At 54.5% G+C, this 115,343-nt stretch carries 103 protein-coding genes, 7 tRNA genes, 3 rRNA genes, 1 pseudogene and 1 other annotated feature (2 of these 115 only partly in view); of the genes and pseudogenes, 44 read left to right on the forward strand and 70 right to left on the reverse strand.

Annotated features, from left to right (window positions below; translation table 11 throughout):
- Positions 1-586 carry the 3' portion of an ABC transporter ATP-binding protein gene (locus C1N64_RS18515; protein WP_394515089.1) on the forward strand. It extends 98 nt beyond the left edge of the window, so 586 of the gene's 684 nt are visible here — the last part of the coding sequence; its start codon lies off the left edge, out of view; it ends in the stop codon at positions 584-586.
- Between the two features lie 14 nt (positions 587-600).
- Positions 601-1,146: a spermidine N1-acetyltransferase gene (speG, locus tag C1N64_RS18520; protein WP_006120674.1), complete on the forward strand. Its 546-nt coding sequence runs from the start codon at positions 601-603 to the stop codon at positions 1,144-1,146.
- Here speG and C1N64_RS18525 read toward each other — a convergent pair whose 3' ends face one another.
- The 4 genes from C1N64_RS18525 to C1N64_RS18540 all read right to left on the reverse strand — a co-directional run bounded on the left by C1N64_RS18525 (position 1,147) and on the right by C1N64_RS18540 (position 4,467).
- A complete protein-coding gene (locus C1N64_RS18525; RefSeq protein WP_006120675.1) occupies positions 1,147-1,566 on the reverse strand; it encodes a hypothetical protein in 420 nt (139 codons plus the stop codon).
- Positions 1,567-1,662: 96 nt separating this feature from the next.
- Positions 1,663-2,598 (reverse strand): homocysteine S-methyltransferase, encoded by a 936-nt coding sequence (gene mmuM, locus C1N64_RS18530; protein WP_162286424.1) that lies wholly within the window; start codon positions 2,596-2,598, stop codon positions 1,663-1,665.
- Positions 2,588-3,994 carry an S-methylmethionine permease gene (gene mmuP, locus C1N64_RS18535; protein WP_006120677.1) on the reverse strand — a complete coding sequence of 469 codons (1,407 nt, stop codon included), beginning with the start codon at positions 3,992-3,994 and terminating at the stop codon, positions 2,588-2,590. Before mmuP ends, mmuM begins: the two co-directional genes overlap by 11 nt.
- Before the next feature lie 137 nt (positions 3,995-4,131).
- The gene (locus C1N64_RS18540) at positions 4,132-4,467 is read right to left on the reverse strand and encodes a DUF2002 family protein (protein ID WP_006120678.1); all 336 of its coding nucleotides are present in this window, start codon (positions 4,465-4,467) and stop codon (positions 4,132-4,134) included.
- 151 nt (positions 4,468-4,618) lie between these two features.
- Here C1N64_RS18540 and C1N64_RS18545 point away from each other — a divergent pair, with 151 nt between their 5' ends.
- From C1N64_RS18545 to emrB, 9 genes are all read left to right on the forward strand, one after another.
- A complete protein-coding gene (locus C1N64_RS18545) occupies positions 4,619-4,936 on the forward strand; it encodes a DUF883 family protein (RefSeq protein WP_033739441.1) in 318 nt (105 codons plus the stop codon).
- Positions 4,937-5,228: 292 nt separating this feature from the next.
- Positions 5,229-5,471: a redoxin NrdH gene (locus tag C1N64_RS18550; RefSeq protein ID WP_006120680.1), complete on the forward strand. Its 243-nt coding sequence runs from the start codon at positions 5,229-5,231 to the stop codon at positions 5,469-5,471.
- Between the two features lie 4 nt (positions 5,472-5,475).
- Positions 5,476-5,880: a class Ib ribonucleoside-diphosphate reductase assembly flavoprotein NrdI gene (gene nrdI, locus C1N64_RS18555; protein ID WP_006120681.1), complete on the forward strand. Its 405-nt coding sequence runs from the start codon at positions 5,476-5,478 to the stop codon at positions 5,878-5,880.
- Positions 5,859-7,997, forward strand: a complete 2,139-nt coding sequence (nrdE, locus tag C1N64_RS18560) for a class 1b ribonucleoside-diphosphate reductase subunit alpha (protein WP_394515090.1) — start codon at positions 5,859-5,861, stop codon at positions 7,995-7,997. Before nrdI ends, nrdE begins: the two co-directional genes overlap by 22 nt.
- Before the next feature lie 10 nt (positions 7,998-8,007).
- On the forward strand, positions 8,008-8,967 hold the full coding sequence (gene nrdF, locus C1N64_RS18565) for a class 1b ribonucleoside-diphosphate reductase subunit beta (protein WP_394515091.1): 960 nt from the start codon (positions 8,008-8,010) through the stop codon (positions 8,965-8,967).
- A 456-nt stretch (positions 8,968-9,423) separates the two neighbouring features.
- Positions 9,424-10,623 (forward strand): MFS transporter, encoded by a 1,200-nt coding sequence (locus tag C1N64_RS18570; RefSeq protein WP_162286425.1) that lies wholly within the window; start codon positions 9,424-9,426, stop codon positions 10,621-10,623.
- Positions 10,624-10,894: 271 nt separating this feature from the next.
- Entirely contained in the window at positions 10,895-11,425 is a 531-nt protein-coding gene (mprA, locus tag C1N64_RS18575) for a transcriptional repressor MprA (RefSeq protein ID WP_033739447.1), read from the forward strand.
- 148 nt (positions 11,426-11,573) lie between these two features.
- Positions 11,574-12,746 carry a multidrug efflux MFS transporter periplasmic adaptor subunit EmrA gene (emrA, locus tag C1N64_RS18580; RefSeq protein WP_033739448.1) on the forward strand — a complete coding sequence of 391 codons (1,173 nt, stop codon included), beginning with the start codon at positions 11,574-11,576 and terminating at the stop codon, positions 12,744-12,746.
- 16 nt (positions 12,747-12,762) lie between these two features.
- Positions 12,763-14,298 (forward strand): multidrug efflux MFS transporter permease subunit EmrB, encoded by a 1,536-nt coding sequence (emrB, locus tag C1N64_RS18585; protein WP_039340119.1) that lies wholly within the window; start codon positions 12,763-12,765, stop codon positions 14,296-14,298.
- A gap of 58 nt (positions 14,299-14,356) precedes the next feature.
- On the opposite strand, the gene C1N64_RS18590 is transcribed toward emrB, so the two are convergent.
- A complete protein-coding gene (locus tag C1N64_RS18590; RefSeq protein ID WP_033739450.1) occupies positions 14,357-15,406 on the reverse strand; it encodes an NAD(P)-dependent alcohol dehydrogenase in 1,050 nt (349 codons plus the stop codon).
- 111 nt (positions 15,407-15,517) lie between these two features.
- Between C1N64_RS18590 and C1N64_RS18595 the strand changes: the two genes are divergently transcribed.
- A complete protein-coding gene (locus C1N64_RS18595) occupies positions 15,518-15,910 on the forward strand; it encodes a winged helix-turn-helix transcriptional regulator (protein WP_394515092.1) in 393 nt (130 codons plus the stop codon).
- Between the two features lie 66 nt (positions 15,911-15,976).
- Here C1N64_RS18595 and C1N64_RS18600 read toward each other — a convergent pair whose 3' ends face one another.
- Positions 15,977-17,092 (reverse strand): tRNA/rRNA methyltransferase, encoded by a 1,116-nt coding sequence (locus C1N64_RS18600; protein WP_367143727.1) that lies wholly within the window; start codon positions 17,090-17,092, stop codon positions 15,977-15,979.
- A gap of 160 nt (positions 17,093-17,252) precedes the next feature.
- Between C1N64_RS18600 and trxC the strand changes: the two genes are divergently transcribed.
- The 4 genes from trxC to pssA all read left to right on the forward strand — a co-directional run bounded on the left by trxC (position 17,253) and on the right by pssA (position 22,706).
- The gene (trxC, locus tag C1N64_RS18605) at positions 17,253-17,672 is read left to right on the forward strand and encodes a thioredoxin TrxC (RefSeq protein ID WP_039340125.1); all 420 of its coding nucleotides are present in this window, start codon (positions 17,253-17,255) and stop codon (positions 17,670-17,672) included.
- A gap of 82 nt (positions 17,673-17,754) precedes the next feature.
- Positions 17,755-18,435, forward strand: coding sequence for a tRNA-uridine aminocarboxypropyltransferase (locus C1N64_RS18610; RefSeq protein ID WP_033739452.1), 681 nt, complete (start codon positions 17,755-17,757; stop codon positions 18,433-18,435).
- 140 nt (positions 18,436-18,575) lie between these two features.
- Positions 18,576-21,251: a bifunctional acetate--CoA ligase family protein/GNAT family N-acetyltransferase gene (locus tag C1N64_RS18615; protein ID WP_033739454.1), complete on the forward strand. Its 2,676-nt coding sequence runs from the start codon at positions 18,576-18,578 to the stop codon at positions 21,249-21,251.
- Between the two features lie 99 nt (positions 21,252-21,350).
- On the forward strand, positions 21,351-22,706 hold the full coding sequence (gene pssA / locus C1N64_RS18620) for a CDP-diacylglycerol--serine O-phosphatidyltransferase (RefSeq protein WP_039340129.1): 1,356 nt from the start codon (positions 21,351-21,353) through the stop codon (positions 22,704-22,706).
- A 41-nt stretch (positions 22,707-22,747) separates the two neighbouring features.
- On the opposite strand, the gene C1N64_RS18625 is transcribed toward pssA, so the two are convergent.
- Complete coding sequence (locus C1N64_RS18625) at positions 22,748-24,043, reverse strand: MFS family transporter (RefSeq protein ID WP_133745465.1); 1,296 nt, start codon at positions 24,041-24,043, stop codon at positions 22,748-22,750.
- A 222-nt stretch (positions 24,044-24,265) separates the two neighbouring features.
- Positions 24,266-25,306 carry a zinc-dependent alcohol dehydrogenase family protein gene (locus C1N64_RS18630; RefSeq protein ID WP_033739456.1) on the reverse strand — a complete coding sequence of 347 codons (1,041 nt, stop codon included), beginning with the start codon at positions 25,304-25,306 and terminating at the stop codon, positions 24,266-24,268.
- 132 nt (positions 25,307-25,438) lie between these two features.
- On the opposite strand from C1N64_RS18630, the gene C1N64_RS18635 reads away from it, so the two are divergent.
- Positions 25,439-25,900 carry an Lrp/AsnC family transcriptional regulator gene (locus C1N64_RS18635; protein WP_233255815.1) on the forward strand — a complete coding sequence of 154 codons (462 nt, stop codon included), beginning with the start codon at positions 25,439-25,441 and terminating at the stop codon, positions 25,898-25,900.
- 237 nt (positions 25,901-26,137) lie between these two features.
- Here the strand turns inward: C1N64_RS18635 and rrf are convergent.
- From rrf to rluD, 8 genes are all read right to left on the reverse strand, one after another.
- Positions 26,138-26,253: ribosomal RNA gene (rrf, locus tag C1N64_RS18640) — 5S ribosomal RNA — on the reverse strand.
- 104 nt (positions 26,254-26,357) lie between these two features.
- Positions 26,358-29,263 (reverse strand): 23S ribosomal RNA (locus C1N64_RS18645).
- Positions 29,264-29,466: 203 nt separating this feature from the next.
- Positions 29,467-29,542, reverse strand: a tRNA-Ala gene (locus tag C1N64_RS18650).
- A 142-nt stretch (positions 29,543-29,684) separates the two neighbouring features.
- Positions 29,685-29,761, reverse strand: a tRNA-Ile gene (locus tag C1N64_RS18655).
- 73 nt (positions 29,762-29,834) lie between these two features.
- Positions 29,835-31,376 (reverse strand): 16S ribosomal RNA (locus C1N64_RS18660).
- Together the 16S, 23S and 5S rRNA genes with 2 tRNA genes alongside form the textbook arrangement of a ribosomal RNA operon.
- A gap of 477 nt (positions 31,377-31,853) precedes the next feature.
- The gene (gene clpB, locus C1N64_RS18665) at positions 31,854-34,427 is read right to left on the reverse strand and encodes an ATP-dependent chaperone ClpB (protein WP_375124169.1); all 2,574 of its coding nucleotides are present in this window, start codon (positions 34,425-34,427) and stop codon (positions 31,854-31,856) included.
- A 125-nt stretch (positions 34,428-34,552) separates the two neighbouring features.
- Positions 34,553-35,284 carry a purine nucleoside phosphorylase YfiH gene (gene yfiH / locus C1N64_RS18670; RefSeq protein ID WP_375124170.1) on the reverse strand — a complete coding sequence of 244 codons (732 nt, stop codon included), beginning with the start codon at positions 35,282-35,284 and terminating at the stop codon, positions 34,553-34,555.
- Positions 35,281-36,261 carry a 23S rRNA pseudouridine(1911/1915/1917) synthase RluD gene (gene rluD, locus C1N64_RS18675; protein ID WP_006120699.1) on the reverse strand — a complete coding sequence of 327 codons (981 nt, stop codon included), beginning with the start codon at positions 36,259-36,261 and terminating at the stop codon, positions 35,281-35,283. Before rluD ends, yfiH begins: the two co-directional genes overlap by 4 nt.
- A 129-nt stretch (positions 36,262-36,390) precedes the next feature.
- On the opposite strand from rluD, the gene bamD reads away from it, so the two are divergent.
- The 4 genes from bamD to pheA all read left to right on the forward strand — a co-directional run bounded on the left by bamD (position 36,391) and on the right by pheA (position 39,140).
- Positions 36,391-37,122: an outer membrane protein assembly factor BamD gene (gene bamD, locus C1N64_RS18680; protein ID WP_006120700.1), complete on the forward strand. Its 732-nt coding sequence runs from the start codon at positions 36,391-36,393 to the stop codon at positions 37,120-37,122.
- A 276-nt stretch (positions 37,123-37,398) separates the two neighbouring features.
- Positions 37,399-37,731, forward strand: coding sequence for a ribosome-associated translation inhibitor RaiA (gene raiA / locus C1N64_RS18685; RefSeq protein ID WP_006120701.1), 333 nt, complete (start codon positions 37,399-37,401; stop codon positions 37,729-37,731).
- Positions 37,732-37,830: 99 nt separating this feature from the next.
- Positions 37,831-37,954: a sequence feature (Phe leader region), on the forward strand.
- Entirely contained in the window at positions 37,832-37,879 is a 48-nt protein-coding gene (locus tag C1N64_RS18690; protein WP_193750318.1) for a hypothetical protein, read from the forward strand. Its footprint overlaps the feature before it by 48 nt.
- Positions 37,955-37,976: 22 nt before the next feature.
- A complete protein-coding gene (pheA, locus tag C1N64_RS18695) occupies positions 37,977-39,140 on the forward strand; it encodes a bifunctional chorismate mutase/prephenate dehydratase (RefSeq protein WP_033739505.1) in 1,164 nt (387 codons plus the stop codon).
- Positions 39,141-39,176: 36 nt separating this feature from the next.
- On the opposite strand, the gene tyrA is transcribed toward pheA, so the two are convergent.
- Both tyrA and C1N64_RS18705 read right to left on the reverse strand, forming a co-directional pair.
- Positions 39,177-40,298: a bifunctional chorismate mutase/prephenate dehydrogenase gene (gene tyrA, locus C1N64_RS18700; protein ID WP_006120703.1), complete on the reverse strand. Its 1,122-nt coding sequence runs from the start codon at positions 40,296-40,298 to the stop codon at positions 39,177-39,179.
- A 6-nt stretch (positions 40,299-40,304) separates the two neighbouring features.
- On the reverse strand, positions 40,305-41,384 hold the full coding sequence (locus C1N64_RS18705) for a 3-deoxy-7-phosphoheptulonate synthase (protein ID WP_033739508.1): 1,080 nt from the start codon (positions 41,382-41,384) through the stop codon (positions 40,305-40,307).
- 284 nt (positions 41,385-41,668) lie between these two features.
- Between C1N64_RS18705 and C1N64_RS18710 the strand changes: the two genes are divergently transcribed.
- Entirely contained in the window at positions 41,669-42,196 is a 528-nt protein-coding gene (locus C1N64_RS18710; protein WP_375124171.1) for a GNAT family N-acetyltransferase, read from the forward strand.
- A gap of 21 nt (positions 42,197-42,217) precedes the next feature.
- On the opposite strand, the gene C1N64_RS18715 is transcribed toward C1N64_RS18710, so the two are convergent.
- The 6 genes from C1N64_RS18715 to ffh all read right to left on the reverse strand — a co-directional run bounded on the left by C1N64_RS18715 (position 42,218) and on the right by ffh (position 46,678).
- Positions 42,218-42,772 (reverse strand): hypothetical protein, encoded by a 555-nt coding sequence (locus C1N64_RS18715; RefSeq protein WP_033739511.1) that lies wholly within the window; start codon positions 42,770-42,772, stop codon positions 42,218-42,220.
- A gap of 399 nt (positions 42,773-43,171) precedes the next feature.
- Positions 43,172-43,519, reverse strand: coding sequence for a 50S ribosomal protein L19 (gene rplS / locus C1N64_RS18720; RefSeq protein ID WP_006120707.1), 348 nt, complete (start codon positions 43,517-43,519; stop codon positions 43,172-43,174).
- 42 nt (positions 43,520-43,561) lie between these two features.
- Positions 43,562-44,323, reverse strand: coding sequence for a tRNA (guanosine(37)-N1)-methyltransferase TrmD (gene trmD, locus C1N64_RS18725; protein WP_050504850.1), 762 nt, complete (start codon positions 44,321-44,323; stop codon positions 43,562-43,564).
- Positions 44,324-44,358: 35 nt separating this feature from the next.
- Positions 44,359-44,907, reverse strand: coding sequence for a ribosome maturation factor RimM (gene rimM / locus C1N64_RS18730; protein ID WP_006120709.1), 549 nt, complete (start codon positions 44,905-44,907; stop codon positions 44,359-44,361).
- Between the two features lie 18 nt (positions 44,908-44,925).
- Complete coding sequence (gene rpsP / locus C1N64_RS18735; protein ID WP_033739514.1) at positions 44,926-45,174, reverse strand: 30S ribosomal protein S16; 249 nt, start codon at positions 45,172-45,174, stop codon at positions 44,926-44,928.
- A gap of 142 nt (positions 45,175-45,316) precedes the next feature.
- Positions 45,317-46,678, reverse strand: coding sequence for a signal recognition particle protein (gene ffh / locus C1N64_RS18740; protein WP_006120711.1), 1,362 nt, complete (start codon positions 46,676-46,678; stop codon positions 45,317-45,319).
- A 167-nt stretch (positions 46,679-46,845) separates the two neighbouring features.
- On the opposite strand from ffh, the gene C1N64_RS18745 reads away from it, so the two are divergent.
- Positions 46,846-47,643, forward strand: a complete 798-nt coding sequence (locus C1N64_RS18745; protein ID WP_006120712.1) for a cytochrome C assembly family protein — start codon at positions 46,846-46,848, stop codon at positions 47,641-47,643.
- 18 nt (positions 47,644-47,661) lie between these two features.
- Entirely contained in the window at positions 47,662-48,948 is a 1,287-nt protein-coding gene (locus tag C1N64_RS18750; RefSeq protein ID WP_033739517.1) for an HlyC/CorC family transporter, read from the forward strand.
- A 126-nt stretch (positions 48,949-49,074) separates the two neighbouring features.
- Here C1N64_RS18750 and luxS read toward each other — a convergent pair whose 3' ends face one another.
- The 15 genes from luxS to tam all read right to left on the reverse strand — a co-directional run bounded on the left by luxS (position 49,075) and on the right by tam (position 60,540).
- Positions 49,075-49,590 carry an S-ribosylhomocysteine lyase gene (gene luxS / locus C1N64_RS18755; protein WP_006120714.1) on the reverse strand — a complete coding sequence of 172 codons (516 nt, stop codon included), beginning with the start codon at positions 49,588-49,590 and terminating at the stop codon, positions 49,075-49,077.
- A 151-nt stretch (positions 49,591-49,741) separates the two neighbouring features.
- Positions 49,742-51,346: a glutamate--cysteine ligase gene (gshA, locus tag C1N64_RS18760; protein WP_367143724.1), complete on the reverse strand. Its 1,605-nt coding sequence runs from the start codon at positions 51,344-51,346 to the stop codon at positions 49,742-49,744.
- A 31-nt stretch (positions 51,347-51,377) separates the two neighbouring features.
- On the reverse strand, positions 51,378-51,806 hold the full coding sequence (locus tag C1N64_RS18765) for a YqaA family protein (protein WP_110268336.1): 429 nt from the start codon (positions 51,804-51,806) through the stop codon (positions 51,378-51,380).
- Positions 51,803-52,369, reverse strand: a complete 567-nt coding sequence (gene yqaB / locus C1N64_RS18770) for a fructose-1-phosphate/6-phosphogluconate phosphatase (protein WP_044242548.1) — start codon at positions 52,367-52,369, stop codon at positions 51,803-51,805. The genes C1N64_RS18765 and yqaB overlap by 4 nt, the downstream gene beginning before the upstream one ends.
- A gap of 613 nt (positions 52,370-52,982) precedes the next feature.
- Positions 52,983-53,059 (reverse strand) — tRNA-Arg (locus C1N64_RS18775).
- Between the two features lie 178 nt (positions 53,060-53,237).
- A tRNA-Arg gene (locus C1N64_RS18780) sits at positions 53,238-53,314 on the reverse strand.
- Positions 53,315-53,502: 188 nt separating this feature from the next.
- Positions 53,503-53,579: transfer RNA gene (locus tag C1N64_RS18785), tRNA-Arg, on the reverse strand.
- 135 nt (positions 53,580-53,714) lie between these two features.
- Positions 53,715-53,791: transfer RNA gene (locus tag C1N64_RS18790), tRNA-Arg, on the reverse strand.
- A gap of 8 nt (positions 53,792-53,799) precedes the next feature.
- A tRNA-Ser gene (locus tag C1N64_RS18795) sits at positions 53,800-53,892 on the reverse strand.
- 284 nt (positions 53,893-54,176) lie between these two features.
- A complete protein-coding gene (csrA, locus tag C1N64_RS18800) occupies positions 54,177-54,362 on the reverse strand; it encodes a carbon storage regulator CsrA (RefSeq protein WP_006120718.1) in 186 nt (61 codons plus the stop codon).
- A 249-nt stretch (positions 54,363-54,611) separates the two neighbouring features.
- Positions 54,612-57,239, reverse strand: a complete 2,628-nt coding sequence (alaS, locus tag C1N64_RS18805; RefSeq protein WP_058708936.1) for an alanine--tRNA ligase — start codon at positions 57,237-57,239, stop codon at positions 54,612-54,614.
- 131 nt (positions 57,240-57,370) lie between these two features.
- The gene (locus C1N64_RS18810) at positions 57,371-57,883 is read right to left on the reverse strand and encodes a regulatory protein RecX (protein ID WP_394515093.1); all 513 of its coding nucleotides are present in this window, start codon (positions 57,881-57,883) and stop codon (positions 57,371-57,373) included.
- Positions 57,884-57,997: 114 nt separating this feature from the next.
- The gene (gene recA, locus C1N64_RS18815; RefSeq protein WP_006120721.1) at positions 57,998-59,068 is read right to left on the reverse strand and encodes a recombinase RecA; all 1,071 of its coding nucleotides are present in this window, start codon (positions 59,066-59,068) and stop codon (positions 57,998-58,000) included.
- A gap of 95 nt (positions 59,069-59,163) precedes the next feature.
- Complete coding sequence (gene pncC / locus C1N64_RS18820) at positions 59,164-59,658, reverse strand: nicotinamide-nucleotide amidase (RefSeq protein ID WP_006120722.1); 495 nt, start codon at positions 59,656-59,658, stop codon at positions 59,164-59,166.
- A 105-nt stretch (positions 59,659-59,763) separates the two neighbouring features.
- Entirely contained in the window at positions 59,764-60,540 is a 777-nt protein-coding gene (gene tam / locus C1N64_RS18825) for a trans-aconitate 2-methyltransferase (RefSeq protein WP_033739528.1), read from the reverse strand.
- A 172-nt stretch (positions 60,541-60,712) separates the two neighbouring features.
- On the opposite strand from tam, the gene C1N64_RS18830 reads away from it, so the two are divergent.
- From C1N64_RS18830 to C1N64_RS18850, 5 genes and pseudogenes are all read left to right on the forward strand, one after another.
- On the forward strand, positions 60,713-61,210 hold the full coding sequence (locus C1N64_RS18830) for a PAAR domain-containing protein (protein WP_394515094.1): 498 nt from the start codon (positions 60,713-60,715) through the stop codon (positions 61,208-61,210).
- A complete protein-coding gene (locus C1N64_RS18835; protein ID WP_394515095.1) occupies positions 61,200-63,065 on the forward strand; it encodes a phospholipase effector Tle1 domain-containing protein in 1,866 nt (621 codons plus the stop codon). Before C1N64_RS18830 ends, C1N64_RS18835 begins: the two co-directional genes overlap by 11 nt.
- A 35-nt stretch (positions 63,066-63,100) precedes the next feature.
- A pseudogene (locus C1N64_RS18840) lies at positions 63,101-63,736 on the forward strand (DUF2931 family protein).
- A 77-nt stretch (positions 63,737-63,813) separates the two neighbouring features.
- Positions 63,814-64,863 carry a tyrosine-type recombinase/integrase gene (locus tag C1N64_RS18845; protein WP_263757587.1) on the forward strand — a complete coding sequence of 350 codons (1,050 nt, stop codon included), beginning with the start codon at positions 63,814-63,816 and terminating at the stop codon, positions 64,861-64,863.
- Between the two features lie 137 nt (positions 64,864-65,000).
- Positions 65,001-65,450 carry a hypothetical protein gene (locus C1N64_RS18850; protein WP_394515096.1) on the forward strand — a complete coding sequence of 150 codons (450 nt, stop codon included), beginning with the start codon at positions 65,001-65,003 and terminating at the stop codon, positions 65,448-65,450.
- Positions 65,451-65,736: 286 nt separating this feature from the next.
- Here the strand turns inward: C1N64_RS18850 and C1N64_RS18855 are convergent, their stop codons facing one another.
- Both C1N64_RS18855 and mltB read right to left on the reverse strand, forming a co-directional pair.
- Entirely contained in the window at positions 65,737-66,072 is a 336-nt protein-coding gene (locus C1N64_RS18855) for a zinc ribbon domain-containing protein YjdM (protein WP_006120723.1), read from the reverse strand.
- 75 nt (positions 66,073-66,147) lie between these two features.
- On the reverse strand, positions 66,148-67,236 hold the full coding sequence (gene mltB / locus C1N64_RS18860) for a lytic murein transglycosylase B (RefSeq protein ID WP_039338335.1): 1,089 nt from the start codon (positions 67,234-67,236) through the stop codon (positions 66,148-66,150).
- Between the two features lie 335 nt (positions 67,237-67,571).
- Here mltB and mutS point away from each other — a divergent pair, with 335 nt between their 5' ends.
- The 3 genes from mutS to C1N64_RS18875 all read left to right on the forward strand — a co-directional run bounded on the left by mutS (position 67,572) and on the right by C1N64_RS18875 (position 71,614).
- Positions 67,572-70,133, forward strand: a complete 2,562-nt coding sequence (gene mutS / locus C1N64_RS18865) for a DNA mismatch repair protein MutS (RefSeq protein WP_172913447.1) — start codon at positions 67,572-67,574, stop codon at positions 70,131-70,133.
- Positions 70,134-70,360: 227 nt separating this feature from the next.
- Positions 70,361-70,834, forward strand: a complete 474-nt coding sequence (locus tag C1N64_RS18870) for a helix-turn-helix domain-containing protein (protein WP_033739674.1) — start codon at positions 70,361-70,363, stop codon at positions 70,832-70,834.
- 48 nt (positions 70,835-70,882) lie between these two features.
- Positions 70,883-71,614, forward strand: coding sequence for a 2-phosphosulfolactate phosphatase (locus tag C1N64_RS18875; protein ID WP_205950702.1), 732 nt, complete (start codon positions 70,883-70,885; stop codon positions 71,612-71,614).
- Positions 71,615-71,682: 68 nt separating this feature from the next.
- Here the strand turns inward: C1N64_RS18875 and rpoS are convergent, their stop codons facing one another.
- The 13 genes from rpoS to cysG form a co-directional block, all read right to left on the reverse strand.
- On the reverse strand, positions 71,683-72,675 hold the full coding sequence (rpoS, locus tag C1N64_RS18880; protein ID WP_006120728.1) for an RNA polymerase sigma factor RpoS: 993 nt from the start codon (positions 72,673-72,675) through the stop codon (positions 71,683-71,685).
- Between the two features lie 51 nt (positions 72,676-72,726).
- A complete protein-coding gene (gene nlpD / locus C1N64_RS18885) occupies positions 72,727-73,851 on the reverse strand; it encodes a murein hydrolase activator NlpD (RefSeq protein WP_033739535.1) in 1,125 nt (374 codons plus the stop codon).
- Between the two features lie 164 nt (positions 73,852-74,015).
- Complete coding sequence (locus C1N64_RS18890; RefSeq protein WP_006120730.1) at positions 74,016-74,642, reverse strand: protein-L-isoaspartate(D-aspartate) O-methyltransferase; 627 nt, start codon at positions 74,640-74,642, stop codon at positions 74,016-74,018.
- The gene (surE, locus tag C1N64_RS18895) at positions 74,636-75,397 is read right to left on the reverse strand and encodes a 5'/3'-nucleotidase SurE (protein WP_006120731.1); all 762 of its coding nucleotides are present in this window, start codon (positions 75,395-75,397) and stop codon (positions 74,636-74,638) included. The genes C1N64_RS18890 and surE overlap by 7 nt, the downstream gene beginning before the upstream one ends.
- 267 nt (positions 75,398-75,664) lie before the next feature.
- Positions 75,665-76,705 carry a tRNA pseudouridine(13) synthase TruD gene (truD, locus tag C1N64_RS18900; RefSeq protein ID WP_394515097.1) on the reverse strand — a complete coding sequence of 347 codons (1,041 nt, stop codon included), beginning with the start codon at positions 76,703-76,705 and terminating at the stop codon, positions 75,665-75,667.
- On the reverse strand, positions 76,702-77,184 hold the full coding sequence (ispF, locus tag C1N64_RS18905; protein ID WP_006120733.1) for a 2-C-methyl-D-erythritol 2,4-cyclodiphosphate synthase: 483 nt from the start codon (positions 77,182-77,184) through the stop codon (positions 76,702-76,704). Before ispF ends, truD begins: the two co-directional genes overlap by 4 nt.
- Positions 77,184-77,900, reverse strand: a complete 717-nt coding sequence (gene ispD / locus C1N64_RS18910) for a 2-C-methyl-D-erythritol 4-phosphate cytidylyltransferase (RefSeq protein WP_006120734.1) — start codon at positions 77,898-77,900, stop codon at positions 77,184-77,186. Before ispD ends, ispF begins: the two co-directional genes overlap by 1 nt.
- A gap of 3 nt (positions 77,901-77,903) precedes the next feature.
- Complete coding sequence (ftsB, locus tag C1N64_RS18915) at positions 77,904-78,221, reverse strand: cell division protein FtsB (protein ID WP_006120735.1); 318 nt, start codon at positions 78,219-78,221, stop codon at positions 77,904-77,906.
- A 169-nt stretch (positions 78,222-78,390) separates the two neighbouring features.
- A complete protein-coding gene (locus C1N64_RS18920; protein WP_006120736.1) occupies positions 78,391-78,711 on the reverse strand; it encodes a DUF3561 family protein in 321 nt (106 codons plus the stop codon).
- Between the two features lie 55 nt (positions 78,712-78,766).
- Entirely contained in the window at positions 78,767-79,372 is a 606-nt protein-coding gene (gene cysC / locus C1N64_RS18925; RefSeq protein ID WP_033739539.1) for an adenylyl-sulfate kinase, read from the reverse strand.
- Entirely contained in the window at positions 79,372-80,799 is a 1,428-nt protein-coding gene (gene cysN, locus C1N64_RS18930; RefSeq protein ID WP_033739540.1) for a sulfate adenylyltransferase subunit CysN, read from the reverse strand. Before cysN ends, cysC begins: the two co-directional genes overlap by 1 nt.
- A gap of 11 nt (positions 80,800-80,810) precedes the next feature.
- Positions 80,811-81,719, reverse strand: a complete 909-nt coding sequence (gene cysD, locus C1N64_RS18935) for a sulfate adenylyltransferase subunit CysD (RefSeq protein ID WP_006120739.1) — start codon at positions 81,717-81,719, stop codon at positions 80,811-80,813.
- Positions 81,720-81,730: 11 nt separating this feature from the next.
- Positions 81,731-83,146 (reverse strand): siroheme synthase CysG, encoded by a 1,416-nt coding sequence (gene cysG, locus C1N64_RS18940; protein ID WP_033739542.1) that lies wholly within the window; start codon positions 83,144-83,146, stop codon positions 81,731-81,733.
- 251 nt (positions 83,147-83,397) lie between these two features.
- Between cysG and C1N64_RS18945 the strand changes: the two genes are divergently transcribed.
- Entirely contained in the window at positions 83,398-84,408 is a 1,011-nt protein-coding gene (locus tag C1N64_RS18945; protein WP_006120741.1) for an aminopeptidase, read from the forward strand.
- A 9-nt stretch (positions 84,409-84,417) separates the two neighbouring features.
- Positions 84,418-84,702 (forward strand): YciI family protein, encoded by a 285-nt coding sequence (locus C1N64_RS18950; protein ID WP_033739545.1) that lies wholly within the window; start codon positions 84,418-84,420, stop codon positions 84,700-84,702.
- 43 nt (positions 84,703-84,745) lie between these two features.
- Here C1N64_RS18950 and C1N64_RS18955 read toward each other — a convergent pair whose 3' ends face one another.
- On the reverse strand, positions 84,746-85,498 hold the full coding sequence (locus tag C1N64_RS18955) for an IclR family transcriptional regulator (protein ID WP_033739547.1): 753 nt from the start codon (positions 85,496-85,498) through the stop codon (positions 84,746-84,748).
- A 362-nt stretch (positions 85,499-85,860) separates the two neighbouring features.
- Between C1N64_RS18955 and C1N64_RS18960 the strand changes: the two genes are divergently transcribed.
- From C1N64_RS18960 to C1N64_RS18985, 6 genes are all read left to right on the forward strand, one after another.
- Entirely contained in the window at positions 85,861-86,253 is a 393-nt protein-coding gene (locus tag C1N64_RS18960) for a RidA family protein (RefSeq protein ID WP_033739549.1), read from the forward strand.
- A gap of 122 nt (positions 86,254-86,375) precedes the next feature.
- Positions 86,376-87,218: an ABC transporter substrate-binding protein gene (locus C1N64_RS18965; RefSeq protein ID WP_394515098.1), complete on the forward strand. Its 843-nt coding sequence runs from the start codon at positions 86,376-86,378 to the stop codon at positions 87,216-87,218.
- A gap of 48 nt (positions 87,219-87,266) precedes the next feature.
- Complete coding sequence (locus C1N64_RS18970; RefSeq protein WP_054633235.1) at positions 87,267-88,004, forward strand: amino acid ABC transporter permease; 738 nt, start codon at positions 87,267-87,269, stop codon at positions 88,002-88,004.
- Complete coding sequence (locus C1N64_RS18975) at positions 88,001-88,642, forward strand: amino acid ABC transporter permease (protein WP_006120747.1); 642 nt, start codon at positions 88,001-88,003, stop codon at positions 88,640-88,642. Before C1N64_RS18970 ends, C1N64_RS18975 begins: the two co-directional genes overlap by 4 nt.
- Entirely contained in the window at positions 88,642-89,379 is a 738-nt protein-coding gene (locus C1N64_RS18980) for an amino acid ABC transporter ATP-binding protein (protein ID WP_033739676.1), read from the forward strand. Before C1N64_RS18975 ends, C1N64_RS18980 begins: the two co-directional genes overlap by 1 nt.
- A gap of 9 nt (positions 89,380-89,388) precedes the next feature.
- Positions 89,389-90,660, forward strand: a complete 1,272-nt coding sequence (locus tag C1N64_RS18985) for an alanine racemase (RefSeq protein ID WP_058702181.1) — start codon at positions 89,389-89,391, stop codon at positions 90,658-90,660.
- Positions 90,661-90,751: 91 nt separating this feature from the next.
- Here C1N64_RS18985 and C1N64_RS18990 read toward each other — a convergent pair whose 3' ends face one another.
- Genes C1N64_RS18990 through cysJ form a run of 3 tightly spaced genes read right to left on the reverse strand, consistent with a single transcriptional unit; the run spans position 90,752 to position 95,003 of the window.
- Positions 90,752-91,483, reverse strand: coding sequence for a phosphoadenylyl-sulfate reductase (locus C1N64_RS18990; RefSeq protein WP_006120753.1), 732 nt, complete (start codon positions 91,481-91,483; stop codon positions 90,752-90,754).
- The gene (gene cysI, locus C1N64_RS18995) at positions 91,480-93,201 is read right to left on the reverse strand and encodes an assimilatory sulfite reductase (NADPH) hemoprotein subunit (protein WP_394515099.1); all 1,722 of its coding nucleotides are present in this window, start codon (positions 93,199-93,201) and stop codon (positions 91,480-91,482) included. Before cysI ends, C1N64_RS18990 begins: the two co-directional genes overlap by 4 nt.
- Positions 93,201-95,003, reverse strand: coding sequence for an NADPH-dependent assimilatory sulfite reductase flavoprotein subunit (cysJ, locus tag C1N64_RS19000; RefSeq protein WP_058702183.1), 1,803 nt, complete (start codon positions 95,001-95,003; stop codon positions 93,201-93,203). The genes cysI and cysJ overlap by 1 nt, the downstream gene beginning before the upstream one ends.
- Positions 95,004-95,281: 278 nt before the next feature.
- On the opposite strand from cysJ, the gene C1N64_RS19005 reads away from it, so the two are divergent.
- The 3 genes from C1N64_RS19005 to C1N64_RS19015 all read left to right on the forward strand — a co-directional run bounded on the left by C1N64_RS19005 (position 95,282) and on the right by C1N64_RS19015 (position 97,361).
- Complete coding sequence (locus C1N64_RS19005; RefSeq protein WP_058702184.1) at positions 95,282-96,109, forward strand: arylamine N-acetyltransferase family protein; 828 nt, start codon at positions 95,282-95,284, stop codon at positions 96,107-96,109.
- Positions 96,110-96,242: 133 nt separating this feature from the next.
- Positions 96,243-96,602, forward strand: coding sequence for a 6-carboxytetrahydropterin synthase QueD (gene queD, locus C1N64_RS19010; RefSeq protein WP_394515100.1), 360 nt, complete (start codon positions 96,243-96,245; stop codon positions 96,600-96,602).
- A 159-nt stretch (positions 96,603-96,761) separates the two neighbouring features.
- Complete coding sequence (locus C1N64_RS19015; protein WP_394515101.1) at positions 96,762-97,361, forward strand: inorganic diphosphatase; 600 nt, start codon at positions 96,762-96,764, stop codon at positions 97,359-97,361.
- Positions 97,362-97,394: 33 nt separating this feature from the next.
- Here C1N64_RS19015 and queE read toward each other — a convergent pair whose 3' ends face one another.
- The 7 genes from queE to rlmD form a co-directional block, all read right to left on the reverse strand.
- Positions 97,395-98,066 carry a 7-carboxy-7-deazaguanine synthase QueE gene (queE, locus tag C1N64_RS19020; RefSeq protein WP_394515102.1) on the reverse strand — a complete coding sequence of 224 codons (672 nt, stop codon included), beginning with the start codon at positions 98,064-98,066 and terminating at the stop codon, positions 97,395-97,397.
- A 125-nt stretch (positions 98,067-98,191) separates the two neighbouring features.
- A complete protein-coding gene (locus tag C1N64_RS19025; RefSeq protein ID WP_263757578.1) occupies positions 98,192-99,307 on the reverse strand; it encodes an endonuclease/exonuclease/phosphatase family protein in 1,116 nt (371 codons plus the stop codon).
- A gap of 233 nt (positions 99,308-99,540) precedes the next feature.
- Entirely contained in the window at positions 99,541-100,836 is a 1,296-nt protein-coding gene (gene eno / locus C1N64_RS19030; protein WP_006120761.1) for a phosphopyruvate hydratase, read from the reverse strand.
- 76 nt (positions 100,837-100,912) lie between these two features.
- Positions 100,913-102,550: a glutamine hydrolyzing CTP synthase gene (gene pyrG / locus C1N64_RS19035; protein WP_006120762.1), complete on the reverse strand. Its 1,638-nt coding sequence runs from the start codon at positions 102,548-102,550 to the stop codon at positions 100,913-100,915.
- A 229-nt stretch (positions 102,551-102,779) separates the two neighbouring features.
- Complete coding sequence (gene mazG / locus C1N64_RS19040; RefSeq protein WP_394515103.1) at positions 102,780-103,568, reverse strand: nucleoside triphosphate pyrophosphohydrolase; 789 nt, start codon at positions 103,566-103,568, stop codon at positions 102,780-102,782.
- An 89-nt stretch (positions 103,569-103,657) separates the two neighbouring features.
- Positions 103,658-105,889, reverse strand: a complete 2,232-nt coding sequence (relA, locus tag C1N64_RS19045) for a GTP diphosphokinase (RefSeq protein ID WP_394515104.1) — start codon at positions 105,887-105,889, stop codon at positions 103,658-103,660.
- Positions 105,890-105,921: 32 nt separating this feature from the next.
- The gene (rlmD, locus tag C1N64_RS19050; protein ID WP_033739562.1) at positions 105,922-107,241 is read right to left on the reverse strand and encodes a 23S rRNA (uracil(1939)-C(5))-methyltransferase RlmD; all 1,320 of its coding nucleotides are present in this window, start codon (positions 107,239-107,241) and stop codon (positions 105,922-105,924) included.
- A gap of 87 nt (positions 107,242-107,328) precedes the next feature.
- Here rlmD and barA point away from each other — a divergent pair, with 87 nt between their 5' ends.
- The gene (gene barA / locus C1N64_RS19055; RefSeq protein ID WP_033739564.1) at positions 107,329-110,058 is read left to right on the forward strand and encodes a two-component sensor histidine kinase BarA; all 2,730 of its coding nucleotides are present in this window, start codon (positions 107,329-107,331) and stop codon (positions 110,056-110,058) included.
- 52 nt (positions 110,059-110,110) lie between these two features.
- Here barA and C1N64_RS19060 read toward each other — a convergent pair whose 3' ends face one another.
- From C1N64_RS19060 to C1N64_RS19080, 5 genes are all read right to left on the reverse strand, one after another.
- Positions 110,111-111,247 (reverse strand): glycerate kinase, encoded by a 1,137-nt coding sequence (locus tag C1N64_RS19060; RefSeq protein WP_006120767.1) that lies wholly within the window; start codon positions 111,245-111,247, stop codon positions 110,111-110,113.
- 73 nt (positions 111,248-111,320) lie between these two features.
- A complete protein-coding gene (gene garR / locus C1N64_RS19065) occupies positions 111,321-112,205 on the reverse strand; it encodes a 2-hydroxy-3-oxopropionate reductase (protein ID WP_039338380.1) in 885 nt (294 codons plus the stop codon).
- Positions 112,206-112,223: 18 nt separating this feature from the next.
- Positions 112,224-112,994 carry a 2-dehydro-3-deoxyglucarate aldolase gene (garL, locus tag C1N64_RS19070; protein ID WP_033739566.1) on the reverse strand — a complete coding sequence of 257 codons (771 nt, stop codon included), beginning with the start codon at positions 112,992-112,994 and terminating at the stop codon, positions 112,224-112,226.
- Between the two features lie 46 nt (positions 112,995-113,040).
- Positions 113,041-114,372: a glucarate dehydratase gene (gene gudD / locus C1N64_RS19075; protein ID WP_033739568.1), complete on the reverse strand. Its 1,332-nt coding sequence runs from the start codon at positions 114,370-114,372 to the stop codon at positions 113,041-113,043.
- A 10-nt stretch (positions 114,373-114,382) separates the two neighbouring features.
- A protein-coding gene (locus C1N64_RS19080) for an enolase C-terminal domain-like protein (protein ID WP_394515105.1) crosses the window boundary here: on the reverse strand, positions 114,383-115,343 show its 3' portion. 386 nt of this gene lie beyond the right edge of the window; 961 of the gene's 1,347 nt are visible here — the last part of the coding sequence; its start codon lies off the right edge, out of view; its stop codon occupies positions 114,383-114,385.

A 115,343-nucleotide genomic window follows, 5' to 3' on the forward strand; every position in this document is an offset into this window, starting at 1 on the left:
TTTTGGTCTGGTCGGCCCGTCTGGCTGCGGCAAGTCATCGCTGCTGTGGGTGATGGCCGGACTGAACCCGCACTGGCAGGGGAATATGGAACTGGCAGTGCACAAAGTCCTGCCGGGCAAAAGCTTTACCGGCGCGCTGCGTCAGGAGGTGCAGATGGTGTTTCAGGATCCCTATGCCTCCCTGCATCCCCGCCATCGCCTGCGCCGTACGCTGTCCGAGCCGCTCAAACTGCTGAAACGGGACAACATCGACGATCGTATTCATGAGGGATTTCGCCATGTGGGGCTGGAGCCGTCGCTGGCCGATCGCTATCCTCATCAGTTGTCCGGCGGTCAGCGCCAGCGTGTAGCTATCGTGCGCGCCCTGTTGCTGCAGCCCAAAATACTGCTGCTGGATGAGCCAACATCGGCACTGGATATGTCAATCCAGGCTGAGATTCTCAATCTGCTTAACGATCTTAAGCGTCAGGATGGTCTGACGATGGTGCTGGTCAGCCACGATCCCGATGTGATTGATCACATGTGTGACCGTGCCGTCCGGATGGCGCAGGGACGGATCGTTGAGCAGATTGCCGACTCAGCCTGATGCAAGGAAAAACCATGAGCATCCGACTTCGCCCACTGGAACGAGAAGATCTTCACTTTGTGCATCAGCTGGATAACAACGCCAGCGTCATGCGCTACTGGTTCGAAGAGCCGTATGAAGCCTTCGTGGAATTGTCCGATCTGTACGATAAGCACATTCACGATCAGACCGAACGGCGCTTCGTGGTTGAGCATGAGGGGCAAAAAGCGGGGCTGGTGGAGTTAGTGGAGATTAACCATGTTCACCGCCGCGCTGAATTTCAGATCATCATTGATCCGGCGCATCAGGGCAAAGGTCTGGCCACCCAGGCGGCGAAGCTGGCGATGGATTACGGTTTTTCCGTGCTGAATCTGTATAAGCTCTACCTGATCGTCGATCAGGAAAATGAGAAAGCCATCCACATCTACAGCAAACTGGGCTTTGAGATTGAAGGCGTGCTTAAACACGAATTCTTTATCAATGGCGAATACCGCAACACCATTCGTATGTGCATTTTCCAGCATCAGTATCTGGAACGCCATAAAGCACCGGGCGGTATGGTAAAACCTACCGCCCAGTAATCAGCCGCGTGCGCCGACCGGGTTCATGTAAGGCTTTGGATGCTCGGGCTCCAGGTTATACATGCCCCCGTAGAACGGATCGACCAGCAGCCAGCCGGGGAAGCCCAGCAGTGGAATATTCCCCAGCAGGTACCACAGGTTGGCACGGGCTTCGATCGGCACCGTGACGGGCACATAGCCCGGACTTTCCAGCATCAGCAAATAGTGCTTTTTACCAAAATAGCGATGGGTGGATTTTTCCAGGATGACGGTTTTTGGCGTATAGCCTTCCGCAACCGGACGACCAGTTTCATCCTGTACGGTAAAACGCGCGCCGGGCGGCTGCGAATCGATCAGAACCGATTGGGTTTCGTTGCCAACAATGGTGGCGCAACCGCTCAGTAGCATCGCGGCAGCGAGAGCCAGAATGTGCTGTTTCATGGCAGGATCCGATAAAAGTCAGGAAGCACAGTGTAAACCGCCCTTCCCACCTTTTCATCCTTCTCAATCGGGCTATCATCGCCCGATTCTGCTGCTTTATTGCGGTTGACAATGGCGGGCAATCGCCGCGATGTCACGGGGTGAGGTGCGGCAGCAGCCGCCAATCAGTCGGGCGCCGGCCTGCTGCCATTCGGCAAATTTGTCATGCAGCGTGCAACCTGAGGGCGCGGAGTGCCAGCTTTTGCTGTTGGCATCGTACTGCTCACCCGAATTGGGATACACCACCAGGGGCTTCTCTGTCAGGCGCTGAAGCTGCTGCAGAGCGGGTGTGACACTGTCCAGCGCGATGCAGTTGATCCCCACGGCAATAACCTGCGACTGCGCATTCAGGTAGGCCGCAACGTCACGCAGCGGCGTACCATCGCTGAGGTGTTCCGCATCACGCAGCGTAAAGGAGAACCAGGCACAGCTGTCAGGGAATTCGCGCAGCAGGTTGACCAGCGTCTGCGCTTCGGCAAACGAAGGCAGGGTTTCACAGGCCAGCACATCCACGCCCGCTGCCAGCAAGGCAGCTATCCGGGGGCGATGAAACGCCATCATCTCGGCTTCGGGCAACGTATAGTCGCCGCGATATTCCGACCCGTCCGCCAGAAACGCGCCATAAGGGCCCACCGAGCCTGCTACCAGCAATATCCTGTCGTCTGTCTGCGTCGCCAGGTAATCTGCGCGGGCACGTTGAGCCAGTTCGACGCTTTGTGCGATCAGCGCCAGCGACTGCTGTTCGTTCAAACCTCGTGCCGCAAAGCCTTGTGGCGTCGCCTGATAGCTGGCAGTAATCGCGCAGCGCGCGCCAGCAGCAAAATAGTCATAGTGCACCTGGTAAATCAGCTCAGGATTTTCCATCAGCACTTTCGCGGACCACAACGCATCCGTCAGATCGCAGCCCCGGGCTTCCAGCTCAGTCGCCAGCGCCCCATCCAGAATCAACGGAGCAGTCTGCTGCAGTGCGTGTGATACAGGATTACGCGACATCTCTGGCCTCCTTAGCCTGTGATTTTTTGTGGGTCACATGGTAAGCGCCATAGCAAAACAGCACAAACGGAATTCCGCACCACAGGGCAATGCGCTGTGAGGGATCAAACGCCAGCCCGGCACAGGCCAGCAGGCAGAGTAAAAAGCCCAGAATCGGCGTAAACGGATAGAGCGGCGCGCGGTAAATCAGGTCCGCTGGCGCTTTGCCCTGCTGCACATGGCGGCGACGGAAAACATAGTGCGATGCACAGATGCTGAGCCACACCGCCACGACGGCAAAGCCAGAGATAGCAGACAGCGCCACAAATACGGTGTCCGGCGCGACCACACTGGAAAACAGCGCCAGCAGCCCGCCAATCATGCTGACGGTGATAGCCAGCAGCGGTACGCCACGTTTATTTACCCGGGCGAAGGCGCGCGGCAAGGTGTTTTCATTGGCCAGCGACCACAGCATCCGGCCCGAGGCATACAGGCCCGAGTTCGCCGCTGACAGGATGGCCGTGAGAATAACAAAGTTGATGATATCCGCTGCCCATGGAATACCGATTTTCTCAAACACCAGCACAAACGGGCTTTTGACGATACCGGCCTGATCCATCGGGATCAGCGCCGCCAGCACGAAGACGGTGCCGACAAAGAACAGGATGAGACGAGCAACGGTGGTACGAATAGCCAGCGGCACGACTTTTTGCGGGTTTTCGGTTTCACCGGCGGCAATACCGATTAACTCAGTGCCGGAAAAGGCAAAGTTCACCGCCACCATGGTCATGATGATCGGCAACACACCGTTGGGCAACCAGCCGTGAGCGGTAAGATTGCTCAGTCCGGGTGCTGGCGTACCGTCCTTCATGGGAATAAACCCGAACATGGCTGCACCGCCCAGGACGATAAAGGCGACAATGGTGATGACTTTGATGATGGAAAACCAGAATTCCCCTTCCGCAAAGAAGCGGGTAGAAATCACGTTCAGCAGATAGATGGCAATACAGAAGACCAGGCACCAGATCCAGACCGGCACATGCGGAAACCAGTACTGCATACAGAACCCTGCCGCCGTCAGGCTGGACCCCAGCGCGACGGTCCAGGTCAGCCAGTAGAGCCAGGCCACGGTATAGCCGGTTGCCGGACTCAGATAGCGGGCCGCATAGACGTGGAATGCGCCGGTTTCGGGCATCGCCACGGACAACTCGCCCAGGCAGGCCATGACCAGCCAGACCACCAGCGCGCCAATCAGATAAGCCAGCAGCGTACCGGCGGCCCCTGTCGTGGAAATGATGTAGCCGGTGTTAAAAAACAGGCCCGTACCGATCACGCCGCCCAGCGATAACATCACCAGGTGGCGTACTTTCATGGTTCGCTTGAACTGACCCTGCGAAGACGTATTCTGCTCGCTCATAAACCTCATCCGTATGGACGTCTAAACATCTATATGCAGCAGATTTATACGCGTCGTCGCGCCGAAATGCAACGGGCGAAGCGGTAAGGTGCCAGAAAGGCCGGGATCGGCGCCCCGTGATAACGGGGCGGAATGCGTTAGCCAAACACGCTTTGCAGGTAGCGTTCCAGCGCCATTCGCGAACTGAAACCGTGCGGAATACCGTAGTGTTCCTGCGTATCACCGGCCAGGTAGAGAGGGAACTGTGTGTAGTGATCACAGGTTTTCATTTCTGAGGCCGGTTCGGCGAAGGGCTGACTTTTTTCTTTTAACGTCGGGTGGATGACCAGCGCCGTGCGCCCCATGCGCGCTTCGCGATTGACGTAAACATAGTTGTCGCCACGACGATAGCCGTACGCACGGGGGGTAATTTCATCGACTTCAAAGCCCACTTTTTCCAGGACGCGCGCTACCTCATCTGGTCGTAAATACATGCTTGATCCTCTCCTCTTCAAAAGCCACGCAACCTTACATCAGCGTGGCTGTACGGGCATTCGGAATTTTCCCTAAAGGGTCGTCCCGCGCCTCGTTAAGCAAAACGTGGTCTACACTGAGTATTACGTGTTAATGACAAGGGAGCCAAAAATGTTTAATCGAACGCAAAAAAACGATGACATTGATATCAATCAGGATGTTAATGAGTTGGCAGATTCACTTGAAGCCCTGCTGAAGTCTTACGGCAGCGAGGCCAAAGACGAAGTCAATTCTGCGCGCAGTCAGGCTGAAGCCCTGCTTAAGCAAACCCGGGCAAAACTGAACGGCGGCGGTAACCGTGTCACGCAGGTGGCCCGCGATGCCGGCTATCAGGTTGACGCGTATGTCCATGACAAACCCTGGTACGGTGTCGGTATCGGCGCGGCCGTCGGCATTGTATTAGGCGCACTACTGGTTTCACGCCGCTAACGCTGTTCCACACCGTTATCATCCGCCTCGCTCACTGAGCGGGGCTTTTTTATGCCTGTTTTTTAATCAATCAGCTTTACAAATTTATTTTTCGGGTGGCAGAGCGCGCCAGGCCTGACTTGCCGCGATAATCGCGATTAACCCTACATATGGTGCTATTGACCGCCATAAATACTACATCTAGTATTCATTTCATTGTCAGCCCACAAGATGTTTGCACGAACGAAGCCTGATTCAGGGATATACACGTCGTTATTCGCAGCAGGACCGCAATGAAAGAGGAATACGAATCATGCGCATTATTATTTACACTAAAAACCACTGTGTCCAGTGTAATGCCACGAAGAATGCACTGGATCGCCACGGCATCGATTACCAACTGATCAATCTGGATACCCAGCCGGACGCAATCGACAGCCTGAAAGCGCTGGGCTATCGCCAGGTGCCCGTGGTGATGACCCATGACGATCACTGGAGTGGCTTTCGTCCTGACAAGATAGCCCGTTTAACCCAAACCACGACCATCGGCGGGTAGTCACATGTTCCCACTGGTCTATTTTTCCAGCCAGTCGGAAAACACCCATCGGTTTATTACCCGTCTGGGCCTGCCCGCGCACCGCATACCGATTGAGAGTAAGCAACCGCTGCATATTCACCAGCCTTATATTCTGGTGGTGCCGAGCTATGGCGGTGGCAGTCATCGCGGCGCCGTGCCCAGACAGGTGATTCAGTTTCTTAATGATGAAGCCAATCGTCGCGGTCTGCGCGGCGTGATCGCGGCCGGTAACCGTAACTTCGGTGAAGGCTACTGCCTGGCGGGCGACATCATTGCTAAGAAATGCCAGGTTCCCTACCTGTATCGGTTTGAACTGATGGGAACGCCGGACGATATCGCCAATGTAAAAGCGGGAGTAACCCAATTTTGGCAACAACAGACACTCTGAACAACGTTGCGCTGGACTACCATGCGCTGAACGCCATGCTGAATCTTTACGACGCCGATGGCCGTATTCAGTTTGAAAAGGATCAGCAGGCGGCGCGACAGTTCCTTATTCAGCACGTGCAACCCAATACGCTGCACTTTGCCAGCGTAGCCGAGCGCCTGCGCTATCTGGTTGCAGAAGGCTACTATGAAGCGGACGTGCTGAATCAGTACGATTTTGACTTCCTGTGTGCCCTGCACGATGAAGCCGACGCATGGGGTTTTGAGTTCAAAACCTTTTTAGGCGCGTGGAAGTACTACACCAGCTACACGCTGAAGACATTTGACGGCAAGCGTTATCTGGAAACCTTTGCGCAGCGTGCCTGCATGGTGGCACTGACGCTGGCACGGGGCGACGAAAGCCTGGCACGCGCAGTACTGGCGGAAATCCTCAGTGGCCGTTTTCAGCCTGCCACGCCGACGTTCCTTAACTGCGGCAAGCAACAGCGCGGCGAGCTGGTTTCCTGCTTCCTGTTGCGTATTGAAGACAATATGGAATCGATTGGCCGGGCGGTGAATTCCGCCCTGCAGCTGTCCAAACGCGGCGGCGGCGTGGCGTTCCTGTTGTCGAACCTGCGGGAGGCCGGTGCGCCGATTAAGCGCATTGAAAACCAGTCTTCCGGCGTCATTCCGGTCATGAAAATGCTGGAAGATGCGTTCTCCTATGCTAACCAGTTGGGCGCACGTCAGGGAGCGGGCGCAGTCTGGCTCAGTGCTCACCATCCTGACATTTTACGTTTTCTGGATACCAAGCGCGAAAACGCCGACGAGAAAATCCGCATTAAAACCCTGTCGCTGGGCGTGGTGATCCCGGACATCACCTTCCAGCTTGCCAAAGAGAATCAGCCGATGGCGCTGTTCTCGCCCTACGATGTGGAGCGGATCTACGGTCAGGCGTTTGGTGATATCAGCGTCAGTGAGAAATATCACGAGATGCTGGCGGATGACCGCATTCGTAAAACCTATATTCAGCCGCGCGATTTCTTCCAGACGCTGGCGGAAATTCAGTTTGAATCGGGTTATCCCTACATCATGTATGAGGACAGCGTCAACCGCGATAACCCTGTTGCCGGTCGCATTAATATGAGCAACCTCTGTTCAGAGATTTTGCAGGTGAACAGCGCCAGCGAGTTTAATGAAGACCTGAGCTACCGCCGCGTGGGAAAAGACATTTCCTGTAATCTGGGTTCCCTGAATATCGCGCATGCGATGGACTCGGGCAATCTCGCACAGACGGTGGATACGGCAATCCGCGCCCTGACGGCGGTATCAGAGATGAGTGATATTGCGTCCGTGCCTTCCGTTGCAGAAGGTAACCGGCGTTCCCATGCGATCGGCCTGGGCCAGATGAACCTGCATGGTTATCTGGCGCGGGAAGGCATCTTCTATGGTTCCCCGGAAGCACTGGATTTCACTAATCTCTATTTTTACTGTGTGACCTATTATGCGCTGCGCGCCTCGAATCAGCTGGCAAAAGCACGCCAGCAAACCTTCGAGGGTTTTGAGTCCTCGACCTATGCCACCGGCGCTTACTTTGACAAGTATCTGAACGCTGACTGGCAGCCGCGCACCGCCCGCATTGCCGCCCTGTTTGCCAAAGCGGGCATTACGCTGCCCGGACGTGAAGACTGGCTGGCGCTGCGTGAAGCGGTGATGACCTCGGGTTTATACAATCAGAATCTGCAGGCTATCCCGCCCACGGGGTCGATCTCCTACATCAATCACGCCACCTCCAGTATTCATCCGATTGTGTCGCGTATTGAGATCCGCAAAGAGGGTAAAACCGGTCGCGTATACTATCCCGCCCCCTTCATGACCAATGACAATCTGGCGTTCTATGAAGATGCCTACCAGATTGGGCCGGAGGCCATTATTGATACCTACGCTGAGGCAACCCGACATGTGGATCAGGGCCTGTCACTGACCCTGTTCTTCCGGGACGACGTGACCACGCGCGACATCAATAAAGCGCAGATATACGCCTGGAAGAAAGGTATCAAAACGCTCTATTACATTCGACTGCGCCAGATGGCCCTGCAAGGCACCGAAGTGCAGGGCTGCGTCTCCTGTGCACTGTGAGAAACCTGTTATGCAACTTCGACATATTCACGCGATTAACTGGAACCGGATTCAGGATGAGAAAGATCTTGAGGTCTGGAACCGTCTGACAAGCAACTTCTGGTTGCCGGAAAAAATCCCGCTGTCCAATGATTTGCCGGCCTGGCAGACGCTGGACAAGTCACAACAGCAGCTCACCATTCGCGTCTTTACCGGCCTGACGCTGCTGGACACCATTCAGAATGTGCTGGGCGCACCGGGGTTAATGCCTGACGCGCTGACGCCGCATGAGGAGGCGGTGCTGTCGAATATCAGCTTTATGGAGGCGGTGCATGCCCGCTCCTACAGCTCGATTTTTTCGACCTTATGTAATACCAGCGATGTGGATGCGGCGTACCAGTGGAGCGAAGAGAACCAGGCCCTGCAAAATAAAGCCGGGATTATCCTGACCCATTACCGCGCTGACGATCCGTTAAAGAAAAAAATCGCCAGCGTCTTTCTGGAGTCGTTTCTGTTTTATTCGGGCTTCTGGCTGCCGATGTACTGGTCCAGCCGCGGCAAGCTGACCAATACGGCGGATCTGATTCGTTTAATCATCCGCGATGAGGCGGTACACGGCTACTATATCGGCTATAAATACCAGAAAGCGCTTGAGCAGGTCGATGAGGTCCGCCGCGAAGCCTTACAGCAGTTCGCCATCGATCTGCTGCTGGCGCTGTATGAAAATGAAGTGGCCTATACAGAAGCGCTGTACGGCGAAACAGGCTGGGCAGACGAGGTGAAGACCTTCCTGCATTACAACGCCAATAAAGCGTTGATGAATCTGGGCTACGAGGCTCTGTTCCCGGCGGAGCTCACGCAGGTCAATCCGGCCATTCTGGCGGCACTGTCACCCAATGCGGATGAGAACCATGATTTCTTCTCGGGCTCAGGATCGTCTTACGTGATGGGGAAAGCGGTCGAAACCGAAGACGAAGACTGGAATTTTTAAGACGTTGTGTGCCGTGCTGTCAACGGCACGTTTCCCCTTAGCGAAGGGACAGGCGCGCGGCATTTTCACAGCGCGCTGAACCTTCCCTCTCCGTCCGCGGAACGGGTGCCGATCGCGCCACAATAAATGACGGTAACGATTTGGCCGCCGTTGCCAGGGTTAACCAGACCGATATCACTGCTCACGCACTGACCGCTCTCAGCATCGCGCTGCCTTTGGCATGGCGTTGAGAAACCCGTTTATTCCGACGCCAAAACGGGGCGCCGTACCCGGATCCAATCTGACAGAGGGATAAGTCTGTGCCTGCCACAACCCGAGAAATCGCGACCAACAAACCCGACGTAAACGGCTGTCGATCTTTACTGTTACCCGACCATCACATAAACATAGCTATCAAATTATTTTTTAGGTTATTATTAACGCCACATTATTATTCATCTTTGCTACTGACGACCTATGACAACGTCTCACCCTGGTTTATCTTCCGCGCTGGTGGGACTGATGTCCGTTGCCACGGGACTGTGCGTCGCCAGTAATTATTATATTCAGCCTCTGCTGCATACTATCGCCCTTCACTTTCACTTATCCGTCGCATTCGCCGGGTTTATCGTGACCAGCGCGCAACTCGGCTATGCCTGCGGTCTGCTGTTGCTGGTTCCACTTGGCGATATGCTGGAACGGCGTGGACTGATTGTTGCCATGATGGTGCTGGCGGCGCTTGGTATGGTGATCATTGCCCTTTCCTCCTCCTTTCCTGTGTTGTTACTGGGAACGGTACTTACCGGGCTCTTTTCTGTCGCGGCGCAAATTCTGGTACCGCTGGCAGCCACCCTGGCCCGCCCGGAAACACGGGGCAAAGTGACCGGCACCGTCATGAGTGGCTTGCTGTTGGGTATTCTGCTGGCGCGCACCGTAGCGGGCGGCCTGGCTCAGTTGGGCGGCTGGCAAACCGTCTACTGGGTCGCCAGCGTCTTAATGCTGTTGATGGCACTGGCGCTATGGCGCGCGCTGCCGCGTATTACCCCCTCGGTCTCGTTAAATTATCCGCAGTTGCTGGTTTCCATTTTCAGGCTGTATGCGGCCGACGCTGTTCTGCGCACCCGGGCCTTTACCGGTTGCCTGACGTTTGCCAATTTCAGCATCCTGTGGACCTCAATGGCCTTTCTGCTCTCTTCCGCGCCCTACGGTTATTCGGAAGGGGAGATCGGCTTACTGGGGCTGGTGGGTGCCGCTGGCGCACTGGCGGCCAGAAAAGCCGGGGTGCTGGCGGACAAAGGTAAAGCGAAACTGACCACCAGCATGGGCTTGCTGATTATGCTGCTGTCATGGAGCGTGACCGCCTGGGGCACGCAGCATCTTGCAGCTCTGATTATCGGCATTTTGCTGCTGGATCTGGCGGTACAGGGCGTGCATATCACCAATCAGAGCGTGATTTACGCGCGTCAGCCTGATGCCCGTAACCGCCTGAATGCCGGCTATATGACCAGCTACTTTATCGGCGGTGCGTTGGGTTCGCTGCTGTCTGCCAATGCCTATCATCTGGGCGGCTGGCATGGGGTTTGCGCAGCCGGTGCAACACTGACGTTACTGAATTTACTTGTCTGGTGGAGGAATCACCGCTTAGAGCAACCGAATAGCCAGAATAGTGTGATTTAGCCTGTTCAGCCGAGTGTGAGTTTGCTATGGTTGGCCCCAAAGTTATTCACGTCGGTTATTTTTTCTTTCGAAATCATTTGATGCCGTACCGTTTCGCTCTACGACCAACGCCTGTGATATCGATGCGCACCACCTTCACCCTGGGGTCAAGGACAGATCTTGAATCACCACAGTGGAACAGCCCGAGAACACCGCTTCTGTGTCCGGTGACTCAACAGTCATGCTGTCGCCGTGGTTACTATAAAAGTTGAAATTAGTGAGGTTTTTTCTAATGGAAAGTTCGTTTACTCCCATTGAGCAAATGTTAAACATCCGCGCCAATCGTCATGCGGATTTCCCCTTCCAGGAGATTCTTCTGACGCGACTCTGCATGCATATGCAAGGTAAGCTGCTGGATAATCGTAATAAAATGCTGAAAGAACAGGGCATCAATGAAACCCTGTTTATGGCATTGCTGACCCTGGATGCGCAGGAAGATCAGAGCATTCAGCCTTCTGAACTGAGCACCGCGCTGGGTTCATCACGTACCAACGCCACGCGCATCGCTGATGAGCTGGAAAAACGCGGCTGGATTGAGCGCCGTGAAAGTGCGCAGGATCGCCGCTGTCTGCATCTGCATCTGACCGACAAAGGTAATGCCTTCCTGCAGCAGGTTCTGCCGCCACAGCATCAGAGCCTGCAATATCTGTGGTCCGCTCTGACCGCTGACGAAAAGTCGCAGCTCGAAAGCATCACCCGTAAGTTGCTTACCCGACTGGATAAAATGGAAGAAGACAAACTGTCTGCCTCGTTATCACGGTAATAGCAAGATCTGCGACACAATCACCTGACGAAATCGTTATTTTAACCCTCTTTCATCCGGCCAGCGCTTAGTCGCTGGCTTTTTTGGCTCGGGCGAAGGCGAAAACGGACTTGACCTCGCCGACATAGTGGAAAACGTGGAGAAATACATGAGTGCATCAGAGGCGCAAAGCCCGCATCAGCCTGTGAACAACAAAAAGAAAAAGCGCAAAGGCGCACTGATTTTACTGGCGCTGGTGGTCGTACTGCTCGGCATTGCGTGGGGCGTATACTGGTTTTTAGTGTTGCGTCATTTTCAGGAAACGGATGATGCCTATGTTGCGGGTAATCAGGTGCAGATCATGGCCCAGGTATCTGGCAGCGTGAACAAAGTCTGGTTTGACGATACGGACTATGTCAAAAAAGGGGATGTGCTGGTGTCGCTGGATAAAACTGACGCACAGCAGGCCTTTGAAAAAGCGCAGACGGAGCTGGCTACCAGCGTTCGTCAGGTGCACCAACAGATGATTAATGCGAAACAGTATCAGGCCACCATTGCACTCCGTCAGACGGCGTTGGATCAGGCGCAGGCCGATCTGAAACGCCGCGAACCGTTGGGTGCGTCCAACCTGATTGGCCGTGAAGAACTGCAACATGCGCGCGATGCCGTGGCCTCCGCGAAAGCAGAGCTGGATGTGGCAATTCAGCAATACAACGCCAACCAGGCGATGATCCTGAACACCTCACTGGAAAACCAGCCGGCCGTAAAACAGAGCGCCGCGCAACTGCGTGACGCCTGGCTGGCACTGCAACGTACCGATATTCGCAGCCCGATGGACGGTTATGTCTCGCGTCGTAGCGTCCAGGTCGGATCGCAAATCAGCACCAGTACCCCGCTGATGGCTGTCGTCCCGGCGACGGATTTGTGGGTGGATGCAAACTTCAAAGAAACCCAACTGGCAGGCGTGCGTATTGGTCAACCGGCCACCGTTGTGGCAGATATCTACGGCGACGATGTGGTCTATCACGGCAAAGTGGTGGGGCTGGATATGGGCACAGGCAGCGCGTTTTCCCTGTTACCTGCACAGAACGCCACGGGCAACTGGATTAAAGTCGTTCAGCGCCTGCCAGTGCGCATTGAGCTGAACCAGGACGAAGTCGCGAAGCATCCACTGCGTATTGGCCTGTCAACGTTGGTCAAAATTGATACCGACAATAAAGACGGTAGCGTACTGGCAACCAGCGTACGTCAGCAGGCAGCTTACAGCACTAACGCGCTGGCCATTGACCTGGCACCGGTTAATACGCTGATCACCGATATCGTCCACGCGAACGCCGGATGATGAGCCGGAGGCTGTAATGGCACAAACACCGCTTAAAGGGATGCCGCTGGTCTTAATGACCATTGCGTTATCGCTGGCGACGTTCATGCAGGTTCTGGACTCTACCATTGCGAACGTTGCGATTCCGACGATTGCCGGTAACCTGGGAGCGTCCAACTCCCAGGGAACCTGGGTCATCACCTCATTCGGGGTGGCCAATGCTATCTCGATTCCGATTACCGGCTGGCTCGCCAGGCGCATCGGTGAAGTCAAACTCTTTACCTGGTCCACTATCCTGTTTGCGCTGGCCTCCTGGGCCTGCGGTATGTCAGAAAGCCTGGAGATGCTGATTTTCTTCCGCGTCATTCAGGGGATCGTGGCCGGTCCGTTGATTCCGCTGTCGCAAAGCCTGTTGCTGAACAACTATCCTCCGGCCAAGCGCAGTATCGCCCTGTCGCTCTGGGCGATGACGGTGATCGTGGCCCCGATATGTGGACCGATCCTCGGCGGCTGGATCAGCGATAACTACCACTGGGGCTGGATCTTCTTTATCAACGTTCCTATCGGGGTTGTCGTCATTATGCTGACGCTGCAAACCCTGCGTGGTCGTGAAACCCAGACACAGATTCGACCGATCGATACCGTCGGGCTGGTCCTGCTGATTGTCGGAGTCGGTTCGCTGCAGGTCATGCTGGATCGGGGTAAAGAGCTGGACTGGTTTAGTTCGACGGAAATCATCGTTCTGACCATTGTCGCCGTGGTGGCGCTCGTGATGTTGCTGATATGGGAGTTGACGGATGAGCATCCGATAGTCGATCTGTCGCTGTTCAAATCGCGTAATTTCACCATAGGCTGTTTGTCGATTAGCCTGGCCTACATGCTCTATTTTGGCTCGATTGTCCTGTTGCCGCAGTTGTTGCAGGAGGTCTACGGCTATACCGCAACCTGGGCCGGGCTGGCGTCGGCACCGGTGGGGATTATCCCGGTTATCCTGTCGCCGATTATTGGGCGTTTCTCGCATAAGATAGACATGCGGCAACTGGTAACGTTTAGCTTCATTATGTATGCCATTTGTTTTTACTGGCGAGCTTACACCTTTGAGCCCGAGATGGACTTTGCGGCCTCCGCCTGGCCTCAGTTTATTCAGGGCTTCGCGGTGGCCTGCTTCTTTATGCCATTGACGACAATCACGCTTTCCGGTCTGCCACCAGAGCGCATGGCCGCGGCATCCAGCCTGTCTAACTTTGTGCGTACGCTGGCGGGCTCGATTGGCACTTCCATTACCACGACAATGTGGACGGATCGTGAGGCAATGCACCACAGCAACCTCACCGAATCGGTGACGCCGTACAACATCAATGCGCAGCAGATGTACAGCCAGCTTGAAGGGATGGGCATGTCGCATCAGCAGGCATCGGCCTACATCGCCCAGCAGATCACCAATCAGGGGCTGATTATCTCTGCCAATGAGATTTTCTGGGCCTCGGCGGGCGTGTTCCTCGTCTTGCTGGTCCTGATCTGGTTTGCCCGTCCACCGTTCGGCGCAGGCGGCGGAGGCGGCGGCGCGCACTAGCGGCTGCCGCACTGTCTTCGCCGGTTCTGGCGTACCTGCCCGGTACGCCAGAACGTCCTTACCAACGCGTCGCTTTTATATCAATCACGAACCGGTATTTCACCTCCCCTTTCAGCATCCGCGCAAATGCCTCTTCTGTCTGCTCTCCGCGAATCAATTCAATGTCAGCCGTAATATTGTTCTCACCGCAGAAGTCCAGCATGTCCTGCGTTTCTTTGATGCTGCCAATAGAAGAGCCGCTGATGCTTAAACGGCGGAATACCATAGGCGTGATATCCGGTGAGGCGTGCGGGCTGTCGGGAATGCCCACCAGCACCAGACGGCCATTGGTTTTAAGCGTGGCCAGATAGGGATCCAGATCGTGAGGCGCGGCAACGCAGTCCACGATCAGATCCAGCGACTGCTGACAGGCCTGCATCTCTGCTGCATGGCGTGATACCACGACATGACGGGCACCAAGTCGGCGCGCATCTTCCGCTTTGTCGGGAGAGGTGGTGAACAGCGTGACGTCCGCACCCAGTGCGCTCGCCAGTTTTACCGCCATGTGCCCCAGCCCACCCAGGCCAATGACGCCAACCTTGTCGCCCGCTTTGACATCAAAGTGACGGAGCGGTGACCACACAGTGACGCCCGCACACAATAGCGGGGCCACGCCTGCCAGCGGCAAGTGCGAAGGAACAGATACGACAAAATCCTGATCGACGACAACGTGTTCCGCATAACCGCCCCGGGTGCGCTCCCCGGTATATTTATCTGTGCCGTTATAGGTCGCGGTGAAGCCAGCTTCGCAATACTGCTCTTCCTGCTGCTGACAAAAACGACAGGTGCGGCAGGCATCCACCATCACGCCCACACCGACAAGATCGCCGGGGGCAAAACGGCTGGCCTTTCCGCCGGTTTCAATAACCCGGCCCACAATTTCATGACCGGGTACTAATGGATAGTGGCTCACCGCCCACTCATTGCGGGCCATGTGCAAATCGGAGTGGCAAACGCCACAGTAAAGAATTTCGATTCTGACATCACTGGGCTGAAGCGGACGCAGCGCTATCTGGCCGGGCGTCAGGGGTTGTGTCGCATCGTGGGCGATCAGTGCATTGATTTTCATTGTGCCTCTCATCGTATCTGGCGTTATTTAACGGAAGGCGGCAAACTCTACTCAAATGGGTTCATTATTGATAGTAGTCACCCTTTGGTGACCATAGAAAGGAAGGACACTATGCCAGCCTGGGTTGACGGAAAACTGGTTTTTTATGTGGATTCGCCACCGCGCCGCCTGATGGATCTGTTTTCGGTGAAGTGGAGCACAATGGTGCTGCACGCGCTGTTTCACTGGCCAGGTGGCCGCGCACGCACGGGGGAACTGCAGCGAAGCCTGCAGGGAATATCGAAAAAGATGTTGTTTCAGACGCTAAAACAGCTGGAGCAACGCGGACTAATTTCCCGCCATGTTTATGACGTGGTGCCGCCTAAAGTGGAATATCAGTTAACGGCGCTGGGCAGAACCTTTGCGGAACCGGTGGAACAGCTTTATCAATGGGGACTGGAGAATCAACAGGTACTTGATGAGATGGATGCGCATTATCAGCGATCAAAGCCTGAGGGAGAGTAAAGCGCGGTAACGAACGGCATAGAGCATGATGGCGCATTGGCCGCGCCATCGTTTTGCTCGCACAGATTATGCGTTCTGACGCCACCATTCGGCTAACAGCACACCGGTCGCGACCGACACATTCAGACTTTCCACATTACCGGTGCCGCCAATTGACAGGCTCATATCGCCCTGCTGGAACGTGCTGTCGGACAAGCCTTCACGTTCCTGCCCTAACACCAGGACCATTTTGGCAGGCAGCTCGGCTTCAGACAGCGGCGTACCCTGATGGCTGGATGTGGTTACGATGGTGTAACCCGCTTTACGGAACGCGTCGAGGCCTTGCGTAAAGGTTGTGCCGCTGATGGCCTGAACGTGTTCCGCCCCGCCTTCCGCGGTACGAACTGCCGCGCCGGATTCCAGCAACGAGGCATCATTCACCAGCAGCCCTTTCACACCGAAATGTGCACAGCTACGCATGATAGCGCCAAGGTTATGTGGGTTACTGACATCTTCAAGGGCCAGCACGCAGTCTTTGCTTTCGGCCTTCTCCAGCCACGCGGCCACATCCATGCCCATGCGCTTTTTAATCAGGAAGCACACACCGCCATGGTGTTCGGTGCCGGAGGCTTTGGTGATCTCAGCGTCATCTACCACGTGGTAGGCTTTACGGTTCGCTGCCAGCCAGCGCAGCGCGTCGCGAAAACGCGGCGTAACGCTCTGCACAAACCAGGCACGCACGATGCTTTCGGGACGGCTCTGGAACAGCGCCTGACAGGCGTTTTCGCCATAAACCCGGGTTTCTTCCAGGCGCTGGCGGCGGATCTGCTCTACGTCCACGACACCTTTACCGCTGATGCCCGGGTTATCCGATTTGGGCTCATCGACCGGTGCACGGGAAACGGTGCGCCAGGGCGAATCACTGCTGCCGTAAGCGTCGCGGTTATCGCTGCTGCGATCGTTGCGGCGAGGTGCACTGTCATTGCGGCGTGGCGCGCTGTCGCTGCGACGACCTGTACTGCGTCCGCCGTCTTCACTGCGCTCAGTGCGTGGGCCGGATGAACGACGAGTGTCTTCACGGCGAGCAGCAGGACGGCCACCTTTGCCTGTACGAGGATTGGGCGCACGCGCGCTTTGCTCATCTTCGCCACGCACATACATGACTTTGACCTTACCACTTTTGCCTTTAAATTCGTCGTTCATTTCTTCCTCCTGCATTGAGAGCGCGAAGATTACCTGATGTGACTGCGCTTAGCTATCAACTATTGAACCTATAGAGCAATCCACATTGAGCGGATCTTATCACCCTTTCATAATGGACAATATTGAGCAAAGCGCTCTACATCATTATCAGAGGTTTTTTATGAATACGGTATGCACGTCTTGTCAGGCAACCAATCGCGTTCCCGAAGAACGGCTTGCCGATGGTGCCAAATGTGGTCGTTGTGGCGAAAGCCTGTTTTCGGGTGACGTGATCAACGCCACTGCCGCCACGCTGGACAGCTATCTGCAGGATGACCTGCCTGTCGTCGTGGATTTTTGGGCACCCTGGTGCGGCCCTTGTGTCAACTTTGCACCCGTTTATAAAGACGTCGCGCAGGAGCGTAGCGGTAAGGTTCGCTTTCTGAAGGTGAATACCGAAGCCGAGCCAGCCCTGAGCAGCCGTTTCCGCATTCGCAGTATCCCGACCATCATGGTGTTTAAAAAAGGCGAGATGGTGGATGTGCTGAACGGCGCGATGCCGAAAGCCCCCTTTAATGAGTGGCTCGACGAATCCCTGTAAGTCCCTGAGGCCAGCATCTGCTGGCCTTTTCCTTTTGTCCGACGCTTCGATTACACTACGCTTTTTCCTGTCCTGAAGAATCATGTCTGATAACGCCGTTTTACGTTTACGCAGCCAACGTCTGGCGCGTGCTACGCGTCCTTTTTTAGCCCGCGGAAATCGTGTGCTTCGCTGTCAGGGCTGTCTGTTGCCGGAAAAACAGTGCCTGTGCGACAGCATCGTTACACAGTCCGCCCGGAGCCGCTTTTGCCTGGTGATGTTTGATACCGAGCCGATGAAGCCAAGCAATACCGGCCGGTTGATTGCGGATGTGTTGCCAAATACGCAGGCCTTTGGCTGGTCACGCACGGAGCCCGATCCGCTGTTACTGGCGGCGGTGGCCGATGGGGCTTATCAGCCGATGGTGGTTTTTCCTGCCTCCTATGCGGATGACGGTCGCGAGGTTCTCCACGCGCCGCCGCTGTCGGGCAAACCGCCGCTGTTTATTATGCTGGACGGTACCTGGAATGAGGCGCGGAAGATGTTTCGCAAAAGCCCCTGGCTTGATCGTTTCCCGGTGCTGTCGCTCAATGTAACGTCCCCTTCCCGCTACACGCTGCGTGAAGCACATGGCGAAGGCCAGCACTGTACGGCAGAAATTGCAGCGGCATTACTGCAGCAGGCGGGCGACAGCGACGCAGCGCAGGCTTTATCCCGGCATTTCGAGCAGTTTCGCCAGGCTTACCTGGCCGGTAAACCGCACCATCCCGGTCAGAACCGATAACGTTAGCGGTCACGTACATGCGTGACGAATAGTGTCCCGGGCGCGCTGATGTACGCCCTTCTTCAGCCTGCGATCTGCCCGGCGGTAAAACGGGGCAAATACGTTTACAATCACCTAAATCCTGATGAATGGAGTACGTGATGAGTCAACGCGGACTGGAAGCGCTGTTAAGGCCGAAATCCATTGCGGTTATCGGCGCCTCGATCAAACCGGGACGCGCAGGCTATTTCATGATGCGCAACCTGCTGGCCGGTGGTTTTAGCGGACCGGTGTTGCCGGTTACGCCAAAATACAAAGCCGTCAGCGGCGTGCTGGCCTGGCCTGATATTCACAGTCTGCCTTTCGCCCCGGATTTGGCGGTGATTTGCACCCATCACAAAAGGAATCTGGAACTGCTGCAGCAGCTTGGCGAGAAAGGCTGTAAAGCCTGCATCATTCTTTCTGCGCCCACCAGCCAGCTTCCCGAATTAAAACAGTGCGCCAGCCGCTGGCAGATCCGCCTGCTCGGCCCTAACAGTCTGGGCCTGCTGGCACCGTGGCAGGGACTGAATGCCAGCTTTTCGCCCGTACCCATTGCTAAGGGCCGCATTGCGTTTATTTCGCAGTCATCCGCCGTCTCTAATACCATTCTCGACTGGGCACAGCAGCGTAACCTGGGCTTCTCCTGGTTTATCGCGCTGGGAGACAGTTTGGATACCGACGTGGATGACCTGCTGGATTTTCTTGCCCGCGATGGCAAAACCAGCGCGATTCTGCTTTATCTTGAACATCTTAGTGATGCACGCCGTTTTGTCTCGGCTTCGCGAAGCGCCTCACGTAATAAGCCCATCCTGATCATCAAAAGTGGGCGCAGCCGTCAGGCACAGGCGTTGCTGGGAACGCACAGTGGTCTGGATGCCGCCTGGGATGCCGCCATTCAGCGCGCCGGGTTACTGCGGGTACAGGATACCCACGAGCTGTTTACCGCAGTGGAATCCTTAAGCCATATGCGCCCGCCGCGTGGTCATCGCCTGATGATCGTCAGCAATGGTGCCGCGCCCGCCGCACTGGCGCTGGATGAACTCTATGCCCGCAACGGTAAGCTGGCCGTGCTGAGCGACGAGACCGTGCAGCAGCTCAATGCTGTCCTGCCGGAGGGCGTCGGACATGGCAATCCGCTTGATTTAAAAGACGATGCCACACCGGCGCGTTATCTTGACTGTATTAGCGTGCTGCTCGACAGCCATGATTTAGATGCGTTGATGCTGATTCATGCCCCCAGTGCCGTTGCCCCCGCCACCGAAACCGCAGAGAAAATTATTCAGCTGGTGCAACAACATCCGCGCGGTAAACAGCTTACGCTGTTGACGAACTGGTGCGGGGAATACTCTTCTCAGGTGGCGCGCCGGGCTTTTACGCAGGCGGGCATTCCTACCTGGCGCACGCCGGAAGGTACCGTTACCGCCTTTATGCACCAGGTGGAATACCGGCGTAATCAGAAGTTACTGCGGGAAACCCCCGCGCTGCCGGCCAGTCTGACTCAGGACAGTGCGCAGGCGCACCAGATCTTATCTCAGGCATTAAATCAGGGTGTGTTATCGCTGGATACGCATGAGGTGCAGCCGGTGCTCAAAGCCTACGGACTGGCCACTCTGCCCACCTGGATTGCGAAAGACAGCGATGATGCGGTCACCATTGCCGAACAAATCGGTTACCCGGTTGCGCTAAAACTGCGCTCCCCGGACGTGGCGCATAAATCCGACGTTCAGGGCGTGATGCTGTATCTGCGCAATGCTGCTGAAGTGCGGCGCGCGGCAGACGCCATTATCGACCGCGTAAAACAGACGTTACCCAGCGCCCGAATCGAAGGGCTGGTCGTGCAGAGCATGGCAAATCGTGCCGGAGCACAGGAGCTGCGCATCGTCGTGGAACAGGATCCGCTGTTTGGCCCGATCATCATGCTGGGTGAAGGTGGCGTGGAATGGCAGGCTGAGAAACAGGCTGCCGTAGCGTTGCCGCCGCTCAATATGACGCTGGCGCGCTATCTGGTCATACAGGCGATAAAAGGCGGTAAGATCCGCAGCCGCAGTGCGCTCATCCCTCTTGATGTTGCCGCGCTGAGCCAGTTACTGGTACAGGTGTCTAACCTGGTGGTGGATTGCCCGGAAATAGCGCGCCTGGATATTCATCCGCTGTTGGCGGCGGGCAGTGATTTCACGCTGCTGGACGTCACCCTGTCGTTGGCCCCCTTTGACGGCGACAGCGAAACCCGCCTGGCGATTCGTCCTTATCCTCAGCACCTGGAAGAGGAGGTGGAGCTGAAAGATGGTCAGCATTGCCTGTTCCGCCCGATCTTACCTGAAGATGAACCGCTGCTGCGTGACTTCATCAGTCAGGTAACCAAAGAAGATCTCTACTACCGCTATTTCAGCGAAATTAACGAATTCACACATGACGATCTGGCCAATATGACGCAGATCGACTATGACCGGGAAATGGCGATCGTCGCGGTGCGTCAGCACCAGGGACAGCCGGAGATCATCGGCGTCACCCGCGCCATTTCGGATGCCGACAACATTGATGCAGAGTTCTCCGTGCTGGTACGTTCCGATCTGAAAGGTCTGGGAATGGGGCGGCGGTTACTCGAAAAAATGATTCGTTACACCCGCGCCCATGGCCTGCAACAACTGAACGGCATCACCATGCCGGGCAACCGTGGCATGGTCACGCTGGCGAAAAAACTCAATTTTAACGTGGATGTGCAGATGGACGATGGTATCGTCAGCCTTAAGCTTTTGTTACAGGATAATGTCAATTTACCGTGTACAGAAAAGTAAAAATCGCCCGGTCAGCCCGGGTTGATGTTATTATTTAGCGTTATGACCCTGATTTGGTGGCAAAAGGCCATACAATGAACCGAGAAGAAGTGCACTGTGATGTTGTCTAAATTTAAGCGCAATAAACACCAACAACACCTCGCACAGCTGCCTAAACTGTCACAATCTGTTGCGGATGTGTCGACGCTTTATTCGCCTGGCGAATTCCGTGAGACGCTTTTGGAAAAGATTGCGTCAGCGCAATCGCGCATTTGTATCGTCGCCCTTTATCTGGAAAATGACGATGCGGGCCGCGCCGTCATGAACGCACTCTATGCGGCAAAAATCGCGCGTCCACAGCTGGATATCAGTATTTTAGTTGACTGGCACCGCGCCCAGCGCGGGCGCATTGGTGCCGCGCGCGGCGTCACTAACGCCGACTGGTATTGTGAGATGGCCCAGCAACATCCCGACAGCGTGATTCCGGTGTACGGCATCCCGGTGAATACGCGTGAAGCGCTGGGCGTACTGCACCTGAAAGGTTTCATTATTGATGACATGCTGCTTTACAGCGGTGCCAGCATTAATGACGTCTACCTGCACCAGCATGATAAATACCGCTACGACCGCTATCAGCTCATCCGTAACCCCGCCCTGGCTGACACCATGTTCGAATGGATTAATCACCATTTGAAAGAGGCGGAGGCGGTGAATCGTCTGGACTATGCAGAGCGGCCTTCCAGCCCGGAAATTAAAAACGAAACCCGGCAGTTTCGTCAGGACCTGCGCGGTTTTAACTATCAGTTTGAAGGCAACGCTGGCAACGATGAACTGGCCGTAACGCCTTTAGTAGGCTTAGGCAAACACAGCCTGCTGAACAAGACCATTTTCCATCTGATGCCCTGCGCAGAGAAAAAACTCACTATCTGCACCCCCTATTTCAACCTGCCCGCCTTGCTGGTGCGCAATATCATTGCCCTGTTACGTCAGGGCAAAGATGTCGAGATCATTGTGGGTGATAAGACGGCGAATGACTTCTATATTGCACCCGATGAGCCGTTCAAGATCATCGGTGCACTGCCCTATCTCTACGAAATTAATCTGCGTCGCTTTTTGAGTCGCCTGCAGTATTACGTCAGTAACGGACAGCTGATCGTGCGCTTATGGAAAGAGGGTGAGAACAGCTATCACCTGAAAGGGATGTGGGTCGATGATGAATGGCAGCTTATTACAGGCAACAACCTGAATCCGCGCGCCTGGCGGCTGGATCTGGAAAATGCGGTACTGATCCACGATCCGCATCAGCAGCTGGCCGATCAGCGCCAGCACGAACTGATGCTGATCCGCCAACATACCACTGTGGTTAAGCATTTCCGTGAGCTGGAAAGTATTGCTGACTACCCGGCTAAAGTCCGTAAACTGATTCGACGCCTGCGTCGTATCCGTATTGACCGCCTGATCAGTCGTATCCTCTAGTTTTTCAGCATGCCGCAGACTGACTGCGGCATGCTTACCGATTAAAGCGTCATGCCCTTACCCTGCCGGTGCAGCAACAGCGATACCACGAAGGCCAGTGCACCCATCCCAGAAACATACCAGAAGAACGTGGTTTCCATGTCGTGGTGTTTCATCAGCAACGCGACATACTCTGCCGATCCACCAAAAATGGCATTCGCCACCGCATAGGAAAGCCCGACACCGAGCGTCCTGACCTGCGGTGGAAACATCTCTGCTTTTAAAATCCCACTGATCGAGGTGTAAAAACTGGTGATCAGCAGCGCCAGCATAATCAGAATAAATGCCATGCCCGGACTCTGAACGTTTTGCAAAAGTGTCAGAATGGGGACAGTACAGATTGCAGCCCCAGCCCCAAAGACCATCATGGACGTGCGGCGGCCGATTTTATCCGACAAACCACCGATAATCGGCTGCAGCAGCATATAAACCAGTAACGCGCCGGTCATTAATCCGCTGGCCGTTTTCGCATCCATGCCTGACGTATTGACCAGGTACTTTTGCATATAGGTGGTAAAGGTATAAAAACTCAGCGATCCGCCCGCGGTAAAACCCAGTACCATCAGAAACGGCTTAGTATGATTTCGCAATAAGCCGATGACGCTGCCCGCATCGCGGTGTTCACGGGTTTGTTTATCTGAGGTCTCATCCAGCGAGCGGCGCAGCCATAACGCGACGACAGCCAGCGCGGCGCCTAAAAAGAACGGGATACGCCAGCCCCAGGTTCGTAGCTCATGATCGGTTAACAGAAACTGCAGCACCACGACCGTCAGTACCGCAGCCAGTTGGCCGCCGATTAAGGTGACATACTGGAATGAGGCATAAAACCCTTTTCGTCCTTCCAGCGCGACTTCACTCATATAGGTGGCGCTTGTGCCGTATTCACCGCCTACTGACAGTCCCTGAAACATACGCGCCAGCAAAAGCAGTGCGGGCGCGGCGATGCCAATACTTTCGTAGCCCGGCAGGCAGGCGATCACCAGCGATCCGAAACACATCATGCAGACCGAGATCAGCATGGATTTTTTGCGGCCGTGGCGGTCGCCAATGTAGCCAAATAACCAGCCGCCAATCGGCCGCATTAAGAAGCCCGCCGCAAAGACGCCTGCGGTCTGCAGCAGTTGGGTTGTGGTGTCGCCCTGGGGGAAGAAAATATGGGCAAAGTAGAGTGAGAAAAACGAGTACACATAAAAGTCGAACCATTCGACGAGATTACCTGAGGATGCGCCTACGATGGCCCAGATACGTTTTTTTCTGTCGATCGCCTGCGTGTGGGGAGTGCTGTTCATGTCTGACATGCTATGCCTCGGCTCCTTGCTGATAAGCAGCGTTAAAGCGTTGAGTAAAGCATGGACGGCAATAAAACGGAAAGAGGTGTTGCCCCGAGCCTATAAAATGTGACCTGTGTTGCTAATTTACTGAAATCATTGCGTGATATATCAGGCGGCTTTTACCGATAACGCCGCGTCAGCGCCTCACGATGACATCCTGGAAGCACTGACATGCGCACAGGAAGACCGTTAAAATGCGGTGATCACCGTAACACCGGGCGATTCAAACTTATCCATATTCATTAACGCCTCTATGGATTGCTCCAGGTTAATGGTTCTGCCGATCAGTTTTTCCGGACAAAGTTTTCCTGCATGAATCATGTTCATCATCACATCATAGCGATGGGCCTGCATGCCGTGGCTGCCAATAATTTCCAGTTCATTAGCAATGACCCGCGCCATAGGAATGGGCGGTGCGCTGTGTTCACCTGCCATCAGGCCAACCTGAACGTGCCTGCCTCTTTTTCGTAATGAGTTGATAGCGTTGACACAGGTTGCCGTATGACCCAGCGCATCGATTGAAACGTGCGCCCCGCCGTGGGTGAACTCTCTGACCGCTTCCGCTACGTCGGAGACCTGCGTGGCATTTACGATGGCAACAGCGCCCAGCTCACGCGCCAGTTGCAGCTTTTCATCCGAGATATCCACCGCTATGACATTGGCGCCAAGTGCATTGGAAATCATGATGGCGGAAAGGCCTACGCCACCACAGCCGTGCACAGCAAGCCACTGCCCTGCGGACGTTTTCCCCTGATCAACAACGGCCCTGAAAGAGGTGATGAAGCGACATCCCAGACTGGCCGCAGTGGTGAAATTCAGCGTATCCGGTAGAGCAATGAGGTTCAGATCCGCCTGCTGTATGGCGACATATTCTGCGAAGGATCCCCAGTGGGTAAAGCCTGGCTGAAACTGATGATCGCAGACCTGTTGATTGCCTGAATGGCACTCATGGCATAAACCGCATCCCGAGACAAAGGGCACGGTGACATTATCGCCCGGGCGCCATTTCGTCACCGCGCTGCCGACCGCTTCAATCGTGCCGGCGAATTCATGCCCCGGCACGTGGGGTAACGGGATATCAGGATCGTGGCCGACCCAGCCATGCCAGTCGCTTCGGCAAACCCCAGTTGCTTTAACCCGAATCACAACGCCATGGGGTTCCGGTGTGGGATCCGGCAGCGTTTTCAGGACAGGCGGGGACAGAAATGATTCGTATATGACCGCTTTCATCAGTAAACCCTCATGTATGGTTTACTAAAAGTATACTGACAGGCCGTGAAATTACTTTTCGTGTATTGCAGGCGAATCATGGTTTATGAAATTATCTTTCATTAACGATAGTAAGGCTGAGTGGATATTTCAGTGAGCATTCTTGATAAGAAAGATGTGGCGTTACTGCGCTATCTGCAAAAGGACGGCAGAGTATCGAGTCTTAAGCTGTCTCAGGATTTGGATATGAGCCCGGCGTCAACATGGCGGCGCCTGAAGCGGCTTGAGGACGAAGCCTTCATTGAAGGTTATCAGGCGGTAGTGAATCGTCGAAAGATGGGGTTTGGCGTGATGGCATTCGTGCGTCTGGTCTGCAGCCAACACAGTGAGGCGGCAACACGAGACTTTGAAGAGCGGATCAATGCGAATCCTTATGTCCTGTCATGCCACAATATCACTGGCGAGGCCGACTTCCTTTTGCAGGTGGTTGCGCGGGATTTAGATCATTACAGCCTGTTTATTGAAAAGGAACTGCGCAAGCTGCCGGGGATCCTGAGCATTAATTCTTCGATTTCGCTCAGGGAAGTGAAGAAAAGCCATCCCCTGCCGGTCTGAGGGTACGGTTTACTTTCTGACCCAGGATGGCGGGCCTGGAGAATTTATACAAAGAAACGGTACCAGGCGACGATGGAAGGAGTCTTGCCAGCCGGTTCAGTGCAAACAGCAGCGTAGGATATCGGGCTCAAGAGGCTTTAAACGGCCATAAGATTCTGCCCGGCTGCCTGCTGAACCATGATTTGCGGACGTAAAAAAGCCCCGTACTTCCGTACGGGGCTTCTTCACCTGATTGATGCCTGGCAGTTCCCTACTCTCGCATGGGGAGACCCCACACTACCATCGGCGCTACGGCGTTTCACTTCTGAGTTCGGCATGGGGTCAGGTGGGACCACCGCGCTAAAGCCGCCAGGCAGATTCTGTCTGCCGCACCGCCCCCTCGGGCCGCACGGCGTTATCCGGTAAACAAGGCTGAAAATTCTTTCTGTCTCTCAACCCAAAACGCCTCTGGCGTTGTAAGGTTAAGCCTCACGGGTCATTAGTACCGGTAAGCTCAACGCATCGCTGCGCTTACACACCCGGCCTATCAACGTCGTCGTCTTCAACGTCCCTTCAGGAGACTTAAAGTCTCAGGGAGAACTCATCTCGGGGCAAGTTTCGTGCTTAGATGCTTTCAGCACTTATCTTTTCCGCACTTAGCTACCGGGCAGTGCCACTGGCGTGACAACCCGGACACCAGCGGTGCGTTCACTCCGGTCCTCTCGTACTAGGAGCAACCCCCCTCAATTCTCCAGCGCCCACGGCAGATAGGGACCGAACTGTCTCACGACGTTCTAAACCCAGCTCGCGTACCACTTTAAACGGCGAACAGCCGTACCCTTGGGACCTACTTCAGCCCCAGGATGTGATGAGCCGACATCGAGGTGCCAAACACCGCCGTCGATATGAACTCTTGGGCGGTATCAGCCTGTTATCCCCGGAGTACCTTTTATCCGTTGAGCGATGGCCCTTCCATTCAGAACCACCGGATCACTATGACCTGCTTTCGCACCTGCTCGAGCCGTCACTCTCGCAGTCAAGCTGGCTTATGCCATTGCACTAACCTCCTGATGTCCGACCAGGATTAGCCAACCTTCGTGCTCCTCCGTTACGCTTTGGGAGGAGACCGCCCCAGTCAAACTACCCACCAGACACTGTCCGCAGCCCGGATCACGGGCCCACGTTAGAACACCAAACATTAAAGGGTGGTATTTCAAGGACGGCTCCACGCAGACTGGCGTCCACGCTTCAAAGCCTCCCACCTATCCTACACATCAAGGCTCAGTGTTCAGTGTCAAGCTGTAGTAAAGGTTCACGGGGTCTTTCCGTCTTGCCGCGGGTACACTGCATCTTCACAGCGATTTCAATTTCACTGAGTCTCGGGTGGAGACAGCCTGGCCATCATTACGCCATTCGTGCAGGTCGGAACTTACCCGACAAGGAATTTCGCTACCTTAGGACCGTTATAGTTACGGCCGCCGTTTACCGGGGCTTCGATCAAGAGCTTCTCCTTACGGATAACCCCATCAATTAACCTTCCGGCACCGGGCAGGCGTCACACCGTATACGTCCACTTTCGTGTTTGCACAGTGCTGTGTTTTTAATAAACAGTTGCAGCCAGCTGGTATCTTCGACTGGCCTCGGCTCCGGGAGCAAGTCCCCTCACCTACGCGCCAGCGTGCCTTCTCCCGAAGTTACGGCACCATTTTGCCTAGTTCCTTCACCCGAGTTCTCTCAAGCGCCTGGGTATTCTCTACCTGACCACCTGTGTCGGTTTGGGGTACGATTTCGTGTTACCTGATGCTTAGAGGCTTTTCCTGGAAGCAGGGCATTTATCACTTCAGCACCGTAGTGCCTCGTCGTCACGCCTCAGTGTAAAGTGCACCGGATTTGCCTGGCGCACACACCTACACGCTTAAACCGGGACAACCGTCGCCCGGCCGATATAGCCTTCTCCGTCCCCCCTTCGCAGTAACACCAAGTACAGGAATATTAACCTGTTTCCCATCGACTACGCCTTTCGGCCTCGCCTTAGGGGTCGACTCACCCTGCTCCGATTAACGTTGAACAGGAACCCTTGGTCTTCCGGCGACAAGGTTTTTCACCTTGTTTATCGTTACTTATGTCAGCATTCGCACTTCTGATACCTCCAGCATGCCTCACAGCACACCTTCAGCGGCTTACAGAACGCTCCCCTACCCAGCAACGCTTGCGCGTCGCTGCCGCAGCTTCGGTGCATGGTTTAGCCCCGTTACATCTTCCGCGCAGGCCGACTCGACCAGTGAGCTATTACGCTTTCTTTAAATGATGGCTGCTTCTAAGCCAACATCCTGGCTGTCTGTGCCTTCCCACATCGTTTCCCACTTAACCATGACTTTGGGACCTTAGCTGGCGGTCTGGGTTGTTTCCCTCTTCACGACGGACGTTAGCACCCGCCGTGTGTCTCCCGTGATAACATTCTCCGGTATTCGCAGTTTGCATCGGGTTGGTAAGCCGGGATGGCCCCCTAGCCGAAACAGTGCTCTACCCCCGGAGATGAGTTCACGAGGCGCTACCTAAATAGCTTTCGGGGAGAACCAGCTATCTCCCGGTTTGATTGGCCTTTCACCCCCAGCCACAGGTCATCCGCTAATTTTTCAACATTAGTCGGTTCGGTCCTCCAGTTAGTGTTACCCAACCTTCAACCTGCCCATGGCTAGATCACCGGGTTTCGGGTCTATACCCTGCAACTTAACGCCCAGTTAAGACTCGGTTTCCCTGCGGCTCCCCTATACGGTTAACCTTGCTACAGAATATAAGTCGCTGACCCATTATACAAAAGGTACGCAGTCACACCACGAAGGTGCTCCCACTGCTTGTACGTACACGGTTTCAGGTTCTGTTTCACTCCCCTCGCCGGGGTTCTTTTCGCCTTTCCCTCACGGTACTGGTTCACTATCGGTCAGTCAGGAGTATTTAGCCTTGGAGGATGGTCCCCCCATATTCAGACAGGATACCACGTGTCCCGCCTTACTCATCGAACTCACAGCCTGTGCACCTTTGTGTACGGGAGTATCACCCTGTACCCTGCGACTTTCCAGACGCTTCCACTGATGCACAAGCTGATGCAGGTTCTGGGCTCCTCCCCGTTCGCTCGCCGCTACTGGGGGAATCTCGGTTGATTTCTTTTCCTCGGGGTACTTAGATGTTTCAGTTCCCCCGGTTCGCCTCATGCCGCTATGTATTCACTGCATGATAGTGTGACGAGTCACACTGGGTTTCCCCATTCGGGTATCGCCGGTTGTAGCGGTTCATATCACCTTACCGGCGCTTATCGCAGATTAGCACGCCCTTCATCGCCTCTGACTGCCAGGGCATCCACCGTGTACGCTTGGTCGCTTAACCTCACAACCCACAGGCGTTTTGCGCTTGCGTGTCGTGAGCTTTTGAGAGACCCGAACGCATCGTGCTGTGTTCCTTATTACGGAGGAACACGACGTGCGTCGTTTCAAATTTTCAGCTTGTTCCGGATTGTTAAAGAGCATAATACTTCGCAGCACACCGTTACCGGTACGCTCTGAAGTATTGTCAGAAAAAAACAGCAAGTATGGTGGAGCTAAGCGGGATCGAACCGCTGACCTCCTGCGTGCAAGGCAGGCGCTCTCCCAGCTGAGCTATAGCCCCATACAGTTACTGCAGAGACCACTACCACCACTCAACTGCGTGCACTTCATGAGAAATGCACTTCGTGCTCAGGCAAGGCGTGTGTCCGCGAAGCATAGTGAACTATGCGAGCCGGAGACATAACGCAGCATGAGTGCGAAGTTGGTAGGCCTGAGTGGACTTGAACCACCGACCTCACCCTTATCAGGGGTGCGCTCTAACCACCTGAGCTACAAGCCTGTAGAGGTTTTTTCTGCTCGTGACTTTCTATCAGACAATCTGTGTGAGCACTTCGCACGAAGGTATCTTCAGGTAAGGAGGTGATCCAACCGCAGGTTCCCCTACGGTTACCTTGTTACGACTTCACCCCAGTCATGAATCACAAAGTGGTAAGCGCCCTCCCGGAGGTTAAGCTACCTACTTCTTTTGCAACCCACTCCCATGGTGTGACGGGCGGTGTGTACAAGGCCCGGGAACGTATTCACCGTGGCATTCTGATCCACGATTACTAGCGATTCCGACTTCACGGAGTCGAGTTGCAGACTCCGATCCGGACTACGACGCACTTTATGAGGTCCGCTTGCTCTCGCGAGGTCGCTTCTCTTTGTATGCGCCATTGTAGCACGTGTGTAGCCCTACTCGTAAGGGCCATGATGACTTGACGTCATCCCCACCTTCCTCCGGTTTATCACCGGCAGTCTCCTTTGAGTTCCCGACCGAATCGCTGGCAACAAAGGATAAGGGTTGCGCTCGTTGCGGGACTTAACCCAACATTTCACAACACGAGCTGACGACAGCCATGCAGCACCTGTCTCAGCGTTCCCGAAGGCACCAAGGCATCTCTGCCAAGTTCGCTGGATGTCAAGAGTAGGTAAGGTTCTTCGCGTTGCATCGAATTAAACCACATGCTCCACCGCTTGTGCGGGCCCCCGTCAATTCATTTGAGTTTTAACCTTGCGGCCGTACTCCCCAGGCGGTCGACTTAACGCGTTAGCTCCGGAAGCCACTCCTCAAGGGAACAACCTCCAAGTCGACATCGTTTACGGCGTGGACTACCAGGGTATCTAATCCTGTTTGCTCCCCACGCTTTCGCACCTGAGCGTCAGTCTTCGTCCAGGGGGCCGCCTTCGCCACCGGTATTCCTCCAGATCTCTACGCATTTCACCGCTACACCTGGAATTCTACCCCCCTCTACGAGACTCAAGCCTGCCAGTTTCAAATGCAGTTCCCAGGTTAAGCCCGGGGATTTCACATCTGACTTAACAGACCGCCTGCGTGCGCTTTACGCCCAGTAATTCCGATTAACGCTTGCACCCTCCGTATTACCGCGGCTGCTGGCACGGAGTTAGCCGGTGCTTCTTCTGCGGGTAACGTCAATTGCTGAGGTTATTAACCTCAGCACCTTCCTCCCCGCTGAAAGTACTTTACAACCCGAAGGCCTTCTTCATACACGCGGCATGGCTGCATCAGGCTTGCGCCCATTGTGCAATATTCCCCACTGCTGCCTCCCGTAGGAGTCTGGACCGTGTCTCAGTTCCAGTGTGGCTGGTCATCCTCTCAGACCAGCTAGGGATCGTCGCCTAGGTGGGCCGTTACCCCGCCTACAAGCTAATCCCATCTGGGCACATCCGATGGTGTGAGGCCCGAAGGTCCCCCACTTTGGTCTTGCGACGTTATGCGGTATTAGCTACCGTTTCCAGTAGTTATCCCCCTCCATCGGGCAGTTTCCCAGACATTACTCACCCGTCCGCCACTCGTCACCCGAGGAGCAAGCTCCTCTGTGCTACCGTCCGACTTGCATGTGTTAGGCCTGCCGCCAGCGTTCAATCTGAGCCATGATCAAACTCTTCAATTTAAAGTTTGATTTGCTGCAACCAGTGCAGCGATGCTCAAGGAAAACGTCGTAATGAATTTCAATACGTGTTCACTCTTAAGACTTGATATTTTTTGCGTCCGGAGACGCGGATATCAATCCTGCGAGTGCCCACACAGATTGTCTGATAAATTGTTAAAGAGCAGTGCAATCAGCGGGTTAACCGTCTGTTGCGAGGTGGCGTATATTACGCTTTCCTCCTTCAGAGTCAACCTCTTTTTCAGAAGTTTTTCTCCGGCGAAAACTCCGGGGAGTTCTCTGCTGAACACCGCGTTACGTAAGCCGTTGTGCCGTGTCAGTGGAGGCGCATTATAGGCAAATATTTTGGGCTGGCAAGGGGGTAATTCAAAGAAACCTCTCAACCGCTCACTTTCCAGGCAAACCGTCGCAGAAACCGCCAATCCGGCCCGTTTCAGAAACAAAAAACGGGCATTACGCCCGTTTTTAACAGAGACAGCCTTACTGATGTGCCGTAATGACGTCGTCTTTGACATCCATTTCTATCACTTTTCCCGGAACCAGTTGTCCGGAAAGGATCTGCTGTGCCAGCGGATTCTCTATCTGTTGCTGGATAGCGCGTTTCAGTGGACGCGCACCGTACACCGGATCATAACCGTTCTCACCCAGCAGCTTGATCGCGGCATCAGAGATATGCAGCTGATAACCGCGATCCTCCAGACGTTTGTACAACCGTTGCAGCTGAATCTGTGCGATAGAGGCAATGTGTTTTTCACCCAGAGGATGGAACACCACCACCTCATCAATACGGTTAACAAATTCAGGACGGAAGTGCTGTCCTACCACACCCATGACAACCCCCTTCATTTCGGCGTAGTTCAGATTGCCGAAACGTTCCTGAATCAGATCGGAGCCCAGGTTCGAGGTCATGATTACCACCGTGTTGCGGAAATCAACGGTGCGACCTTGCCCATCCGTTAACCGGCCATCATCCAGCACCTGCAGCAGGATATTGAAGACATCGGGATGCGCCTTCTCTATCTCATCCAGCAGAATCACCGAATACGGACGACGGCGAACCGCCTCGGTCAGATAGCCGCCCTCTTCATAGCCAACGTAGCCCGGAGGTGCCCCCACCAGCCGCGATACCGAGTGTTTCTCCATAAATTCAGACATGTCGATACGGACCATCGCATCGTCACTGTCAAACAGGAAGTTAGCCAGCGATTTACACAACTCGGTTTTACCCACACCCGTTGGGCCGAGGAACAGGAATGACCCGACAGGACGGTTTGGATCGGCCAGACCCGCACGGCTACGACGAATGGCATTGGACACCGCTTCGACGGCTTCATCCTGTCCGATAACGCGCGAGTGGAGCTCCTGTTCCATTCGCAGCAGTTTGTCTCGCTCCCCTTCCATCATGCGGGCAACCGGAATACCGGTCCAGCGCGCCAGCACATCGGCAATTTCCACATCTGTCACGCGATTGCGCAGCAGCTTCATGGTTTTGCCTTCAGACTGGGTGGCAGAAGCCAGTTGTTTTTCCAGCGCCGGGATTTTGCCGTACTGCAGCTCAGACATCTGCGCCAAATCACCAGAGCGACGCGCCTGCTCAAGCTGGAGGCGTGCCTGTTCCAGCTCCGCTTTAATATTCTGCGTACCGGTTAATGAGGCTTTTTCCGCTTTCCACTCTTCTTCCAGCTCAGCATATTCACGCTCTTTCTGATTCAGCTCCGCTTCGAGCATCTCCAGACGTTTCACGCTGGCATCATCAGACTCTTTCTTCAGCGCCTGCTGTTCCAGTTTCAACTGAATAATGCGCCGCTCCAGTCGATCCAGTGCCTCTGGTTTGGAGTCAATCTGCATACGAATGCTGGATGCCGCTTCATCGATCAGGTCAATCGCCTTATCGGGTAACTGACGATCGGCGATATAGCGGTGAGAAAGCGTGGCCGCCGCAACGATAGCCGGGTCAGTAATCTGTACATGATGGTGCAACTCATAGCGCTCTTTTAACCCGCGCAAAATGGCGATGGTATCTTCAACGCTTGGCTCTGCGACAAACACTTTCTGGAAACGACGCTCCAGTGCCGCATCCTTCTCGATGTACTGGCGATATTCATCCAGCGTGGTGGCACCGACGCAGTGCAGCTCACCACGTGCCAGTGCCGGCTTCAGCATATTACCGGCATCCATTGCGCCGTCCGCTTTGCCTGCGCCCACCATGGTATGTAACTCATCGATAAACAGGATGACGTTGCCTTCCTGTTTGGCCAGGTCGCTGAGTACGCCTTTCAGGCGCTCCTCGAATTCACCCCGGTATTTTGCCCCCGCCACCAGCGCGCCCATATCCAGCGCCAGTACACGGCGACCTTTCAGCCCTTCCGGCACCTCGCCATTGATAATGCGTTGGGCCAGCCCTTCAACAATGGCGGTCTTACCTACGCCGGGCTCACCGATTAACACAGGGTTATTTTTAGTACGGCGCTGCAATACCTGAATGGTACGGCGAATTTCCTCATCACGACCAATCACCGGATCCAGCTTGCCTTTCTCGGCACGCTCAGTGAGATCGATTGTGTATTTCTTTAACGCCTGACGCTGATCTTCAGCACCCTGATCGTTCACGTTGTCACCTCCACGAAGTTGTTCTATCGCTTTGGTGAGCTTGTCGTTAGTGGCACCCGCAGACTTCAGAATGTCTGCCAGCGAGCCACGTGAATCCAGGGCTGCCAAAACAAATAATTCAGATGAGATAAAGTTGTCATTGCGCTTCTGTGCCAGCTTGTCGCACAGATTAAGCACTCTGATCAGGTCGGCAGAAGGTTGCACGTCGCCGTCGCTGCCTTCCACCTGGGACAGACGATCGATAGCCTGGTCAATCTGAGTACGCAGAGAGGCCACGTCTATGCCGGTAGAGGACAACAGCGGAGCGACCGATCCCCCTTCCTGTTTGAGCAGTGCGCTCATCAGATGTAAAGGTTCGATAAACTGGTTGTCGTGTCCCAATGCCAGAGACTGCGCGTCGGAGAGAGCAAGTTGAAATTTATTAGTAAGACGATCCAGACGCATAATTCCTCCCATTACAGGTCAAATGCTACTGGAGATTAAAATGAGGTCATCCCTCAAGTTTTCAAGGATAATGACCTGAGATATGAGTAAAAAATGCACTGCCTGGATCGTCTTATGGCGTAAGACTATAACAGCCAAATTAAAGTTGCCATACGCCCGGTGATCCTGTCCCGGCGGTAGGAGAAGAAATTGTCGGGTTCACTGAAGGTGCAGCGTGAATCTGCACTGACAGACTGGACCCCTGCGGCCTGCAGGCGTTGTCGGGCCAGATGCCAGATATCGGCAAAAAATTTATCTCCGACGGGGCGGAATGCATCCGCCGCACGCGGATCAATGTCCATGAATGCACGACGAACCTCCGCGCCGACTTCAAAAGCATCAGGACCGATCGCCGGCCCCAGCCAGGCATGGATTCTGTCGGGCGGCGCCTGAAACTGCGCCAGCGTATTTTCCAGCACGCCGCCACAAAGCCCACGCCATCCGGCATGTGCAGCGGCCACTTCACGCCCATCGTCAGAACAAAACAGCACGGGCAGGCAGTCAGCGGTCATCACAGCACAAACTACGCCCGGCTCACGCGTTATGCAGGCATCGGCTTGCCGCGGCTGAGGAACCATGCGGGCAGAGAGATGTTCAACGTCAGTTGAATGCACCTGATTCAGCCATTGCGGCATCGCGGGCAACGCCGCAAGCGAGACCAGTCGCTCACGGTTAGCACGAACATGTTCTGCTTTATCACCGACATGGCCCCCGAGATTCAGCGAACACCAGTTTCCCTCACTGACGCCACCGTGGCGTAATGTCGAGACAGCTCGCACCTGCGCTGGCGCAGGCCATTTTGGGATAATCAGACTCATAACCAGTCCAGTTGATCCTTGAACATCTCTGTGTCGGCTTTCAGCGCGTCAATCAGATCGATCATATCCTGCGGAATGGCCGCATGAAACTCCATCTCAATACCCGAGATGGGATGATAAAGACGGAGCATTGTGGCGTGCAGGGCCTGACGATCAAAACCGCGTAAGGTCGCGATAAATTCTTCAGACGCGCCTTTTGGCGGACGCGGCCGGCCACCGTAGAGCGGATCGCCCACCAGCGGATGATTAATATGCGACATATGCACGCGAATCTGGTGCGTACGGCCGGTTTCCAGTCGCAGACGAAGCCGCGTATGGGCGCGGAAATGCTCCATAATGCGATAATGGGTCACAGCGGGTTTACCCATTGGATGCACGGACATATGCGTACGTTTCGTCGAGTGACGGCTAATCGGTTCATCCACCGTTCCCCCCGCCGTCATGGTGCCAATGGCCACCGCCTCATATTCACGCGTAATTTCACGACGCTGCAGGGCATCAACTAAATGCGTCTGCGCCGGTACGGTCTTCGCCACCACCATCAAACCGGTGGTGTCTTTATCCAGACGATGGACAATCCCCGCACGCGGAACGTCCACAATGGCGGGATAGTGATGCAGTAGTGCATTCAGTACCGTACCGTCGGGATTTCCCGCCCCAGGATGAACAACCAGGTCACGTGGTTTATTGATGACGATAATATCTTCGTCTTCGTATACGATATCCAGCGGGATGTCCTGGGGTTCCCAGCGCTGCTCCTCTTCGATCTCTGCATCAATCGTGACGCGCTCGCCGCCAAGCACTTTCTCTTTCGGCTTATCAATGACAGTGCCGTTAACACTGACGCGCTGGTTGAGAATCCACTCTTTTATGCGGGAACGTGAATAATCAGGGAACAATTCCGCCAAAGTCTGATCTAAACGTTGTCCGAGTTGTGACTCGGATACCGTTGCGGTGAGTTGAACTTGTTGTGCCATATACAGCTTCTTCGTTAACGTTGGGTTTTACGGCGATGCCGTTTAATATAATGTGCTATCGTACCTGGTCATTACCGGGAGCTATACGGACAGCTTCCGCCATAACATTTTGAGGATAATCACTTCGTCATGACGCGTATGAAATATCTGGTGGCTGCAGCCACACTGAGCCTGGCACTTGTTGGTTGTTCCGGCTCAAATGACGCGGTACCGGACAACCCGCCTTCTGAAATCTATGCTACAGCGCAACAAAAGCTGCAGGACGGTAACTTTAAAGCGGCGATTAAGCAACTGGAAGCGCTGGATAATCGTTACCCGTTCGGTCCCTATTCGCAGCAGGTTCAGTTGGATTTGATCTACGCGTACTATAAAAATGCCGATCTGCCCATGGCGCAGGCGGCGATTAGTCGCTTTATGCGTTTAAATCCTACGCACCCTAATATCGATTACGTCATCTATATGAAAGGTCTGACGGATATGGCGCTGGACGATTCAGCATTGCAGGGCTTTTTTGGCATTGACCGTTCGGACCGTGATCCTACGCATGCGCGCGATGCTTTCCGCGACTTTGCACAGCTGCTGCGCAGTTACCCGAACAGCCAGTATGCCGCTGATGCTTACAAGCGTCAGGTCTTCCTGAAAGATCGTCTGGCTAAATATGAACTCTCGGTGGCGCAATTCTATACCAAGCGCGGGGCTTATGTCGCGGTCGTTAACCGTGTTGAAGGCATGATGCGCGATTATCCTGATACGCAGGCGACCCACGACGCGCTTCCGCTGATGGAAAATGCCTACCGTCAACTGCAGTTGAATGCAGAGGCCGATAAAGTGGCAAAAATTATCGCCGCCAATAACGGTTAATCAGCCTTCCTTTCCCGAAACAAAAAAAGCAGCCCTGAGGCTGCTTTTTTTTGCGCACAGAACAGGCAATATTGACACGTTGCCGCTGAGCTAACCTATCAACAATGCCTTGTTAATGCCCTGGCTTCAAGCCTTTTCGACCACATTCTCGCCCTTTCTCACAATTTGCCCTGGTTGACAAAAAGTGACATTTTTTTGTGATAAAAATCACACAAATACAGAATTATCGCGCTATGCTGGATCTATTCCGACGGCAATCACAGAGAGGTAAGCATAATGATCGTGAACATTACCAGTAAGCAAATGGAAATTACTCCAGCCATCCGTGAACACGTCGAAGACCGCCTTGCCAAGCTTGAGAAATGGCAAACTGACCTGATTAATCCGCATATCGTCCTGTCGAAAGAGTCCAAAGAGTTTGTGGCAGACGCGACCATCAACACACCAAACGGTACCCTGGTCGCCAGTGCCAAACATGACGACATGTACACCGCTATCAATGATTTGATCGGCAAACTTGAGCGCCAACTCAATAAAGTCCAACACAAACCTGAAGCGCGGCGTGCGGCCAGCAGCGTGAAAGATTTCACGCCAGCAGCCGAAGAGTAGCCTCATCCCCGCTTTTCTGACGCGCCTCCGGGCGCGTTTTTTGTTGACAGCTTTTCGTGAGTACGGTTACTCTCAGGTCAGCTCAATTTTGGAACGCCTCATGAAAATACTGTCGTTTTTCTTCGCTTTCTTTTTTACCTTCCCCTGAACGGGAGGCCATTCGTCGTGTAAAAAGAAAGCGAAGACGAACAACAAAGCCTCCCAATCGGGAGGCTTTTTTATTGGATAGCTTACAGGTGAGCCTTATGACCCCGGACAATCCGCTTCTGGCGCTGCGTGAAAAAATCAGCGCCGTGGACGAAAAACTACTGACGTTACTTGCCGAACGGCGTTTGCTGGCTGTGGAGGTGGCAGAAGCGAAACTCGCCACCCATCGTCCTGTCCGTGATATCGAACGTGAGCGCGCGCTGATCGAACACCTTATTGTGCTGGGCAAAAAGCATCAGTTAGATGCGCATTACATTACCCGTCTGTTTCAGTTAGTCATTGAAGACTCCGTGCTGACACAGCAGGCATTGCTGCAAAAGAACCTGAACCATCCGCATGCACAGGCTGCGCGCATCGCGTTTTTAGGGCCAAAGGGCTCTTATTCTCATCTGGCTGCGCGACAGTATGCTGCCCGCCATTTCGACAGCATGGTGGAATGCGGTTGCCTGAAATTCCACGACATTATTAAACAGGTTGAGAACAACGCGGCAGACTACGCTGTCCTGCCCATCGAAAACACCAGTTCCGGCTCCATCAATGATGTTTATGACCTGCTTCAACAGACCAATTTGTCGATTGTCGGTGAAATGACGTTGCCCATTGAGCACTGCATGCTGGTGAGCGGTCCGAGCGACCTGGAACAAATCGAAACGGTTTACAGCCACCCACAGCCTTTCCAGCAGTCCAGCCACTTTATCAACCGTTTTCCACACTGGAATATTGTTTACACAGAAAGTACCGCCGCCGCGATGGAAAAAGTGGCCGCGCTCAACTCGCCGAAGGTTGCGGCTATCGGCAGTGAGGCCGGAGGTGAGCTTTATCAGTTACGCGTGCTTGAGCGCCATCTGGCTAACCAGCAGCAGAACCATACTCGCTTTATTGTTCTGGCACGCAAACCTATTGATGTCTCCGATCAGATTTCGGCCAAAACCACGCTGATCATGGCAACCGGTCAACAGGCAGGTGCACTGGTTGACGCCCTTTTGGTCCTGCGCCAGCACAATCTCATCATGAGCAAGCTGGAATCCCGTCCAATTAACGGCAATCCCTGGGAAGAGATGTTTTATCTGGATGTGCAGGGTAATTTGCAGTCTGAGAAAATGCAGCAGGCACTGGAAGAACTTCGCGCCATGACGCGTTCACTGAAAGTTCTTGGCTGCTATCCCAGTGAGAATGTGATTCCTGTGGAACCCAAGCAATAGAAATGAAAAAGGCATCCGGTTGGATGCCTTTTGCTTTTAAGGACGGCTGTCGTTAGCCGATCGCAGTAAGCTTCTGCTTTCAACCAAAAAGCGTTTTGCGTGATCGCCAAACCAGGCCTCAACCCGATTGAAGCTGGCGATAAAGGCGTGCTTATCGCCTTGTTCCAGCAAAGCAATCGCTTCGCCAAATCGCTGATAATACCGCTTGATAAGATTCAGGTTATTTTCAGACGACATGATGATATCCGCATAGAGCTGGGGATCCTGAGCAAACAGGCGCCCAACCATTGCCAGCTCCAGCCGGTAGATAGGCGATGACAACGCCAGTAGTTGGTCAAGATTGACGTTCTCTTCCGCCAGATGCAGCCCATAAGCAAACGTCGCAAAATGGCGCAGGGCCTGAATAAAGGCCATGTTCTGATCGTGCTCTTCCGCACCGATACGATGAAGGCGCGCGCCCCAGACCTGGATCTGCTCCAGAAACCACTGGTAGGCTTCCGGTTGTCGCCCATCACACCAGACCACAACCTGCTTGGCCAGGCTGCCGCTGTCAGGCCCAAACATTGGATGCAGACCCAATACTGGCCCGCGATGTGCGGCCAGCATCGCCTGCAAAGGGCGATGTTTAACCGAGGCAAGATCCACCAGTATGCAGTCATCCGGCAAGGGAGGAAGCCGGTTAATCACCGCCTCTGTCAGATGAATAGGGACACTGATCATCACCATACCGGCATCCGCCAGCAATGTATCCGCCTTGTCCCAGTCATCTTTGTCCAGCGTCTTTACCGCATAGCCAGACAACGTCAGCATTTTATTGAACAGGCGCCCCATCTGCCCTTCACCGCCGATAATCACGATTGGGCGAAGCGCAGGACACAATGTTTTAAAACCTTTATCGTTTTCGCTGGCATAAGATTCACGCATCACCCGGCGTAATACGTCTTCGATCAAGTCCGCAGGAACACCAAGGGCCTCAGCTTCTTTACGACGCGACGCCAGCATCGATGCTTCACGTTCAGGGACATAGACCGGCAAACCATGGCGGCTTTTGACTTCACCCACTTCAGCGACCAGTTCCAGACGTTTTGCCAGCAGATCCAGTAAAGCTTTATCTACCGTATCAATTTGTTCACGTAATGCGTTTAGTTCCGCGACCATTACCTATCAGACCTCGTGTGAAAAACGCGCCGCCAGCGCCCCTTGTAGCTCATGATGCATGCCACGCAGTAAATCTTCGGTAACCTGCCAGTTGATGCAGGCATCCGTGACGGAAACACCATACTTCATCTCGCTGCGCGGCTGCTCAGAAGACTGGTTGCCTTCATGGATGTGACTTTCCAGCATCAAGCCAATAATTGAGCGGTTACCTTGTTTGATTTGCGCAACGGCAGATTCCGCTACACCGGGCTGACGGCGGTAATCTTTATCGGAGTTACCATGGCTGCAATCTATCATTAAGGCCGGACGGAGTCCCGCTTTTAGCATGGCGGCTTCGCACTGCGCCACATCTTCAGGGCTGTAGTTGGGCGCTTTTCCTCCGCGTAAAATGACGTGGCCATCCGGGTTACCCTGCGTTTGCAGCAGGCAGACCTGGCCCGACTGATTGATCCCGACAAACCGGTGAGGCATCGCCGCCGCACGCATGGCATTAATCGCCGTGCCCAGGCTGCCATCAGTCCCGTTTTTGAAGCCAACCGGCATGGAGAGTCCTGACGCCATCTCACGGTGCGTTTGCGATTCCGTTGTACGCGCACCGATCGCCGACCAGCTGAAGAGATCGCCCAGATACTGTGGGCTGTTAGGATCCAGCGCTTCCGTAGCTAAAGGCAGGCCCATGTCGACCAGATTAACCAGCAATTCACGTGCAATATGCAGCCCTGCTTCCATATCAAATGAGTTATCCATGTAAGGATCGTTGATCAACCCCTTCCAGCCAACGGTTGTGCGGGGTTTCTCAAAGTAGACGCGCATAACAAGATAGAGTTGATCACTCACCGTTTCGGAAAGAGTTTTTAAACGACGCGCATAATCAAGAGCGGCTTCTGTGTCATGAATAGAGCAAGGACCGCACACCACTAACAGGCGTGGATCGCGACCGGCAATGATATCGGCAATGGTCTGGCGCGATGCCGCGATTTGCGCCTGCTGCGCAGGGCTTAACGGAAACTTGGTTTTCAGCTCTTCAGGGGTGATCAACACTTGTTCATTCGCAATGTGAACATTGTTTAGCGCGTCTTTTTGCATCTTGCTGTCCTTTACACTCATTTATGCGTTTACAGGATCCTCACAGAGGATGTGGCACTACTGTACCATAACTGATACACGCAACAATGCTGGATGTACACTTTATTTACCACTAACCATAAAATCATTGGCAAAATAAATTAAATACCAATAAAAACATAATATTAATAAAAAACAAAAGAACTCAAAAGTCGCTGAATGTGTAAACTTTAATATACATACAAGAATTTTACGTGGCGGTATCGCCTGTTAAGATAAGCGTATTCCCACAGAGAGGCAGAAATATGGTTCAGATCCCACCAACAATCCGGCTACGTCCTTTTCAGTTAAACGATGTCGAGGCATTTACCGCGGCGGTAAATGCCTCACTTGATACCCTTTTGCCCTGGATGAGCTGGGCACACGAAAACTATCAGCCTCATGAGGCCGAAAGCTGGATTCGCTTTACCCACTTACAACGGGCGGTACGAGAATCAGAAGAGTTTGCGATTGTGGATGCGCAGGATCGTCTGTTAGGCGGTGCTGGTTTTCGTTTTGCCAGCGAGCCGGGCGCGTTGTGTTCCCTCGGTTACTGGGTGCGCAGCGATGCACAGCGCCAAGGCGTGGCTATGCAGGCGGTGAAGTTATTACTGGAATTTGGCTTTGCGCGGCCGGATGTGCAGACAATCGAACTGCTGGCGGTGGAGAACAACTATGCCAGCCGGCGAGTGGCAGAAAAAAGCGGTGGGCGCTTTATCGATTACCGTTATGGCTTAATTGTCCTGGACAGCGGGCCAGTAAACGCGGCGATCTATCATTTTCAGCGCCCCTGATGTCAGGTCAGCCGGGCGTTCTCAGAGGCTATAAGCCTCAACATAAGCGATAAGCCAGTCGTCAACGGTCATGCTTTCATTTGTCCGCCAGACAATAACCATGCCGTACTCAATCCGGTCCAGTTCGAATGCGCGTAACTCTCTGTAAAAATGACTATAACCTTTAATAAATCGCCCATCGCAGGATTCCACATCGACGCGTTGGTAAACGACCTTGCCCTCATAGTCAAAATAACTGAAGCCGATCTCTTTCATGTTCAGCCAGGGCATATCCACATCGACTAACGGGATATGCGGCTTAACTGCCGTGGCTTTCTGCTTCTTACGCGCCATTTCCTTTCTGTGTTCACGGCCAGCCCAGACAATGATGAGGTTCAGCGCCACCAGAATCAGGGCCGGACCATATAATCCAATGGCGAGAAACAGGGGAAACAACACGAACACCATGAGGGACCACAGCACGGTCAGAATGCGGCAAAGCCATAGATTGCTGTTGCCTTCCAGCGCATAGCGGGCTGAACGAAATGAGGCGATGGAAAGTAAAAATCCAGAAAGAAAAAAAAGAGCGTCCTTCACAACCTGTCCTTATGATAATGCGCACCTTCCCGGGCAACCCCTCTCATGGGCGAGACGACGAAAATCGGGGAGGCAATATTTATGCAGCCGCTCATGACAGCGTGCTTTTATTTTGCAGTACGGCCCTGTCTTCAACGCGCGAACGGCGGGACACATGTTACCTGAAAACACCGGCAGAGACGCCATCCCTTGCTGACGGGAGTGATCGTGATCGTCCTTCACGCCGGGATTCGTCATCCTAAACGACAATCCGCCCTGTCAGGCCGACAGACCCGGACTGCGGGCTGCATCGGGTAAGTCTTTTCTGTGAAAGCGTTTCTCTGGCAATAAAAAAAAGGGGCTGGCATGCTGCCAACCCCTTGTTTGCTATTAACTTTTAGATGTCGCGTTAGCGATACCTTAGCTAAGACGCTCTTTGATACGAGCAGACTTACCAGTACGCTCACGCAGGTAGTACAGTTTGGCTTTACGCACAGCGCCACGACGTTTAACAGCGATGCTGTCAATTACCGGAGAGTGAGTCTGGAAGACACGCTCAACGCCTTCGCCGTTAGAAATTTTGCGAACAGTGAATGCAGAGTGCAGACCGCGGTTACGAATAGCGATAACCACGCCCTCGAATGCCTGCAGACGTTTTTTAGAACCTTCAACGACCCATACTTTCACTTCCACGGTATCACCCGGACGGAAGGAAGGTACGTCCTGTTTCATCTGCTCTTGTTCAATTTGCTTAATAATGTTGCTCATAATTAAATCTCTTATCCTGGGTAAACTGATAGTCAGGGAAGATTACTCTTCCGCATCATCGTTTTGTTGCTGGTGTTCCTGTTGGAACGCCTTAAGCAACCTTGCTTGCTCTTCAGTCAGAGCCAGGTTTTCCAGAAGTTCAGGTCTTCTCAGCCAGGTACGGCCTAGCGACTGTTTCAGGCGCCACTGGCGAATATCGGCATGGTTGCCCGACAGTAATACTGGCGGAACCTCCATCCCTTCTAACACTTCAGGTCGGGTATAGTGTGGACAATCCAGCAATCCCTCCGAGAACGAATCCTCATCGGCTGACGCCTGCTTGCCGAGTACTCCCGGAATGAACCGGGCGACTGCGTCAATCATCGTCATTGCGGGCAGTTCCCCACCGCTGAGAACGTAATCACCGATTGACCATTCTTCATCAATTTCGGTCTGGATTACGCGCTCATCAATCCCTTCATAGCGGCCACAAACAAGAATTAACTTGTCGCGTGACGCCAGTTCGCAAACGCCCTGTTGGTCCAGTTTGCGCCCCTGAGGTGAAAGATATATCACCCTGGCACCCTCTCCCGCCGCTGCTTTCGCTGCGGAGATGGCATCCCGTAAAGGTTGTACCATCATCAGCATTCCCGGTCCGCCACCATAAGGACGATCGTCCACAGTACGGTGCCGGTCGTGCGTGAAGTCACGTGGACTCCAGCTTTGAACGCTGAGCAGGCCATTTTTTACTGCCCGGCCAGTTACCCCGTAATCGGTAATAGCGCGAAACATTTCTGGAAACAGGCTAATTACACCAATCCACATTGTTTTCGCCGTTACGTTACCGTTTGATTCGGAGATCAAAAACCAGGATCCCAATCTACTTCAATAAGGCCAGTAGCGAGATCGACTTTCTTGATAACCTGTTCATCAAGAAACGGAATTAACCGCTCCTGTACACCAAACGCATCTTTCAGGTTTGCCTTCACGACGAGAACGTCGTTCGAACCGGTTTCCATCATATCGATGACTTTACCCAGCTCGTAGCCTTCAACGTTGACCACCTTGCAACCCATCAGGTCTTTCCAGTAGTACTCACCGTTTTCCAGCGCAGGCAGTTGCGTCGAGTCGACCTGAATTTCGCAATTGGTCAACTGTGCCGCCGCATCCCGATCGTCAATGCCTTTGACTTTGATGATCAGGTCCTGATTGTGGTGCTTCCAACTATCCAGTTCCACCTGCTGCCATTTACCGGCGCGCTGGATAAACCAGGGTTGGTAGTCAAAGATGCTTTCAGCGTCTTCAGTGGAGGAAAACACTTTGAGCCAGCCGCGAATGCCGTATGCAGCGCCCATTTTGCCCAATACAATCGGGTTAACAGGTGCCTGTGCGGCAAGTTGTCTGCTCATGCTCACCACCGTGACAGATTAAGCTGCTTTCTTTGCTTCTTTGATCAGCGCGTTAACGCGATCAGAAAGCGTTGCGCCCTGGCCAACCCAGTGCTCGATACGATCCAGATCCAGACGCAGTGCTTCAGCCTGACCAGAAGCGATCGGGTTGAAGAAACCTACGCGCTCGATGAAGCGACCGTTGCGTGCATTGCGGCTGTCAGTAACGACGACCTGATAGAACGGACGCTTTTTAGCGCCGTGACGTGCCAAACGAATTGTTACCATAACATCCTCTTCAGTTAATAAAACACCCGGCCCCCATCGAGGAACGGGGTCCGGGTGCTGTATAAAAAGCCCGAAAATTTTACTCATTTTGGCGCAAAAAGCAACCTAAACTGAGCCATCCCAGGCTTTTTTGTGGAACCTCTTAGCGTCCGGGGAAACCTGGCGGCATCATACCTTTCATGCCGCGCATCATTTTCGCCATTCCGCCCTTCTTCATTTTCTTCATCATCCGCTGCATGTCGTCGAACTGCTTTAATAAGCGGTTAACGTCCTGCACCTGCATACCGGAGCCGGTGGCAATACGGCGCTTACGTGAGCCTTTGATGATTTCTGGTTTTTCGCGCTCTTTGCGCGTCATTGAATTGATGATGGCTTCCATGCGGACCAGCACTTTGTCATCCATCTGCGATTTCACGTTGTCAGGCAGTTGCCCCATGCCCGGCAGCTTGCCCATCAGGCTCGCCATTCCGCCCATGTTGCGCATCTGCTTCAGTTGCTCAAGGAAATCATTGAGATCAAAACCGTCGCCGGTTTTCAGCTTCTTCGCCAGTTTTTCCGCTTGCGCGCGGTCAACTTTGCTCTCGATATCTTCAATAAGCGAGAGGACGTCGCCCATACCAAGGATGCGTGAGGCGATACGGTCCGGATAAAACGCTTCCAGCGCATCGGTCTTCTCGCCCATCCCCATAAACTTGATTGGCTTGCCCGTGATATGGCGAATCGACAGCGCGGCACCGCCGCGCGCGTCACCATCCACTTTCGTCAGGATAACCCCGGTCAGCGGCAGCGCTTCATTAAAGGCCTTCGCGGTATTCGCCGCATCCTGACCGGTCATGGCATCCACGACAAACAGGGTTTCAACCGGATTAATCGCGGCATGAACCTGTTTAATCTCGTCCATCATCGCTTCGTCTACGTGCAGACGACCTGCGGTATCCACCAGCAATACATCGTAAAACTTGAGTTTGGCTTCACGCAGCGCGTTGTTGACAATATCAACAGGCTTCTGGCTCAGATCGGACGGGCAGAAATCCACCCCCACCTGCTGTGCCAGAGTTTCCAGCTGTTTGATCGCCGCCGGGCGATAAACGTCCGCGGACACCACCAGCACTTTTTTCTTGTGCTTTTCACGCAGGAATTTACCCAGCTTACCCACACTGGTGGTTTTACCCGCACCCTGCAGGCCCGCCATCAGCACGACAGCCGGCGGCTGCGCGGCCAGATCCAGCGCGTTGTTTTCTGCGCCCATCGCCGCAACCAGTTCATTGCGGACGATTTTGATAAATTCCTGCCCCGGCGTCAGGCTTTTATTGACGTCATGGCCCACCGCGCTTTCTTTTACGCGGTTAATGAAATCCCGCACCACCGGCAGCGCAACGTCAGCTTCCAGCAATGCCATGCGCACTTCGCGCAGCGTGTCTTTGATGTTGTCTTCAGTCAGCCTTCCGCGGCCGCTGATATTGCGCAGGGTTTGCGACAAACGATCGGTTAAATTGTCAAACATTGTCTCTCACTTAAAAAAAATCGCGAGGCGCCATATCGGCAGAATGCGGCGGATTATAACACGAAGCCGAGCCGATCTCTTCAATTCCACCTCAGATCGTTTGGAGCCTGCTTCGCCTGGCGCTATACTGCCCTTTTCCTTTATCTGACTGATGCCTGAAAGGAACTATGTCCGTTTTCGCGATTGTGGCGCTGTTCGCCTACTCCCTGAGTCTTGCACTCATCATCCCCAGCCTGTTGAAACGTCAAAGCGGCTGGCGTCGGTTAGCTGTGTTGTCGGCCTGTGTGGCGCTTGTCACCCACGCCGTCGCCCTGCAGCAACGAATTTTCGCTGTCGATGGCGGGCAAAACCTCAGCCTGCTGAATATTGGTTCGCTGGTCAGCCTGCTGATCTGTGCCATTATGACCATTGTTGCCTCACGGAATCGTGGCTGGTTACTGCTGCCGATTGTCTACAGCTTTGCCTTAATTAACCTGGCTTTTGCCACATTTGTACCGAACGCATTCATTACCCATCTTGAAACAACGCCAGGCATTATGATCCACATTGGCCTGTCGCTGTTTGCCTATGCCACGCTGATTATTGCGGCGTTGTATGCGTTACAGCTGGCATGGATTGACTACCAGTTGAAAAACAAAAAGCTGGCCTTCACGCAGGATATGCCACCGCTGCTGACCATTGAACGGAAGATGTTCCACATCACCCAGGTCGGCGTGGTGTTACTGACGCTGGTGCTGTGTACGGGCCTGTTCTATATGCACGATCTGTTCAGCGCCGAGAACGTGGATAAAGCCGTGCTGTCCATTATTGCCTGGTTTGTCTACATCGTTTTGCTCTGGGGCCACTATCATGAAGGCTGGCGCGGTCGCCGTGTGGTGTGGTTCAACTGCAGCGGCGCTGTGCTGCTGACGATGGCTTATTTCGGCAGTCGCGTGCTTCAGCATCTGCTTATTCACAGTTCTTAATCAAAAGGAAGTTTTGCGGTGGAACATGTTTCGACCACGACCCTGATTGTCACGCTCATCATCATGGTGTTGGTTTCAGCCTACTTTTCGGGTTCTGAGACCGGCATGATGACGCTCAATCGGTATAAATTGCGTCATCAGGCAAAAAATGGTCACCGCGCCGCCCGCCGCGTTGAAAAGTTGTTAAAGCGTCCCGATCGCCTTATCAGTCTGGTGCTCATCGGGAATAACCTGGTCAATATCCTTGCGTCCGCCATTGGCACCATTGTGGGAATGCGCCTGTATGGTGACGCCGGTGTGGCGATTGCGACGGGTGTTCTGACCTTTGTCGTGCTGGTTTTTGCAGAGGTGCTCCCTAAAACCGTTGCTGCGCTTTATCCAGAAAAAGTCGCCTATCCCAGTAGCTTTCTGCTGGGCCCGCTGCAGTACGTTATGCTGCCGCTGGTCTGGTTACTGAATACCATTACGCGTCTACTGATGCGTCTTGTTGGCATTCGGGCAGAAGGGGCTATCAGTTCCGCGTTAAGTAAAGAGGAACTGCGCACTATCGTTTATGAATCACGTACGCACATGTCCCGACGCAACCAGGACATGTTGCTGTCCGTACTGGACCTGGAAAAGGTCAGCGTGGACGATATTATGGTGCCACGCAATGAAATCGTCGGCATCAATATCAATGACGACTGGAAATCCGTGATTCGTCAGCTCAGCCACTCACCGCACGGTCGTATTGTACTGTTCCGCGACTCACTGGATGACTGCGTGGGCATGCTGCGCGTGCGTGAAGCCTGGCGCATGATGACGGAGAAAAAAGAGTTCACTAAAGAGATGTTGCTGCGTGCCGCTGATGAAATTTACTACATCCCGGAAGGCACTCCGCTTAACACGCAGTTGGTGAAGTTTCAGCGCAACAAGAAAAAGACCGGTCTGGTGGTTGATGAATATGGCGATATTAAAGGGTTGATCTCTATTGAGGATATTCTGGAAGAAATTGTCGGGGACTTCACTACCTCGATGTCTCCGTCGCTGGCCGAAGAGGTCATGCCGCAAAACGATGGCTCGGTGCTCATTGAAGGCAGCGCCAATATTCGTGAGATCAACAAAGCTTTCAACTGGCAGTTACCCGAGCAGGAAGCGCGCACGATTAACGGCATGCTGCTGGAGGCGCTGGAAGAGATCCCCACCGTTAATACGCGAGTCCGGGTGAATCATTACGACGTCGATATCCTGGATGTGCAGGATAATATGATTAAGCAGGTGCGCATTACGCCACAGACGCCGCTTAAACAGTCTGTAGGCTCCTGAGCAGAATAAAGCCGCCTTTTAGGGCGGCTTTTTATTGGCCTGGCTCCGGCTTTTTGCATAAACGGCGAGCCGTAACCCAATAAAAAACGCCGCGTATGCGCGGCGTTTTTGTGAGAACAGCCCAGACTAGATGTGCAGCTCTTTCAGCTTTTCAGCAGGCAGTTTCAGATCGTCATTGTGGTTAACGCCGATCTCCTGTGCCAGCACATTACGGGCAATTTGCTGCGCTTCATCCAGCGAATGCAGCTTGTAACTTCCACACTGGTATTCATTCAGCTCAGGAATCTGGTTCTGATCTTTCACTTTCAGCACATCTTCCATCGCGCCTTTCCAGGCCTGTGCCACACGTTGCTCATCTGGCGCACCAATCAGGCTCATGTAGAAGCCGGTACGGCAACCCATAGGTGAAATATCGACAATTTCTACGCCATCACCGTTGAGGTGGTTACGCATAAAACCTGCAAACAGATGCTCAAGCGTATGGATGCCACGTTCAGTCAGAATATCGATATTGGGGCGACAAAAACGCAGATCGAAAACGGTAATCGTATCGCCATGCGGCGTCTTCATGGTTTTTGCAACACGCACGGCGGGCGCGGCCATGATGGTATGATCTACAGTAAAACTATCCAGTAATGGCATACGTCACCTCTTAGTCTGAAAAATTTTTTATGAACGATGAAACTTTTCCGATCGCCCAGCGTCTGAATATATGAAAGACGCGCATTTGTTATCATCCATCCCTGACAACAGAGATGTTAATTTGGCCACAGTGATGTGGCCTTTTTCTTTTCTACCCTTCCCGGCTGGCCAGATAGGTTTCAAAATCCAGCGTATCACTCGCTTCAAGCTGCTGTTGCGCCGCAACAGATGCCTGCGCCTGTTGCGCAAAGTCCTCTGGCTTTAACACTTCCAGCGGCTCATTAACCAGCAACTGACGATACTGTTCCGCCAGCATAATCCCCGTGCCCGTTACGCCGTGTTCTTTCATGGCATTCAGAATACGCGCCGAATAGGTTAGCTCAGGATCGTCAAAGGATGCTACCAGTTCATCGCAGACCTGCTGATACTCAGTGGTGCCCTGATTACTGTCCAGCGCTTCTGCGACGCGGCGCAGGTCGGCGAACAAGGTTTTGCCCACCTCGCGCAGTGAATATTCCGCCTCACCACATCCTACCGCAATCTTCAGGTCAGGCTTACGTCCTTCCAGCACCACGCGGTTCCAGTTCTGCCGGCTACATTGTAATTCATCAGCGCTCATTTCAGGCGCGTCTGCCAGCGTGCACCAGATCAGGAACAGATCGAGGAAGCGGACCTGATTCTCATCCACACCAACAGGTGAGAAGGGATTAATGTCCATGGAACGCACTTCAATGTACTCAATGCCACCCCGTAACAACGCATCTGATGGAGCTTCTCCGGAACGGGTAACGCGTTTCGGACGAATCGGCGCATAGAGTTCATTTTCAATCTGCAATACGTTGGTATTCAGCTGTAACCAGTTGCCCTCAGCATCCCGGGTGCCCATCTTCACAAAGTCTTCTGAAGGCGTTTTAATCGCTTTTTTCAGTGCGCTGACGTAACCCTCAAGGGAATTAAAGGTAATGCCCAATGCGCTTTGTGACTTGTTGGTGTAACCCAGGTCGCTCAGACGTAACGATGTCGCGTAAGGCAGCCACAGCGTGCCTTTCTCATCGTGTTTAAACGGCAGTGCGCTTTCTTTGCCCTGCAGGAAGCTGGAGCAGATAGCGGGCGATGCGCCAAACAAATAAGGAATGACCCAGCCAAAGCGATAATAGTTACGAATCAGGCGCAGATAACCCGCAGAAATCGTCTCTTTACCACTTTCGTAATCTTTTACGTCTGCCCATGCCTGCCAGAACGACAGCGGCAGAGAGAAGTTATAGTGAATACCGGAGATGGTTTGCATCAGCGCACCATAGCGGTTTTTAAGCCCCTGGCGATACAGCGTTTTCATCCGACCAATATTCGATGTGCCATACTGCGCCAGCGTAATCTTATTGGCGTCCTCAATCAGGCAAGGCATGCTAAAAGGCCACATGCGTTCGTCACCGAGCTCATCCGCAACATGGCGGTGGACATCGCGCAGAAACGCCAGCATATGCTCAATGCTGTGATCGACTGGGGTAATGAACTCCAACAGCGTCTCAGCAAAGTCAGTGGTGATCCAGTCATGCTTAAGCGCCGATCCGAGCGACGCAGGATGCGCAGTCGTTGCAAGATGTCCATCCGGCTGCACGCGCAACGTTTCACGTTCGATGCCACGACCAATGCCTTTCAGTGCATCAGGATGCGCCTCCAGCCAGGATAACGCCTTTGATACGTCGGGGATCACATTAACCTCCGGCTGTGTGAATAATTTATTTTTGTTCAGCATAGTGTTAACCCTAGCCCCGAATCTGTACGAATCAATGCCACCATTCCATGCCCTGTAATGTGGCGGTCGCAATAACGATGTAACGCAGAGTTTTGCCAATCGCCAGAAACAGCACAGTGGGTAGCCAGGCAAAACGCAACCAGCCTGCAAGCACGCAGAGCAAATCACCCACTACCGGCAACCAACTCAATAACAAAGCCGCCGGCCCAAGCCGCTGCAACCATGCCATTGCTGTTTCATGCCATCGCCCCTGACGTTTTAACGGCAATAAGCGACCCAAAATTATGTTGGTCAAGCCACCCAGGGTATTCCCTAACGATGCGACTCCAATCAACCCGTAAACTGATGCGCTTTTCGCGATCAGCAATGCAACCAACAGCGCCTCTGAGCTACCCGGAAGTAGCGTCGCACTAAGAAAGCTGCTGCTCAATAAAGACAGATATGCCAGCGTCTCGATCACAGCAGACGGACATCAACCACGGCCATACCTGCGGCTTTCGCTGCCTGTACGCCAAAATCTGCGTCTTCAAATACCACACAACGCGCCGGTTCAACGCCCAGTAATGCCGCACAGCGCAGGAACGTCTCGGGTTCCGGTTTGTGATGCTCGACGTCATCCGCCCCAACCACCGCCGAGAAGAGATCTCTGACACCCAGATGATTAAGAAGTGCATCTGCCATGGCGTGCTGGCTACCGGTGCCAACAGCCAGTGGTCGACGTCCGTGATAAGCCTTAACGACGTCCATTAACGGAAGCGGCTGGACATTTTCCAGCAGCATCGCTTTCACTGCCGCCGTTTTTTCTGCGGCAAGCAGATAAGGATCGTGATCGGCGTTATTGGTTTCGACAATTAGCTGCGCCAGCCGCCATGATGGCGCACCATTGAAATCCATCATGCGCGCTTCATCAAACGTTAAGCCATAACGCGTCAGCACCTGACGCCACGCTTTTCGATGTGTCGGTTCTGTATCAAGAATAGTCCCGTCCATATCGAAAATCAGGGCGTCGTATTGATCGTAGATTGTCACAGAGGACCTCCAACAAATGAGCCACTACTTTAGCTGAATGTGCGTAGGTTGTCGCCAGGCGGGATGAACAGCAAATGCTTTGAAAGCATTAGCTATTTTAGTTTTCAGATAAAGGTGATCGTGATGGAAAGCCTGTAACCCTTCGAATTTCCAATGGTTTTAGCAGGAAAGCAGAACGTAAGCATTATGTTAAGAAAGCCGAAGTGCCTGCCATCCGGGACAGAAAGTTTACGTCGCGATAAACACGATATTCCTTACAAAATCAGCCTGATCGAGAGGAATTCAATACTATGTTTATGACTAAAACAGTTAAGTTGGCGTTCTGGATTGCGACGGTAAGGCTGGCTGTTACGCACCTGCTGCACCAGGACGGCGTTGAATGAAATACACGACGCCAATCCTTGCTTTTGCGTTTAGCACGCGTGGCGAGGTTGTGTGGACTGTCAGGTGGAGCGCAGAGAAAAGGCGTTTGAAGATTAATCGCGATACACCGGGAGGATGATTCGGCTCGCGCCTTACCCTTCGGGCCGTTGCTGACGCAACGCTGGTTCTGACTGACAGACTGAATGGCTTACAGACCAGGAACACACGTCCACACTGAAAAGTATGGTGCATCCGGGAGGATTCGAACCTCCGACCGCTCGGTTCGTAGCCGAGTACTCTATCCAGCTGAGCTACGGATGCATTTAGAAAGCTTTATGGGACGGCAGAAGCCAGTCTGGGGATAATACGAAGAATGGTGCATCCAAGAGGATGATTCGGCTCGCGCCTTATCCTTCTGTCCGTTGCTGACGCAACGTTGGTTCTGACTGCCAGACTGATTGGCTTACAGACCAGGAACACACGTCCACACCGAAAAGTATGGTGCATCCGGGAGGATTCGAACCTCCGACCGCTCGGTTCGTAGCCGAGTACTCTATCCAGCTGAGCTACGGATGCATTTAGAAATCTTTTATGGAACGGCAGAAATCAACCTGGGGATAATACGAAGAATGGTGTATCCGGGAGGATGATTCGGCTGGCGCCTTACCCTTCGGGCCGTTGCTGTTGCAACGTTATCCTCACTGGTTCTGACTGACAGATTAAATGTCTTACAGACCAGGAACACACGTCCATACTGGAAAGTATGGTGCATCCGGGAGGATTCGAACCTCCGACCGCTCGGTTCGTAGCCGAGTACTCTATCCAGCTGAGCTACGGATGCATTATGAAATTCTTGTACAACGCAGGGTGCTAACGACTCACCATGAAGGAATTGCTAATTCACTTTACAACTCTGTTCCGATACCGTTCTCTGCTGGCGCGTAGCCTTTCATCAACGTGCCCATATTCAACGATATGGTGCATCCGGGAGGATTCGAACCTCCGACCGCTCGGTTCGTAGCCGAGTACTCTATCCAGCTGAGCTACGGATGCATCGGAAATGGCGGTGAGGGAGGGATTCGAACCCTCGATACAGCTTTTGACCGTATACTCCCTTAGCAGGGGAGCGCCTTCAGCCTCTCGGCCACCTCACCTTACGCGTTCTTCCGAACTGTGCTTCTGAACTTTGTTTCCGCTCATCGGCACTGCGTGGCGCACATATTACTTTCCCGGACTTATAAGTCAAACAATTTTTCGGAAGGTTTTTTCTGTTTGCACAAATGACAGGCAATTGGGACAAAATGACGGCAAAAAGAGTGAATAATCAACAATGAAAGATGATGAAGTTAACAAAAATGGGCGATAAACAGAAAAAAGGAAATTAAGCGGCGGGAGGAAAAAGGGGAGCGTCTCGCACAGGTGCGAGACGCAGAATCTGTCAGACGTTAGTTTGTTGCGTTTTTTCGGCCTGGATGCGCTGGTAAATCTCTTCGCGATGCACAGACACTTCTTTGGGTGCGTTAACACCAATACGGACCTGGTTACCTTTGACGCCCAGCACCGTTACAGTCACCTCATCGCCAATCATGAGGGTTTCACCAACTCGACGAGTTAGAATAAGCATTCTTTGCTCCTTGAAAGATTAAAAGAGTCGGGCTCATACAGCTTCCCGGCGTTATCCATCACTTAACGCTGTACACAGGTTATGAGAAATACACCATTGCACATCAACGCGCCAATACATTCTGCTGATAAATAGTTTAGCCGAAATACGCTACATCAACCCGACTTTGTCACTAGCAAATTTAACACCGTATTAAAAAGCGCCGGAACACCAGTTCTGACGCTTGCTACGATGAATTATTTTATTTCATCACAGACGGCTCGAAACCCATCCTTCAACACCTGCCAGCGCACCTTTCAGTGCCGTAGCATCACTGCCACCTGCCTGCGCCATATCAGGTCGACCACCGCCTTTCCCGCCCACTTTCGGGGCAAGTTCAGCAATCAGCTCTCCCGCTTTTACGCGGTCGGTAAGATCTTTTGTTACGCCAGCAATCAATGACACTTTGCCCTCAGCGACAGTGGCCAGAACAATGATGGCTGAACCCAGCTGATTTTTAAGATCATCAACCATAGTGCGCAACATTTTCGGATCGGTGTTACTGAGCTCTGTCACCAGCAGCTTCGCGCCTTTCACATCAATGGCGTTGTTGCCGAGCTGGGCACTTTCCTGCGCAGCCTGCTGATCGCGCAACTGCTGTAATTCTTTTTCCAGCAACCGCACGTGATCAACCAGCCCACGCACTTTGTCGTTCAGGTTACTGCTGTTGGCTTTCACCAACTGAGCAATGTCCTGTAACTGACTGCTCTGGGCATAAACCTGCGCCAGTGCTGCTTCACCCGTGACCGCTTCAATGCGGCGAATACCGGCTGCGCTACCCGATTCAGCCTGAATACGGAACAGACCAATATCCCCCGTACGTGCAGCGTGCGTACCACCACAGAGTTCAACAGAGAAATCGCCCATGGTCAGTACACGCACGCGTTGGTCATATTTCTCGCCAAACAGCGCCATTGCGCCTTTCGCCTTCGCCGCCTCAAGATCCATCACGTCGGTTTCTACCGGTAAGTTGCGACGGATTTGCGCGTTCACAATATCTTCGACCTGACGAATCTCCTGAGGTTTCATGGCCTCAAAATGAGAGAAGTCAAAACGCAGGTATTTATCGTTAACCAGAGATCCTTTCTGTGCGACGTGCTCACCCAGCACCTGACGCAATGCAGCATGCATTAAGTGCGTTGCGGAGTGATTCAGACGGATACGTGCACGACGTGCTTCATCAACCACCGCCTCCACGCGGTCGCCAATGCGCAGCTTACCGCTGCTCACTTTGCCAATATGCCCAATTGCCTGGCCATATTTCTGCGTATCCTGAACCTGGAATTCAACGTTATTGCCTTTCAGCACACCGGTATCGCCAACCTGACCACCCGACTCGCCATAGAAAGGCGTTTCATCCAGCACTACCACCGCATCCTGCCCTGCCGAAACGGTGTCAACCGCTTCACCTGCGACGAACAGCCCTTTCACCGTCGCGGCCAGGTCCAGTTGGTCATAGCCTTTAAAGGATGAGGCCGCATCTGTACGGATGACATTGCTGTAGTCAGCGCCAAAGCCGCTGGCTTCACGGGCCCGTTGACGCTGTTGTTCCATGGCTTTTTCAAAACCGGCTTCGTCAATTTTGAGATTACGCTCACGGCAGACATCGGCCGTTAAATCGGCAGGAAAACCAAAGGTATCGTACAAACGGAAGACAGTTTCACCATCCAGCGTATCGCCTTTCAGTTTAGCCAGTTCGTCATCAAGCAGGGCCAGGCCACGCTCCAGTGTTTTCGCAAACTGCTCTTCTTCGCTCTTCAGAACATTTTCAACCTGAGTCTGTTGGCGCTGCAGCTCTTCGCCAGCCGCCCCCATCACCTCAATCAGTGGTGCAACCAGTTTGTAGAAGAACGCCTCTTTCGCACCCAACATGTTGCCGTGACGCACTGCACGACGAATGATACGGCGCAGAACATAACCGCGGTTTTCGTTCGACGGGATCACGCCATCCGCAATCAGGAATGCACAGGAGCGGATATGATCGGCAATAACGCGCAACGACTTATTGCTCAGATCGGTCGCACCAGTGACCTCAGCAACCGCGTTAATCAGCTTCTGGAACAGATCGATTTCATAGTTGGAATTCACATGTTGCAGGACCGCCGTGATGCGTTCCAGCCCCATTCCGGTATCTACCGACGGCTTAGGTAATGGCAGCATGGTGCCATCCGCCTGACGGTTAAACTGCATGAAGACGATGTTCCAGATTTCGATGTAACGATCGCCGTCCTCTTCAGGACTGCCTGGCGGCCCGCCCCAGATATGATCGCCATGATCGTAGAAAATCTCGGTGCAGGGACCACAAGGACCCGTGTCCCCCATCTGCCAGAAGTTATCTGACGCGTAAGCACTGCCCTTGTTGTCGCCAATACGGATAATACGTTCGCGCGGAACACCAATATCATTGGCCCAGATGTCGAACGCTTCGTCATCGGTTTCATAGACAGTAACCCAAAGGCGCTCTTTCGGCAGCCTGAACCATTGGTCACCGGTCAGCAGTTCCCAGGCATAGGCAATGGCTTCTTTTTTGAAATAGTCACCGAAGCTGAAGTTGCCCAGCATTTCAAAAAAGGTGTGATGGCGTGCGGTGTAACCGACGTTTTCAAGGTCGTTATGCTTCCCGCCCGCACGAACGCAACGCTGCGACGTGGTGGCGCGGGTATAGTCACGCTTGTCCTGACCGAGAAACACATCTTTAAACTGGTTCATTCCGGCGTTAGTAAACAGTAACGTCGGATCGTTGTTCGGTACCAGGGAGCTGCTTGCTACAACCTGATGTCCCTTACTATTGAAAAAGTCGAGAAACGCTTGACGGATCTCAGCAGTGCTCTTGCTCATATATATCCTGGAATCACGCTAACGAAAGGTCCTTCTTTATCAGGCGTACCGCGTTATCACGGCAGCAAGCTTAAGGAACCAAAAGGGGTAAGATAAATATTCTTCGGAGGGAAGTAAAATCACATCGGCCTTTAGTCGTCAAAATTTCTGAAAACCTGCTGTATAACTTCACTCAGAAAGCCTTTTGCATGCAGATAGCGTTGCACTTTTGCTTTTTCTTTCCATTCGGTCGGCAACGGATGGCCAAATTTCTTTTCTGCCAGTTCCGCTGCGCAGGCTGACCAGTCGATCTCCGTCTCTTCCATGGCGAGATCAATCGCATCACGGCTTATGCCCTTTTGCCCCAGCTCCAGCCGGATCCGTTGTGGGCCAAAGCCTTTACGGCTGCGGCTCTGAATAAATCGTTCTGTGAAGCGCTCATCGTTCAGCCAGCCATTTTCGCTGCACCAGTTGATGACCCTTTCCAACAGCTCGGGAGTGATAATTTCAGGTTCTTTTTGTTTTATCCACGCACTGCGCTGGGCAGATAACTGCAGTTTTTGTTTGAGCTCTTCGCGACTGTGATCGCGCTGACCCAGCAGGCGCATTGCCCGATCGAGCAGGCGTGAAAAAGAGATAACGTGTAGCTGAGGTTGTTCAGACATACTGCGCACCTTTAACAAACGGAAAGAGAGTATGGAGGCAGAGGGGGAAAGAGGAAAGGCAAGTGAGAGGTTAACGTCAAACGGGAGCAGATTTCTCTGCTCCCGTTTCAGGCATTAATAGTCTTCGTTTGCTTCGCTGGCTGCATTCTCAACGTCGTCAGCGGAGAAGTCCGCTGCGTCGTTTTGCTCAGCGCCGTTGAGCAACATGTCGCGCAGTTTCAGGTCAATTTCGTTCGCGACAGCCGCATTTTCCTTGAGAAAGTTGCTGGCGTTTGCCTTACCCTGACCAATTTTATCGCCTTTATAGCTGTACCAGGCACCCGCTTTTTCGATCAGCTTGTGCTTCACACCGAGGTCTACCAGCTCGCCGAAGGTGTTGATCCCTTCGCCATACATGATCTGGAACTCAGCCTGCTTAAAGGGCGCAGCAATTTTGTTCTTAACCACTTTAACGCGGGTTTCACTACCGACGACGTTGTCACCCTCTTTGATGGCGCCAATACGGCGGATGTCAAGGCGAACTGACGCATAGAACTTCAGTGCGTTACCGCCGGTAGTGGTTTCCGGGTTACCGAACATCACACCAATTTTCATACGAATCTGGTTGATGAAGATCAGCAGCGTATTCGACTGTTTCAGGTTACCGGCCAGCTTACGCATTGCCTGGCTCATCATACGCGCCGCCAGGCCCATATGTGAGTCACCGATTTCGCCTTCAATTTCGGCTTTTGGTGTCAGGGCAGCAACGGAGTCGACGATAATCACGTCAACGGCACCGGAGCGCGCCAGCGCGTCACAGATTTCCAGCGCCTGTTCACCCGTATCGGGCTGTGAACACAGCAGGTTATCGATATCAACGCCCAGTTTCTTGGCGTAGACCGGATCCAGTGCGTGTTCAGCATCGATAAAGGCACAGGTTTTACCTTTACGCTGTGCGGCAGCAATCACCTGCAGCGTCAGCGTGGTTTTACCCGAGGCTTCAGGACCGTAGATCTCGACGATACGGCCCATCGGCAATCCACCCGCACCTAATGCGATATCCAGTGACAGGGAGCCTGTTGAGATGGTTTCCACATCCATTGAGCGGTCTTCACCCAAGCGCATGATGGAGCCTTTACCAAATTGCTTCTCAATCTGGCCGAGCGCGGCAGCTAAAGCCTTCTGTTTGTTTTCATCAATTGCCATTTCTACTCCTAATCATGCCGGGTAAACACGCACACATGGTGCCTGTGCACTTTCTGTTGCGAATAATTATACTGTATAGTCATACAGTATCAAGTTTAATTTTTCAGAAATTTACTGGCCAATGTCTGCAGCGCCCAGGCAACCGACTGACGGCGCACCGCATCACGGTCACCGTCAAACTGCTGGCGAAAAGCCATGACAATATCGTCGGGGCCGGCAAAGCCAAACCACACCGTTCCCACGGGTTTGTCTTCACTGCCCCCCTCCGGGCCAGCAATGCCGCTCACGGAAATGGCGTAATCGGCCCGCGCCTGCTGCCGGGCACCGACAGCCATTTCGCGCACTACGGCTTCACTGACCGCGCCAGATTGCGCCAGTGAGGCGGCACTGACGCCGACTAATTCCTGCTTGGCTTCATTACTGTAGGTCACGAATCCCCGTTCAAACCAGGCCGAGCTTCCACTGATGTCCGTAAACACCTTGGCGATCCAGCCGCCGGTGCAGGATTCGGCGCAGGTCACCGTAGCATTACGCTGCTTCAGCGCCTCACCAATCTGCGCACTCAACGTCTGCAACTGCGAATCATTCATTTTGTCGCTCCCTGTCAACGAGTACTGAACATGGTGCAAGCCCTGCCCTTTTTCAAGCGCCTGGGGTAAAGCAATGCAGAAATTGCGTGTGACTATCCAGATATTTTAGCGATTACGTGTCGCCACCATGAAAAGCCGGGGAAACGCCAGTAAGACCTTGCCGTCCTGCCGCGCCGGATACGCGGTCATGAGGCACTGGTGATAGGCGGCCAGAAACTGTTCCTGTTCAGATACGCTAAGTGGCGCAAGAAACGGACGCAGCCCGGTGGCTTTCAACCAGTGGATGATGGCCTGGGCATTATCCATAACGTGATAATAGGTGGTCCGCCAGATATCAACGGCACACCCGGCCGTTGTCAGCACATCGTAATAGTGTTCAGTTGAAGGTAATCGCTTGCGCTCGGCCGCCTGCGCGCTGATTTTGTCACGCCAGGGCCCGGAAGTGGCCACATCTCGCATTAACTGATGTGAAGGCTCATCCAGATTATCAGGCATCTGGACGGCCAGCGTACCGCCGGGTGCCAGCTGATTTACGAGATGTGGTAAGAGCGAGGAATGGCCGCCCAGCCACTGTAGCGAGGCATTCGCATAGATAACCTGCTGTGGAATCGCGGCCTGCCAGGTGGCGATATCAGCCTGAATAAATGCGCATTGTGGTAGACGTTCACGCGCCTGCTCCAGCATGGCAGCAGAACTGTCGAGGCCCGTAATCTGCGCCTGTGGCCAGGCGTCGACAAGCAGTTCGGTACTGTTACCGGGGCCGCACCCCAGATCGGTAACGAAACGGACATCTTCAACCCTGATTCTGGACAGTAATTCCTGAGCCGGTCGTGTTCTTTCGGCTTCGAACTTGCGATACAGCGTGGGATCCCAGTCTTGCATAACGTTTCACCTCTCTTATATTGTTTAAGTAGCCAGCGTTTCATGTTGCATTGATCATGCCCAATTATTATCCCTTCTTCCTGTGTAAATCTGCAGTCTCTCATCATGGGATATGTCTGCCATCGAATAACTTTTGCTGGCGCTTTTATCGCAGGAATAAGAAGGAATTGATATGGAACAGCAATATACCAACGAACTAACCCCGGATGTTCTGGCCTGTCAGGATGTTTCGCCTTTCAGTCCTGAGCAACTGGCTGAGATGAGCGATGAAGCGCGTGCGCTGATTGAAGAGCAGAAAGTCTTCTGCCGTTCACACCCGGTGAATGCCATCTTCCGTATTGCGACTGACGGCAGCCTGACCCGTGACGGTGGCATCGTCCGGGCGGCGGATACGGGACATCAGCTTATGCTGGACGACGGAAGCTACGCGAATGTAGCACGTGCCGGGGATGAAGTGGCCTACCCGGACGGGCGGACGGCGAAAGTCGTGACCGGTGCGGGAGAGGCCAGCGCGATTGACGGTACCGGCGTGGCACTGGTTGGCAGTCAGCTGGATAACGGTGATGAAATAATCAGTACGCCACAGGGCATTCGTGGCTGGTTCGCCGTGAGGGTGTTCCAATGTGTCAGTCGTTTCTGGCGGAAGAGGCCTGAATACGATGCTGGTTAACAGAGGCTGTACTGTTCACGATAAAAACGCTGGACTTGACGGGGACGAAACGTCCACAGGTGCATTTTGTATTGCCGCCCGCCCCGGCATGTCGGTTATGGGGAAGCTGAAACTCTATATCGGTGACAAAACGTCACCCTGCCCCAAATGTGGCGAGGTCGGGGTGATTGTCAGTGGTGATCATCGTCACTCAAACAGTGTTGCTGTCGCCGTGGATGGCTCAGTCATTCGCTGTGGGTGCCCGGCCGGGACCCATTATCTGATTGCGCCGGGCGTGGTGTCCGTGCCAGATAACCCCAGGATGGTACCTTTGGTTTCCGGGGCAGAGTCAGAACCGGAACAGCACGCGCAGGCGGCGAAGAAAAAGAAGCGGGAAATAACGCTGACAATAGGCGTGTTTTTCGACGGTACGGGCAACAATGCTGTTAACACGCAGAACATGCTGAAGGCGTATACCGCAGAACATTACAACCTGGATGACCCGGAAGCCGGGTCCATTCTGGCAAAATGCGCCCGGGAAAATCTTGGCGTGTCGGGCAGCGGTGCAATCAGTTATACCGGGTACTACACGAATATACACTGGCTGAGTACGCTATATAAGAAATCCCTGTCCGGTAACGATTCAGATGTTCAGACGGGCATTTACATTAATGGCATTGGTACGGAAGCAGGTAAACCTGACAGCAAACTGGGACAGGGGTTTGGTATCTCTGATACCGGTGTCGTTGCCAAAACGAATAAAGCGGTTTCCATGCTGGCTGACAGCATTCAGGATGTGCTGGAGGTTGTTGGTAAAAAACAGGCTGACGGCAAGCTTATCGTCAGAGCCCTGCAGTTCGATATTTTTGGCTTCAGCCGGGGTGCAGCGGCGGCACGCCATTTTGCCAACCGCATCCAGTCCGAAGACCCGGCCATTATCAGCGCCATCCGGCAGGCCATGACGGACACGACCTTCAAGGGTTCTCCTGCCGGTAAAACCCGCTTCATCGGCATTTTCGATACCGTTGCCGCCATTGGCACCCCGGTTAACGGCCTGAACCCGCACAGCGCGGATACCGGTGACGTGAAGCTCACCCTGCGTCCCGGTGTGGCAGAGAAGGTGTTTCATATCACCGCCGCGAACGAGTGTCGGTTCAACTTTGCGCTGAACAGCGTGAAACCGGCCTGGCCGGAACTGGCGCTGCCCGGCGCACATTCCGATATCGGCGGCGGATACCTGCCGGTCACTAAAGAACATCTTTTTCTGACGCGTCCGGTAACGGAGACGGTCCCGTACAGTCAGCCCGGTGAAAAGACGCAGGCCTACCGGCAGGCCGTAGCGCAGCTGCAGACGCTGGATAAATCGCCCTGCCTTGCCCCTCTGCTGCGGACAAATGACATTTCGGCAGAAACCTGGCATGACGACAGGCTTCCTCCGGACCGCTACGGCCAGGTGCAGAAGCGCAGCTTTGCGGCGCTGACCCTGCGGGAGCGGACCGTCAGAAACGACTGGTCCCGCGTGGCGCTTAGTGTGATGCTTGAGGCCGCAAAGGAAGCCGGAGTGGTATTTGAGCCCATTCTGAGTAAAGACAAAGAACTCGTCATTCCGGATGAGCTCACCCCCCTCCGGGATAAGGCGCTGGCGATGGGGAAAGCTGTCCGCAGCGGCCAGATGGCACAGGCGTTCAGTCAGGATGAGCTGGACGTGATTGCTGAGAAGTATATTCACTGTTCGGCCAACTGGAATGCCATCGTGGTCAATACGGACGGCTTCATCCACGGGGGCGCATCGCCCTCAGCGCTGATTGGCTTTATCAACCGTCCGGATGAGCAGTGGAAACGCTCGGTCTACAGCATGGACGGGAAAAAGGTATGAAGCTGAAAGCCCTTTTTCCCCTGCTGATGCTGGTCATGATCGGCGGCTGTCGGGCAGGCGAAGCGCAGACGCCGGAAGACACCGGTGAAATGCCCTACGGGGAGGTTGGTTTTGCGTTTTTCACCCCCAGGGCATTACCGGCGGTGGTGACGAAAGCGCTGATTATCGACAACGAAAAGGTGGTCTCCACCTTCCGTACGCTGGACAGTACGCAGAGTGATCCCGATGTGGTAGGTTCCTGGAATAACACAACCTATGGTGTGGGGATCCAGTTCAACAAAGTCCGTCACCCGCCAGCGCTGATGCTGTTCTGCTGGGATTCGGTCATCGATAAAAAGACCTACGAGACGCGCATCACCTTCTCACCGGCCCTGCGGGAAAAAATGTCGGTACCAACCGGCAAAGATCGGAGAGGAAATACCGCCTAGTATAAAACATTATTGTTTGGTCTGGCACCTGAAGGCAAAGTGCGCATCTGGCTCCAGAACAGCGGCCCGGCCGCTAATATGCCGGTTGAGCCGGTAAAAATCACCACGCTGTCCGGGGATAAACTGGATGCCTGTAAAGACGTCCCTTCGCGGATTGATTTCAACTACAGCATTCCCGATGGGTATGACCAGGACATAAAAGATTTTATCAAAGGGAAAACCTATCCCTATGGCAGCTGGTAACACCGCCAGATGAAATCTGCCGGATAATATGCGCCGGTGCGGTGGTATCTGTTTTTCCTGTCTGGAGGGCGATCATCATGCTGGTTTTCACCGACCTGAGCCGTACACCGGAGCTGGCGGGCGTGGCAGAGCGGCTGGGTATTATTGACGGCCAGCCCTTTCTCATCGGGGAGGACGGGGTATTTGACCGTGAAGTGAATGCCTTTTTACGGTCCCTGGTTGATCCATCAAGCCCGGGGCGTAATACCTGGCGTACCTATGCCTATCATCTTACCCGGTTTCTGGGCTGGCTCGATCAACAACAAATAGCCTGGCGTGCGGTCGATCGCAGTGTTCTGCGGCATTACTACACGCAGAGGCGGTTCAGCCAGAAACGCCCCGTCTCGGCCCGGACGTGGAACAATATTGCTGCGGCGCTGACGCGGTTTTATGAATGGGCCGCCATGACCGGGGAAATAGCCAAAAGCCCCGTTACGTATCGCGATATCAGGGCGGGTCGCATGACCGCCGCCCCGGGCACGCAGCGGGTCAGGTCAGCGATTATGGAGTCAGTCCCGGCCAGCCCGGTTCGCTACCTTCCCCTGAGGGTTTATCTTGCTCAGTTCAGGCCCGCCTTTGGCGGTACGCGAACAGCGGAGCGGGATCGCGCCTTCGCCGATTTGCTGATTTCAACGGGGATGCGTATTAATGAGGCAAACAGCCTGCTTCTGGGGGATCTGCCCGATCCCGATGCCGTGGAATGGCGGGGGAAAAAGACGGTTCCCCTGACGTTACACCGGGGAACAAAGGGCCGGAAGGTTCGCGTCATCCGTATTCCCGTGCACGTGCTTCGCACGGTGTTCCGGTATATCGCAGAAGATCGTGAAAATGCCGTTGCCATGCTCAGCGCCCGTGAACGCCCGGCAGAACTGTGGCTGTCAGAGTCCGGCAGGCCGATGAAAACGGCGCGGTGGCACGCCGTTTTCCGGCGGGCGTCACAACGGTCAGGCGTTTCCTGTACCCCCCACATGCTGCGTCACGCGTTTGCCATTCACCAGCTGACGGCAATGATCCAGCGTTTACTCGCCGACCCGGCATGGGCGACATCCGGACCGGTGCGCCAATTCCTGCATCTCCGCGAAGCATAAGCCCGCCTGGGAGACTGCCATCGCTGATGCGGAGGCCATGCGGCGGGTACCTAAACTGAGTCCGCTGCAGCGGGTTGCGCTGGACCAGGAAATCGAACGTATGCGTAAAGCGATTATCCATCTGCAGGAGGTTCACCATGGCTCGTAATCCCCGACAGGAAGTGGCGCTGCGGCGCAGATATGCTATCAGCAGGGATGAAACCCGGATGGCCTTTGAGCAGGCGCTTGCTGCCATTGCCGCCAATCCTTCCGCGCCGGTAACAGAAAAAGCATTGTATGAGGCCGCCGGGCGCTCCCGGGCCACGCTGAACCGTTATCCGGATATGAAAGAAAAACTGGCAGAGATTCGTGCTGGCCGGGACACCGTGAGTACGGAGAAAAGTAAAGAGGAACCAGAGCAGGCAGGGGCTAATCATCGATTACGGTCTCTCCAGCAGGCCAGCGCATCGCTGGCGCAGCGGGTGGCGATCCTGTCAGTGGCCGTTCAGGATTTTGAGCGCAGAAATTCGTTGCTGGTGAGGCTTCTGCGTCAACATAAAGTCGCCATACCGGTTGAGCTGGTCGTGGATAACACCGGGGAAAAATAATACAGGTACTCAATATGAAACAGTATCATATTGAAAAGGTTGTTGAACCTCAGTAAATCCGCATTACTGACAATAAAATACCGCCATTAAATAAAATATAATTACACATGCGCTCCGGACACACAGAACATAGACGTATAAATACGCATAAAGTGCCCGTTCAGGCAACAAAAGGGATAATGTCCGGGGAGCTGTGAACGGATTGTGGCAGGGCCGGTGAGTACCGGTAACGCATCAGGGCGACGTGAGGACACATAAAATCGGGCGCACTGGGCGCCCAATACCATCAGTTCTTTTTGACAAACTCAGACTTCAGCTTCATCGGACCGAATCCGTCAATTTTACAATCGATATTGTGGTCGCCTTCTACCAGCCGGATACTCTTCACGCGGGTGCCAATCTTCAGCACAGAAGAGCTGCCCTTCACCTTGAGATCCTTGACAACCGTTACGCTGTCGCCATCTGCCAGTATATTGCCGTTAGCATCGCGAACGACCTGTTCCTGAGCGCTGTCGCTGCCTTCAGCTTGCGTCCAGATATGACCACATGACGGACAGTTTAGGTTCTCAGCATCCTGCCAGGTGTAATCAGCCTGGCAAACGGGACAAGCAGGTAAAGACATAACGACTCCAGATAATAACGGCGGCACAAAATACAGGGCCGCCATCATATAGCCTTACAGTTAATAAGGGTAGTATTAAAACAGCGAGCCCTTGCGCGCCTTGCTGACCGCTTCACCCAACTGCCACACAGCCATCGCATAATGCGTGCTGTTGTTATAACGCGTAATGGCATAGAAGTTAGGTAAACCGTACCAGTACTGATAACTGGTGCCTAAATCCAGCCGCAGCAGGCTGACCTGATCATTGCCGTCCAGCGGACCCTGGGGAGAAAGTCCTGACGCGGCCAGCGTACTGACGCTGTAACGGGTCTTAAAGCCATTCTCCAGCATCGGTGCCTGGCCGCTGGCCGGCACGGCCACATTCTCGCCAGGACGCCAGCCATTCTGCTGAAAATAGTGCGCGACGCTGCCTATCGCATCGACCGGATCCCATAAATTAATATGGCCATCACCATTGAAGTCGACAGCGTAAGCTTTGTAGGACGATGGCATGAACTGGCCATAGCCCATCGCACCGGCAAACGATCCTTTGAGATCGAGCGGATCGTCTTTTTCATCACGTGCCATCAGCAAAAAGGTTTCCAGTTCGCTGCTGAAATAGGCAGAACGGCGTGGATAATCAAAGGAGAGCGTAGCCAGTGCATCCAGAATACGGGTTTTGCCCATAACACGGCCCCAGCGCGTTTCGACGCCAATAATGCCGACGATAATTTCCGGCGGAACGCCATAGACCTGCTGCGCGCGCTGCAGAGCATCCTGATATTGATTCCAGAACGCCACGCCATTTTGTACGTTATCCGGCGTAATAAACTTATCGCGATAGCGGATCCAGGCCCCGTTAGGCCCACTTGGTGGCGTATACGAAGGAGCCTGGCGATCCATCAGACGCAGGACATAATCCAGTCGTTTTGCCTGGCCGATAATGGCGTGCAGTTGCTGACGGTCAAAGCCGTGCTTCGCCACCATTTTATCAATAAATTGTTCTGCAACAGGGTTACTGGCGAAATCACCAAACATCGGTTGAACCGCATGTGCGGGTTCCAGTAAAAATCCGCCTTTCGGCGCAATCAGTTCCGCAGGAGGCTGCGGCTGCGAAGAGTGTGGCTTACTGCTACAGGCGGCAAGCAGGGCAAAAAGCGGAAGAAGAGCAAGCTTAGAACGCATTAGATATCCATATAACAAGCCAGACCAGGGATGTTAATGTTAATCGTTCAGCAGGAAGACATACAAACGTGATCGTATAAAAAATCGCTTTTTTTACCGCTGCATCGGCACGTTTTGTGAAGTGGCCCGAACGCTGAGGCCTCCCTTTACTGACGCGCTTTCTGTCACCCCGCGGCTTTGTTAAGTTCATGACTCGCCGTGGCAACCCTGATGATGCAGAAGCCGTAAACTGGTAAGATTCCTGCACGGTACAGACATCCCTGTCTGTCTCTCTGTTAAACCACCGCCTTGACCGTGACGGGCAAAAGGAAGAGTCAACCTTGAGTAAAGATGAGATGAAAAAAGCAGAGCAAATGGACTTGAGCACCCATACGCCAATGATGCAGCAGTATTTACGCCTCAAGGCCGAGCATCCTGACATCCTGCTGTTTTATCGCATGGGCGATTTCTATGAGCTGTTTTACGACGATGCGAAACGCGCCTCTCAGTTATTAGACATTTCCTTAACCAAGCGCGGTGCCTCGGCGGGCGAACCGATCCCTATGGCCGGTGTCCCGCATCATGCGGTTGAAAATTATCTGGCGAGGCTGGTGCAACTCGGTGAGTCGGTCGCCATCTGTGAACAAATTGGCGACCCGGCGCTCAGCAAAGGGCCGGTCGAACGTAAGGTCGTCCGCATTGTTACCCCGGGGACGATCAGTGATGAGGCACTCTTGCAGGAGCGGCAGGATAACCTGCTGGCCGCTGTGGTGCACGGTGCGCGCGGCTATGGTTATGCCACGCTGGATATCAGTTCAGGCCGGTTTCGTCTGAGTGAGCCCATGGATCTGGAAACCATGGCGGCCGAACTGCAGCGAACCAATCCTGCCGAACTCCTTTATCCAGAAGATTTTTCGCCGATGTCGCTCATCGATCAGCGTCGTGGTCTGCGCCGTCGTCCTTTGTGGGAATTTGAAATTGATACCGCGCGTCAGCAGCTTACTTTGCAGTTTGGTACGCGGGATTTAAACGGTTTTGGTGTGGAGCAGGCCCATCTCGGCCTGCGCGCGGCGGGTTGTCTGCTGCAGTATGTCAAAGATACCCAACGGACCAGCCTGCCACATATCCGCGCCATCAGCATGGAACGTCAGCAGGACAGCATCATCATGGATGCCGCCACCCGACGTAATCTTGAAATTACCCAAAACCTTGCAGGCGGTACCGAGAACACCTTAGCCGCGGTGCTGGATAAAACCGTCACGCCAATGGGCAGCCGGATGCTAAAACGCTGGCTGCATATGCCGTTGCGTGACAGCAGCGTCATCGCGAAACGACAGGAATCAATCGCCGAGCTGCAGGCGCTGAGCGACGTGCTTCAGCCCGTTCTGCGCCAGGTCGGTGATTTAGAGCGTATTCTGGCCCGTCTGGCGCTACGCACGGCGCGTCCACGCGATCTGGCGCGCATGCGCCATGCGTTTCAGCAGTTGCCGGAACTCAACGATCTGCTGGCAAACGCCGGGTCCGCCCACCTGAAAACCCTGCGTACCCAGATAGGTGACTTTAGCGACCTGCGCACACTGCTTGAGCAGGCCGTTGTCGAATCCCCACCGGTATTAATCAGAGATGGCGGGGTGATCGCCCCGGGTTATCACGCTGAGCTGGACGAGTGGCGCGCCCTGGCGGATGGCGCGACGGATTATCTGGATCGCCTGGAGATCCGCGAACGTGAAAAACTCGGTCTGGACAGCCTGAAAGTCGGTTTTAACGGCGTGCACGGTTATTACATTCAGGTCAGCCGGGGTCAGAGCCATCAGGTGCCTATTCACTATGTCCGCCGTCAGACTCTTAAGAATGCTGAACGCTATATCATTCCCGAGCTGAAGGAGTATGAAGACAAGGTCCTGACGTCAAAAGGCAAAGCGCTGGCGCTGGAGAAAAGCCTGTATGAAGGCCTGTTTGATCTGCTGCTGCCGCACCTTGAAGCGTTACAGTTAAGTGCGGCGGCGCTGGCCGAACTGGATGTACTGAGTAACCTCGCGGAACGCGCATGGACGCTAAACTACTGCCGTCCCACGCTGCACGACAAGCCCGGGATTAAAATCACCGCCGGCCGCCATCCGGTAGTGGAGCAGGTCCTGAAAGAACCTTTTATCGCCAACCCGCTCTCGCTGGCACCACAACGCCGCATGTTGATCATCACAGGCCCGAATATGGGCGGTAAAAGTACCTATATGCGTCAGGCTGCGTTAATCGCGCTGATGGCCTGGATCGGCAGTTTCGTTCCCGCCGAAGAAGTGGTCATTGGTCCACTGGATCGTATCTTCACCCGTGTGGGCGCAGCAGATGATCTGGCCTCCGGCCGCTCGACATTTATGGTCGAAATGACGGAAACGGCCAATATTCTGCACAACGCGACAGAAAACAGCCTGGTCCTGATGGATGAAATCGGCCGCGGCACCTCTACGTATGACGGCTTGTCGCTTGCCTGGGCTTGTGCGGAAAATCTGGCGAACCGAATCAAAGCGATGACCCTGTTTGCAACGCACTACTTTGAACTGACGACCCTGCCTGAAAAACTGGAAGGCGTGGTTAACGTTCACCTGGATGCGGTAGAACATGGCGATACGATTGCGTTCATGCACAGTGTGCAGGACGGTGCCGCCAGTAAAAGCTACGGGCTGGCCGTGGCCGCGCTGGCCGGCGTGCCAAAAGAGGTGATTAAACGCGCGCGTAATAAGCTGAAAGAGCTCGAAACGGTTTCCAGTCAATCCGCAACGTCAAACGTTGACGGCTCGCAGTTGCCGTTGCTGGTGGAAGAAACGTCTCCCGCCGTGGAAGCGCTGGAAGCACTGGATCCCGATACGCTGACACCGCGCCAGGCGCTGGACTGGATTTACCGCCTTAAAGCACTGGTCTGATGACGGCCGCCCTTTCGCGGGGCGGCTACGGACTTCCCGTTACGCGTTTCTCTGCGCCCGCCTTCTTTACCCCTGCTGGCGCATCCTTCTGCTACCGCTTTACGCGATTACAGGCTGATAAAGCGGTGTCATAATGCTGTCGTGTGCCTGTCGTGCTGCGATCGTGTTTCTGTCGACACTTACCGGCGATGCTGCAAACCGATTGTTTACTCTTTCGGAGACTCATTATGCGTAACCTGAACAACGTCAGAGAATATCGCCTGGCACGTGCCTGGTCACAGGAACAACTGGCGGAAATGGCCGGCCTCAGCACCCGAACCATACAGCGCATCGAAAACGGCGATCCGCCCAGCCTGGAAACATTGAGCGCACTGGCGGCCGTGTTTGAGATTAACGTGACCGATCTGACCGATGCCCCTGCGAATAACGGTGAAGCGCTGGACAGCTACATTTCTGACGCCCGCCAGCAGCTCGCTGCCGAGAGCCGGTTTTACCGTTCTCTGTTTAGCGCTGTGGTGGTATGCGCATTGTTGTATGTCCTGAACCACTTTACGGCGCCCAATGACCGCTGGTCACTCTGGGTCGCCGCCATTTGGGGCGCCTTACTGCTCGTCAGAGCATTGCGTCTGTTTATATTTAAGGATGCGATCCGCCGCTGGCAGCAAAAACGGCTGCAAAAATTATTGCGCAGACAGGGCTAACTTCCGCCGGTTGCACATCGCTGTTACACCACACTGCGGGAAAAGCCTATGAACTGGTATCGTCAGGACGCGTTTGCTGTTCGTCTGGAATGGGGGATCCCGGCCATTGATCATCTTGCCGGGGACGTGGATATCATCGTGATTATTGACGTGATGTCCTTTTCTACCTGTGTCAGCGTGGCAGTGGAGAACGGGGCGCGCGTCTATCCTTATCCCTGGAAAGATCACTCTGTCACGCAGTATGCGCAGTCCGTCGGTGCCATCGCGGCTAACAGCGACAGGCGATTCAGTGGCCAGGGCTACAGTCTGTCGCCGCGAACGTTACTCAGCGTTCGCCCGGATGAAAAACTGGTGCTGCCCTCCCCTAATGGCTCCGCAACCTGCTTCAGGGCGCGGGAACGGGGCGTCCCCGTGCTGACAGGCTGCCTGAGAAACCTGACCGCAACGGCCGAAGCCTGCCGCGCCTTCAGCCGTATTCTGATTGTCCCCTGTGGCGAACGTTGGCCAGACGGGAGCCTACGCCCCTGTATTGAGGATTATGTGGTAGCGGGGGGAATCATTGCCGCGCTGGCACAATGCACGCTTTCACCTGAAGCGCAGACCGCTGTCGCCGCCTGGCACGCTCATCAGTCCCAGAATTTCGCGGCACTGTTTCACTGCGCGTCCGCAGTCGAGCTGATACAAAGAGGCTTTCCGGACGATGTGACACTTTGCCTGACAAAAGATGCCGCCCGTCAGCCCTGTTTTCTGACAGGGGAGTATTTTGCCGGACAGGCTTAAGCGTAAATAACAGACAAAAAAAAGCGATGGGGTTACCCATCGCTTTCTGTTGACGTGCCGTGTTCAGCTTATTCGCGGAACAGTGCTTCAATGCTGAGGCCCTGACCTTGCAGGATTTCGCGCAGACGGCGCAAACCTTCAACCTGAATCTGGCGCACACGCTCGCGGGTTAAACCGATTTCACGGCCAACATCCTCAAGCGTTGCCGCTTCATAGCCCAACAGGCCGAAACGACGAGCCAGCACTTCGCGCTGCTTGGCGTTCAGTTCGAACAGCCATTTAACGATACTTTGCTTCATATCGTCGTCTTGCGTGGTATCTTCTGGGCCGTTGTCTTTTTCATCGGCCAGGATATCCAGCAGCGCTTTCTCAGAATCGCCCCCTAATGGAGTATCAACTGAGGTAATACGTTCGTTGAGACGCAACATACGGCTTACGTCATCAACCGGTTTATCCAGTTGTTCTGCAATCTCTTCCGCACTCGGCTCGTGGTCGAGCTTGTGAGAAAGTTCACGCGCAGTACGCAGATAAACGTTCAATTCTTTCACAATGTGGATCGGTAAACGAATTGTCCGGGTCTGGTTCATGATTGCCCGTTCAATGGTCTGACGAATCCACCAGGTGGCATACGTTGAGAAACGGAATCCACGTTCTGGATCAAATTTCTCAACGGCGCGAATCAAGCCGAGGTTACCTTCCTCAATCAGGTCCAGCAGGGCCAGACCGCGATTGCTGTAACGTCGTGCAATCTTCACCACCAGTCGTAAGTTACTTTCGATCATGCGGCGACGAGAAGGAATATCACCTCGTAATGCCCGGCGAGCGAAGAGTACCTCTTCCTCGGCCGTCAGCAATGGAGAATAGCCAATCTCCCCAAGATAGAGCTGAGTAGCGTCAAGGACACGTTGCGTCGCACCCTGCGCCAGCAACTCCTCTTCTGCTACATCATTGTCGCCAGAGTCATTTTCGACGAGCGCCTTCTCATCAAAAATTTCTGCTCCATTCTCTTCGAATTCCGCATTCTCATGTAACTCGTTTACTTTCAGCGTATTCTGGCTCATAAGTGGCTCCTACCCGTGATTCCAGGGCAGACTCCAGAGGACTCTGCCGGATTATCGCTGCGGTAAATAACGCAACGGGTTTACGGATTTCCCCTTGTAACGAATTTCAAAGTGTAATCTAACTGAACTGGTTCCGGTGCTACCCATGGTAGCGATCTTTTGCCCAGCCTTAACTTCCTGTTGTTCCCGGACCAGCATTGTATCGTTGTGGGCGTAGGCACTCAGGTAATCATCATTGTGTTTGATGATGATTAAATTACCGTAACCACGAAGCGCGTTGCCTGCATAAACCACCCTTCCTGAAGCAGTGGCCACAACCGGCTGTCCGCGCGAACCTGCGATATCGATCCCTTTGTTACCACCCTCGGTGGCAGAGAAGTTATCGATGATCTTACCTTCGGTCGGCCAACGCCAGCTTCCAACAGGCGTTGAACTATTTGTTGTACTGCTCACCGTCGGTGGTGCGGTAACGGCTGGAGCTGTTGTCGTTGCAACATTTGCTCCCTTCGAAGGCAACAATTTACTGCCATTCGAGTTACCTGAATCATCAGAATACGTAATAACAGGCTGCTGTGCAACAGGGGCCTGTTTTATTTGTGGTGCGGTGACGATGCCGCTTTGTGATGCATCCGCCGCGGTAATAGCGTTGCCCCCGGTAATAGGCTGGCCGGAGCCGTTGTCGACCTGCAAGGTTTGCCCAACATTTAGGCTGTACGGTGGCTGTACGTTGTTGCGCTGCGCCAGATCGCGGAAGTCATTGCCGGTAATCCAGGCAATATAGAAGAGGGTATCGCCGCGTTTTACGGTGTACGTTTGTCCAGAATAGCTTCCTTTAGGAATATTCTGATAACTCCTGTTGTACACAATTCGCCCGTTCTGGGTTTCAACTTCATTACTTGTATTATTACCGGTACTAATGATTCCCGGCTTATTCTGCGGCACAGGCGTATTTCGGCTCAACATGCCGCCCTGCGATGGCATCGTCGGCACACCACTGGCAACAGGCGCAGTACCAGTGCTGGCCATATTACCGTTATCATTCATACTGCTGCCGTCGCCGATATTACTTATTGGCGCTTGTGTATTGTCGCCTGAACTACAGCCTGCCAGCCAAAAACTTACCAGTGAAAGCGCCGCCAGACGGCGTAACTGAAAAATTGTGCTTCCCGTGCTCATTAATCCCCCGTGGTGGCAACCTTTAAAAACTGACTTTCTCTTTTCACCAGCACATTACACTGTGTGGCACGTTAAACGCTGTATTTTCGTTGAACTGACTGGATAGTAACAATATCAACTACCGTGTGCCATGAAACAGTTATTAAGAAATGCTAACACGGTCATCAGGCCAGATCGCCCTGAACCAGCGGGACGAAACGCACCGGCTCAATCGTTTCCTCGGTGATTTCACCGCCGCGTCGGCGCAGGCGTTTAAGCACCTGCTGCTCTTCACCGACAGGTAGCACCATAATGCCACCTTCTGCCAGTTGTGCTATCAGCGCAGTCGGAATTTCGGGGGGCGCCGCCGTCACAATAATGGCATCGAAAGGCCCGCGCGAGGGCCAGCCCTGCCAGCCATCACCGTGGCGGGTAGAGACGTTATGTAAATCGAGCTGTTTCAGACGGCGCTTTGCATGCCACTGCAGACCTTTGATGCGTTCGACAGAGTAAACATGCTCAACCAGATGAGCCAGAATCGCGGTCTGATAACCAGAACCGGTCCCGATTTCCAGAACACGCGAGTGCACATCAAGCTCCAGCAGGGCGGTCATCCGCGCCACCATATAGGGCTGTGAAATCGTCTGGCCTGAGCCGATGGGGAGCGCCATGTTATCCCAGGCTTTGTGCTCAAAGGCCTCATCGATAAAGCGCTCACGCGGCACGTCGGCGATGGCTTTTAACAGGTGTTCGTCATGAATCCCCTGTTGACGCAGTTGCGCCAACAGTGTCTCGATACGCCGACTCACCATACCAGGTTTACCTCAGCGTTATCCAGCCAGCGACTCAGCACGTCCTGAGCCTTATGCGCGGTGAGATCAACATGCAGCGCGGTGACGGACACATAACCTTCATCCACGGCGGCAAAATCAGTATCAGGGCCGGCATCCAGTTTTTCGCCCGGTGGTCCTATCCAGTACAGCGGATTGCCGCGCGGATCGGTTTGGGCAATCACCTGATCGGCCGGATGCCGACTGCCACAGCGCGTCACGCGAATGCCTTTCACCTCCGCCAGCGGCAGATCGGGCACATTGATGTTCAGTATGCGTCCGGTGCGCAGCGGCTCACGACTCAGCGCTTTTAGCAGCGCACAGGTTACCGCCGCCGCAGTGGCATAGTGCTCGTGACCATTGAGCGAAACCGCAATGGCGGGCAAACCCAGATGACGTCCCTCCATGGCCGCGGCCACCGTGCCGGAATAGATAACGTCATCACCCAGATTGGGGCCGGCATTGATCCCCGAGACCACAATATCGGGTCGGGGTTGCATCAGCGCGTTTACGCCCAAATACACGCAATCGGTGGGCGTGCCCATTTGCACCGCAATGTCCCCGTTTTCATGGGTAAAGGTGCGCAACGGGGTTTCCAGCGTCAATGAGTTGGAGGCACCACTGCGATTGCGATCCGGTGCCACCACCTGCACCTCGGCAAATTGACGCAAAGCCTTTGCCAGCGTCTGAATACCAGGCGCATGGATGCCATCATCGTTGCTGAGCAATATCCGCATTTAATTCTGACCTTTTCTGTTCAACCGGGTCGCCGTAATAAGGACCTGTTTTGAAGCATGGCAACAGGTTATGACTGGACAGCGACTTTTGCATTCTAGCGGTGAGCGAGAGGAAGTGGTAGACGAAAATAAAACGCACAGGCAGGAAAAAGGTAACACATTTGCTTGAAAGGAAAGATTTCGTGCGATGCTGGCCCCCTGCTACGCAGCCCATCGTGTACGCCAGCGCGTCCCTCACCCGCGCGACTGGCCAGGTGAGGACGTGGCTTATTCGTCAGGTAAATCCGCTGTGTCGTCAGTGATGACCAGCTCTCTGACCACGCTGGTGGCAAAGCTGCCCGCCGGTAACCAGAACTGCAACGTCAGGGTGGCGTCATCCAGCCACTGCCAGTGCAAATCGCGCGGCACCACCAGCATGGCACGCCGGCTGGCCTCCACCCGTTCACGCACCAGCAGCGCGCGCAGTTCTACCGCATCCGCCAGACAGTGCTCTTCGAACGCCAGCGCGTCGCCCTGTGGCCCCGCCTCGCCTTTTCCGGGCAAGGGTGCCGTGATACGCAACGCATGCTGATCCACGCGCGCCTGCAACGCCTCCCTTTCCTCGGGCTGGGCGACAAACCAACTGCCACGCCCGGTAAGCTGCAATGCATCCCCGTTCATGACCTGAGTCAGGCTACCCTGCTGCTGCAAACGCAGACTGGTGACCTGATTGAATAACGCACTGCGTGCAGCAGAGAGCATCAGGCCACGTTTATTGCGGTCACGTATCTGGATTTCCTGACGCGCCAGTTTCAACGCCGTCTGCAGATTGTTGCCGTTGCGCCCAAAGCGTTGCTCGCCAAAATAATTAGGCACACCGCGTTCACGAATCTGCTTAAGGCGGGCCTCGACGTCATCGCGCTGGCTGACCTGTCGTATGGTCAACTGAAAGGCGTTTCCGGCCAGCGCGCCGACGCGCAACTTGCGCTTATGACGCACAACCTCAAGGATTTCGACGCCTTCTGATGCAAAGCCTGTCAGGTTGGGCATCGCATTGCCCGGCACACGGAAGCAGAGTGTTTGCTCGGTCACGGCGTGGCGGTCTTTCATGCCGGCATAACTGAGGTCGCGGGCAGGAATTTTCATAAATTTTGCCAGGGCTTCGGCAACAAAACGCGTATTGGCACCCGTTTTACGAATGCGCACCAGCACATGCTCACCTTCACCGTCAGGGCGATACCCCAGGTCTTCCTTCACCTCGAAGTCTTCCGGGCGGGCTTTAATTACGCCCGTCGCGCCAGGCACACCGTGGAGGTACTGCAACGTCATGCCGACTCCGTTTTCAGCAGCAACGCGACCGCTTCACAGGCAATGCCTTCGCCGCGTCCGGTGAACCCGAGCTTTTCCGTCGTGGTGGCTTTAACGTTCACCTGGTCCATATGGCAACCCAGATCCTCAGCAATATTGATGCGCATCTGGGGTACATGCGGCAGCATTTTAGGTGCTTGAGCGATAATCGTGACGTCCACGTTACCGATGCGATAGCCTTTCGCCGCAATACGGCGCCAGGCTTCCCGCAGCAAACCGCGGCTGTCTGCGCCTTTGAACGCCGGATCGGTATCCGGGAACAGCTTGCCAATATCGCCCATTGCCACCGCGCCCAGTAAGGCATCGGTCAGAGCATGCAGTGCCACGTCGCCATCCGAATGGGCGATAAAACCATACTCAAATGGAATTCGCACACCGCCAATCACCAGCGGACCTTCTCCACCGAAAGCGTGAACGTCAAAACCGTGACCGATACGCATCATGCGCTCTCCTTTGACTGAATCTGACTAAGATAAAAAGCCGCCAGGGCTAAGTCTTCCGGGCGGGTAACTTTAATGTTATCGCTGCGACCTGTGACCAGCTCAGGATGGTAGCCACAATATTCCAGTGCCGAGGCTTCATCAGTAATGATCGCGCCCTCGTTCAAGGCGCGGGTCAGGCAGGCGGTAAGGAGCGCGTGGGGAAAAAGTTGCGGCGTCAGGGCATGCCACAGATGGTCACGTTCGACCGTATGCGCAATCGCTGACTGGCCGGGTTCCCCCCGCTTCATGGTGTCACAGACCGGTGCCGCCAGAATGCCACCCGTTTTGCTCTTTCCTGGTAACTGCAGCAGGCGGTCCAGATCATCCGGATGCAGACACGGGCGCGCGGCATCGTGCACTAACACCCAGTGCGCGCCCTGCGCCGCCTGTAATCCCGCCAGCACCGACTCGGCACGCGTTTCGCCGCCGGTCACGCGCACAACACGCGGATCGCTGGCCAGCGGCAAACGGGCAAAGTGATTATCGTCAGGGCTTAACGCGACGATGACCTGAGAAACCGCGGGATGGGAGAACAGACGCGCAATACTGTGTTCCAGAAGTGTGTGCTGACCAATCGTCAGATACTGTTTGGGACAGGTTGCCTGCATGCGGCTGCCGATACCGGCAGCGGGCACCACGGCAATCACATCCGCAGAGTGGGACTGATTGTTCATGTTTTATCGTTGTTGGTTTTGCGCAGCTTGTTGCGCGTTGCGTTTGTTCTGGTCAGGCACCAGACGATAGAAGGTTTCACCCGGCTTAATCATGCCTAATTCACTGCGTGCGCGTTCCTCGATCGCTTCAGAGCCGCCATTGAGATCGTCAATTTCGGCAAACAGTTGATCGTTACGCATTTTAAGTTTGGCGTTTGTCGCCTTTTGTACCGCCACGTCATCGCTGACGCGCGTAAAATCATGGATACCATTCTTGCCTAACCACAAGGAATATTGCAGCCAGCCAAGCAGCACCAGTAGCAGTAACGTCAGTTTTCCCATCCCGCCCCCTAAAAACGGCTCAATCATCCCATAACTTTACTCAGGACTCCACACTGGCAGCGAAAATGCCTGCTAATGCCGTTCTCGTGAGCAAAAAAAGGAGAAGAACGAGAAGGTACAAGACCGGAAAACTTTTGTAACCTGCTGGTGCGTTTAGACATCAACGCCGTTACCAGCGTGACAGAAACAGGAACAGTATCCAGAACTGGAGGGCGACAGCGATAACGCATATCAGGGAGGTCCATATCCATTGCCCACGCAGCCAGGTACTCAGTACCATGCCCGTTAGGACGGAAACCGGAAACAGCGCCAGGAAAAAGGGCCACGTGTAGAGAAAGAAAAACAGCGTACTGGAGCCGTACAACAGGAAAGGAATGGCCAGCGCACACCAGTAACATACGAAACCAATGATACCACCCGGTAACACCGAACGCGGTTCATCAGGCGTACGTGAGTCTTTGCGTGCCAGCATGGGGGTTATATTCTGCATAAATATCCTGTCAACGCGAAGGCGGCAAAACGGAATGCGCTCTGCCGCTGTCTGTTCAGGAACTGATAATATCGCGCTGGCGCAGCAGATCTAATAATTGGGGCGTCAGTTTTGTAACCAATTGTTCCCCATTAAGCCGGATTTCTGGCTGTTCCGGCGCTTCATAAACGCTGTCTATACCGGTGAAATTTCGCAATTCGCCCGCGCGGGCTTTTTTATATAACCCTTTCGGGTCGCGCGCTTCACAGACTGCCAACGGTGTATCGACATAAACCTCAATAAACCGGCCTTCATCCAGCAGATCACGCACCATTTGACGCTCGGCCCGATGCGGTGAGATAAACGCGGTCAGCACCACTAACCCCGCATCCACCATCAGTTTTGCGACTTCGCCTACCCGGCGGATATTCTCTTTACGATCGGCATCGCTAAAGCCCAGATCGCGGCACAGGCCATGACGCACGTTGTCGCCGTCCAGCAGATAGGTGCTGACGCCGATGCGGTGCAACGCCTGTTCCAGCGCGCCAGCCACAGTGGATTTTCCCGACCCCGAAAGGCCGGTGAACCACAGCACCACGCCCTGATGGCCGTGCTGCTGTTCACGCGCATCGCGCGTGACGGGATGGTCATGCCATACGACATTTTCATCATGCCGGGCCATTACTGACCGCCCAGCAGATCGCGTGCATTCCAGTGCGGGAAATGACGACGAACCAGCGCATTCAGTTCCAGTTCAAACGCACTAAATTCACCGTGCTGCTGGGGGTTATCGGCCAGCGGCTCATGAATAAGCCCTGCCCCGACGGTCACGTTACTCAGACGATCGATGATAATCATTCCGCCGGTGACCGGGTTATCCTGATAGCTGTCGAGCACCAGCGGTTCGTCAAAGGTAAACGTCACCAGACCAATGCCATTCAGCGGCAGGCTGTCCGCCTCGCGTTTTTCCAGCGAGTTAATCTCAACCTGATGAATGACCTTTTCAACACGACCGCGCGCTTTTTTGCCCGCAATTTTTACATCGTAACTTTGCCCGGCCTGTAACGGCTGCTCTGCCATCCACACCACATCGACGGTGGCTGACTGAACCGCACGCAGTTCCGCGCTTGCCTCCACGAGCAGATCGCCACGACTGATATCAATCTCATCATTGAGAACCAGCGTAATGGCTTCACCCGCGCCCGCCTCCTGCAAATCGCCATCAAAAGTCACGATACGGGCAACAGTCGATTCAACGCCGGAGGGCAGCACTTTAACCCGCTGGCCCACCTTTACGGTCCCGGACGCGAGCGTACCGGCATAACCCCGGAAATCAAGATTGGGACGGTTGACGTACTGCACCGGAAACCGCATTGGCTGATGATCGACGACTGCGTTCAGCTCCACCGTTTCCAGCACGTCCAGTAAGGTCGGACCGGTGTACCAGGGCATGCTTTGACTCTGTGAGGCGACGTTTTCGCCTTCCAGCGCCGACATCGGCACGAAACGAATATCCAGATCGTCGGGCAGTTGTCCGGCAAAATCGAGATAATCCTGTTTGATCTGCTCGAACACAGACTGCTGATAGTCCACCAGATCCATTTTGTTGATCGCCACGACCAGATGCTTGATTCCCAGCAGAGTGGAAATAAAGCTGTGGCGGCGGGTCTGGTCCAGCACGCCTTTACGGGCGTCGATCAGCAGAATAGCCAGATCGCAGGTCGATGCCCCCGTCGCCATATTGCGGGTGTACTGCTCATGCCCCGGCGTGTCGGCAATGATGAACTTGCGCTTCTCGGTAGAGAAATAGCGGTAAGCGACGTCAATGGTGATGCCCTGCTCACGCTCGGCTTGCAGGCCGTCCACCAGCAGGGCCAGATCCAGTTTTTCGCCCTGCGTACCATGACGTTTACTGTCACTTTGTAATGACGACAGCTGATCTTCGTAGATTTGTCGGGTGTCGTGCAGCAGGCGACCGATCAGCGTACTTTTCCCATCGTCCACGCTGCCGCAGGTCAGAAAACGCAGCAGGCTTTTGTATTGTTGTGCGGTCAGCCAGGCTTCAACGCCGCCCTGTTCGGCAATTTGTTGTGCAATTACGGTATTCATCTGGCGTCTCCTTAGAAATAACCCTGACGTTTTTTCAGTTCCATCGAACCGGACTGATCGCGGTCAATTACCCGGCCCTGACGCTCGCTGGTGGTCGAAACCAGCATCTCTTCAATAATCTCAGGCAAGGTTTGCGCTTCAGATTCCACCGCACCGGTGAGCGGCCAGCATCCCAGGGTACGGAAACGCACCATGCGCTGTTTAATCACTTCACCTGGCTGAAGGTTGATACGGTCGTCATCGATCATCATCAGCATGCCGTCACGTTCCAGTACCGGACGCGGCGCGGCAAGATAGAGCGGAACAATCTCAATGTTTTCCAGGAAGATGTACTGCCAGATATCCAGCTCGGTCCAGTTTGACAGCGGGAAAACACGGATGCTCTCGCCTTTGTTAATCTGGCCGTTATAGTTGTGCCACAGTTCCGGGCGCTGGTTTTTCGGGTCCCAGCGATGAAAACGGTCACGGAATGAGTAGATACGCTCTTTAGCGCGTGACTTCTCTTCATCACGGCGCGCGCCACCAAAGGCCGCATCGAAACCGTACTTGTTCAGGGCCTGCTTCAGGCCTTCGGTTTTCATGATGTCGGTGTGTTTGGCACTGCCGTGCACAAAGGGATTAATGCCCATCGCCACGCCTTCCGGGTTGCGATGCACCAGCAGTTCGGCCCCCATCGCTTTTACGGTGCGATCGCGGAATTCGTACATCTCACGAAACTTCCAGCCGGTATCGACATGCAGCAACGGGAAGGGCAGCGTACCCGGATAGAAGGCTTTGCGTGCCAGATGCAGCATCACAGAAGAATCCTTGCCGATAGAATACATCATGACCGGATTGCCAAATTCGGCTGCCACTTCACGGATGATATGGATACTCTCTGCCTCCAGTTGGCGCAGATGAGTGAGTCGTTTTTGATCCATCGTTTTTCCTCTCAAGCCAGATTGACAACGGCGGACTCACGAGCCCCCTGCTGTGCCGAATGCTGAAACCAGGCAAGTTGCCCGTGTAAATTAACCACTTCCCCAATCACCAGCAGGGCCGGGGAAGGCGCTGACGCTGCCAGCGTTTCAAGATGTTCAAGCGTGCCGGTCAGAACCTGTTGGTCGGACCGGGTGCCGCGGCCAATTACCGCCACCGGCGTCGACGCCGCGCGTCCATGGAGAATAAGCTGTCGACTGATTTCGGCGGCCTTCATCGCACCCATATAAATCGCCAGCGTTTGTCGCGCGCGCGCCAGGGACGGCCAGTCAATGTCATCACTATCCGGCCGACAGTGACCGGTAATAAACAGAACGCTCTGCGCGTAATCACGGTGCGTCAGCGGGATACCGGCGTAGGCGGTTGCGCCAGCGGCAGCGGTAACGCCAGGCACGACCTGGAACGGAATGCCCGCCTGCTGGGCGGCCTGTAACTCTTCGCCGCCGCGGCCGAAGATAAACGGATCGCCGCCTTTCAACCGCACCACGCGCTTGCCTTTCTGCGCCAGCTGCACCATCAGTTGGTTGATTTCGTCCTGCGGTAACAGATGCGCGCTGGCACGCTTGCCCACGCAGATACGGTCGGCATCGCGTCGAACCAGATCCAGCACCTCTTCACTGACCAGATGGTCATAGAGCACCACATCGGCAAGTTGCATCACCTGCAGCCCGCGCAGCGTCAGCAGACCGCTGTCGCCCGGCCCGGCACCGACAAGGATAATCTCGCCCTGCCGGGGCGGCTGATCGCCCAGTTCGCTGTCCAGCGTCGCTTTGGCGGCCTCAACATCGCCTGTTGCCATCTGACTGGCAAAGCGGCCGTTAAAGATCCGTTCCCAGTAGCGGCGGCGATCGGACATGCGACTGAAGCGGGCTTTGACTTTGTCACGCCACTGCCCCGCCAGCTCGGCCATCTGGCCCAGATGAGACGGCAGCAACGTTTCCAGCTTTTCACGTAACATGCGGGCAAGGACCGGTGCCGTCCCGCTGGAGGAGATCGCCACCACCAGCGGTGAGCGGTCTACGATGGAGGGGAAAATAAAACTGCATTTCGGCTGATCGTCGACGACATTGACCAGTTTATGGCGGGCATTGGCCTCGTCATAAACCTGCGCATTCAGCGCGTTATCGTCGGTCGCGGCAATGACCAGAAACACCTTGTCTAGCTGTGCAGGCTCAAAAGCCGTCGCCAGCCATTCAAGCTGCTGTTCATCCAGTAAGGTTTGTAACTCCGGGCACAGCTCGCGTGAGGCAATCTGAATGCGCGCCCCCGCCCGACGCAGCAATTCAATCTTGCGCGCCGCGATATCTCCCCCGCCCACGACCAGTACAGGTCGACCCGCGAGATCGGCAAAAAGAGGCAAATAATCCACGTTAACCCTGGTGTTGTTACGATGCGTTATCGCGACTATACGTTCCCTGGTGAATTGAGATGAAATTACGAATTGGAATGAGATGTTACCGAATGGAATAACGCTAAAGAAAAGCTCAGAACAAAATGTGCTTAGCGGATGATCCTACAGGCCTTTCAGGACGATTCAAATTGTGTAATGAGCATCACAGTTTCATACTAGGCCACAAAAAATGCCCCTCCTTTTTAGGAATAAGCCACAAGGAACCCGACATGCTTGCCTTTCTCCGCCTGGCCGCACTGCTTGGTGGCAGCGTGATCTTCAGCGCTCAGGCCCTGACCGACCTCACAGGACACTTCGCCGAACAGCAGGTCCGTCATATCTCAACGTACTTTCCCGGTCGCATGAGCGGCAGCCCGGCCGAGTTGATGGCGGCGGAATACCTGCAACATCAGTTTACGGCCCTGGGGTTTGAAACCAATACCCGACAGTTCAATACGGGTTACACATGGCAGGAACGTGATGGCACATCGCGCTGGCGCAAGCTTACCGCGACCTCGGTGATCGCCGCACGGGAAGGCAGCGCCCCACAGGAAATTCTGGTGATTGCCAGCCTGGATACCTGGATTCCACTCAGCGACAATGAGCAGGCGCGCGGCCTGGGTGGCCTGCGTTTGCAAGGCGTGGATGATAATGCTTCCGGATTAGGCGTGATGCTGGAACTGGCTAAGCAGTTAAGCCATAAGCCGCTTCATTACGGGGTGCGCTTTGTGGCGCTCAGCGCCAGCGAATCCCATCTGCATGGCATGGACGATTATGTGGCGCGCATGAGCGAGAAAGAGAAGAAGAATACGCTGCTGGTAATCGATCTCAACAGTTTGATTACGGGCGACCACCTCTATTTCAACAGCGGTATGAACACGCCGCGTGCCGTACGCAAACAGACCAGCGAACGCGCCCTGCTGCTGGCGCGTCGTTTTGGCATTTCCGCCGCCAGTCGTCAGCTCACGAAAAATGACTTTCACGGTGTCAATCCTTTCGATGCGGCAGGTTTTCCCTTACTGGATGTCACCGCCAGAAACTGGAACGCAGGCAGCAAAGACGGCGACCAACAGCGCCGCCGTTCCCGGCATTTCCCTGACGGTACCACCTGGCATCAGACCGACCGCGACAATCTGGATTTCCTGGATCACTGGCTGCCCGGTCGTATCAGTCTGCGCACCCATGACAGTGTGAAAGTCCTGCTGCCGTTACTGAGTGAACTAACCAACCCCAAAGTGTGAGGCGCTACGATGTACATCGTTTACCTGAACTATTTCCGCCCGATTGAGGACGTCGAGGCCCTGCTGGCTCCGCACATTACGTGGCTGGATCAGCATTTTAACAGCGGCGACTTTATCGCTGCGGGCCGAAAGGATCCGCGTACCGGCGGCATGATTATGGTCAAAGCAATGCCGCGCGCCCGGTTAGATCACATTCTGGCGGACGATCCTTTTGTTGCGGTGGCCCATTACGAGGTCACTAACGTCAACATCACGCGCGCAGCCGATGAAGTCGCGGTCCTCAAAGGTTATTAGCACGTCAGTGTGACCGACAGAAGAAGCAGGCTCTTCTGTCGGTTCAGGTAAAGTCAGACAGCTTTTGCCCCGCGTTAATAAGCGTTTTTAACAGCATCTGACGTCGCTCCTCGGGCGTATCCCGACTGACCATAAAACAAATCGCGGCCACGGCCAGATCGTTTCGGGCGCGAATCGGGGCGGCCATACAACAGGTAAAACTTTCAGACAGCCCTTCCGTCATCGAATAGCCCTGATGGCCCGCCCGATGAATATCGGTCAGAAAAGCCTGCTTATCTAAGACGTTACCATTGGCCAGCCGGTAATCCTCCTCAGGGATCAGGGCCAGAATCGCCTCATCACTCCAGTTACTCAACAGCAGACGGCCCGTTGCGGTCCAGGGAATCGGAATTTTAACGCCGATGTCTGAGGTGATTTTGAAAGGATGCGCATTGCTCTCTGACAGCACCACCGTATATTTATTGCCTTCCAGCATGCACAGCTGCACGGTTTCGCCATGCTCAGCAACCATCTCGATCATTAATTGATGCGCGCGGCGAATCAGAGGATTGTGCGCCATGTAGTCCGCACCGTAATAGTGCATTTCGCGGCCAAAATACACGCTGCCTTCTGCATCCAGTTCAACCAGCCCTGCCTCACTCAGCAGATTAACCAGTTCATAAACGCTGGAACGCGGCGCACCGGTCGCTTCAATCAGTTCGCGCATCGCCATCGGCTGGCGGGCAATATGCAGCTGACGGAAAATATCAATTACGCGGTCCACGCCGCGCGCTCTGGCGGGTTTATCTTCCTGCATACCACTTTTCTCCTACCGGCATCGCCACGTTAAATCGGTTCAGGCCGCCATCATACACAGCCAACACGGTTTTACCTGAGTACGCGCACAATAACCATCCTTTTCTTTTTCCTCCTGATGCTAATTATTGGGGCACCAAAAACGCGCACGCTGAATTAAAAAAAGAGACATCGATCACTTTTAATTTAAAAAACTAATCATTGATAAAAAATATTCGTGAGCCATACGTTAATGCTAAAAAATAATCCCGTTACTCGCTATTGCAAAATAATTAACATTGTGCAAATCTCGACCTATCCGGTATTGCAGATTGAATTCCGGTATACCAGACAAAGCGAAGTGACGATTTTAAGGGCATAAGTATGACTATCAAGCGTTACGGTACGGAAGGCGGCGTCGGAACCGGAGGACAAAAACTGCCTTTTGCACGTGCGGTCGAAGCCGATGGCTGGCTTTATATCTCCGGACAAACACCGATGACTGGCGGTGAAGTCGTAGAGGGCGGCATCATTGAGCAAACTCGGCTGGCCTTTGAAAACTGCCTGACCATCATGCGGGAAGCGGGTTATCAGATTAAGGACGTGGTGCATGTGACGGCGGTCCTGACGGATGCCCGGTACTTTAGTTCATTTAATAAAGTGTTTAGTGAACTCTTTCATGACCATCCGCCCGCCCGAATCTGCAGCGTGCAGGACCTGGTTGTGGATTGCAAAGTCGAAGTCGATATGACGTGTTTTAATGCCGGACGAAAATAATAGCTGCGGTTTATTCGCTTGGTAAAAATAAACGCATCCAACAGAAAAGCCATAATTAAAAATATCCCGCCACATTATTTAATAATGTTGGTGATATCCCTCTTTTATTTGAGAGAAGAAATATGAATACCACTTTCCAGCAAAATGTATTCGTCCGGCTCCTTCCCGCTCTGCTCACCGTCGCGGCGCTGACCGGTTGTACACCAACTGAAAATAAAAACGAAACAGCAGGTTCAGCACCGCCATCCACGCTACAAACCGTTCTTCAGCGCGGCACATTGCGGGTGGGCGATTGCCTGAGTTTTGCACCGTTCGGTTTTTACGATAAAGCGGGTAATCCGGATGGTTACGATGTCGACCTGGCGAAAGCGCTGTCAAAAGAGATGGGCGTCAAACTGGAAATGGTGAATACCACCAGCGCTAACCGTATTCCCAATCTGCAAACCAACAAAGTGGATGTCGTGTTCTGTAATTTCACCCGTAACCTGACGCGCGCGAAAGAGATTGGCTTTACTCAGCCCTACGTGGTGGCCAGTGAAGCCATGCTGGTGCGTAAAGCGAGCGGGATCAAATCGGCCCACGACATGGCGGGCAAAACCATTGCGACCGTGAAAGGCTCGACCAACGGCGACGAAGTACGCAGCATGGGGATCGACGTGAAGATTCAGGAATATGACTCTTCTCAGGCCGCTATCCTGGCGGTGAAACAGGGACAAGCCGATGCGATGATTGAGGATAACAACTTCCTCGCCTACCAGGCCAAGCTCGATCCGACGCTGGAAGTGACAAACGAAGCGCTGGTCCCGCTGGAATATAACGCGTTTGGTGTTAAACAGGGCGATCAGATCTGGACGAACTACCTCAACGAGTTCCTGTTTGAAATTAATGCATCCGGTGAGAATGCCCAGCTCTACCAGAAATGGTTTGGCAGTAAACCTCGCTATCCGCTGAATCCGCAGTTCTGACCAGAGAGGACGCAGGTGATGTCCTGCGTCCTGTTAAGGAGGCTTCCTATGCGCTATCAATGGCTGACACTCTGGCAGTATGCCGACACCTTTCTCGCCGCGACCTGGCTGACACTTCAGGTGACGCTGCTGGCGTTTATGCTGGCGCTGGCGCTGGGATTGCTGGCTGCCGTGGCAAAAGCCGCCCGCTTTGCGCCTGTTCGCTGGCTGAGCCACGGCTATGTTGAATTTATCCGTAACACGCCCGTGCTGTTGCAAATATTCATCGTGTTCTTTGGGCTGCCTTCGCTGGGCATCACCATGAGTGCGTTTACGGCGGGTGTGCTGGCGTTGGGCATTAACGTCGGAGCCTATCTGGCCGAGATTTTCCGGGCCGGGATTCAGTCGGTTCCTAAAGGTCAGCTGGAAGCCGCCTGGATTTTGGGCATCAGCCGCCGCCAGATGTTTATCAATGTGATCATGCCCCAGGCAGCGCGCGCGGTCTGGCCCGCTATCGTGAATAACCTGATTCAGCTGTTGCTGGGCACCTCACTGCTGTCAGCGATTGCGCTACCGGAACTGACGGGCACAGCCACCGTGATTAACGCCCGGACGCTGCTCTATATCCAGACCTTTAGCGTTGTCGCGCTGGTCTACCTGTTTCTCAGCAACCTGTTCTCGTGGTTAGGGACGGTTGCGGGACGTCGGCTGTTCATGCCACCGCTGGTCGTCGCCGTAAAAAGGCCGCTCTGGTCACAGGCCAGAAAAATGCTGTCACCTTCCGCTAAACAGGAGCCGGTCCAATGAGCGAACTGATTCTCAGCAGCCTGCCATTGTTGTGGCGCGGTCTGATAATTACGTTGTTGCTGTCGGTTGCCGCCATTGTCGGCAGTACCTTGCTTGGCCTTCTGGCCGCCGTCTTGCGGACCAGCCGTCTGCCTGTCGCCCGGCAGATTGCGGTGATCTATACCGAGCTGTTTCGCGGCACACCGGTTTTGATCACGCTGATGTTTATCTACTTTGGCGTGGCGTATTTTGGCTATGACATCAACCTGTTTGCCGCAGGCATTTTAGGGCTGAGCATTTATCAGGGCGCATACATTGCCGAGATCTTTCGTGGTGGCATTGAGGCGGTCCCGAAAGGCCAGTGGGAGGTTTCCTGGATCCTCGGCCTGTCCAGACGACAGACCTTCACCAGCGTTATCCTGCCGCAAACCCGTGGGATCGTCTTGCCCCCGCTTGTCGGCCAGTATCTGTCGCTCATCAAAGATACCTCGATTGTCAGCATGATCGGCATGTCTGAACTGATGCATCAGGGCCAGGCCATCGTTGATCGTATCGGGCAGCCGGTGCTGATTTATGGTCTGGTCGCCCTGCTCTACTTCGCGCTTTGTTACCCGCTTTCTCGCTGGGTGCAACACCAGCAAACCAGGAACCCGTTATGATGAAAAATGCAGCCATTACCCTGAGCCGGATCACGAAGTCATTCGGCGCGACTCAGGTTCTGAAAGAAATCAGTCTGGATGTCTCGCCGGGCGAGGTTCTGGTGCTGATCGGAGCGTCCGGTTCGGGTAAAAGTACGGTACTGCGCATTATGAGCGGTCTGGAAAAAGCCGACGGCGGCGAAATTTGGGTTAACGGCATACCGCTGCACGATCAAAAACGGAGTCGTGATATCTGTGGGCACGTCGGCATGGTGTTTCAGCAGTTCAATCTGTTTCCCCACAAAACGGCACTGGGCAACGTCACGCTGGCCTTGATTAAAGCTCAGAAACTCTCCGTCGCAGAGGCAAACGCGCGCGGCATGGCCGCGCTGGAACGCGTCGGGCTGGCTGACCGCGCCGGCCACTATCCTTCTCAGCTTTCGGGCGGACAACAGCAACGTGTGGCTATCGCACGCGCGCTGGCGGTACAGCCCAAAATCATGTTTTTCGACGAAGCGACCTCCGCACTCGATCCCGAATTAGTCGGCGAAGTCATGGAAGTCATGCGCGGGCTGGCGCGTGAAGGGATGACCATGGTTGTGGTGACGCATGAGATGGGCTTTGCCCGCAAAACCGCTGACCGGGTGGTGTTTATGGATCAGGGCGTGATTGCCGAACAGGGCACACCAGACGCCATTTTCGGGCATCCCCAGAATCCACGCACGCAACAGTTTCTGTCACGCGTTCTTGAGCATTAAGGAGCCGCTATGTCTTTACGTCTTCCGCTAAACGCGGATGCCACGCTGGATGCCGCGCAGCCATCGCCCCGTTTTAAATCCGTTGCCGGTACCGGCGCGGCCCCGCTTGAGATCGGCACCGACGTCCTGCGCAGCGCAGCGGTGTTTTCGCCGGTGATGGTCATGAAACAGGCCGCACTGGAGAATAACCTGCAGCAACTCGCGGCATTCTGTCGTGAAAAAGGTGTCATGCTGGCGGCGCACGGTAAAACGTCGATGGCACCGACCATCTTACGGCGAGCAGTCAGTCAGGGCGGTGCATGGGGCATCAGCGCCGCCACGCCCGCTCAGGTCCGTGCCCTGCGACACTTTGGTATCCGCAATGTCTTTCTGGCAAACGAGTTAGTCGATCCTGCCGGTATTCGCTGGATCGGTGAATGGCAGCGCCAGCATCCTGACCACGGCTTTCTCTGTTATGTGGATTCACTGGCGGGCATCACGCTGCTGGAAGAGAACCTGGGCGATACGGCCATTGCCGTGTTGATTGAAGTATCGATTCCCGGCGGCAGAACAGGATGCCGAACCGAGGAGGAAGTGCTGAGGATAGCTGAACGCATCGCCCAGAGTCGCCACCTGCAGCTTGTCGGTGTCGCGGGCTATGAAGGGGCGCTGGGTGCCGCGCGTGATGCAGCGGGCGTGGCGTTAATTCAGCACTACTGCAACGTCATGTTATCTACCGCCACTCTGCTGGCTGAACGCCAGCTGTTTCAGAGTGAGACCATTCTGCTGAGCGCCGGTGGGGGTGCCTGGTTTGATGTGGTGACAGCGTGCTTTACCCAGGCCACGCTGCCGCTACCGGTTCAGCCTTTAATTCGCTCGGGTGCGTATATGGCACACGACAGCGGTCTCTATTCCCGTATCGCCCCCTTTGCGCAGCCGGGCTCAGGCCACCATTTTGAAGCCGCGCTGGAAATCTGGGGACGCGTACTGTCCCGTCCGGAACCGGGACTGGCGCTGCTGGACTTTGGCCGACGCGATGTCCCTTTCGATCAGGATTTACCTGTCCCGCTGTGGATGCGTGCCGCTGACGGCAGCGCACCGCGATCCGGCACGCATCTGTCGATCAGCGAGGTTAACGATCAGCATGCCTATCTGCGCCTGCCTGCGGATGAATCCCTTCAGCCGGGCGACTGGGTAGGATGCGGTATTTCTCATCCCTGTACCGCTTTTGATAAGTGGCGCTATCTTCCGCTGGTCGATGACGACTACCGCGTCGTGGACAGCGTAGAAACCGCGTTCTGACCGCAGAGAATCTCCACCGCTGAGGCCGCGACCCGGCCCATAACAAAACGGGCGATTCGGATGAATCGCCCGTTTTGTTATGCTGTCTTCATCAGCCTTCGTGCAAGCCGCACTCGCGTTTCAGGCCAAAGAAACGTGTTTCTTCTTCCGCCATGCCCGGCTCCCACTTACGCGTGGTGTGCGTATCTCCCACCGACAGGTAGCCTTCGTCCCACAACGGATGGTATTTCAGATTATGGGTTTGCAGATACTGATGAACCTGGCGGTTATCCCAGTCAATAATCGGCAGCACTTTAAACACACCGCGCTGAACGCCCAGCACCGGCAGACTGGCACGACTGCCTGACTGATCGCGACGCAGGCCCGCAAACCAGGTCTGAGCGCCCAGCGTTTCCAGTGCCCGGTTCATCGGCTCAACTTTGTTGATTTGGTTGTACTGCTCAATGCCTTCAACCCCTTGTTCCCACAGCTTGCCATAACGCGCTTCCTGCCAGGCAGGCGACGTTTCGGCGCGGAACACCTTCAGGTTGAGATTGAGCTGGTCGGCCAGCTCATCTATAAAGCGATACGTTTCCGGAAACAGATAGCCCGTATCCGTGAGGATAACCGGAATATCGGGTTGCACACGCGTGACCAGATGTAGCGATACGGCAGCCTGAATACCAAAGCTGGACGAGAGCACATAAGCACCCGGCAGGTTTTCCAGTGCCCAGCTTACGCGTTCTTCCGCAGAGGCTTTTTCCAGTTGGGCGTTCGTCGCGGCCAGCGCCATCGCGCGCTGGACCTTCGACATCGCATTCAGTGCTGCAAGATCGATACTCATTTTGCCTCCTGCCAGAAGTCGCGCGCAGGGTCCAGCACCGGTGCAACGATGCCCGCACGGATCACGAAGTCGCCAAAGCCTTCTGCGGCCTCGCGCTCTTTCGCCCAGCGCCCTACCAGCTCATCAATTGTGGCGAGAATTTCAGGTTCGGTAATGTTTTCACGGTACATACGTGGGATGCGCGTGCCGATACGGTTACCCCCAATGTGCAGGTTGTAACGCCCTGGCGCTTTCCCGACCAGGCCCACTTCTGCCAGCATCGCACGGCCACAGCCGTTCGGACAACCGGTAACGCGTAGCACGATGTGCTCTTCACCGACGCCGTGATTGTGCATGATCGCTTCAACCCGGGTGACGAAAGACGGCAGGAAACGCTCAGCCTCCGCCATAGCCAGTGGACAGGTCGGAAACGCCACGCAGGCCATTGAGTTTTCTCGCTGCGGCGTCACATTTTCCATCAGTCCATGTTCACGGGCAATCGCCTCAATCTGCGCTTTCTGGCTTTCTGGCACGCCCGCCACGATCAGATTCTGGTTGGCGGTCAGGCGGAAATCGCCCTGATGGATTTTGGCGATTTCGGCGATGCCGCTTTTTAACGGACGTCCCGGATAATCCAGCAGACGGCCGTTTTCAATGAACAGCGTCAGATGCCATTTGTTGTCGATCCCTTTGATCCAGCCGAAACGATCGCCGCGTGTAGTGAATTCGTAAGGGCGCGTCGGCTCAAACGTCACACCGGCGCGCTTCTCAACTTCGGCCTTAAAGGTGTCAACGCCCACGCGCTCCAGCGTGTATTTGGTTTTGGCGTTTTTACGATCGGTACGGTTGCCCCATTCGCGCTGCGTGGTAACCACCGCCGCGGCGACGTCCAGAATCTTCTCTACCGGGAAATAGCCGAATTCGCTGGCGGTACGGGCATAGGTCGCTTTGTTACCGTGCTCAATGGACAAACCGCCGCCCACCAGCAGGTTAAAGCCGACCAGCTTGCCGTTTTCCGCAATGGCAATAAAGTTCAGATCGTTAGCGTGCAGATCGACATCATTGTGCGGCGGGATCACCACCGTGGTTTTAAACTTACGCGGCAGGTAGGTTTCCCCCAGGATCGGCTCTTCGTCGGTTGTGGCGACTTTCTCCTGATCCCACCAGATCTCAGCATAGGCGCGGGTTTGCGGCAGCAGATGTTCTGACAGCTTTTTCGCCCATTCGTAGGCTTCCTGATGCAACGCGGATTCCACCGGGTTGGAGGTACACAGGACGTTACGGTTAACGTCATTCGCCGTCGCCAGCGCATCCAGCCCCACTTCATGCAGCATCTGATGCGTAGGTTTGACGTTCTTTTTCAGGATGCCGTGAAACTGGAACGTCTGACGGTTCGTCAGACGAATGCTGCCGTAAAGCGTTTTCTCGGTGGCAAACTTATCGATCGCCAGCCACTGGGTCGGCGTAATAATCCCACCCGGCAGGCGGCAGCGCAGCATCATGGCATGGCGCGGTTCCAGCTTTTGCTCGGCGCGTTCTGCGCGAATATCGCGATCATCCTGCTGGTACATGCCGTGAAAACGGATCAGCAGGAAGTTGTCGCCGCTGAAACCACCGGTCAGTCCATCCTCAAGATCGTCAAGAATGGTTCCACGCAGATAATTGCTCTCTTTTTTTAACCGCTCTGCATCTGTCAGTTTGCCTTCAACCACCAGCGGTCCAGGGTATTTTTCAGTCATTAGTAAACGTCTCGCTGATAGCGGCGCTCAATGCGCAGCTCACTTAAAAATTCGTCAGCCGTTTCACGATCCATAGCACCGTGCTCGACCACCACATCCAGTAACGCCTGCTCAACGTCTCTTGCCATGCGATTTGCATCGCCGCAGACATACAGGTGCGCGCCATCCTGAATCCAGCGCCAGACTTCCGCACCCTTCGCGCGGATTTTATCTTGTACGTATATTTTCTCTGCCTGATCGCGCGACCAGGCCAGATCGATGTGCGTTAACAGGCCGTCTTTAACATATTTCTGCCATTCCACCTGATACAGAAAGTCATCCGTAAAGTGCGGATTGCCAAAGAACAGCCAGTTTTTCCCGCTGGCCCCATCGTTATCACGCTGTTGCATAAAGGCGCGGAACGGGGCGATTCCGGTGCCCGGACCAATCATGATCACAGGTGCATCGGGATTCTCCGGCAGGCGGAAGTTATCATTATGTTCGATAAACACCCGGACTTCGCCGTCTTCTTCAACACGGTCTGCCAGCCAGGTTGATGCGCCGCCGCCGCGCTGCCGTCCTTCGATATCAAAACGTACCGCACCCACGGTGATATGCACTTCGGTATCGGTCTCCGCCTGCGAAGAGGCAATCGAATACAAGCGCGGGGTTAAGGGACGCAGCAGGCCGGTCAGCTGCTCAGCCGTCAGTTGCGCAGGCGCCAGGCGAACCATATCGACAATCGGATAACGTTGCGCGTACTGTTGAAGTTTAGCTTTGTCATCCACCAGCGACAGCAGTTCGTCGTTGCGGGACAAAGTGGCGTACTGCGCAACAATTTGCGCGGTGTTGACCGTTAACTCGAAATGTTTCTGCAGCGCCTCTGCCAGCGGCAGCGTCTGGCCCTGTACGTCAACCGGCTCATCGCCTTTTAACCACACCAGCTCCAGCAGTTCGCTGACCAACGCGGCATCGTTTTCATACCAGACGCCCAGCGCATCGCCGGGCTGGTAGCGCAAACCGGAATCGCCCAAATCAATTTCGATATGGCGGACGTCTTTATCCGAATCGCGGCCGGTGATTTTCTGATTGACCGATAAACTCGCGCTGAGGGGCTGCGTTTTGGAATAGGGGCTGGTGGACACTTCATTGACGCTGCCCGCCACGGTTGCCGCCGCCTGTGCGGGCGAGGCCGTCGGGACCCGTGCTTTCAGAATGTCGGTGAGCGCCAGGCGCCAGGCGCTGGCCTGCTCAGCATAGTCAACATCGGCATCAACCCGATCCAGCAGGCGTTCCGCCCCCAGCTCAGCCAGCCGTGTATCGAAATCTTTGCCCGCCTTGCTGAAGAATTCATAGGAAGTGTCGCCCAGACCCAGTACGGCAAAAGCCGCACCGTCCATTTTGGGCGCTTTTTTCGACATCAGGAATTTATGCAGCGCAACGGCTTCTTCCGGCGGCTCGCCTTCCCCTTGCGTGGAGGTCACCACAATCAGCAGCTTTTCCTGGCCGATTTGTTTAAATTTGTAGTCGCCGGCGTTCACCAGATTCACGGTCAGCTTTGCGGCCTGCAGGTCATCGCGGAGCTGTTCAGCCACCCGACGGGCGTTGCCGGTTTGCGAGGCGGAAAGCAGCGTAATCGCGGGCGCTTCAGGCTGTGCCGGAGCGCTGGCCACCGCCTGACCAGGCGCATGATTGACTTTGCCCCAGAAGTAGCCGGAGAGCCACGCCATTTGAGTGGTGGAAAAATCTGTCGTTGCTGCCTCTAAACGGGCAAGTTGCTCCGGAGAGAGCGGAAGCAGTGAACCTGGTGCCTGAGTCGTCATCGCGATAAAAATTCCAGTAGCAGAAATCCGGACCGAATAGTGGCGGAAGAGAGAGAGAAGGGTACAGCCAGCTATATTAACGATTAAAGACGCCTTCGACATATCAAATAACCAAAATGACTAAATGGTTTTTCAGATACAATTAATCGTTAAAAGTGGTAATCCAGACAGTCATCAACAGACTCAGGTAATCATCCTTCCCGCTCTGATTAATGGCGGGTGATTGCCCTGAATACGTGGCATAACGAATTGCCAAAGCGACGATACGAGAGGATCGGGTGCCTGAGACAGTAACTGCATTATCGCCTGCGCTGACAGAGCGAATCCTGGATAAACTGGGCCTGGATCACTCCCCTGCCCCAGATGCGGCCGGACTTCAGGCGCTTTACCGCGCCTGGTGCCAGAAGGTGCCCTTCGACAATATCCGCCGGCGCATTCTCGCGAACGATCCTCCTTCCCAACCGTTGCCCGGCACTACGGCCGACGATTTTTTCACGCACTGGCTACAATTCGGCACTGGCGGCACCTGCTGGGCCGGTCATGGCGCACTCTTTGCGCTGCTCATGCAACTGGGATTTCGTGCGCAACTCGGTGTATCCAGGATGCTGTCCTCGCGTCCGTCCCCCGTCGATTCTCCCGGTCATGGTCTGCTGTTGGTCACCCTCGACGATCGTCCTCTGGTGGTGGATGCTACGATGCTTCATGGCCATCCGCTGCCGCTTGAGGTAGCAGAGTATGCGCATCCCGTCTGGGGCACGCAGGTTCATCAGCAGGGCGACAGTTGGTTGATTAACTGGAAGCCGTTAGGTCGGGCAAGGCTGGATTGTCAGCTCCTGGCGCTTAATATCCCCTTCGCTGACTTTCAGGCGCGCCATCAAAAAAGCCGCAACACCAGTCGCTTTGACGGTGCACTGCTGATTCGTCGGGCAGGTCATGAAACACTCACCGGCATCGTTAAAGGTGAGCAGGTAGTAAGAGCCCAGGACGGAAGCGAAAGCTTCACGCCGCTGTCACAATCACAACAACATCAGTTGTTAATTGAACATTTCGGTATCGCCGAAGAAATCGTGGCGCGTCTTCCCGCCGACGTGTCGCACAACGGTTAACGGCTTTATGCCGGGTTAACGCCCTGATGCGCTTAACCATTCTGGCGATTGGCTGAGCAAACTGCGCTTAACGGGTGCGAAAAAGCTGCTTTTCAGGTAGAATTCGGCCCGTTTTTAATGCCTGAGAGCGATTATGTCTACCACGTTATTTAAAGAGTTCCAGTTCGAAGCCGCACACCATTTACCTAATGTACCGGCCGGACACAAATGCGGTCGTTTGCACGGTCACTCCTTCCTGGTGCGTCTGGAAATCACCGGCGAAGTGGATGCGCATACCGGCTGGGTGATGGATTTTGCCGAACTGAAAGCGGCCTTTAAACCCCTTTATGACCGGCTTGATCATTATTACCTCAATGACATTCCGGGACTGGAGAATCCGACCAGCGAAGTGCTGGCCAAATGGATTTGGGATCATATGAAGGCTCGCCTGCCGTTGCTGAGCGCGGTCATGATCAAAGAAACCTGCACCGCAGGCTGTACCTACCGCGGTTAACCGGCCGCCCTTCGCCAACGGGCGGCTGATCGGGCACAGGGTTGATCAGTCGGCAGGGTTGCTGACATGTGCATTGTAACGTTCCGTCGGCTGTCATCCCGCTGTCATCTTTACCGACCAGGCTGTTCTCTCCTTCATTAAAGATCAAGAGAATCAACAATGAACCTGAGAAAGCCTTTTCTGGCCTTGTCCGTTTTTATCACTGCCTCTGCCGCCGTCCAGGCGGAAAACATCCTTAACTTCCCGCAACCCGAAACGCTGCCGGATGCCTTCTATGCCGTCACGGAAATTCCGGCAGGCGGCATCATTAAATATGAAACCGATGCGAAAACCGGTTTCATCGTTGCCGACCGTTTTCAGTCCATGCCGGTTGCGTATCCGGCTAACTACGGTTCGCTGACGCAATCACTGGGCGGTGATAACGATCCGCTGGATGTGATCTTCTATACGCGCGCCCCACTCGCCCCCGGGACACTCATTAAACTGCGCCCGATTGGCGTACTGAAAATGATCGACGGCGGCGAAGTGGATGACAAAATTGTCGCCGTGCCCGCCAGTCATGTCGATCCAACCTATGATGCGATTCAGACGGTAGCCGATTTGCCCAAAATAGAGCAGCAGCGGCTGGAGGCTTTTTTTCGCGTTTACAAGGAACTGCCCGAGGGCCGTAAGAAGGTTGAGCTGAAAGGGTTTGAAGACGCGAACGCCGCAAAAGCGGAGATTAAGCAGGCTTATGAAACCTGGAAAGCGAAACAGTAAATGAAAAAGGCGGCCAGGGCCGCCTTTTTGCGGTCAGGCAATATTCAGGTATTTATGCGTCTGCATCGACAGGCGCCAGTTGCGCGCAATGCAGGTTTCGATACACAGTTTGGTCGCATCATCTTTGCGACTGATCGGCTGCAGCGCAATAATGCGCGCTTTTGTGTCCTGAATCCCGGCCAGTAAATCGTCTAAGGCCTCTACATCACGTTGCCGTGCTACCGGATGTTTGATCTCATCTGCACGGCTCAGCGCCTGTGCCAGGACATCATAACCGCCGCGCATATTAACCTTCGGCGACACGGTCACCCAGGTTTGTGCAGAGCATTGGATTTCGTGGGTCCCGCTGGTTTCGATCTGGCACTGAAACCCTGCGGCTTCCAGCGCGTCGGTCAGTGGGCGCAAATCGTAGATGGCCGGTTCTCCGCCGGTGATCACAATGTGACGGGCAGTCCAGCCCTGTTGCGCGATGCTGCTGAGCAGCATTGGCACATCCGCGTTGCCCCAGGCATCGCTTTCCACCGTTTTAACCAGAATATCGCCTAATGCTGTTTCCCGATCCGCCTGTTTTTCCCAGGTGTGTTTGGTGTCACACCAACTGCATCCTACCGGACATCCCTGTAAGCGGATGAAAATCGCCGGCACGCCGGTGTAATAGCCTTCGCCTTGCAGCGTCTGGAACATTTCGTTAATCGGGTACTGCATAATCATCTCTGTGAAGTTTTAAAACGCGATTATCGCAGAACTCAGCGCTGAGATCATGTCAGGTGATGCTGAACCGACGCGATCTGCTGTGAACGCGCCAGGCGACAGGAGGACAGCAGGCGGGATCAGAGGGCCAGATCCACCCACACCGCCGCATGATCAGACGCCGCATTCACCTCTTTTTTCAGTTCGGGATAGGTTTCCCATTTTACCGGGCGAACACCGGGCCACATCCCTTTGCGCCACACGCCGCCTTTTTCGACCGTTTTCCACAGGGCGGGCGACAGCAAAATATAGTCAATTTTATTACTGGCGCTGCAACCGCCCCAGGTACCGGGATAGCCACCGTTATCAAACTTTTCATGGGTAAAGATATCTTTCAGGTCGGTGTCCTTCAGCAACGGCGATAAGGCCTCGCTGTCTGGCGTGTCGTTAAAATCGCCCGTGATCGCGATCAGGGTTTGCCCGTCTTTAATGCGTTGCTGATATATCGCTTTGACCCGCTCCGCCTGCCGTTTACGGCGGGCGTCAGAGGTGGCTTTTGCACCGTACCCTTTGCTTTTAAAATGGTTAACCAGCACAAGCAGGGTTTGACCGTCGGGCAAAGGAATCGTGAATTCGGGACAGTCGCGCGAGAAAATCAGCTCGCCCTGTTTATCTTTGTCATCGACATGACTTCGGATTGTGTCGATAGCAAAGTCTGCCGCGCTCATTAGCCCGACATCAATGCCCCGCTCATCGTTGCCATCAATCACCATCACATGATTAAACGGCGTGCCGCCGCGGGCAGGCAGCATCGTGTTATTAAATTCCAGCAACGCGGGGCGGCTTTCTGCTTCCACGACCGTCAGGATATCCGCCCTGAGATCTGTCATGACCTGCGCCGTTAATCCCATAGCAATCTCGTCTATCGGCGCACGTCGCAGTTCCAGCGATCCGACCCAGTCAGCACGGCCATTAGCGATAATGCGAATGCCGCTGTTGTCTGTGGGTCGGGTCAACAGTTTACCCCGGTTGCGCCGCAGGAGAACAAAAGGCCCGGTGTCTGACTTTTGCAGTCCCAGTGCCACCATCAGTTCAACCATCTGTTTTTTCATCGCGTCGGTATACTCAGCCTGCCCCAGCAGGGCATTCAGCTCGGCGAATTTTTCGAGTACCGGTTTTCCTGCACGCCATTCGTTCTGATTCATCGCTCTGGCGCGATCAAACAGGTTTTCAACGTTATACGAAGCCAGCCTCACAGGTTTCCTCCTTCAGCCAGTTAATTTTTGCCTGAAAGCGGTGATTCATGCGCCTCAGGCGAGCAACAGGATGCGTCAGATTCGTGTATACAGCGTCAGTGTCGGTGAGTTGTGTTAAGCGCAGATGTATACAGCATAGACGTCGCAGAAAAAGGTGAGGAAGCCTGACGGCAAAGGCATAAAAAAACCCGCCACGTGGGCGGGTTTTCATCAGAAGTCAGAAGTCAGTAAACTTACTGGCCTTTTACTTCTTTCAGACCGTTGAAGGGCGCTTTTGAACCCAGCGCTTCTTCGATACGGATCAGCTGGTTGTACTTCGCAACACGGTCAGAACGGCTCATTGAACCGGTTTTGATCTGGCCTGCAGCAGTACCGACCGCCAGGTCAGCGATGGTCGCATCTTCGGTTTCACCTGAACGGTGAGAGATCACAGCGGTGTAGCCTGCGTCTTTCGCCATTTTAATCGCAGCCAGGGTTTCGGTCAGTGAACCGATCTGGTTGAATTTGATCAGGATGGAGTTCGCGATGCCTTTCTCGATACCTTCTTTCAGGATCTTCGTGTTGGTAACGAACAGATCGTCACCTACCAGCTGGATTTTGTCGCCCAGCACTTTGGTCTGGTAGGCGAAGCCATCCCAGTCAGATTCGTCCAGGCCATCTTCGATAGAAACGATCGGATACTGCTTCGTCAGATCTTCCAGGAAGTGGGTGAACTCTTCAGAGGTGAAGGCCTTACCGCCTTCACCGGCCAGCACGTATTTGCCATCTTTGTAGAATTCAGATGCCGCACAGTCCATTGCCAGGGTGATATCTTTACCCAGCTCATAGCCTGCTGCTTTTACCGCTTCCGCGATAACCGCCAGCGCTTCGGCGTTAGAACCCAGGTTTGGCGCATAGCCACCTTCGTCACCTACCGCTGTGCTCATACCTTTGCTTTTCAGCACTTTCGCCAGGTTGTGGAACACTTCTGAACCCATGCGGATCGCTTCTTTCACGCTTGATGCGCCGACAGGCTGAATCATGAATTCCTGAATGTCGACGTTGTTGTCCGCGTGCTCACCACCGTTGATGATGTTCATCATAGGCAGTGGCATAGAATATTTGCCTGGGGTGCCGTTCAGTTCAGCGATGTGCTCATACAGCGCCTGACCTTTAGAGGCTGCCGCCGCTTTTGCCGCAGCCAGTGAAACAGCCAGAATGGCGTTAGCACCGAAGTTAGATTTGTTCTCAGTACCGTCCAGGTCGATCATGATTTTATCGATGTTCGCCTGATCTTTCGCGTCTTTGCCTTTTACCGCTTCAGCAATCGGACCGTTAACCGCAGCAACCGCTTTAGTTACGCCTTTGCCCAGGAAGCGAGATTTGTCACCGTCACGCAGTTCCAGTGCTTCACGAGAACCGGTAGAGGCACCTGATGGTGCTGCAGCCAGGCCTACGAAGCCGCCTTCCAGGTGCACTTCAGCTTCAACAGTTGGGTTGCCACGTGAGTCGATAATTTCGCGACCGATGACTTTTACGATTTTGGCCATTACGATTTTCCTCAGTACAAGTTAGTCAATCCTAAGACAAACAACGCGCGAAAAGTTCGCGCGTTGTTCGTTAAACTTATTTCGCTAAACGCTTCTGATGCTCATGTGCTGCCTTCACAAACCCGGCAAACAACGGATGACCATCGCGTGGCGTCGATGTGAACTCAGGGTGGAACTGGCAAGCAATAAACCATGGATGGTTCGGGATCTCAATGATCTCAACCAACTGATCGTCGCCAGAACGTCCTGCCACGCGTAAACCCGCTGCTTCAATTTGCTTCAGCAGCATATTATTCACTTCGTAGCGGTGACGATGGCGCTCAACAATCGTGTCAGAACCGTACAGCTGGCGAACCTTGCTTTCCGGGGTCAACTGGCACTGCTGGCTGCCAAGACGCATGGTACCGCCCAGATCGCTCTGCTCAGAACGGACTTCAACGTTACCTTCTTCGTCACGCCATTCGGTTATCAAGGCGACCACCGGGTACTTACAGTCTGGCACAAATTCTGTGGAGTTTGCGCCTTCCATACCGGCAACATTGCGCGCGAACTCCATCAGGGCAACCTGCATGCCAAGACAGATGCCGAGATAAGGCACGTTGTTTTCGCGGGCATATTTCGCCGTCATCAGCTTGCCTTCGACACCGCGGTAACCAAACCCACCCGGAATCAGAATGGCATCTAAATCTTTCAGCAATTCGACACCGCGGGTTTCTACGTCCTGGGAGTCGATCAGCTTGATGTTGACGGTAACGCGATTCTTCAGCCCGCCGTGCTTCAGGGCTTCAATAACAGATTTATACGCATCCGGCAGTTCGACATATTTGCCCACCATACCAATGGTGACTTCGCCGCCCGGGTTCGCTTCTTCATAAATCACCTGCTCCCACTCGGCCAGATTGGCTTCCGGAGCATTCAGATTGAAACGCTTACAGATATAGTCATCCAGACCCTGCGATTTCAGCATGCCTGGAATTTTGTAGATGGAATCGACGTCTTTGAGCGAAATAACGGCTTTTTCTGGCACGTTACAGAACAGGGCAATTTTGCCACGCTCGTTGGCCGGCACAGCCCGATCGGAACGGCAGATCAGGACGTCTGGCTGAATACCGATAGAGAGCAGTTCCTTTACAGAGTGCTGCGTCGGCTTGGTTTTGACCTCGCCCGCTGCCGCCATGTAAGGCACCAGCGTCAGGTGCATGTACATCGTGTGTTCGCGGCCCACGTCGACGGCCATCTGACGAATCGCTTCCAGGAACGGCAGGGATTCGATATCACCGACCGTACCGCCGATTTCGACCAGCACGACGTCGTGACCTTCGCCACCTTCGATGATGCGCTCTTTAATCGCATTAGTAATATGCGGAATGACCTGAATCGTGGCACCCAGATAGTCGCCACGGCGCTCTTTGCGCAGGACTTCCGAGTAGATACGGCCAGTGGTGAAGTTGTTGCGGCGCGACATTTTCGTGCGGATGAAGCGCTCATAGTGACCCAAATCCAGATCGGTTTCGGCCCCATCATCAGTGACGAATACTTCACCGTGCTGTGTCGGGCTCATGGTACCCGGATCGACGTTAATGTACGGATCCAGTTTCATGATGGTCACGTTCAGACCACGCGCTTCGAGAATGGCTGCGAGGGAGGCTGCGGCAATGCCTTTACCCAGAGAGGAAACGACCCCGCCGGTCACAAAAATATAATTCGTTGTCATGCTGAACCTGAGAGTTTAGGTTTAAAGACGGTGGAATAACCAGGACGGGAAAACAGTATACTGGAAACCGCCATCAGCCACAATTGATGAATCACATCCCTCTCCTCACGCATTGCTGCGCGTACCTTAGCGGATAGCGGTTAACAAAATGTTGACGTACATCACAAAGTTGACGCGAAGCTGAATCGAGTAAGCCCGAGCGCGCACTTTATGCGCAGCGCTGGAATAATCAGCGTTTTTCGTCGGCTTTTACCTGCTGCCAGGCCGCTTCCATTTGTTCCAGCGTGGCGCCCGGCATAGACAGTCCCTGTGCAGTAATGATTGCTTCCACCGCACGGAAACGGCGCTCAAACTTATCGTTGGCCTTCTGTAGCGCGATTTCGGCTTTGCTGCCCAAGTGACGCGAGAGGTTAACCGTCGCAAACAGTAAATCGCCAATCTCTTCTTCCAGCTTTTGCGGGTCGACGACGCTTTGCTGCGCCTCGTGCATCACCTCATCGATCTCTTCATGCACCTTGTCGACCACCGGGCCCAGCGTGGTCCAGTCGAAGCCCACATTGTGGCAACGCTTTTGAATTTTATGAGCGCGCATCAGCGCAGGCAGCGCTTTTGGAATATCGTCCAGTGCCGAATGCTGGGCTTTCTCTGCCCGTTCCGCGCTTTTTATCGCCTCCCAGTTTTTCAACACCTCAGCGCTGTTCCCGGCGGTGCCTTCCGCAAAAATATGCGGATGGCGACGTTCCAGCTTGTCACTGATGGCATGGCAGATATCATCAAAATTAAAGCGCCCCTGCTCCTGTGCCATCTGGGCATAAAACACCACCTGAAACAGCAAATCGCCCAGCTCCCCCCGCAGATCGTCGAAGTCTTCGCGCTGGATCGCATCCAGTACTTCGTAGGTTTCTTCCAGGGTATAAGGCGCGATGCTGGCAAAGGTCTGCTCGCGATCCCACGGGCAGCCCTGTTGCGGATCGCGCAGGGTTTTCATAATGCCCAGCAGGCGATCAATTGACGTCATAGGGTAATCCTTCCGGTGTTTCGTTGGCATAAACGCGGTGATAAAAGCAGCCAGGCGCACGTCGGTCAAAACGTGCGCCTGATGACAGGTTAGTGCAGGCGGCGGGCATCGATGATGTCAGATACCTGATTGAGGCGAGACAGCACGCGCCCCAGGACCTGGTGATTGTAAATCTCGATGTCCATATCAATGGTGGCGAGCTGTTTTTTGGTATCGCTGCGGCTCGATACGCCGAGCACGTTGACCTTTTCGTTGGCGAGAATCGTGGTGATATCGCGCAACAGCCCGCTGCGATCGTTAGCCGTGACGCGCACCACCAGCGAATAGCCGCTGGAGTAGCTTTCGCCCCATACGGCATCGACGATGCGCTCTGGCGCGTTGGAGATCAACTCTGACAGCTGATCGCAGTCGGCACGGTGAATGGAAATACCGCGTCCGTGGGTGATAAAGCCGACGATATCGTCGCCCGGGATAGGCTGACAGCAGCGTGCGATATGGTGCATGAGGTTGCCCACGCCTTCCACCACGACGCGACCACTTTCCTTGCGGGCAGACGGCGCGTGCGATTTTTGCGTCAGCTGACGCAGGGCTTCACGGTCCTGTTCTTCCGCCGTCGGCTTATTAAGTTTGGCCTGCAGGAAATTCACCATCTGGTGCAGACGAATATCCCCGCCGCCAATGGCGGCCAGTAACTCGTCCAGCGAAGTGACGTTATAGCGCGGCAGCAGCAGCTTCTCGGCTTCACGCAGGCTGATATCCATCTGGTTCAGCTCGTTGTCCAGGATCTGGCGACCGGCGAGAATGTTTTTATCGCGATCCTGCTTACGGAACCAGTTGTGAATTTTGGCGCGGCCACGGCTGGTAGTGATGAATCCTAAATTCGGGTTCAGCCAGTCGCGGCTCGGATTCGGCTGTTTTTGTGTGATGACTTCAACCTGGTCGCCCATCTGCAACTGATAGGTAAAGGGCACGATGCGCCCACCGATTTTGGCACCGATGCAGCGATGGCCGATATCGCTGTGGATATGGTAGGCAAAGTCCAGCGGCGTAGAACCGGCGGGCAAATCGACCACATCGCCTTTCGGGGTAAAGACGTAGACGCGGTCATCAAACACCTGACTGCGGACCTCTTCCAGCAGCTCGCCGGAATCGGCCATCTCTTCCTGCCAGGAGATCAGCTTACGTAACCAGGCAATGCGTTCTTCATGGCCTGCCGCCCCACGGGCATGGCTGGACGACGGGCCTTCTTTGTATTTCCAGTGTGCCGCGACGCCGAGTTCCGCGTCCTCATGCATCTGACGCGTACGAATCTGGATCTCAACGGTTTTACCCTGCGGTCCCAGCACCACCGTATGAATGGACTGATAGCCGTTAGGCTTCGGGTTAGCGACGTAATCGTCGAATTCACTGGGCAGATGGCGGTACAGCGTATGTACCGTACCTAGCGCGCCATAGCAGTCCTGCAAACGCTCAGCCACAATACGCACCGCGCGCACGTCGAACAGCTCATCAAAGGCGAGCGATTTTTTCTGCATCTTGCGCCAGATGCTGTAGATATGTTTGGGACGGCCGTACACTTCGGCACGAACGCCCTCTTTCGCCATCTCTTTACGCAGGTTAACGACAAAGTTATCGATATATTGCTCACGATCGATACGACGTTCGTGCAACAGTTTCGCAATGCGTTTGTATTCTTCGGGATGCAGATAGCGGAAGCAGTAATCTTCCAGCTCCCATTTCAGCTGGCCGATGCCCAGCCGGTTGGCCAGCGGCGCGTAAATATTGGTGCTTTCTTTGGCGGCCAGAACGCGTTCGTCTTCCGGTGCATCCTTCACCTCGCGCAGGTTCATAATGCGCTCTGCCAGCTTAAGCACCACGCAGCGGAAATCTTCCACCATCGCCAGCAGCATGCGGCGCACGTTATCCACCTGCTCTGAGGCCATTGAATCGTTATGAATGGCTTTCAGCTGGCGAATCGCATCCATATCGCGCACGCCATGTACCAGCGAAACGATGCCTTTGCCGACGGTTTTTTCCAGCTCTTCTTCGCTGACCACTTCGTCATTGGCGAGCGGGAAAATCAGTGCCGCGCACAGGCTTTCAATGTCCATGCTGAGCATTGAGAGGATTTCCACCATCTCAATACCGCGCCACAGCAGCAGCGACTGGTCGGGATGGCCTTGCGTCTGCGCCTCACAATAGCGCCAGGTTTCAGCAAGACGTTCACATGATTGCGGGTTAGCCACGCCAAGACTGGCGATCCACTGGTCGAGGGCAAATTCCCCTTCCGTATTTAAATGTGCACTTCTGACCGCAACCATATCCTCTCCTGCACAGCGCCCCTGCCGGACACTTATGTTTTTTTTCTGAACAGCACCATGGATTCGAGATGACGGGTATGCGGAAACATATCCAGCATCGCGACCCTTTCCAATTGGTAGCCCGCCGACAACAGTGTTTCGCTGTCACGCGCGAGTGTTACAGGATTACACGACACATAGACCACACGCTGTGGTGATAGTTTGACGACATGGGACATGACACCCGCCGCCCCGGCCCGCGCCGGATCGAGTAACACCTTGTTAAAGCCTTGCGTCGCCCAGGGCTGACGCGAAACATCGTCTTCCAGATTGTGCTGAAAAAATCTGACGTTTTTAAGATCATTGACCTCAGCATTATACTCTGCCTGCTGGACTAATGCTGCAACGCCCTCCACACCTACGGCATTTTGTACCGTTTTTCCTACAGGGAGCGTAAAGTTTCCCATGCCGCAAAACAGGTCCAGCACACGATCGTCAGGCTGTAAATCCAGCCACGCGATTGCCCTGGCGACCATCTGCTGATTCACCGTATCGTTAACCTGAATAAAATCCTGTGGACTGAAGGTTAGCGTAAGCTGGTGTGAATGATAAAACGGGCGTTGTTCACTGATTGCGCGCAGTGCCTCGCCGCCATCATCCAAAAACAGCATGAGCTGATGCTGATGCGAAAACCGTTCCAGTTTTGCCATATCGTCAGCAGTTAATGCATCCAGATGACGCAATAACATCACCGGCCCGTTATCAGCCAGCACCAGTTCGACATGGCCTAAACGGTTGACAGCATTAAGCGTAGTGAGACAATTGCGCAGCGGAATAATCAGCGCTTCAAGTTGGGGCACCAAAACGGGGCACTGCTGGATATCGACCAGATCGTTGGTGGCTTCCTGGCGAAAGCCCATCTGAAGCTGCTGTGTTTTGCTGTGCCACTGCAGGCCAAGGCGGGCACGGCGGCGGTAGCCCCAGGCAGGACCGGCGATGATCTCATCCACCGTGATCGGCTGCTTTGCTGCCTGAGTAAGCATTCGTGCCAGCGCACGCGCTTTACTCTGCTGCTGTAGCGGCTCATCAACATGTTGCTGTTGGCAGCCGCCACAGCGGCTAAAATGCGGACAGCGAGGTTCAACCCGTGACGGGCTGTGGTTCAACAGACGCTCTGTTTTGGCGCGAGCATACTGGCGCTTCTCCTCCAGCAGGGTGACTTCCGCCTCTTCGCCGGGCAGCGCACCCGCGACAAACAGGGTTTTTCCTTTGTGCCGGGCCACGCCCTGACCGAAAGGATCCAGGTCTTCGATAGTGACGGTCAGCCTTTTTCGGGTCGTCACGCGCTGTTTTGCGGAATAAAATTGCGCCATAGTGTAATTCTTTCTCTTTAAATTCGATGTGCATCCATTTCAGCGACATGCACAGGGACGTTCAGGCCGAAACAGCAGGCGACTATTATGACTAAATACAGCCTGCGGGCGCGAATGATGATTTTAATCCTGGCGCCTACGCTAATGGTAGGCTTGCTGCTCAGCTCATTTTTTGTGGTACATCGCTACAATGAATTACAGCGCCAGGTGATTGAGGCGGGGGCGAATATCATTGAACCGCTGGCGGTCTCCACAGAATACAGCATGACCTGGCACAATCGTGATGCGCTGCGTGAACTGGTGAGTTTACTCCATCGCCGCCATTCCGGCATTGTACGGGCCATTTCTGTTTTTGATGATAATAACCAGCTCTACGTCACCTCCAACACCAACCAAAACCTCAGCCTGAAGACAAAGCAGGCGATTCAGGCGCTGCCCGAGGATGTTTCCCTGGAGGGCAGCGGCAACCTGTTGATCCTGCGCAAACCCATCACCTCCGAGCGTTACGCCGTGGATGAATTGCCCGGACAGGATGCCAAGCCCGCCGGGAATCCGCTGGGCTATGTGGCGATAGAGCTGGATTTGCAGTCCGTGCGTTTACAGCAATACCGGGAAGTCTTTATTGCCACCCTGATGCTGCTGTTCTGCCTGTGTATTGCCATGTTGTTTGCCTATCGCCTGATGCGGGACGTTACCGGCCCCATTCGCAATATGGTCAGCACCGTTGACCGGATTCGTCGTGGGCAACTGGACAGCCGGGTGGAAGGCCACATGCTGGGCGAGCTGAGCATCCTGAAGAATGGGATCAATGCCATGGCGATGTCGCTTACCGCCTACCACGAAGAGATGCAGCACAACATCGATCAGGCGACCTGGGACCTGCGGGAAACGCTGGAGCAGCTCGAAATTCAAAACGTTGAGCTGGATCTGGCCAAAAAACGTGCCCAGGAAGCTGCCCGCATCAAATCCGAATTCCTGGCGAACATGTCCCATGAACTGCGCACGCCGCTGAATGGCGTGCTGGGCTTTACCCGTCAAATGCTGAAAACGCCGCTGCGCACCACCCAGCGTGACTATATGCTGACGATTGAACGTTCGGCCAATAACCTGCTGTCGATTATCAATGACGTACTGGATTTCTCGAAGCTGGAAGCCGGAAAGCTGATGCTGGAATCCATTCCTTTCCCGCTTCGCGCCACGCTGGATGAAACGCTGGTTTTGCTGGCCCCATCGGCCCACGAAAAGAAGCTGGAGTTGACGGTGGTATGCGATAACAACGTCCCCGACAACGTGATCGGTGACGCGCTTCGCCTGCAGCAAATCCTGATTAACCTGATGGGCAATGCGATTAAGTTCACTGAAAAAGGCACCATCAATTTACGGGTTGAGCAACATACCCTTACGGCAACCCAGGTTGAGCTGGAGATTCAGGTGCGTGATACGGGGATAGGCATTTCCGAAGAACAGCAGGCGCAGCTGTTTCAGGCCTTTCGCCAGGCGGATGCCAGCATTTCCCGTCGCCACGGCGGATCGGGGCTGGGACTGGTGATCACCCAGAAACTGGTGCGGGAAATGAACGGGGAGATCACCTTCGTCAGCCGCCAGAATCACGGTTCCACCTTTTGGGTGCGCGTGAAACTTGATCTCAATCCGAATGCACCGAGTATGCCGCGCGTCCTTGACGCACTATCGAACACCCGCATGGCCTATGTGGAAGCGAATCCCGATGTTGCCAGCGCAGTCGTCGAGATTTTAGGCGCGACGCCGTTACAGGTAGAGCACAGCTTAACGCCGGAAGGCCTGAGTCAGCCGCGTTATCCCCTGTTGCTGATGGCGATGCCTGTCGATGCCAGCCAGTCGCAGGTGCTGGAAAGCCGGTTTATCAATTCGCTGCTGGAACGCGCCGATCAGGTCATCATGGCGCTGCCAAGCCCAATGATGCTGCTGGCCGATGAGCTAAAAGTACGTGGTATTGACGGCTGTATTGCCAAACCTGTCTCACAAACGCGTTTACTGCCCATGCTGCTGGAGCTGCATGCCCGCCACAGTAACGATGCCTCTTCCTCGCCGCGTCTGCCGTTAACCGTCATGGCGGTGGATGATAATCCTGCGAATCTCAAGCTGATCGGCGCACTGCTGGAAGAACAGGTTGAGCACAGCATCCTGTGCAATAACGCCGAGCAGGCCATTCACGTCGCCCACCGGCAAGCACTGGACGTGATTTTAATGGATATCCAGATGCCCGACATTGATGGCATTCGCGCCAGTGAAATTATCCGCACGCTGCCAAACCATGCCAACACGCCGATCGTCGCTGTAACCGCGCACGCGATCGATGGTGAACGTGAGCACCTGATCCGGGCCGGCATGAACGACTATCTTGCTAAGCCTATTGATGAAAATAAGCTCAGTCAGGTGTTGACGCGTTATATGCCCAGCCCGGCCAGCGCTGTGCCCGAGGTTCCCCAGATCCTGCCCACGCTGGACTGGAAACTGGCGTTGCGTCAGGCGGCCAACAAACCTGATTTAGCGCGGGATTTATTGCGAATGCTGCTGGAATTTTTGCCGGAAGTGCACGCTAAGATCGTACAGTACATGGCTGAAAACGATGCGGTTGCCTTGCGGGAAATTATCCATAAACTTCACGGCAGCGCCAGTTACAGCGGCGTACCGCGGATGAAGCAACTCTGTCGTAAACTGGAAAAAGAACTGCATCAGGCCAGTGATATTGAGGCGCTGGAGCCGGAGTTGCTGGAGCTGCAGGATGAGATGGAAAATGTGGCCAGACAGGCGCGCCGCGTGCTCGCTATGCCGTGAAAAGCCGGTCAGCCAGCAGGCCCCTGAACGCCAGGGGCCGACAAATTAGCGTTTAAAAACCCCCGATTTTCAGGGTGGCCGCCACATTGCGTGCAGTAAGCCGCACATTGTTGCGTGCGCCATCCAGCGCTTCATCCAGCGAACAGATACGGTATAGCACGCTGAATACCGCATCAATGCCATGTTGATGAACGACGCCGACATCGTCCGTCAGGCTACCGGCAATGCCAATCACCGGAAGACCAAACCGCTTTGCAACTTTCGCGACGCCAATCGGCACTTTGCCATTGATACTCTGACTGTCTATGCGCCCTTCGCCCGTAATCACCAGTTGGGCGTCCTGCAACTGCGCCGCCAGCCCCAGCGCTTCTGTAACGATTTCAATACCGGGGCGCAGGGCCGCCTGGCAAAATGCATACAGCGCGGCCCCCATTCCCCCTGCGGCACCGCCACCGCTGACCTGCAGGACATCCATGCCCAGATCGCGCTGAATCATCGCAGCATAGTGCGTCAGCGCCTTATCGAGCAGTGCCACCCGTTCAGGTGTTGCGCCCTTTTGCGGGCCAAAGACCGCCGACGCACCGTCATCGCCTGTCAGCGTATTGGTCACATCACAGGCCACTTCGAAACGGCACGCCCGGATACGGCTGTCCAGGCGGGAAATATCAATGCGGGCCAGATGCGGCAGCGCGCCGCCGCCAGGGCCAATCTCTTCACCTTGCTTATCCAGCAAACGCGCCCCCAGCGCCTGCATCATTCCTGCGCCGCCGTCATTGGTGGCGCTGCCACCAATGCCAATAATGATGTGCTTTACCCCTTTATCCAGCGCGTTTTTGATCAGTTCACCTGTGCCAAACGAAGTGGTAATCAATGGGTCGCGCCGCGCCGCCGGGACCAGCTCCAGGCCACTGGCGGCGGCCATCTCGATATAGGCGGTCTCGTCGTTGCCCGACACCCCATAGAACGCCTCCACAGGTTCCCCCAGTGGACCGGTCACCTGTAACCTGATCTTTTTTCCCTGGGTTGCGGCGACCATCGCTTCAACCGTGCCTTCACCGCCATCAGCGACCGGTATTTTCACATAATGCGCATCGGGGAAAATCTCGCGAAATCCCGCTTCGATTGCCGACGCCACATCCAGGGCAGAGAGACTTTCTTTATATGAATCCGGTGCGATGACGATTTTCATAAGCAATCCAGGCGGTATGGTTTGACGGTAAGGGAAGGACATTCGCCCGGCATCCGCAGATACCGGGCAACCCTTAGCGCGAAATTTCGACGTTTGCTAACTTTTCATAATAGCAGGCCAGCGCGCTGTGGTCGGCGGTTCCCTGTCCGTCGTTACGCAGTGCCTGCATCATCTCCATCACCGCCGCTGTCAGTGGCAGAGGAGCACCAATGTCATGTGAGGTATCCAGTGCGTTAGCCAGATCTTTAATATGTAAATCGATACGGAAGCCGGGTTTAAAATTGCGGTCCATCACCATCGGCGCTTTCGCATCCAGCACGGTGCTTCCTGCCAGACCGCCACGTATAGCCTGATAGACCAGCTCCGGATTGACACCGGCTTTGGTCGCCAGTGACAGCGCTTCTGACATTGCGGCAATATTCAGCGCCACAATCACCTGATTGGCCAGCTTGGTCACGTTACCGGCACCGATATCGCCGGTATGCACGACCGAGCCCGCCATGGCTTTCATGATGTCGTAACACTGGTCAAACACCGCTTTATCGCCGCCCACCATCACCGACAACGTGCCTTCGATGGCTTTGGGTTCGCCGCCGCTGACCGGCGCATCCAGCATACGGATCTGTTTTGCCGCCAGCGCATCATGGATTTCCCGGCTTGCCAGTGGGGCGATTGAACTCATGTCGATGACAATCAGACCGGGTTTTGCCCCATTGATAATGCCATTTTCACCCAGACAAACCTCTTTGACCTGCGGCGAGTTCGGTACCATGGTGATGACCACATCGCACTGCCCGGCAATCTCTTTCGCGTTGCTGGCCGTTGTCGCACCCAGCGCGACCAGCTCGGCCTCGTTTTCGGCATGATGATCCCGCACGACCAGTGAATAACCCGCCTTCAGCAGGTTTTTACTCATGGGTTTGCCCATAATCCCAAGGCCAATAAAGCCAATTTTCATTGCGTCTCTCCTGGATGATTACGTTTTAAATTTGTCACACAACGCCTGCGTGGCACTGCGGAAAACACCGAGATCGCTACCCACAGCAACAAAGGTCGCGCCCCACTCGAGGTAGCGGCGGGCGTCGGCCTCGACCGGCGCCAGAATCCCGCTGGGTTTGTTGGCAGCTTTTGCCCGTTCAAAGATGTGTTTGATGACGGGCAATACCGCCGGGTGCGCAGGCTGGCCGAGATAACCCAGCGCGGCGGACAGATCGCCCGGTCCGACAAAGATCCCGTCCACGCCCTCAACGGCCGCGATAGCATCGATGTTGTCCACGGCCTGCTGCGTTTCTATCTGGACTAACACCGTAATGTTGTCGTTGATAGTGCTGTTGTACGCTGGCATGGTGCCGTACATATTGCTGCGATGTGAAACGGATACGCCGCGAATCCCCGCAGGCGGATAACGCGTCGAGGCGACCGCACGTCTGGCCTCGTCTTCGTTCTCGACGAAGGGCACCAGAATGTTGTTAAAACCAATATCCAGCAGGCGTTTAATAATCACCGGCTCGTTACAGGGTGGACGCACAACCGGCGCACTATTGCTGCCTTTCAGCGCCATCAGTTGAGGCACAAAGGTGGTGATATCGTTAGGCGCGTGCTCGCCGTCCAGCACCAGCCAGTCAAATCCGGCCAGCCCCAGGACTTCGGTCGAAAGGGGATTCGCCAGGGCACACCAACTGCCAATCAGGGTTTCACCTGCCAGCAGGCGATGGCGAAATTCATTGCGCCAGGCTGTATTACTCATGGTTTTACTCCTGTGAAACGGGTTTCCTGCAGGAAGCCCAAAAACGTTAACGCACCAGGCACGGACGCTTGTGATCGAACGTCCACTGCGGAATCAGAAACTGCATGGCCTGTGCATCATCACGGGCACCCAGGCCATGCTTTTGATAAAGCGCATTAGCCTGCATCACCCGCTCCCTGTCCAGCTCAATACCCAGGCCCGGCTTCTGCGGCACTGCCACCCTGCCACCTTCAATCTGGAAAGGCGCTTTTGTGAGCCGTTGATTGCCCTCCTGCCAGATCCAGTGCGTATCAATGGCGGTGATGGTGCCCGGTGCGGCGGCCGCAACGTGCGTGAACATCGCCAGGGAAATATCGAAATGGTTGTTGGAATGGGAACCCCACGTCAGGCCAAATTCATGGCACATTTGCGCCACGCGCACGGATCCCTGCATCGTCCAGAAGTGCGGATCGGCCAGCGGGATATCGACTGACTGTAAAGACAAGGTGTGTCCCATCTGACGCCAGTCTGTAGCGATCATATTGGTGGCGGTAGGCAGGCCGGTGGCGCGCCGAAATTCGGCCATAACTTCGCGTCCGGAGTAGCCCTGCTCTGCGCCACAGGGATCCTCTGCATAGGCCAGCACACCTTTAAGCTGTTTACCCAGCGCGATGGCCTCCTCAAGCGACCAGGCCCCGTTGGGATCGATCGTGATACGCGCCTGGGGGAAACGCTTCGCCAGCGCAGCGATCGCTTCCGCCTCATCATGGCCGTTCAGCACACCGCCTTTCAGTTTAAAGTCGTTAAAGCCGTATTTTTCATAGGCCGCTTCGGCCAGCCTGACCACGGCCTCAGGCGTGAGCGCTTCCTCATGACGCAGGCGATACCAGTCACAGGTCTCGCTGTCCTGGTTCTGATAAGGCAAGGTGGTTTTTCGGCGGTCGCCGACGTAAAACAGGTAACCCAGCATCTCGACGCTGTCGCGCTGCTGCCCGTCCCCTAACAGTGAGGCGACATTCACGCCCAGATGCTGTCCCAGCAGATCCAGCAGCGCGGCTTCGATGCCGGTGACGACGTGAATGGTGGTGCGCAGGTCAAACGTCTGATTACCGCGCCCACCGGCATCCCGATCGGCATAAGACGTGCGCACCAGATTCAGGATATTTTTATATTCACCCACCGTTTTACCCACCACCTGCGCGGCAGCCTCTTCCAGCGTCTGGCGTATCTTTTCGCCGCCGGGGATTTCTCCCAGGCCCGTATTGCCGGCATTATCTTCAAGGATGACGATATTACGGGTAAAGAAAGGTGAATGGGCGCCGCTCAGGTTCAGTAACATACTGTCATAGCCGGCGACCGGAATGACCTGCATGGCGGTGATCTTCGGTGTCGTGTTCATCTGTTATCCCTTAAGCAGAGGCCCGGCCAAAAGCCGGGCGTTTACGGTCAAATGTCCAGCCGGGAACCAGGTACTGCATGGCCGTCGCGTCATTACGTCCGCCCGCTGGCAGTGATTTGTAGCGTTCGTTTGCCCGCCGCAGTTGCGCCCAGTCCAGTTCAATGCCCAGGCCCGGTGCAGTGGGCACTGCAATTTTTCCCTGCTGAATCGGCAGTGGATTTTTCGTCAGGCGCTGGTCGCCCTCCTGCCAGATCCAGTGCGTGTCTATCGCGGTGGGGTTACCGGGTGCCGCAGCGCCGACATGGGTAAACATGGCCAGGGAAATATCAAAGTGGTTATTGGAGTGACAGCCCCAGGTGAGTCCCCATTCTTCGCACAGCTGAGCGACCCGCACGGCACCGCTCAGCGTCCAGAAATGGGGATCGGCCAGCGGGATATCGATCGCGTTGAGCATCAGTGCATGCTGCATCTCGCGCCAGTTGGTGGCGATCATATTGGTGGCGACCGGCAGGCCCGTCGCGCGCCGAAACTCCGCCATCACCTCACGCCCGGAATAACCCTGCTCCGCCCCACAGGGATCTTCTGCATAGGTCAGGACATCCTGCATGCCTTTACACAGCCGGATCGCCTCGTCCAGCCGCCAGGCGCCGTTAGGATCAACGGTGATACGCGCATCGGGAAAGCGTTTTTTCAACGCCTGCGCGGTCGCGATTTCCTGTTCGCCCGGCAGCACACCGCCCTTGAGTTTAAAATCGTGAAATCCGTATTTATCCTGAGCCGCTTCCGCCAGCCTGACGATGGCCTCACTGCTCAGGGCTTCCTGATGACGCAGCCGATACCAGTCATGCTGCGCGTTCTCACCAGTGAGGTAAGGCAGATCGGTTTTGCGCCGGTCGCCAATATAGAACAGGTAACCCAACACCGTGACCGCATCGCGTTGTTTACCCAGCCCCAGCAGCTCGGCGACCGGC

This window comes from Pantoea sp. SGAir0215 (genome assembly GCF_043543215.1).

Excerpts from the sequence above, each read along its gene's own strand:
- recA (WP_006120721.1), bottom strand. The coding sequence starts at position 59,068 with ATGGCAATTGATGAAAACAAACAGAAGGCTTTAGCTGCCGCGCTCGGC.
- rimM (WP_006120709.1), bottom strand. The coding sequence starts at position 44,907 with ATGAGCAGACAACTTGCCGCACAGGCACCTGTTAACCCGATTGTATTG.
- mazG (WP_394515103.1), bottom strand. The coding sequence starts at position 103,568 with ATGACGTCAATTGATCGCCTGCTGGGCATTATGAAAACCCTGCGCGAT.
- tyrA (WP_006120703.1), bottom strand. The coding sequence starts at position 40,298 with ATGGTCGCGGAACTAAACGCATTACGTGAACAAATTGATACGGTAGAT.
- csrA (WP_006120718.1), bottom strand. The coding sequence starts at position 54,362 with ATGCTTATTCTAACTCGTCGAGTTGGTGAAACCCTCATGATTGGCGAT.
- C1N64_RS18570 (WP_162286425.1), top strand. The coding sequence starts at position 9,424 with ATGACAACGTCTCACCCTGGTTTATCTTCCGCGCTGGTGGGACTGATG.
- surE (WP_006120731.1), bottom strand. The coding sequence starts at position 75,397 with ATGCGGATATTGCTCAGCAACGATGATGGCATCCATGCGCCTGGTATT.
- garL (WP_033739566.1), bottom strand. The coding sequence starts at position 112,994 with ATGAGTAATACAGCCTGGCGCAATGAATTTCGCCATCGCCTGCTGGCA.
- C1N64_RS18970 (WP_054633235.1), top strand. The coding sequence starts at position 87,267 with ATGCGCTATCAATGGCTGACACTCTGGCAGTATGCCGACACCTTTCTC.
- yfiH (WP_375124170.1), bottom strand. The coding sequence starts at position 35,284 with ATGAGTCTGATTATCCCAAAATGGCCTGCGCCAGCGCAGGTGCGAGCT.
- C1N64_RS18855 (WP_006120723.1), bottom strand. The coding sequence starts at position 66,072 with ATGTCTTTACCTGCTTGTCCCGTTTGCCAGGCTGATTACACCTGGCAG.
- C1N64_RS18595 (WP_394515092.1), top strand. The coding sequence starts at position 15,518 with ATGCCAGCCTGGGTTGACGGAAAACTGGTTTTTTATGTGGATTCGCCA.
- C1N64_RS19060 (WP_006120767.1), bottom strand. The coding sequence starts at position 111,247 with ATGAAAATCGTCATCGCACCGGATTCATATAAAGAAAGTCTCTCTGCC.
- queE (WP_394515102.1), bottom strand. The coding sequence starts at position 98,066 with ATGCAGTACCCGATTAACGAAATGTTCCAGACGCTGCAAGGCGAAGGC.
- C1N64_RS18550 (WP_006120680.1), top strand. The coding sequence starts at position 5,229 with ATGCGCATTATTATTTACACTAAAAACCACTGTGTCCAGTGTAATGCC.
- mltB (WP_039338335.1), bottom strand. The coding sequence starts at position 67,236 with ATGCGTTCTAAGCTTGCTCTTCTTCCGCTTTTTGCCCTGCTTGCCGCC.
- C1N64_RS18920 (WP_006120736.1), bottom strand. The coding sequence starts at position 78,711 with ATGCAGAATATAACCCCCATGCTGGCACGCAAAGACTCACGTACGCCT.
- C1N64_RS18890 (WP_006120730.1), bottom strand. The coding sequence starts at position 74,642 with ATGGTGAGTCGGCGTATCGAGACACTGTTGGCGCAACTGCGTCAACAG.
- C1N64_RS18845 (WP_263757587.1), top strand. The coding sequence starts at position 63,814 with ATGCTGGTTTTCACCGACCTGAGCCGTACACCGGAGCTGGCGGGCGTG.
- mmuP (WP_006120677.1), bottom strand. The coding sequence starts at position 3,994 with ATGAGCGAGCAGAATACGTCTTCGCAGGGTCAGTTCAAGCGAACCATG.
- cysD (WP_006120739.1), bottom strand. The coding sequence starts at position 81,719 with ATGGATCAAAAACGACTCACTCATCTGCGCCAACTGGAGGCAGAGAGT.
- C1N64_RS18610 (WP_033739452.1), top strand. The coding sequence starts at position 17,755 with ATGTCTGATAACGCCGTTTTACGTTTACGCAGCCAACGTCTGGCGCGT.
- C1N64_RS18745 (WP_006120712.1), top strand. The coding sequence starts at position 46,846 with ATGTCCGTTTTCGCGATTGTGGCGCTGTTCGCCTACTCCCTGAGTCTT.
- nrdI (WP_006120681.1), top strand. The coding sequence starts at position 5,476 with ATGTTCCCACTGGTCTATTTTTCCAGCCAGTCGGAAAACACCCATCGG.
- barA (WP_033739564.1), top strand. The coding sequence starts at position 107,329 with ATGACTAAATACAGCCTGCGGGCGCGAATGATGATTTTAATCCTGGCG.
- emrA (WP_033739448.1), top strand. The coding sequence starts at position 11,574 with ATGAGTGCATCAGAGGCGCAAAGCCCGCATCAGCCTGTGAACAACAAA.
- ispD (WP_006120734.1), bottom strand. The coding sequence starts at position 77,900 with ATGAACAATCAGTCCCACTCTGCGGATGTGATTGCCGTGGTGCCCGCT.
- C1N64_RS18525 (WP_006120675.1), bottom strand. The coding sequence starts at position 1,566 with ATGAAACAGCACATTCTGGCTCTCGCTGCCGCGATGCTACTGAGCGGT.
- rpoS (WP_006120728.1), bottom strand. The coding sequence starts at position 72,675 with ATGAGCCAGAATACGCTGAAAGTAAACGAGTTACATGAGAATGCGGAA.
- eno (WP_006120761.1), bottom strand. The coding sequence starts at position 100,836 with ATGGCCAAAATCGTAAAAGTCATCGGTCGCGAAATTATCGACTCACGT.
- rpsP (WP_033739514.1), bottom strand. The coding sequence starts at position 45,174 with ATGGTAACAATTCGTTTGGCACGTCACGGCGCTAAAAAGCGTCCGTTC.
- C1N64_RS18590 (WP_033739450.1), bottom strand. The coding sequence starts at position 15,406 with ATGAAAATCAATGCACTGATCGCCCACGATGCGACACAACCCCTGACG.
- gshA (WP_367143724.1), bottom strand. The coding sequence starts at position 51,346 with ATGCTGAACAAAAATAAATTATTCACACAGCCGGAGGTTAATGTGATC.
- C1N64_RS18850 (WP_394515096.1), top strand. The coding sequence starts at position 65,001 with ATGGCTCGTAATCCCCGACAGGAAGTGGCGCTGCGGCGCAGATATGCT.
- pheA (WP_033739505.1), top strand. The coding sequence starts at position 37,977 with ATGACCCCGGACAATCCGCTTCTGGCGCTGCGTGAAAAAATCAGCGCC.
- C1N64_RS19015 (WP_394515101.1), top strand. The coding sequence starts at position 96,762 with ATGAACCTGAGAAAGCCTTTTCTGGCCTTGTCCGTTTTTATCACTGCC.
- C1N64_RS18945 (WP_006120741.1), top strand. The coding sequence starts at position 83,398 with ATGCTTGCCTTTCTCCGCCTGGCCGCACTGCTTGGTGGCAGCGTGATC.
- C1N64_RS18630 (WP_033739456.1), bottom strand. The coding sequence starts at position 25,306 with ATGAAAGCGGTCATATACGAATCATTTCTGTCCCCGCCTGTCCTGAAA.
- pssA (WP_039340129.1), top strand. The coding sequence starts at position 21,351 with ATGTTGTCTAAATTTAAGCGCAATAAACACCAACAACACCTCGCACAG.
- mmuM (WP_162286424.1), bottom strand. The coding sequence starts at position 2,598 with ATGTCGCGTAATCCTGTATCACACGCACTGCAGCAGACTGCTCCGTTG.
- cysC (WP_033739539.1), bottom strand. The coding sequence starts at position 79,372 with ATGGCCCGGCATGATGAAAATGTCGTATGGCATGACCATCCCGTCACG.
- ispF (WP_006120733.1), bottom strand. The coding sequence starts at position 77,184 with ATGCGTATCGGTCACGGTTTTGACGTTCACGCTTTCGGTGGAGAAGGT.
- clpB (WP_375124169.1), bottom strand. The coding sequence starts at position 34,427 with ATGCGTCTGGATCGTCTTACTAATAAATTTCAACTTGCTCTCTCCGAC.
- pncC (WP_006120722.1), bottom strand. The coding sequence starts at position 59,658 with ATGAATGATTCGCAGTTGCAGACGTTGAGTGCGCAGATTGGTGAGGCG.
- cysI (WP_394515099.1), bottom strand. The coding sequence starts at position 93,201 with ATGACTGAAAAATACCCTGGACCGCTGGTGGTTGAAGGCAAACTGACA.
- C1N64_RS18835 (WP_394515095.1), top strand. The coding sequence starts at position 61,200 with ATGCTGGTTAACAGAGGCTGTACTGTTCACGATAAAAACGCTGGACTT.
- trxC (WP_039340125.1), top strand. The coding sequence starts at position 17,253 with ATGAATACGGTATGCACGTCTTGTCAGGCAACCAATCGCGTTCCCGAA.
- C1N64_RS18705 (WP_033739508.1), bottom strand. The coding sequence starts at position 41,384 with ATGCAAAAAGACGCGCTAAACAATGTTCACATTGCGAATGAACAAGTG.
- rlmD (WP_033739562.1), bottom strand. The coding sequence starts at position 107,241 with ATGGCGCAATTTTATTCCGCAAAACAGCGCGTGACGACCCGAAAAAGG.
- C1N64_RS18985 (WP_058702181.1), top strand. The coding sequence starts at position 89,389 with ATGTCTTTACGTCTTCCGCTAAACGCGGATGCCACGCTGGATGCCGCG.
- C1N64_RS18625 (WP_133745465.1), bottom strand. The coding sequence starts at position 24,043 with ATGTCAGACATGAACAGCACTCCCCACACGCAGGCGATCGACAGAAAA.
- raiA (WP_006120701.1), top strand. The coding sequence starts at position 37,399 with ATGATCGTGAACATTACCAGTAAGCAAATGGAAATTACTCCAGCCATC.
- rplS (WP_006120707.1), bottom strand. The coding sequence starts at position 43,519 with ATGAGCAACATTATTAAGCAAATTGAACAAGAGCAGATGAAACAGGAC.
- emrB (WP_039340119.1), top strand. The coding sequence starts at position 12,763 with ATGGCACAAACACCGCTTAAAGGGATGCCGCTGGTCTTAATGACCATT.
- ftsB (WP_006120735.1), bottom strand. The coding sequence starts at position 78,221 with ATGGGAAAACTGACGTTACTGCTACTGGTGCTGCTTGGCTGGCTGCAA.
- C1N64_RS18615 (WP_033739454.1), top strand. The coding sequence starts at position 18,576 with ATGAGTCAACGCGGACTGGAAGCGCTGTTAAGGCCGAAATCCATTGCG.
- luxS (WP_006120714.1), bottom strand. The coding sequence starts at position 49,590 with ATGCCATTACTGGATAGTTTTACTGTAGATCATACCATCATGGCCGCG.
- bamD (WP_006120700.1), top strand. The coding sequence starts at position 36,391 with ATGACGCGTATGAAATATCTGGTGGCTGCAGCCACACTGAGCCTGGCA.
- nrdF (WP_394515091.1), top strand. The coding sequence starts at position 8,008 with ATGCAACTTCGACATATTCACGCGATTAACTGGAACCGGATTCAGGAT.
- garR (WP_039338380.1), bottom strand. The coding sequence starts at position 112,205 with ATGAAAATTGGCTTTATTGGCCTTGGGATTATGGGCAAACCCATGAGT.
- cysJ (WP_058702183.1), bottom strand. The coding sequence starts at position 95,003 with ATGACGACTCAGGCACCAGGTTCACTGCTTCCGCTCTCTCCGGAGCAA.
- C1N64_RS18960 (WP_033739549.1), top strand. The coding sequence starts at position 85,861 with ATGACTATCAAGCGTTACGGTACGGAAGGCGGCGTCGGAACCGGAGGA.
- C1N64_RS18975 (WP_006120747.1), top strand. The coding sequence starts at position 88,001 with ATGAGCGAACTGATTCTCAGCAGCCTGCCATTGTTGTGGCGCGGTCTG.
- trmD (WP_050504850.1), bottom strand. The coding sequence starts at position 44,323 with ATGTGGATTGGTGTAATTAGCCTGTTTCCAGAAATGTTTCGCGCTATT.
- pyrG (WP_006120762.1), bottom strand. The coding sequence starts at position 102,550 with ATGACAACGAATTATATTTTTGTGACCGGCGGGGTCGTTTCCTCTCTG.
- nlpD (WP_033739535.1), bottom strand. The coding sequence starts at position 73,851 with ATGAGCACGGGAAGCACAATTTTTCAGTTACGCCGTCTGGCGGCGCTT.
- C1N64_RS18875 (WP_205950702.1), top strand. The coding sequence starts at position 70,883 with ATGAACTGGTATCGTCAGGACGCGTTTGCTGTTCGTCTGGAATGGGGG.
- tam (WP_033739528.1), bottom strand. The coding sequence starts at position 60,540 with ATGCAAGACTGGGATCCCACGCTGTATCGCAAGTTCGAAGCCGAAAGA.
- ffh (WP_006120711.1), bottom strand. The coding sequence starts at position 46,678 with ATGTTTGACAATTTAACCGATCGTTTGTCGCAAACCCTGCGCAATATC.
- C1N64_RS18810 (WP_394515093.1), bottom strand. The coding sequence starts at position 57,883 with ATGTCTGAACAACCTCAGCTACACGTTATCTCTTTTTCACGCCTGCTC.
- C1N64_RS18830 (WP_394515094.1), top strand. The coding sequence starts at position 60,713 with ATGGAACAGCAATATACCAACGAACTAACCCCGGATGTTCTGGCCTGT.
- C1N64_RS18965 (WP_394515098.1), top strand. The coding sequence starts at position 86,376 with ATGAATACCACTTTCCAGCAAAATGTATTCGTCCGGCTCCTTCCCGCT.
- alaS (WP_058708936.1), bottom strand. The coding sequence starts at position 57,239 with ATGAGCAAGAGCACTGCTGAGATCCGTCAAGCGTTTCTCGACTTTTTC.
- mutS (WP_172913447.1), top strand. The coding sequence starts at position 67,572 with ATGAAAAAAGCAGAGCAAATGGACTTGAGCACCCATACGCCAATGATG.
- mprA (WP_033739447.1), top strand. The coding sequence starts at position 10,895 with ATGGAAAGTTCGTTTACTCCCATTGAGCAAATGTTAAACATCCGCGCC.
- C1N64_RS18990 (WP_006120753.1), bottom strand. The coding sequence starts at position 91,483 with ATGAGTATCGATCTTGCAGCACTGAATGCGATGTCGAAGGTCCAGCGC.
- queD (WP_394515100.1), top strand. The coding sequence starts at position 96,243 with ATGTCTACCACGTTATTTAAAGAGTTCCAGTTCGAAGCCGCACACCAT.
- C1N64_RS18980 (WP_033739676.1), top strand. The coding sequence starts at position 88,642 with ATGAAAAATGCAGCCATTACCCTGAGCCGGATCACGAAGTCATTCGGC.
- truD (WP_394515097.1), bottom strand. The coding sequence starts at position 76,705 with ATGACGTTGCAGTACCTCCACGGTGTGCCTGGCGCGACGGGCGTAATT.
- rluD (WP_006120699.1), bottom strand. The coding sequence starts at position 36,261 with ATGGCACAACAAGTTCAACTCACCGCAACGGTATCCGAGTCACAACTC.
- C1N64_RS18710 (WP_375124171.1), top strand. The coding sequence starts at position 41,669 with ATGGTTCAGATCCCACCAACAATCCGGCTACGTCCTTTTCAGTTAAAC.
- C1N64_RS18600 (WP_367143727.1), bottom strand. The coding sequence starts at position 17,092 with ATGAACGACGAATTTAAAGGCAAAAGTGGTAAGGTCAAAGTCATGTAT.
- speG (WP_006120674.1), top strand. The coding sequence starts at position 601 with ATGAGCATCCGACTTCGCCCACTGGAACGAGAAGATCTTCACTTTGTG.
- relA (WP_394515104.1), bottom strand. The coding sequence starts at position 105,889 with ATGGTTGCGGTCAGAAGTGCACATTTAAATACGGAAGGGGAATTTGCC.
- C1N64_RS18955 (WP_033739547.1), bottom strand. The coding sequence starts at position 85,498 with ATGCAGGAAGATAAACCCGCCAGAGCGCGCGGCGTGGACCGCGTAATT.
- gudD (WP_033739568.1), bottom strand. The coding sequence starts at position 114,372 with ATGAACACGACACCGAAGATCACCGCCATGCAGGTCATTCCGGTCGCC.
- cysN (WP_033739540.1), bottom strand. The coding sequence starts at position 80,799 with ATGAATACCGTAATTGCACAACAAATTGCCGAACAGGGCGGCGTTGAA.
- C1N64_RS18545 (WP_033739441.1), top strand. The coding sequence starts at position 4,619 with ATGTTTAATCGAACGCAAAAAAACGATGACATTGATATCAATCAGGAT.
- C1N64_RS18950 (WP_033739545.1), top strand. The coding sequence starts at position 84,418 with ATGTACATCGTTTACCTGAACTATTTCCGCCCGATTGAGGACGTCGAG.
- C1N64_RS18870 (WP_033739674.1), top strand. The coding sequence starts at position 70,361 with ATGCGTAACCTGAACAACGTCAGAGAATATCGCCTGGCACGTGCCTGG.
- C1N64_RS18540 (WP_006120678.1), bottom strand. The coding sequence starts at position 4,467 with ATGTATTTACGACCAGATGAGGTAGCGCGCGTCCTGGAAAAAGTGGGC.